Origin of the sequence: Flavobacterium sp. Root935, assembly GCF_001429295.1 — a bacterium.
Classification (GTDB): domain Bacteria; phylum Bacteroidota; class Bacteroidia; order Flavobacteriales; family Flavobacteriaceae; genus Flavobacterium.
In genome coordinates this window covers 542,335-657,677 of sequence record NZ_LMJL01000007.1, presented here as the reverse complement: position 1 = coordinate 657,677, position 115,343 = coordinate 542,335, and the positions used below count along the sequence as shown (strand labels likewise).

Sequence of the window (115,343 nt, the reverse complement as noted above, 5' to 3'; positions counted from 1 at the left end):
ACAGCTACAAATAGATGGGCAGCTGTTTTCGCAGTTAACGGTACAATTCAAACGTCAGATATTCGTTTGAAGAAAAATATTACACCTCTTAAATATGGCTTAGCTGATATTCTGAAAATTGATCCTATTTCATACAACTGGAAAGAAGACAATACCGGAAAAGTAAAAATTGGAGTATCTGCACAGCAAGTTCAAACTATTTTACCTGAAGTTGTAAATGTCGCTGATGACGCTAATAAAACACTTGGAGTTAACTATGCTGAAATGGTTCCAGTTTTAATTAATGCTATAAAAGAGCAACAAACTCAAATCGAAGAGTTAAAAGCTTTGGTAAAACAATTAGCTGATAAAAAATAACAAAGATTAGATTCTTAAATAAGAATAAAACTAAAAATCCGATTACGTAATGTAATCGGATTTTTTTATACTTTGTTTCCTTATATTTTTAAATGGTAATTAAACCGTACTATATCTTATTGACAGTCTTATTATGTTGCTTTTCTTGGTAACAAACTTTTCATATTAAATCTTAACGATTCAATATCTGATAAAAACGATCAGTTCTTACTAGCCCTGACAGAAGCGACATCCTTTTTCTGGCTTCTTTAGCCAGGAAAAGATATAGCGGATGGCAGGTTTGTTAGATCTTAAAATAAATAAAAGTTTCTGCTTCTAAGAAATAATTAGATTGCTAGTGGAATATAGGAACTAGATAATTGCTTTTAAAGCCTTCGACTCCGCTCAGCCTGACATCAATAAACAAACGCAAACAGACAAACTTAGCCCCTCAGAACCTAAGCCTCTCAGAACCTCAAAAAAAAAGCACCAACCTTTCGATTGATGCTTTTTGTATTGATTTGAAAAAAATTATTTTTTCTTTCCTTTTGCAGGAGCTTTTGCAGCTTTTGCAGCTTCTTGAGCAGCTTTCATAGCAGCACGAGAAATTCTTACTTGAGCAACAACTGTGTTGTCTGGGTGCATAATTTTGTATTCTGGAGCACCAACTTTAGTAACGTATAATTTGTTACCCATTTCAAGTGGAGTGATGTCAGCTTCAACAAAATCAGGAAGATTTTTAGGTAAAGCTTTAACTTTTAATTTACGAGTGTTTAAACGTAAAACACCACCCGCAAGAACACCTTTAGATGTACCAACGATTTTTACAGGAACTTCCATTGTGATTTCTTTATCATCAAATAATTGGAAGAAGTCAATGTGTAAAATTCTGTCAGATACTGGGTGAACTTGGATATCTTGCAAAATTGCATTGAATGATTTTCCTTTTCCAAGCTCAATCACAACTGTGTGTGCATTTGGAGTGTAAACCAAGTTTTTGAACGCTGCAGCGTCTGCTGAGAAGTGTACTGCTTGATTTCCTCCGTATAACACGCAAGGAACCGCTCCAGCATTACGTAAGGCTTTAGTTGACACTTTGCCCACGCTTTCTCTTTCTGATCCTTTAATTGTAATCGATTTCATTGTAAAAAAATATAGTTATTAAATAAATATTCTATTTTGCTGTAAGCTTTAAGCAATAAGCTTTAGGCTTTTTCAGAATGTATAACAATGCTTACAGCCTAAGGCTTAAAGCTTACTGCTTTTACATAATGAATTTTCCACTGATGGAATTATTGTGGTGAACCATTTGCATAACCTCAGCAAATAAAGGCGCGCAGCTTACCACTTTTATTTTGTTAGATTCTTTCTTTAACGGAATAGAATCTGTTACGATTAACTCGGTTAATTTCGAGTTTTCGATTTTCTCATACGCACCGCCAGATAAAATAGCGTGTGTACAAATTGCTCTTACGCTTAGTGCTCCTTTTTCGATCATTAGGTCGGCAGCTTTTGCTAAAGTACCACCTGTATCGATCATATCGTCTACCAAGATTACGTTACGTCCTTTTACTTCACCAATCAGCTCCATAGTGTCGATAACGTTGGCTGCTTTTCTTTGTTTGTAACAGATTACAACATCTGATTCTAAAAACTTAGAGTAAGCATATGCTCTTTTTGAACCTCCCATATCTGGAGATGCAATTGTTAGATTTTCTAATTTTAAACTTTCTACATATGGTAAAAAGATTGTAGATGCAAATAAATGATCTACTGGTTTTTCAAAAAATCCTTGAATTTGGTCTGCGTGCAGATCCATTGTCATGATTCTTGTTGCTCCTGCAGCTGTTAGTAAGTTTGCTACTAATTTAGCTCCAATTGGAACCCTTGGTTTGTCTTTTCTATCCTGTCTTGCCCAACCAAAATAAGGCATTACAGCTGTAATATGTCTTGCAGATGCACGTTTTGCGGCATCAATCATTAACAACAATTCCATCAGATTATCTGCACTTGGAAAAGTAGAACATACGATGAATACTCGTAAACCTCTAATTGACTCTTCGTAAGATGGCTGAAATTCTCCATCACTATACGTTGACATCGTTACTTTTCCTAACGGAATTCCGTACTCTTTTGCAATTTTTTCTGCAAGATAAACACTTTGTGAACAAGCAAAAATTTTAGCTTCTGGTTCTAGGTGCGACATTATAATTTGTTGTTTTTGCTCCGCTGCACTTGTATTATTTGGCCTTCCCATTTTTGGTAAAGCAAAATGCATATAAATGCCTCGGGTGTAGTTAGTTGTGTGTGCTTCGTTTTAACGAGCTGCAAATTTAGAAAATTTATTGGACACTGAAAGGAAAAATTTAAGTATTTTTAGTAGTTGATTTAATTTTATTTTTTACATTTGCACCGTGTTAAAGGAATGACGCCATTTATGACTTCATTCTATTGCGTTAAATAAGTCATTTATGATTTATTTTTCGTCTGCTACGCCCGGATGGCGGAATTGGTAGACGCGCTGGTCTCAAACACCTGTGGGAAACCGTGCCGGTTCGACTCCGGCTCCGGGTACAAAAACCTCTTCTTAACGGAAGAGGTTTTTTGGTTTTTATACGTTATCTTTTTCACCATATAAGTTATATAATTAACTTTAAGCAGGAAGTGAAAAAACTATTAAATGAACTTACATAACTTATATGGTGAAAAATTCACAACTAGCCTCATGCAAAACAGGAAAATTGCACGAATTTGCGATAAAACACAATTGATTTGCTTTTTGATGTAATTTTAAAGCCAATTCAATTTGATCTGAATTTGAGATTTTAACTTTTGGATGTAATATTGCCTCAACGAAACGCCCGCTTCCATCTGGATTTACTTCGAGCGTTGCTTCGGCGTTATCTGAATACTCGAGAACTTCTATTCCGTTTTGAGAGCAGACATATAAATACGACATCATGTGGCAAGAGACCAAACTACTCAACAATAAATCTTCAGGATTGTATAAGCATGGATCGCCTTTGAATGCTTTTGCTGCCGAGACATTTAAAATTGGCTTTCCTTCAATTTTTATTTGATGGCTTTTAGTAGATCTTGAAACTGGTTCTTTTTGATTTTTGTTTGAAGTCCAATTTAGCGCTGCTCTGAATAGATGTTTCATTTTACTTTTTTTTTCTCTTGCTAAGTTAAGATTTATAAGTTGTGATTATTTAATCTCGCAAGGTCGCAAAGTTTTTTATGGAAATTTCTCTTTCGTCGAAATTGTGAGATTCGTGCTAATCCATGTAATTCGTGGCGGAGCTTTCAATCATAAAAAAACCTCGAAAGCATAACTTTCGAGGTTTTCTAGAGAATTGAACTAATTAACAAATTCTAAAAATTATTTTTTTACTGAAAACTTAAAAGTTGTTTTCGTTTTATAATTTTCTCCCGGGTTTAAAACCGTTGTTGGGAAATTTTTCTGGTTTGGAGAATCTGGATAATGTTCTGTTTCTAGACATAATCCTGTTCTGTGCGCAAAAGTTCCTCCGTTTGGCATTGGCAGAGTTCCGTCAAGGAAATTTCCAGAGTAAAACTGAATTCCCGGTTCATCTGTTGTCATTTCCAAAACTCTTCCGCTTGGCGCGTGATATACTTTTGCAATGATTGTTTTTCCTTTTTCAGGATTGTTCAAAACCCAGCAGTGATCGTAACCTTTTCCTTTTTCTAACTGCTCGTTTTTAGCATTGATATCTTTTCCGATTAATTTTGGTTTTCTGAAATCGAAAGGTGTACCAGCCACATTTTCTAATTTTCCTGTCGGAATCAAATCTGCATCAACAGGAACTAATTTATCTGCATTTAATGTCAATTCGTGATCTAAGATTGTTTTGGTAAAATCTCCAGATAAATTGAAATAAGAATGCTGCGTTAAATTTATAACAGTTTTCTTATCAGTCGTTGCTTCGTAAAGAACATCTAACTGATTATCATTTGTCAACGTATACGTTACAAAAACTTTTAAATTCCCAGGATAACCTTCTTCCATATCTTTACTTAAGTATGATAATTTCAAAGAAGCTGTGTTTCCTGATTTCACCTCATCGGCTTTCCAAACAACATTAAAATATCCTTGCGGTCCACCATGCAAAGCATTTGGTGCATTATTGATTGCTAACGAATATTCTTTTCCGTCTAAAGTGAATTTTCCTTTAGCAATTCGGTTTCCATATCTTCCAATCAAAGCTCCAAAAAAAGGATTTTCTTTTTCATATTGTGCCAAAGAATTAAATCCAATCACAACATTTTCAGAAACGCCGTCTTTATTAGGCACTTTTAAATCTGTAATTCTACCGCCAAAAGTGATGATGTCTACTTCCATCCCATTTTGGTTTTTCAATTTATAACTATCTACTTTTTCTCCTTTAGCAGTTGTACCATAAGAAGATTTTTCAATCGTAACTGTAGCTTTTTCATCAGAAGAAACTGTTGTAGTATCCATTTTTTTATCGCTTTTACATTGAACTGAAACTGCAGCCAGACTTAACAGGCTTAAACCGAAAACGCAACGTTTTAATATATTCATATTTGATAATTTTGTGGTTATTTTGAAATGATTAGATGTTAAATATAATTGTCACGCGTAAAAAAATCTATATTTTGACGCGGATTAGACAGATTCGTTTCACGAAGACGCGGATTTACACAGATTTTTTAATATTAAAATCCTTTCATCTGCGCTTTTGCATTAGCAAATCCGTTTTATCTTCGTTTTATTCACAAAGTGATTTATTACCCAGCAAGCTAAAAGTAACAAAAACTTAGAACCATAGCAACTTAGCATCTTAGTATCTCAGACTACAATCCGTGTTGAAACAAATGATAGTATGCCTCGTTTGCATTAATTTTATCTTTAAAGTCTCTTACCGTTGTTTTTTCATCAATTACCAATAATTCGATTCCGGCGATATCGGCAAAATCTTCCATATATTCTGTTGTTAACGACTGGCTGTAAACTGTATGGTGCGCACCGCCAGCTAAAATCCAAGCTGTTGCAGCGATATCAAGGTTTGGTTTACAATCCCATAAAACTCTTGCAACTGGTAATTTTGGTAATTCTGCCATTGGTTTAATTGCTTCTACTTCGTTTACAATTAAACGGAAACGAGTTCCCATATCTACCAAAGAAACATTGATTGCATCTCCAGCAGGCGAATTAAACACCAAACGAGCCGGATCTTCCTTTCCGCCAATTCCTAACGGATGCACTTCGCAAGAAGGTTTTCCATCTGCAATTGAAGGACAGATTTCCAACATGTGAGAACCTAAAACATAAGATTTTTGAGGTGTGAAGTGGTACGTATAATCTTCCATGAAAGAAGTTCCGCCTTCTAAACCAATGTTCATTACTTTTAAAGCTCTTACCATTGCAGCTGTTTTCCAGTCACCTTCACCACCAAAACCATAACCATCGGCCATCAATCTTTGTGTAGCAATTCCTGGTAATTGTTTCCAAGCTCCAAGGTTTTCAAATGTATCTGTAAAAGCTCCGAAACCTCCTTCTTCAAGGAAAGCTCTTAATCCTAATTCGATTTTTGCTGCTTCAACTAATGAACTTCTTTGCGCACCGCCTTCTTTTAAAGAATCGGTTAAAGTGTATGATTGTTCGTAAACAGCCAATAAATCGTTTAATTCTTTTTCTGTTACTTTTTCAATATGCTTGGTAACATCTGAAGAATCGTATCCGTTTACCGAAACTCCAAAACGAATCTGAGCTTCTACTTTATCGCCTTCTGTAACGGCAACTTCGCGCATATTATCTCCAATACGAGCTACTTTTAGGTTTTGAAGTTCGTCCCAGCCTAAAACCACTCTTGACCAGATTCCTAATTTTTTCTGAACTCTTTCGTCTTCCCAATGTCCTACAACAACTTTACGTTTTTTGCGCATTCTTGACATGATGAAACCAAATTCACGATCTCCGTGAGCAGATTGGTTCAAGTTCATAAAATCCATGTCGATAGATCCCCACGGAATTTCAGCATTGTATTGTGTATGCAAATGACATAATGGTTTTTTCAAAATACTCAAACCACCAATCCACATTTTTGCCGGAGAGAAAGTATGCATCCAAGCAATAATTCCAATACAGTTTTTAGCCGAGTTTGCAGCCAAGCAAACGTCTAAAATTTGCGATGGAGATTTCACCACATCTTTATAAACCACTTTTACCGGAATTGAAGACGAAGCGTCTAATCCTTTTGCAATTATCTGAGAGTGTTCTGCTACTTTTCTTAATGTTTCTTCACCGTATAATTCTTGGCTTCCTACTACAAACCATACTTCTTTTTGAGAAATGTCTATCATTTTGTTATTTTGTTTCAAGTTTTCTTTGTTTCAGGTTTCAGGTTCTGAAATGCGGAAAATCTTATTGTTATGTTATTATTTTATTTTGCTTGTTTGGTGTTTCACGTTCCAATTTTCACGTTCCAACAACTTGAAACAAAAAAAACCTGAAACCTGAAACAAAATCATCATTGTCCGTAATACGAATCTTTTCCGTGTTTGCGGTTGTAATGTTTCTTTATTAATGAATCTTTTAATCTTGGTGCATTTGGATTTATTTGTAAAGTCAGGTACGCCATTTCGGCAACTACTTCCAGAACTTTACTGTTGTAAACGGCTTTTGCAGCATTTTTTCCCCAGGCAAACGGACCGTGATTTCCAATTAAAACCATTTCTACTTCTTCATAAGAAAGATTTTTTTCTTTGAAGCAATCCAAAATCTGAATTCCGGTATTATGCTCGTAGTTTCCTTCAATTAAGTGATCTGCCATTGGCGGTGCGCACGGAATATCGGCTGTTAAATGATCGGCATGAGTGGTTCCGAAAATCGGAATATCTTGCTGCGATTGTGCCCAGGCAACTGAATAAGTTGCGTGTGTATGTGCAACGCCTCCAATATTTGGCCAGTTTTTATATAAGTACGCGTGCGTTTTGGTGTCTGATGACGGACGCATTGTTCCTTCAATAATGTTATTATCAAAATCTACAATTACAATATCTTCAGGTTTTAAATCTTCGTAAGGAACGCCGCTTGGTTTAATGGCAAAAACACCATTTTCTCTGTCGACAGCGCTTACGTTTCCGAATGTGTAGACCACCAAATTCAATGCATTTAATTGCATATTGGCTTCATAACATTCCTGTTTTAAATCTTTATAAAGAGAACTCATTTTGAGAAATTTTAATGTTTGGATCTGCAAAAGCGCTTAATTGGTCATACGCTAAAAGCAGTTTATGATACGCTTCTACTTTATCTGTTTGAGGGAAATATTCTCCGTCAAAATCACTTCCTATTTTCTGACTTGCTTCGATTACATTTGGATAAATTCCTGCTGCTACCGCTGCGTAGATTGCCGCTCCTAAAGCTGGTGTCTGATCTGAAGCTGCAATTTTAATTGGCTTGTTTAAAACATTAGCCAAAGTCTGCATGATAAAAGGAGATTTACGGGCAACCCCTCCAATTCCGATAACGCTGTCGATTTTTACACCTTCTTCTTCAAAACGGTCTACAATTTTCTTTGCTCCGAAACAGATTGCGTTTACCAAAGCTTTAAAAATATGAGGTGCTTTTGTTCCTAAAGAAAGGTTCGAAATGGCGCTTTTTAATTCTTGGTTTGCATCTGGAGTTCTTCTTCCGTTAATCCAGTCTAAAGCAATTGGAAGACTTTCTGAAACTGGGATTTTCTCTGCTTCTTTCGTTAATTCAACAATTAATTTATCGCTGAATTCTTCTCTTAATTTTTCTTTTTGTTCTTCATTTAAAACAGATGAAGAACCTAATAAATGTTCTGTCGGCCACATCAATAATTCTTTGTACCAAGCCAATAAATCGCCAAAAGCAGATTGTCCTGCTTCTAAACCAATAAAACCTGGAATAACCGAACCATCAACTTGTCCGCAAATTCCGCGAACGGTTTTTGTTCCAACTTCATCATAAGAACCAACCAAAATATCGCAGGTTGAAGTTCCCATAACGCGAACTAAAGTATTTTCTCCAATTTTAGCTCCAACTGCTCCAGAATGTGCGTCGAAAGTTCCAACAGCCACAACTGTTTCTGTTGAAAGCCCTAAACGATCCGCCCATTCTTTGCTTAAATTTCCAGCAACTAAATCTGATGTATAAGTTTCATCGTATAAATTACCGCGAAGCTGTGCTAAATACGGATGTAATTTTTCTAAGAATTCAACTGGCGGTAATCCGTTCCAGTCTTCATGCCACATTGCTTTGTGTCCTGCGGCGCAACGGCTTCTTTTAAATGTTTTTAAATCTTTATCTTCAATCAATAAATACGTCATTAAATCGCAATGCTCCATCCAAGTGTGTGCTGCATTACGAACCGCTTCGTCTTGTCTTGCAATGTGAAGAATTTTTGCCCAAAACCATTCAGAAGAATAAATTCCTCCAACGTATTTGGTTACATCTTCTCCGCCCCAGCTTACTGCCAGTTCGTTAATTTCGTTTGCTTCATTTATAGAAGTATGATCTTTCCATAAAACCATCATCGCATTTGGGTTTTCTTCAAAACCTTTTGTTAATGCTAATGGAGTTCCATCTTTTGTAACTGGAACCGGAGAAGATCCCGTTGTATCGATACAAATTCCGCGAACCAACTTGGGATCTACCTTGCTTTCTTTTACAACATTCTGAATTGTAATTTCTAATCCTTCGATATGATCCAAAGGATGCTGGCGAAATTGATTGATGGAAGCATCACAATATTGCTTGTTTTTCCATCTTTTGTAATGAGAAACATTCGATGCCAGCTCCTGTCCATTCTCAGTGTCAATTAGCACCGCGCGAACAGAATCTGTTCCGTAGTCCAATCCTATTACATAATTTTTCATTCTCATTTTATTTTTAAAATATTGACAAATATAGAGATAAATACTTTATAAGTGTACAAAAAACACTTAATTGAAATTGCATAATTAATTTTTGCTATAAATGCATTAAAACAGCATTTTAGCCTTTAATCAAAAAATAAATGTTAACAATACATTTATAATACTGCGATTATTTCACTTCTAAAATAAAAACCTTCACTTTTAAGAAGATATTTTTACATTTATTACAGATTATTTTCCTTCTAAGACTAATACTGAGAAAGGCGGAATTGTGATTTCAAGCTTTTCTTTTTTATTCTCAAAACCTTTAAAAGCAACCGGAATAATTTTATTCGGATTTTCGAAAGAATTATAATCCTGTAGTTTTGAAGCTGTAATTATAGTCCCTGTAAAATTTTTAACGCCAAGATCTTTTACATCAATTTCGATTTTATTCTTATTTACAGCATCAATATTTACGAGTGAAATATGAACTAATCCTTTTTGATCTTTTGAAACAGATGCAGATACAGCCGGAATTGATTCTCCATTAAAATTATATGTCGGGGATTTAAAATTTATCGGAAGTAATTTCGCGTCTTGATGAACGCTATACATTTTCATTACATGATAGGTTGGCGTTGTAATCATCTTGGCTTTGTCGGTTAAGATTACAGCTTGAAGCACATTAACGCATTGTGCCAAGTTGGCCATGCGAACTCTATCTGCATGATTATTGAAAATATTTAAAGTTGCTCCCGCCAAAACAGCATCTCGCATTGTATTCTGCTGATATAAAAACCCTGGATTTGTCCCTTTTTGAACTTCATACCAGCCTCCCCATTCATCGACTATCATCGCAACTTTTTTCTCTGGATCGTATTTGTCCATTATGGCAGCATGTTTGGTCACTAATTCTTCCATTTTTAAGGCAGACTGCATGGTCTGGAAATATTCTTTCTCTGTAAAATCAACATCTGCCCCTTTTTTACCCCAGTCAATTACTGCGTAATGATGAACACCGACTCCGCCCAGCATATTCAGCGGAATGTTTTTCATCAAAACCTCTGTCCAATTGTAGTCAGAACTATTAGATCCCGAAGCAATTCTTGTAATGCCTCCAGTATTGTTCCAATCTGATATAAAAGTGGCAAACTTGCGATATTCATTAGCATAATAATCTGCAGTCATATTGCCGCCACAACCCCAGGCTTCATTTCCAATTCCCCAGTATTTTACTTTCCAAGGTTCTGCTCTTCCGTTTTTCTTTCGAAGATCACTCATTGGACTTTTTCCTCCAAAATTGGTATACTGAACCCAGTCTGCTAATTCCTGAACTGTGCCGCTTCCGACATTTCCAGATAAATACGGTTCTGCTCCCAATAATTCACACATATTTAAAAAATCATGTGTTCCAAAACTATTGTCTTCTGTTACGCCCCCCCACCATTGATTTACAATTGTCGGACGCTGTTCTTTTGGACCAATCCCATCTTTCCAATGGTAGGTATCTGCAAAACAGCCGCCGGGCCATCTTAAATTTGGAATTTTCAAATCTTTTAATGCCTTGATAATATCATTTCGAACTCCGTTTGTATTGGGAATTTTTGAAGTATCTCCCACAAAAAATCCGCCATAGATACAGCGTCCTAAATGCTCAGCAAAATGACCATAAATGTTTCTATTTATAATCGGTGCTGCTGCATCATTTTTAACTGAAATAATAACCGATTCTTTTTGAGCTGTAATTGTTTGAATAAAAAATATAGCAAACAAGATTAGTAGTGGTTTTTTCATATCTGTTGTTGGTTTTGGTTTTCAGAAAATTGCGTGGCTGCAGAATTTCTAAAGATGTTGGTTTTTTAGTTTTATAAGTGTTCGTTTAACATTTGTAAATTTAAATAAAAATAAGTCTCATAAAAAAATAAAATTATCAGAACAACTGGTTGCAAAAAACATATTTCATAATTTTGCCTTGGAAACAAGCATTCTTAAAGGGATTGAACCAAAATATCTTTAAACAAATAAAAAGTTAAGAATCTGAAAAATTGACAAAAAAAAGCAAAAACCATGTGTTTTATAACAACAATCTCAATTTTTGAATTGTGAATATGAAATAATAATCCTAGTGTATATCTCTTTTAAAAATGTTTCTACCTTTGACTCGTTATTTTGATTTGAAATTGAGAAGATTAATAAGTAAAAAACAGCTTTACCTTAGCAATTAATATCGAATACACATAAATATTCTTATTCGCTGCTATTTAACATAAGTGTGAAATCAACATTAATAAATTATGAAAGGTTTTAAGAAGTTTATATATTTACGGTCCAAATTAATTACATATGCTAAATAGTTATAGTTCTGCCGATAAAGTTTTACTGGCGGTTGACTGCATCATTTTCGGATTCGATCATGAGGGTCTGAAAATACTTTTAATCAAGAGAGATTTCGAACCCGAGAAAGGAAAATGGTCTTTGATTGGAGGGTTTTTAAAACGTGACGAAGTTTTAGATGCAGCAGCTATCCGAATACTAAATACCTATACTGGTCTTAACGATATTTATATGGAGCAGTTATATGCTTACAGCGAAATCGATCGTGACCCTGTAGAAAGAACTATTTCGGTTTCTTATTTTGCTTTGATTAATATTGAAAATCACAACGCAGAATTAATTAAAAATTATCACGCGGAATGGTTTCCAATTAATGATGCACCAAACTTAATTTTTGACCATAATGAAATGGTACAAAATGCCATTAAGAGACTTCGTTACAAAACTTCTGTAAAGCCAATTGGTTTTGAATTACTTCCTGAGAAATTTACCATGCGCCAACTTTTAGAATTGTATGAAGCGATTTTGAGCAAAGAACTGGACAAAAGAAACTTCATCAGTAAAATTAATTCTCTAGAAATCTTAAATAAATTAGACGAAAAAGATATGCAGTCTTCTCGAAAAGGTTCTTATTTATACACCTTTAATAAAGAGAAATACGAAGAAAAATTACTCAACGATTTTGTTCTAAATTTATAATTGACACGTCGCTATAAAGAATTCCTTACTATAAGAGCAGATTTATTTTCGATCTGCTCTTTTGTTCCTTTCAAAACCATATCGGCCAGAATTTTTCCCATCAATTCAAAATTGGTTGAAATGGTTGTAATTCCGTTGGCAGCAATTTTCTTTAAAGCGGTTTCATTATAAGATATAATTCCAAAATCTTCGCCTAATTTTAGGTTTCGATTTATGGCATTTTCTATAACCAAAAGCAGATCGCGGTCATGAGGAATAATGTATAAATCTCCTAAAGCAATAGATTGATTGCTGAAATCCGAAATAATTTCGTAATCATAATTGTATTCCTGACAGAAAGATTCAAAACCAAGTTTCATTCCCGGCGGCTCTCTAAAACCTGAAAAAATCAAAATCAGTTTTTTATATTTTTCCAATCTTTTTTTGGCTTTCAGTAATCCTTCAAAAATATCTTTTTGATGATTTTGATAAATAGCTGGAAACATTTTTAACTCTGGATTAGTCTGATCCAAAATAATTACATCGGTTACTGGTAGGGTTTTTATAGAATCGACGATATCGTTTAAGTTCGTCGGCATGATTATATATTTTGTGTAATTTCCGTTGCTGTCATTTAGCAGTTTTTTGAAAACTTGAACATTAAAATGATGAAAGAAAATATCAACCTGAACATTTTTACCAATATTTTTTAGGAACGAATTATAAATATCTTCTTTAAAAATATTAAGCTCGTCAAAAAGAAGAAAAACCTTCTGAGTAATAGTGATTTCAACACTTTTCACATAATAACCTTTTCCTGGAATAGCGTAAATAATTCCTCTTTTTTTCAATTCGTCATACGCCAGAAGCACTGTGTCGCGCGATAAAGAAAAGCCTAAACAGACTTTATTGACCGATGGAAGACGATCTCCTTTTTTTAAATTGCCCTCTTCAATCGCTTTTTCTATTGAAAGAATAATCTGCTTATATTTTGGAAGCCCAATATTATTTTGAATTGAAATGATGTTCACAATAAAGTCATTTTGACTATTAATACTAAAAACTGGTAGGTACTGGTATGCAAAGATAGAGAATGTTTCTATTTTTGGATTTCATTTTTGGTAAAAATAATATGGAAATAAAACATATATCGCATTTAAAGGAGACTCATAATTGCAAATTGTTTGGTTTAATGCCCAATAAAGAAGAAATTTATTCTTTTGAATTGTGTAACAAAAACGGAATGAAAGTTCAGGTCATCAATTATGGTGCAATAGTAACTTCCATCCAAATTCCTTTGAATGAAAAATCGATAGATGTTGTTTTAGGATTTGATAATCTAGAAGCTTACTTAGAATCTTATAATTTACCAAGCGCTCCTTATTTTGGAACTACTGTTGGCCGTTATGCTGGTCGTATTCATAATGGAGCTTTTAGCATAGATGATAAAAAATTTCAGCTTGACGGAAATAATAATGGCAATACGCTTCACGGAGGCAATATGGGATTTGGGAGAAAAGTCTGGAGCGTAATTAATGCTTCAACCGGCGAAAATCCTTCTATTACTTTTGGTCTTTTGAGTGAGCATTTAGATGAAAATTTTCCTGGTGAAATGACCGTTTATTTGACCTATACTTTAAATGAAGAAAACGAACTGCAATTAGAATATAAAGCTGTTTCTACAGAAGATACCGTTATCAATTTGACACATCATAGTTATTTTAACCTTGACGGACATGATGGAAATGTTTTAGAGCAACAAATGTTTATCAAATCGGATAAAATGCTGGAGACCAATCCAGATAATATCCCGACTGGAAATTATACCGATTTAACCAATCATGATTTTGATTTTAGAAATACTAAAAACTGCCCGTTTCCAATTGACAATTCTTTTGTGGTGAATTCTAAAACAGAAATCGTAGCACAGCTAATCAGCTTAAAAAACAAACTGAGAATGAATGTTTACACCGATCAGCCTAGTGTACATATATATGTAGGAGGAAATTGTTTTGGAAAATTAAAAGGAAAAGGAAATGTCGATTACAATGCCCAAAGCGGTATTTGTTTTGAAACGCAGAATTTTCCAGATGCACCCAATCACAGCCATTTTCCAAATGCTGTTTTGAGAAAAGGCGAAGAGTATACTCAAAAAACGCTTTACAAATTTGAAAATTTAAACTAACCAAATTCCAAAACCACCATTACACTCACTTTATAATGAATGATATTTTAATACAAAACACTGTTGCTTTTTTTGAGAAATCTTTTGGATCTTCTCCTCAAAAAACGGTACTTTCTCCAGGAAGAATTAATATTATTGGAGAACATATTGATTACAATGATGGTTATGTTTTACCAGCTGCAATTGACAAAGTAATTTGCTTTGCTTTTGAAAAAAACAACACTAAAACTTCTAAGGTAATTGCAGTCGATTTAAACGAAGAATTTGAAATTGACCTGACTGAAGAAGTAAAATTGAGCGATGTGGTTTGGACTAATTACATTCGAGGTGTAATTAAACAATTGCAGGATAACGGATTTTCTTTTGAAGGTTTCAATTGTGTTTTCAGCAGTAATATTCCGGTTGGCTCTGGACTATCTTCTTCTGCGGCTTTAGAATGCGGAATGATTTTCGGAATCAAATCGCTTTTCGATTTAAAAATTGAGAAAGTTGACATTTCATTATTAGGACAAAAAGCAGAACACTGGGTGGGTATTAACTGCGGTATTATGGATCAGTTTTCAAGTGTTCATGGTCTTGAAAATAAAGTGATAAAATTGGACTGCAACACTTTAGATTTCGAATATCACAATGCCGATTTTAAAGATTATTCATTGATTTTATTAGATTCTAATGTGAAACATTCGCTTTTTACATCAGAATACAATACCAGAAGAGTCGAATGCGAAGAAGGTTTATCAATCATAAAAAGTCATTTTCCAGAAGTAAAAAGTTTTAGAGATGCTTCAGAAGCACAGGTTTTGAGTCTTAAGGATAAAATGACTGAAAAAGTTTTCAGCCGAGTTCATTTTGTGGTTAAAGAAATTAATCGTGTCATAAAAGCCTGTGAAGCTTTAGACAAGGGAAACATCGAACATCTGGGAGAATTACTTTTTGAAACTCATTATGGTTTATCACAGGAATATGAGGTAAGCTGCGAAGAGTTAGATTTCCTTGTAGATACTGCAAAAAATGACGAATCTATCATAGGTTCTAGACTTATGGGAGGCGGTTTTGGAGGTTGTACAATTAATTTAGTTAAAAAAGGTCAAGAAAATGAGGTAAAACATAAGTTTTCAAATCTTTATTTAGATAAATTTGGAATTGAATTAAAATTCTATGATGTAAAAATCTCAAACGGAACAACACTACTTTAATACCACAACACACTACAATGAAAAATTTTGACATTAACGAAGATCCTCACAGACGCTTCAATCCTCTAATCAACGAATGGGTCTTAGTTTCACCACATCGTGCAAAACGCCCTTGGCAGGGACAAAATGAAACTATTTCTACGGAAGAACTTCCAAAATACGATCCCACTTGTTATTTATGTCCGGGAAATGTTCGTGCCAATGGAGAAACTAATCCAGTATACGAAAACAGTTTTGTTTTTGAAAATGATTTTGCTGCGATGAAGCAAGAGGAAATTATTTTTGAAGACGATATTAAACATACTTTCTTTAAAGTAAAACCAGAACAAGGAATTTCGAGAGTGGTTTGCTTTTCGCCAAGACACGATTTGACTCTCCCAGAAATGGAAATTGCAGATATTGAAAATATTATTAAAACCTGGCAGAAAGAATATACTGATTTAGGAAACATCAAGTACATTAACCACGTCCAGATTTTTGAAAATAAAGGAAGTGTAATGGGTTGCAGCAACCCGCATCCGCATGGGCAAATCTGGGCACAGTCTTCTTTACCAACTCAGGTTGAAAAAACGCATAACAGTTTAAAATCATATTACGATAAAAATAGAAGAACATTGTTGGAAGATTATGTTCAGGCCGAATTGAAAACTGGGGAGCGTATTGTAATTGAGAACGATCACTTTGTAGCGTTAGTGCCTTTTTGGGCTATTTGGCCATACGAAAATATGATTGTGAGCAAAAGAGCTGCCAACAAAATCACCGATTTTTCTGCTGAAGAAAGCAACGCTTTTGCTAAAATTTTAAAGCAATTAACAACGAAGTACGACAATTTATTTAATACTTCTTTCCCTTATTCTTCAGGAATTCATCAATCGCCAACAGATGGATTTGATCATCCGGAATGGCATTTTCACATGCATTTTTATCCGCCGTTGTTAAGATCGGCAACGGTAAAGAAATTTATGGTAGGATATGAAATGTTAGGCGAATCGCAGCGTGATATTACACCAGAAAAAAGTGCTGAAATTTTAAGAAAGCTTTCAGATGTGCATTATAAAAGTCTGGTAAAAGCCTAATGGTTTGCCAGTGCAATATAGCTAAATACTAAAAATTTAACACAATTTCGATTGAATAAATGTAAAAAACACATTTGCCAGTAGCTGATTTCTAAATTTTTATTTTACATTTGGCTTCCGCTTTTATTTTCGTAAAAAAATAACAGAAATAAAACACATCTTGCATTTTTAACAAGATTACACAACATAAAAAACAATTTAAAACCAAACAAACAAATTTAACCCTATAATAATTATTTAAAATACTACTAACAATGAACCAAAACCTCGCTTTCGCAGATTATGCGGTTTTTATTATCTATTTTATCGTAGTCTCGGTCTACGGTTATACCGTTTATCGCAAACGTAAACAAGACGAACAAGATGCTAAAGCTTACTTTTTGGCTGAAGGAAATTTAACTTGGTGGGCAATTGGAGCTTCTTTAATTGCTTCTAACATTTCTGCAGAACAATTCATCGGAATGAGCGGTGAAGGTTTCTTTTTAGGAATCGCTGTTGCTGCTTACGAATGGCTTGCTGCCGTTGCACTTATTATTGTAGCTGTGTGGTTTATTCCTGTATATCTTAAAAACAAGATTTACACAATGCCACAATTCTTAAAAACACGTTACAACGAATCTACTGCTTTGATTATGGCAGTTTTCTGGTTGTTTTTGTACGTTTTTGTAAACTTAACTTCTATTCTTTATTTGGGAGCTGTTGCTATTAACGGTCTTGCTGGTGGAGAATATCTTCATGCTATTATGATCGGTTTGGCTGTATTTGCTTTATTTATTTCTCTTGGAGGAATGAAAGTTGTGGCTTATACAGACGTTATTCAGGTTGCTGTATTAATTATTGGAGGTTTGGTAACTTCTTATATTGCATTAGTAACTGTTGGAGAAAAGCTAGGAATAAGCAGTAGTGCAATCGAAGGATTCAAAGTATTAATGACTGAGGCGCCTGAGCATTTCAAAATGATTATTCCAAAACCAACTGCAGCTTCTTCTCAATTAGAAATTGACAAATATTTGACTTTCCCAGGTTTGATGTCTTACCTTGCTGGTATCTGGATTATCAACTTAAACTATTGGGGTTGTAACCAATACATTACGCAAAGAGCACTTGGAGCAGATTTACAAACAGCTCGTACAGGAATCTTATTTGCTGGTATGTTAAAATTATTAATGCCGCTTATCGTAATGCTTCCTGGTATTGCTGCTTACGTTTTATACACAAACGGACATTTACCTCAATTAGTTGGAGGAAAAGACGGAGCTTATTCTGCTGTATTAACTTTCCTTCCAACAGGACTAAAAGGTCTTTCTGTTGCGGCTTTAACGGCTGCGATCGTAGCTTCTTTGGCTGGAAAAGTAAACAGTATTTCTACAATTTATACATTAGATATTCATAAAAAATATATTCAAAAAGAAGCTGGAGAAAAACAACAGGTAAACATTGGTAGAATTGCCGTTTTTGCTGCAATGCTTTTAGCCGTTCTATTTACTTGGAATGACGTTTTAGGAATCGGTGGTGTCGGCGGATTTACATACATCCAAAAGTACACTGGATTCATCAGCCCTGGAGTTTTTGCTATGTTCTTCCTTGGTATGTTCTGGAAAAGAACTACTGGTGCAGCAGCAATCGTGGGTGTAATTTTAGGATTCGCATTGTCAGTTTTATTCAACGAATACGCTCCTGCATTATTTGGAAACGATACACTTTTATACACAGCTTATCCTAACGGAAAAGGAGCTTTCGAAATTCCGTTCCACATTTGTATGGGATTATCATTCTTCTTTACTATGTTAGTGATGATCTTGATGAGTTTCGCTGGTCCAAAAGTAAACCCTAAAGCATTCGAAACAGAACCAGGAATGTTTAAAGTTAAACCGCAGACAACAGTCTTAATCGTAATTACATTATTGATTATTGTGGCGCTTTATGTTAAGTTCTGGTAATAAATTATCAGTTCTATTCTCTCTATTTTTACAGCTGTTGTTTGTCATGAACAACAGCTGTAAATTTTTAAAAAAAGTTCTAACACATAGAAATAAAAGCCACGAATTACAATAATTTCCACGAATTAATTTCTAAATAAAAAAATTCTAGTTAATTCGTGTAATTCGTGGCAAAAAAATCGCAATAAATTATAATACATAAAAATCATGCAGTTATCATTAACCCAAAAAATCATTATCGTTACTGGAGGCGCAAAAGGAATTGGTTTAGGAATCGTCAAAGTTCTAGCCGAAGAAAATGCAATTCCGTTTATCGTTGGACGTAACGAAAATGATAACATCAAAGCCGTAGAAGAATTAAAAGCCATTGGAAAAGAAGCGCATCAAGTTGCTGCCGATCTTACCAAACCTGAAGACTGTAAAAAAGCCGTTGAAGCCGTAATCGCAAAATTCGGCAGAATTGACGGACTTGTAAATAACGCCGGCGTTAATGACGGTGTTGGATTAGAGAATGGAAATTATGAAGATTTCGCTGCTTCGCTTCATAAAAATTTAGTGCATTATTATCTAATGGCACAGCATGCGCTTCCGTATTTGAAAGAATCAAAAGGAGCAATTGTAAACATTGGTTCTAAAACTGCCGAAACAGGACAAGGCGGAACCTCAGCTTACGCTGCTTCAAACGGAGGACGAAATGCTTTAACGAGAGAATGGGCAGTTGAATTATTAAAATACAGTATTCGTGTAAACGCTGTAATTGTAGCCGAATGTTACACACCGCTTTACGAAACGTGGATTAATACTTTTGAAAATAAAGAAGAAAAACTAGCCGCAATTACAAAAAATATTCCGCTAGAAAACAGAATGACAACAGCAGAAGAAATTGCTAATATGGTGGTTTTCTTATTGTCTGAAAAATCAAGTCATACTACTGGACAGATTATTTATGTTGATGGAGGTTATACCCATTTAGATCGATCTATTTAAAATATTTTTTTTGCCACGAATTACACGAATTAACTACAATTTTTTATTTAGAAAATTAATTCGTGGAAATTGGTGTAATTCGTGGCTATATTTTTTATTTCACGCAGATCTAGCAGATTGGGCAGATTGGGCAGATTTAAAAAATCCCTTTAATCTTTATAATCTGTGGCAAAACTCATCTTCGCATTATTTTTAAAATCAGATGGCGTTATTCCTTTAACTTTTTTGAAAAGTTTATTAAAATTTGAAGCTGTTTTATAACCGCATTCGTATGCAATCTCAGACATACTTTTATCGGTTTCCAACAGTAATTTGCAGGCATTCGAGATTCTGATTTCGTGTAGATAATCCACAAAATTTTTCTTCGTTTTAACTCTGAACATTCTACAAAAAGAAGTCCGAGTCATATTCGCTACAGCGGCAATTTCTTCCAAGGAAATATTCTTCTTGTAATTTTTATTCACATATTGAAAAACTTCTGAAAGACGATCTACTTTCGAATCCTTCTGCATCAAAGAATAAATTTCGTCGTTGATATAAATTGTATCTTGACTTTCTGAAAGAATAGACAAAATCTCAAAAAGTCCGACAATTACCTCAAAGTCTTTTTTTGAAACTAACTTCTCCAATTTTTTTGCAATATGCTTATTAGTTTTTCCGATAATCGAAATCCCTTTTCCAGCCTGAAAAAAGAGTTCGTTGATTTTTTGGGTTTCTTTTAATTCGTAAAAAGTAGGCCCAAAAATATCTTTATGAAAATATACGACAATCGAATTGGCTTTTAAATCTTCAATTCCCTGATAATATTTCTCGTCATTCAGCCAAACGTGCGGAATATCCGAACCTAAAAAAACCATATCACCGGGTTCAAATGGCATTACCGAATTTCCGATAATTCGCTTGCCATAACTTTCTTTTACATACACCAATTCTAATTCGGGATGCGAATGAAATGGCGCTTGAAAAAAAGGCTCAACACGATTTAATACCGAAACTTTTGTATTGAGATAAGACGCTATTTTGGTTTGTTCCAATTTCATTCTGCAAAGATAATTAAAGATTATACACGGATAATATTAGACTAATAATAAAAGACTAAAAAAACTAATTTTATTTTTCGTTTACTGCCCAAATTTTAGTGAAATCAAAGTGCTTAACTTCTTCCCTAACTACAGCAAACGACAACACAAAAAAGAAAAAAAACAACAAGACAATGCTTGATACAACTAAAAAATTAGTGGTAAAACTGCATCCAGACGATAATGTTCTGGTAGCTTTAACCGACTTGCCAAAAGGAGAATCTATTCTTTTTGAAAACGAAACTTACGTTTTACAAGACCTCATCAAAGCCAAACATAAATTCTACATGCAGGACATGAAGCAGGGAGAAGAAGTAAATATGTACGGTGTTTTAGTCGGAAAAGTACAATGCAATGTGGCAAAAGGAAGTTTAATGACGACCGAAAACTTAAAACATGCCGCAGATCCTTATGCATACAGAAATGCTTCTTACGAATGGAATGCGCCTGATGTTTCAAAATTTGAAAACAGGACTTTTAAAGGTTACAAAAGAAAAGACGGACGTGTTGGAACTGCTAATTACTGGCTTTTTGTTCCGACGGTTTTTTGCGAAAACAGAAATCTTGACGTTATCAAAGAGGCGTTGCACAAGCAATTAGGTTATGCTGTAACAGACAAATACAATCAATTTACGCACGAATTACTGGAAGGTTATTTGAACGGAAATGACATTAATGATATTAATATTGAATTAAATCCGACTCCGAAAAACAAACGTGTTTTTGAAAATGTGGACGGAATTAAATTCTTAAATCACCAAGGCGGCTGCGGTGGAACGCGTCAGGATGCTTCTACTTTGAGTGCTTTACTAGCTTCTTATGCCAATCATCCAAACGTTGGTGGAATCACGCTTTTGAGTTTAGGATGCCAGCATTTACAAGTTCAGGATTTTGTAAATGATGTAAAAAGACAAAACCCAGAATTTGACAAACCGTTATTTATTTTTGAACAGCAGCAGACAGAAAGCGAAGAAGTTTTGATTACCAATGCCATCAAAAAGACTTTTGAAGGTTTAATTGAAATCAACCAATATGAAAGAACTGATGCGCCTTTGAGCGATTTATGCATTGGTGTAAAATGCGGCGGAAGCGATGGTTTCAGCGGTGTTTCTGCAAATCCTGCTGTGGGTTATACTTCTGATTTAGTGGTAGCTTTAGGCGGAAAAATTCTTTTGGCTGAATTCCCAGAATTATGTGGAGCTGAACAGAATTTAATTGACAGATGTATTACGGAAGATAAAGCCAAAAAATTCATAGATTTAATGGAATCTTATGATGAACTGGCGCATAAAGTGGGTTCTGGTTTCCACATGAATCCGTCACCAGGAAACATCAAAGACGGATTAATTACAGATGCTATCAAAAGTGCTGGAGCGGCCAAAAAAGGCGGCACTTCTCCTGTTGTTGATGTTTTAGATTACACCGAATTGGTTACAAAACCAGGTTTAAGTTTGGTTTGTACACCAGGAAATGATGTAGAAGCAACAACTGGAAAAGCGGCTTCTGGAGCGACTTTAATTTTATTTACTACTGGATTGGGAACTCCGACAGGAAACCCAGTTTGTCCTGTAATTAAGGTGGCGACAAACTCTGTTCTAGCAACCAGAATGAAAGATATTATCGATATTGACTGCGGACCAATCATTAGTGGTGAAAAATCTATTGAAGAAATGGGCGAGGAAATTTTAGAATACTGCATTAAAGCGGCAAGCGGCGAAATTATTCCGAAAGCAGTTCAATTAAACCAAGACGATTTTATTCCGTGGAAACGCGGCGTATCTTTGTAAAAGACTATTAAAAACAACTCATAAAAATTTATATCAAATGTTTTCATTACAAAATAAAAAAGCAATTATCACGGGCGGGGGAAGCGGAATCGGAAGAGCGATTTCGGTTTTATTTGCTAAACAAGGAGCTGAAGTTCACATTTTAGAATTGACTGAAGAAAGTGCAAAAGAAACCGTTGAAGAAATAAAATCAAACGGCGGAAATGTTTTCGCGCATGCCTGCGACGTTTCGAACCACGAACAAGTTAAAACGACTTTCGAGAAAATCGGAAATATTCATATTCTGGTAAACAACGCTGGAATTGCTCACGTTGGAAAAGTAGACACGACTCCAGAATCTGATTTTGACCGTATTATGAATGTAAACGTAAAAGGAGTTTACAACTGTCTTCACGCATCGATTCCTGCACTTAGAAGCTCTGGCGGAGGTGTAATTTTGAATCTGGCTTCTATTGCCTGCTGGGTTGGAATCCCTGACCGTTTTGCTTATTCTACTGCAAAAGGAGCGGTTATGGCAATGACTTTATCGGTTGCAAAAGATTATTTAAATGATAAAATCAGATGTAATTCCATTTCTCCTGCAAGGGTTCATACGCCTTTCGTAGATGGATTTATTGCTAAAAATTATCCTGGAAAAGAAGAAGAAATCTTCGAAAAATTATCTCAGTCACAACCAATCGGACGTATGGGGAAACCAGAAGAAATCGCAACTTTAGCATTATTCTTATGCAGCGACGAATCTTCTTTCATCACAGGTTCAGATTACCCAATTGATGGAGGTTTTATTAAATTAAACAACTAAAATATTTAAAAAAATTCATAGCCACGAATTACACAAATTTCCACAAATTTTAATTCGAGAAAATTCGTGTAATTCGTGGCAAAAAACTAAAATTAAAATATGAAACTTATAAGATTTGGAGAAGAAGGAAAGGAAAAACCAGGTGTTTTACTTAATGATAAAAGATATGATGTTTCGTCTATCGTAACAACAGATTATAACGAAACTTTTTTTGAAAATGACGGATTAGCAAAATTAGAAGAAGCTTTAAAAAACAATCCATCTTTACCAGAAGTTAGCGATTCAGTACGTTTGGGTTCGCCGGTTGCACGTCCTTCAAAAATTATCTGCATCGGATTGAATTATGTAGATCACTGTGAAGAAACAGGTGCTGCAATTCCAGAAGAACCAATTATTTTCTTTAAATCTACAACTTCTTTATGCGGACCAAATGATAATTTGATTATCCCAAAAAACAGCGAAAAAACAGATTGGGAAGTAGAATTGGCATTTGTTGTAGGTAAAAAAGCCAGCTATGTTTCTGAAGAAGATGCTCCAAACTATATCGCAGGATACTGTCTTTTAAACGATTACAGCGAGAGAGCTTTCCAGATCGAGCGTGGCGGACAATGGGCAAAAGGAAAAGGTTCTGACACCTTTGCTCCTCTTGGACCAACAATGGTTACACCAGACGAAGCTGGAGATGTAAATAACCTAAAAATGTGGCTGACTGTAAACGGAAAAACATTTCAAAACAGTAATACTTCAAACTTGATTTTTAAAATTCCATTCTTGGTTCATTATCTAAGTCAGTTTATGACCTTGCTTCCTGGCGATGTTATCAGTACAGGAACGCCTCCAGGAGTTGGTTTAGGAATTAAACCAGATCCAATTTACATTAAAGCAGGCGACGTAATCGAATTAGGAATTGAAGGTTTAGGCACAAGTAAACAAACTGCTGTAGCTTATCAACAAAAATAAAATTATGGCAGCTCAAAAATTTTGTCTTGCACTAGACTTAAAAGACGACGCAAATTTAATTGCAGAATACAAACACTTACATGAAAATGTGTGGCCGGAAATCAAAAAAAGCATTCAAGATGCTGGAATTTTAGTTTTGGATATTTATTGCACAGGAAATAGATTGTTTATGATCATCGAAGGCGACGAAAATTTCTCTTTTGAGAAAAAAGACAAAGCCGACGCTGAAAATGAAAAAGTTCAGGAATGGGAAACTTTAATGTGGAAATTCCAGCAAGCTTTACCTTGGGCAAAACCAGGACAAAAATGGATTGTAATGGATAAGATATTTGAATTGTAATTGATTAAAAATATTCCGTTAGGAATATCTCATCGGTAGAAAAAAATATTGTCGTTTTGCATTAATGTCCTGTAGGGACATCTGATTTATAAAAATATATGTACCCGTCAATTAATCAAACGTTCCTACGGAACGTTCAACCGTAACTCAAATTTAATTTCTACCGACGAGACATTCCTACGGAATGAATCTAGAAACGTTTTTTTTTGATAAACAAAGCCCTGATTATTCAGGGCTTTGTTCTTTTTGAATATTTAGTAAATACTCTATGTTGGCTATCAAATGATCGTGTATTTTGACAAACGGATATTTTTCATTCCAGACATAAACTGCCGAACAAAACCAATTTTTCTTTTTAAATCTGCATTTCCCCAGCTGATAGAAAAACAAATTTTAAAAATAAAGCGGATTTCCAATTGGAATCCGTTTTTTGTTTTTGAAAAAAATAACAATAATATTTTAACATGAAATAAATTATTATTCATCCTTTTGATTACTTTTAGCAGCTAAAAATAAACCTCAATTAACCAAAAAATGAAAAAATTAATTATTGCATGCTTACTTATTTCTGGAGCCGCATTTGCTCAAGATATGAATGTAGTGAAGGGAAACTTTGACTTTTTAAAAGATCAAAAAGAAATCAACACAGAATTTGATTATAGTAATTTTACTATGATGAAAGAAAACAAACCGGAATCACAATATGTTGAAGAACATATAGCCGATTTAGACAAAAAAGGAAAAGGAAATGGTAATCTTTGGCACAAAAGATGGGTTGTTGCAAAAGATCAAATCTGGACTCCTAAATTTTTAGAAATCGGAAATATTGTAATGACAAAAGCTGGTAAAGAGGTGAATTTTCAGGAAGGACTAAACACACCTTACACTTTAATTGTGCAAACCGTTTGGATTTATCCAGGATGGGATGCAGGAATTATGAAACAGCCGGCAAAAGTTACTACCAATTTAAAGTTTGTTGAAACGGCAAATAAATCAAATGTTTTATTAGAAATTTCAAGTGTAGATGCACCTGGAGATCAATATGGCAGTAATTTTAATAACGAAACTAGAATTGGAGAAGGATACGCAAAAACAGCAAAATCATTATCTAAACTTTTATTAAAAAAGGCTTTTAAATAAAAACCTCAAATATTCCGCAGGAATATCTCATCGGTATAAAAAAATATTGTCGTTTTGCATAATGTCCTGTAGGGACATCTGATTTACGGAAATAATATACCTGAATTGATTAATCAAACGTTCCTACGGAACGTATTATCGCAATTCAAATTTCATATTCTACCGACGAGACATTCCTACGGAATAAATCTAGAAAATGAATTATCTTTCTATAAAAAAGCCCTGATTATTCAGGGCTTTGTTCTTTTTGCATATTTAGTAAATACGCCATATTGGCTATGACATGATCATGTTTTTTCACAAACGGATTTTCTTCATTCCATACATAACCCGCCAGAACAGAACAAATTTTTTCTTTTACATCTGGATTTTCTGGCTGATGGAAGAATAAAGTCTGAAGATTTCCAGTATACCATTCTTTCACGTAAGTGGTAAAAACTGCTATTCCGCGTTTCATATATTGCGTAAATTCAACTTCCCAATCAACAGGAATTCCCTGCGATTCTTTCAAATATAATTTTGCCGCCAGCATTCCAGATTCGGTTGCAAAGGCAACTCCAGAAGAAAAAACTGGATCTAAAAATTCAGAACTATTTCCAGTCAACGCAAAACCATCGCCGTACATTCTTTTTACCGCTCTTGAATAGTTTTCTAATTTAACAGGTTCGAACAAAAATTCAGTTCCTTTAAATCTTTTAATATAATAATCAGACTTCTGAATAGCATTTTTCAAAGCCTCAGCATTATCTTTATTTTCAGAAAGCGAATTAATAAAATCTGTCGGACCAACAACTCCCAAACTTGTATTTCCATTCGAAAACGGGATTACCCAAAGCCATACTTCTGTTTCCAAAATATCAAAAGAAATCTGAGTCCCTTCCTCTCCTTCTGGTCTGTTAATATCTTTTACATGCGTAAAAATAGAAGAATGCGGATCTAATTTCGAAGGCGTATCCAAATCTAAAAGCCTTGGAAGAACACGACCATATCCGCTAGAATCAATTATGAATTTAGCGTGAATCTCTTTTAAGTTCCCGGCTGCATCTTTTACAATGGTTTTTGAATTCTTTCCTTCAAAAGAAACTTCTAAAACCTCTGTTTCAAACTCCAAATCAATTCCTTTACGCACAATTTCCTGTGCCATTGTATTGTCAAAATCAGCACGAGGAACCTGCCAAGTCCAATCCCACCCTTCACCAAATTTTTTACTAAAATCAAAAACACAAATTTCTTCTCCTCTAATAAAACGAGCTCCTAATTTTTTCTCGAAGTTCATCGCATCCAGTGCCTCAAACAATTCTGCCTCAGCAAAATGGTCCATAACACGAGGAATAAGACTTTCGCCTACTACCAGTCTCGGAAACTTCGTTTTTTCTACAACTTTAACCTTAACATTGTTTTTAAAAAGATAGGATGCCGAAACACAACCAGATGGTCCTGCACCAATCACTAAAACATCAACAAACTCCTTTGTCATATTAGAATTATTATCATTAATTAACCTACATTTGCCTACATCAAAATAACTACATTTATTTTGATAAATAAAATTAAATTAGCACAACCAAAATCGATTTAATGAATACAATTAATGAATATTTAAGTTTAACGGAATTTGAAGCCATAATATTTGGAAATCAAAAAGTTAAAATTAGTGATGTCGTTCTAAACCGCGTAAACGAGAGTTTTAACTTCTTAAAAGAATTCTCAGGAAACAAAGTTATATACGGAGTAAATACTGGCTTTGGTCCAATGGCTCAATATAGAATTAAAGAGTCTGATCAAATTCAATTACAATATAATTTAATTAGAAGCCACTCTTCTGGAACAGGAAAACCATTAAGTCCTGAGTGTGCAAAAGCTGCAATTTTAGCAAGATTAAATACTTTGTCTTTAGGAAATTCAGGAGTTCATTCTTCTGTAATTCATTTAATGGCAGAATTAATCAATAGAGATATTACGCCCTTAATTTTTGAACACGGCGGCGTGGGTGCCAGCGGTGACTTGGTACAATTATCACATTTAGCTTTAGTGTTAATTGGCGAAGGCGAGGTTTTTTATAAAGGAGAAAGAAGACCAACACCAGAAGTTTTCGAAATTGAAGGTTTGAAACCAATTCAAGTAGAAATTAGAGAAGGTCTGGCATTAATCAACGGAACTTCTGTAATGACAGGAATTGGAGTTGTAAATGTTCATTATGCTCAAAAATTATTAGATTGGTCGTTAAAAGCTTCTTGTGCAATTAACGAATTGGTTCAAGCTTATGATGATCATTTCTCAGCAGAATTAAACCAAACCAAACGTCATAAAGGACAACAGGAAGTGGCAGAAAGAATGAGAAAAAATCTTTCTGACAGTACTTTAATCCGCAAAAGAGAAGACCATTTATATTCTGGAGAAAATACCGAAGAAATCTTCAAAGAAAAAGTTCAAGAATATTATTCACTAAGATGTGTGCCTCAAATTTTGGGACCAGTTTTAGAAACTATCAATAATGTTGCTTCTATTTTAGAAGACGAATTTAACTCTGCAAACGACAATCCAATTATAGACGTAAAAAACAAACACGTTTATCACGGAGGAAATTTCCACGGAGATTATATTTCGCTTGAAATGGATAAACTGAAAATCGTTATTACCAAATTAACGATGCTGGCAGAACGTCAATTGAATTATTTATTGAATTCAAAAATCAATGAAATCCTTCCTCCATTTGTAAACTTAGGAACATTAGGATTTAATTTCGGAATGCAGGGAGTACAATTCGTTGCAACTTCAACAACTGCCGAAAACCAAATGCTGTCAAACCCAATGTACGTTCATAGTATTCCAAACAACAATGACAATCAAGACATTGTAAGTATGGGAACAAATGCTGCAGTAATCACGTCAAAAGTTATTGAGAATTCTTTTGAGGTTTTAGCTATCGAATTAATTACAATCGTTCAGGCAATTGATTATTTAGCACAAAAAGATAAAATTTCGTCTGTTACTAAAAAATGGTACGACGATGTTCGCAATATAATTCCAGAGTTTAAAGAAGATCAGGTAATGTATCCTTTTGTGCAAAAAGTAAAAGATTATTTGATAAACAGTTAATTCTGTACTTCACATTATTAATATTGAATCTTAAAATCATGAAAAAAACATTTATTTTTTTGTTGCTGTGCTGCATTCAATTTGTTAATAGTCAAGAATTGGCATTAGTTAAAAAGAATTCAAAAATTGGATATATTACCAAAGACGGTTCTTTTAAAATCGAGCCTCAATACAAATCTGCCAGAAGTTTTTCTGAAGGATTAGCTGCTGTTGAAAATGGCGGGAAATGGGGTTTTATTGATACAAAAGGAAACTGGATAATTCCTGCCTCTTTTGATGATGCAAAAGATTTTAACAGCGGAATTGCCATTGTAAAAACAGGAAAAGAATGGGTTTATATTGATAAAAAAGGAGAAATTCAAAAAGCTCCTGCTTCTGAAAAATTATTTGATTTTAGTAATGGAGTTGCTTTCATCAGACAAAATAATAAAGTTGGTTTGATTAACAATAAAATGGCGGTTGTTTTAGAACCAAAATACGATCAGATTAAACCTTTTGAAAATGGTTTTGCAAGAGTTGAACTCAACAAAAACTGGGGAATCATAAATACCGATGGAAAGGAAGTAGTTGAACCTGCTTACGCTGAAATCGGAAATTATTTCAAGAACACAACTTGGGCGAGAAAAGATAAAACTTTCGGATTAGTAAGTTCTGGAAAATTTATTCCAGTTGATGGAGCTGAAAAAATCTGGGATTTTGAAACCCAAGATTTGACGTATGCCAAAAAGAACGGAAAAATTGGATATATCGATTTAAAAGGAAATTGGGCAATTCTTCCTATTTATGATAAAGGAAAAGCTTTCTCTAAAAATCTAGCGCCAGTTTTGGTTGGAAAAAAATGGGGATTCATTAATCCGAAAGGAGAATTTGTTATTGAACCCACTTACAGCGATGCAGAAGTTTTCAGCACAAACGGCTTGGCTCCAGTAAAAGAAAGCAATTGGGGATTTATCAACGAATCTGGAAAACTGGTAATTCCAACACAATACGGCATTACGACAAATGCCATTATCGCGATGTTTGTACAGCAGGATAAAGGATTTATTGATGGTGTTGCGAGAGTAAAAAACGAAGGAAAATGGGGATTCCTTAAACCAGACGGAACTGTATTAAGCAACCAATGGTTTGAAAATGCTGAATTATTTTCAAAATCAGCAGAAAGACCTCAGCCAGCATCTGCTCCAGCTGAAGCCCCAAAACAAGAAACAAAAACAACGAAAACTGCTGCCAAATCGACTACGAAACCAGCAGCTAAGAAAAAGAAATAAATTTCACTTATGAAGTGTGTATTAGTAACAGGCGGTTCGCGAGGAATCGGAAGTGCTATTTGTAAAAAACTAGCCGTAGAATCTGATTATCATATTCTGATTAACTATCATTCAAATCAAACAGCTGCCGAAGAAACATTACAAGAAATACAAAAATTAGGCGCAACAGGAGAAATTTTAGGTTTCGATGTTTCTAATTTTGAACAAGTACAAAACGTTTTAACGCAATGGCAGGAAGCAAATCCTGAAAAGTTGGTTGAAGCAATTGTAAACAATGCCGGAATTACAAAAGATGGGCTTTTTATGTGGATGACTCCAGAAGACTGGAACGGCGTTTTGAATACAAGTGTAAATGGTTTCTTTAATGTGACACAATTTTTTATTCAAAAAATGCTGCGCAATAAATATGGCCGAATTGTAAATATGGTTTCGGTTTCTGGAGTAAAAGGAACTGCGGGACAAACCAATTATTCGGCAGCAAAAGGCGCAATTGTAGCCGCAACAAAAGCTTTGGCTCAAGAAGTGGCAAAAAGAAATATTACAGTAAATGCTGTTGCCCCTGGTTTTATCAGGACTGATATGACAAGTGAGCTGGATGAAAAAGAATTATTAAAGCTGATTCCGGTAAATCGTTTTGGAGAAGCCGAAGAAGTTGCAGATTTGGTAAGCTTTTTGATTTCTAAAAAAGCAAGCTATATTACTGGAGAAATTATCAATATAAACGGCGGAATATATTCTTAAAGAATAGTATGTTTGCGAGATTATTTTAAGATTTTAAACATAGAAAATTACACTTTAAGGATAAAAAATTACTTTGAAAGACGATGAATAGAAGAGTTGTAATTACTGGAATGGGAATTTATTCTTGTATCGGAACTTCTTTAGACGAAGTAAAAGATTCACTATACCAAGGAAAATCTGGTATTCAGTTTGATTCTGAACGTAAAGAATTTGGTTTCCAATCAGCTTTAACAGGAATGGTTCCGAAAGCCGATTTAAAAAATTTACTGACTCGCAGACAGCGTATGAGCATTGGTGAAGAGACCGAGTATGCTTATATGGCAACTATAGAAGCATTGAAAAATGCAAATATTGATGATGCTTTTTTTGATGAGCATGAAGTGGGTATTATGTACGGAAACGACAGCGTTTCTAAAGCAATCATTGATGCAACAGATATTGTACGAGAAAAAAAAGACACAGCCTTAATTGGTTCTGGAGCAATTTTTAAATCGATGAATTCTACCGTAACAATGAATCTTTCGACGATTTTCAAACTTCGCGGTATCAATCTTACTGTAAGTGCAGCCTGCGCAAGCGGTTCGCATTCCATCGGATTAGCCTATTTTTTAATAAAAAGCGGATTTCAAGATATTATAATTACCGGCGGTGCACAGGAAATTAATAAATATGCCATGAGCAGTTTTGACGGACTTGGCGTTTTTTCTAACCGAGAAAGCGATCCTGAAAAAGCCTCAAGACCTTTTGATAAAGATCGTGACGGATTAATTCCGAGTGGCGGCGGCGCAACTTTGATTCTTGAAAGTTATGAGTCTGCAATCGCAAGAGGTGCCAATATTATTGCAGAAATCGGCGGTTACGGATTTTCTTCAAACGGCGGGCATATTTCAACTCCAAACGTTGAAGGGCCTGCAACAGCAATGAAACGTGCACTTGATGATGCAAAATTAAATGCTTCGGACATTGAATACATAAACGCTCATGCAACCTCAACACCTGTTGGAGATGCAAACGAAGCAAAAGCTATCTTTGAAGTTTTTGGAGAAAAAAATCCTCCTGTAAGTTCTACAAAATCAATGACAGGCCACGAATGCTGGATGGCAGGAGCCAGCGAAATAATCTATTCTACCTTAATGATGCAGCATGATTTTATTGCTCCAAACATCAATTTGGAAAATCCAGATGAAGATGCTTCAAAATTAAATTTAGTTAAAACTACGTTAAACAAAAAATTTGACATATTTTTGTCCAATTCTTTCGGTTTCGGAGGAACCAACTCTGCGTTGGTGGTTAAAAAGTTTAAATTGAACGATGAATAAAGAAGAGATTATAGCAAGAATTAATGGTTTTTTGGTTGATGAATTTGAAGTAGACAATGACGATATTGAACCAGATGCTAATTTAAAAGACACACTTGGATTAGACAGTTTAGATTATGTTGATCTAGTCGTTTCTATCGAATCTAATTTTGGTGTAAAACTGGTTGAAGCTGATTTTGTCGGAATTGCTACTTTTCAGAATTTCTATGACCTAATCGAAACTAAACTAAAAGCCAAAGCTGTTTAATGAGTCAATGGGATGGCAAATCAAAAGGGACAGTTTTAGGTTATAAAATATTCGTTTTTTTGATTCAAAAAGCGGGTGTCAAAGCCGCTTATGTCTTACTTTATTTTGTCGCTTCCTATTATTTTTTATTTCTAAGAAAAAGCAACAGAGCCATTTTTTATTATTTTAAAGAAAGGCTGCAATATTCCAGTTTCAAATCCAAGAAAATGGTTTTCAAAAGTTACTACACTTTTGGACAGACTATTATTGATAAAATTTCGATTTCTGCTGGTCTCAGAAATAAATTCACTTACGAATTTGACGGAATCGAAACGCTTAAAAAGCTCCTTGCCGAGAAAAAAGGCGGCGTTTTGATTAGCGCGCATGTCGGAAATTTCGAAATTGCAGAACATTTTTTTGGAGAAATAGATCTTGATTTCCAAATCAATCTAGTCACTACAGATTTAGAACATTCTGCGATTAAGAATTATTTAGAAACCGTTACCCAAAAACCAACCGTTAAATTTATCATCATTAAAGAAGATTTGTCTCATATTTTTGAGATCAATGCTGCTTTGGCCAATAACGAATTGGTTTGTTTTACTGGTGATCGTTATTTTGAAGGCACCAAATCTTTATCTGAAAACTTTCTTGGAAAAGAAGCAAATTTCCCAGCTGGTCCTTTTCTAATTGCTTCAAGACTTAAAGTTCCTGTAGTTTTTGTTTATGTAATGAAAGAGCCCAATCTGCATTATCATTTATATGCAAGAGAAGCACAAGTAAAACACCGCGACGAAAAAGCACTTTTAAAAGAATATGTAAAAAGCGTTGAAAGTATTCTAAAAAAATATCCCCTTCAATGGTTTAATTATTTCGATTTTTGGAATGCTTTTAAAGGTTCATAGCTGCAAAGGCTCAAAGTTGCAAAGGTTTTTTTGAAAAAATAATTTTTACAAATCTTTTAATCCGTGGTAAAAACTAAAAATCATTTTTTGGAAGTTAAACCCAATTAACTACAAATGGTAAAAAATTCAGGAATTAGCGACAAACAAAACTTTGCGCATCAAATAAGAAAATTCGTTTAAATAAATTTACCTATTTTTGCTAACCACCAAAGCGAAAAAACCCAAATGAAAAATGTTCTCATAATTTATTATTCTCAGTCGGGGCAACTGGAATCTATTGCAAGAAACATTGCAAAACCATTTCTAAACTCAGAGAATATAAATCTCACTTTTCACGAAATACAATTAGAAAAACCATTTCCTTTTCCGTGGAATAAAGATTCTTTTTTTGATGCTTTTCCAGAGTCGTTTTTACAGATTCCGACAGCATTAAAACCTGTACCAGAAGAAATTTTAAATACAAAATTTGATTTGGTACTTTTTCATTATCAGGTTTGGTATTTATCGCCATCAATTCCGATTAATTCATTTTTAAAAAGTGATGATGCGAAGAAAATTTTAAATAATACACCTGTTGTTACAATCAGCGGTTCTAGAAACATGTGGATTATGGCGCAGGAAAAAATTAAAGTTCTGCTGAAACAAGCAAATGCAGATTTAGTTGGAAACGTAGCTTTGGTAGACCGCGTTGGAAATTTAATCAGCGTGATAACAATTGTAGAATGGATGTTTTCTGGTGTTAAGAAAAAGTATCTCGGTATTTTTCCGCTGCCAGGAGTCTCAGAAAAAGACATAGAAGAATCCAGTCAGTTTGGAGAAATCATATTAGATTCCTTAAACAATAACAATTTTGCTAATTTACAACCAAAATTAGTCGAAGCTGGAGCTGTAAAAATAAGTTCGTATTTAGTGACTGTCGACAAAACAGCCAATAAAATTTTCAATAAATGGTCAAATATCATTTATAAAAATCAAAAAAACCGAAAACAGCTTCTTAAAGTATTTAATGTTTATTTATTCCTTGCGATATGGTTAATTTCACCAATAGTGTATATATTGCACCTTATTACCTATGCGCTTAAGTTAAAAACTATAAAAAAGGAAACTCAATATTATCAAGGAGTTTAGAAGACGAAATTTAGATTATGTTTGAAGTATATATTACAAAAGCTGCAAAGTATTTGCCAAATGACGCTGTTTCTAATGATGAAATGGAAGCCTATTTAGGACTTATCAACGATACTGCCTCAAAAGCAAGACGTATTATTTTGCGCAATAATAAAATTACAAGCCGATATTATGCTGTTGATAAAGATGGAAAAAGCACTCACAGCAATGCCGAATTAACAAAAAATGCAATTTTGCCGTTATTCGATGAAGATTTTACGCCTCAGGATTTAGAAGTACTTTCATGCGGAACCTCAACTCCGGATATTTTCCTGCCTTCGCACGCTGCGATGGTTCATGGTTTATTAAAAAACAAATCGGTAGAATTAAACTCTTCAACAGGAGTTTGTTGCGCTGGAATGAACTCTCTTAAATTTGGTTTTCTTTCGGTAAGATCTGGAAATTCAAAAAATGCAATCTGCACAGGATCAGAAAAAGTTTCAACCTGGCTTAATGCCCAAAAATACAATCACGAAGCAGACAATTTAAAAAGTCTGGAAGAACAGCCAATTATTGCTTTCAAAAAAGATTTTTTACGCTGGATGTTATCTGACGGAGCTGGTGCTTTTCTTTTAGAAAACAAACCAAGAGGCCCAATTTCGCTAAAAATAGAATGGATGGAAGCTTTTTCGTATGCTTACGAATTAGAAACCTGCATGTACGCCGGAGGTGATAAATTAGAAAACGGAGAAATCAAATCATGGAGCGATTATGCACCAGAACAATGGTTGAACGAATCTGTTTTTTCTATCAAACAAGACGTTAAATTATTAGACGAATTTATCTTGTCAAAAGGTGCCGAAAGCATGAAAGATGCGATGGACAAAAACAATATCAAGGCTGAAGACGTTACTTATTTTATTCCTCACGTTTCTTCTAACTTTTTTGTGGAAGGATTGAAAAAAGGATTAACAGAGAAAGGAATTGGAATGAGTGATGATAAATGGTTCATGAATCTGTCGAGAGTTGGTAATGTGGGTTCTGCCTCAATTTATCTGGCTTTAGAAGAATTAATGAATTCAGGGAATTTGAAAAAAGGAGATCACATTCTTTTATCAGTTCCAGAAAGCGGAAGATTTTCTTTCGCATATGCGTATTTAACAGTTTGCTAAATGGAAACAATGGCACTTTTAGAAAAAGAAACTGTAGAAAATTTATTGCCGCAAAAGTTCCCTTTTGTAATGGTAGATGCTATGCATTCTTATACTGAAACTTCTTTGGTTTCGGGTTTGAAAATTCAGCAGGATAATATTTTCGTAAACAACAATACTTTTCTAGAAGCTGGTTTAATAGAACATATGGCACAATCTGTTGCCCTGCATACTGGTTATCAGTTTTTTTTAAGAAATGAAACTGCACCAACGGGATACATCGGTTCTATTAAAGAAATTGAAATAAAAAGACTTCCAGAACTTAACGACACCATTCAATCTGAAGTAACCATTCTGCAGGAATTTGCAGGGATTACTTTGGTAAATATCGTGACAACTTTAAATAATGAAGAAATTGCAAACGGACAGATGAAAACTGTTTTAGCAAAATAATATTATGATCGTGAATACTGGAGTTGACATACAAAATTATTTACCGCACCGAGCACCAATGCTTATGGTAGATTTGATTTTGGACATTGATGCCAACTTCGTAGAAACCATTTTTTTGATAAAAGAAGACAATATTTTTGTTGAAAATAATGTTTTTATCGAAGCCGGTTTAATCGAAAATACGGCGCAGACCTGTTCGGCCATTGTTGGAAAAAAATACTTTTTTGACGAAGACGGAACAGAAAATGAGAACGTAAATGTAATTGGATTTATCAGTGCCTTAAAAAATGTAAAAATTCATGCGCTGCCAAAAGTCGGCAATACCATAATTACCAAAGCAGATTTAGTTTCAAAATTCGCTGGCGACAATTACACTTTATGCACGATGAACTGTAAAAGTTCTGTCGAAGACCAGATACTTTTAGAATGCGAAATTAACTTGTTTATTCAAAAAACAGTTTCGGTTGGATAATTCAAAAAAAATCATTTTGCATCTAGTAATTCGAATCGGAATTTTGATTCTTTTACTTGGTTTGGTTTTCTTATTTTGGCATTTTACTTACGACCCTCATAAACTTTGCGACGAAAACGGACATAAACATGTAGATGGCGGTTTAGGATTTTTTATCATGCTTTTTTTAATCACTCAAATGTTTTATTTGGGATTACTAATAGAAATGATTTATTTATTTGTGAAGAAACAGCGAATTTTAGCATTCGCAAATCTCGGATTTTTAATAATTAGTTTATGTATAGTTTCTATCTGTATGTTTCTAATAAATTAAATTAGCACTATGGAAAAAGATAAAGTACCTCAAGATAAAAGTAACTTAACAAAAAATAACGTCAAAGAGCTTTTGTACGCAACTGATGAAAATGGCAATTACACCACAACCTTAAGTACTGGCTGGGAGCCAAAAACAATTGCATTATCGAATTCTATCGATGAAATAAACGAGCGTATTTCTGAAGCTAAACAACAAGTTTTAAGTGGTGAAGCAAGTCCGATTGTTTATTTTATGGAAGTCAACAAAATGGATCTTACAATTTTAGCCAGTTATGTCGGAATGTGGAAATGGCGCGTAAAAAGACATTTTAAACCTGAGGTTTTTACCAAACTAAACGACAAAATCTTGAAAAAATATGCGGATACTTTTGAAGTATCAATCGAAGAATTAAAAAACAGCATCACCAAATAATGGAATTATCTTTCACACATCATCAGTCTGCTCATTGTGAAAATGGAGTAGCGTCGAATCTGCTAAAAAACAGCGGACTAAACATCAGCGAATCGATGGTTTTTGGTATAGGCTCCGGATTATTTTTTGTATATCTGCCTTTTATAAAAGTCAATTATGCGCCTGCGATAAGTTATAGAACTTTGCCTGGACAGATTTTCAATAAAGTTGCCAATCGTTTAAACCTTAAAATAAAAAGACAAAAATTTTCTTCTGTTGCAAATGCAAATAAAGCTTTAGACGAAAATTTAAAAAACAATATCCCAACCGGATTACAAGTCGGCGTTTATAATTTAAGTTATTTTCCTGACGAATATCGTTTTCATTTCAACGCACACAACTTAGTCGTATACGGAAAAACCGAAACCGATTATTTAGTGAGCGATCCTGTTATGGAAACCGTAACCACTTTAACGCACGAAGAATTAGATAAAGTTCGTTTTGCAAAAGGAGCCTTTGCACCTCGCGGTCAAATGTATTATCCAATTCAGGTTCCAAGCAACGTTGATTTGAAAAGTGCCATCATTAAAGGAATCAAAAATACCTGTCGCGATATGCTTGCGCCAATGCCAATTGTTGGTGTTCGAGGCATCAAATTTGTTTCAAAGCAAATTAGAAAATGGCCAATCAAACATGGAACCAAAAAAGCCAATCATTATCTAGCACAAATGGTTCGTATGCAGGAAGAAATTGGAACTGGAGGCGGTGGTTTCCGTTTTATTTACGCGGCATTTTTACAGGAAGCTTCGGTTATTTTAAATAATGAAGAATTGAAAACACTTTCTCAAGAAATGACAAAAATTGGAGATTCATGGCGAGATTTTGCTGTTGAAGCATCCAGAATTTACAAAAACAGAAGTGCCAAAGAAGACGCTTACAACACCATTGCCGATGAACTTTTGGACATTGCCAACAGAGAAGAAATCTTTTTCAAAAAACTAAAAAAAGCCATCAGCTAAGATATTTTGCAATCCATAATTAAAATAGAATCACTTTCGAAAAAGTACAAAGATGCCGACCAGTATTCTTTGAACAATGTTTCGCTAAATATAAATGAAGGAGAGATTTTTGGTCTTCTGGGTCCAAATGGCGCCGGAAAAACAACCTTAATTTCCATGCTCTGCGGATTGGTTAAACCAACTTCGGGACATTTTTCAATTGATGGTTTAGATTATCAGCATCATTCTTCAAAAATCAAAAAAATCATAGGCGTTGTTCCTCAGGAATATGCCTTATACCCTACTCTTACAGCAAGAGAAAACCTGCATTATTTTGGAAGTATGTACGGTTTAAAAGGTTCAGATTTAAAAGATAAAGTAATCGAAACTTTAGATCTTTTGGGTTTACTAAAATTTGCTGATAAAAGGGTAGAAACCTTTTCGGGCGGAATGAAACGCCGTGTCAATTTAATTGCTGGAATTCTGCACAAACCAAAAGTTTTATTTTTAGATGAACCAACCGTTGGTGTTGATGTTCAGTCTAAAAATGCTATTATAGATTATCTCAAAGTGTTGAACGAAAACGGAACCACTATTATTTATACTTCGCATCATTTGGCTGAAGCCGAAGATTTCTGCACCAATCTTGCCATTTTAGACCGAGGACAAATTTACGCCAAAGGAACACCTTCAATTTTAATCAATTCTGTTGAAGAAGCCCGAAATCTCGAAGACGTTTTTATTTCATTAACCGGTAAAGACCTGAGAGATGATATATAAAATTTGGATGTCTATTGTAAAAGAATTTTTACTGCTTAAACGCGATTTAGGCGGTTTGATTATTCTGTTTATCATGCCTTTGGTTCTGGTCATTACCGTTACATTGATTCAGGACAGCACTTTTAAAAAAGTCAGCGATTCTAAAATCCCGATTTTATTGGTTGACAACGACAAGGGTTCTGTTTCTAAAACTGTTTTTGATAATTTAGAAAAAAGCGATTTGTTTAGCGTTGTTACAAAACTCGACGATAAAACGATTACGGAAGATGTTGCCAGAGAAAATGTTTACAAAGGCAAATTTCAATTGGCAATTGTAATCCCAGAAAATTTAAGTTCTGATTTACAGGCAAAAGTGGATCAAAATGTCGAAAAAATTGTAAGCAGTTTAGGCATGACCGATAGTACTGCTGCCAGCGAACCTCAACGAATTATAAAAGAAAAAGAAGTAAAACTGTATTTTGATCCGGCGGTTCAAATGAGTTTTAAAAATGCGGTCATGAGTTCAATCGACAAAATGATTTCGCAAATTGAAACTAAATCTATTTACACGACTTTTCAAAATCAGCTTGGAGAAGGAAATGCGCAATTTGAACAAAAAAGTTTCATTTCATTTAAAGAGATCATTCCGAAAATAAACAACAAAGAAGTTCGTCCAAACTCAGTGCAGCATAATGTTCCGGCGTGGACACTTTTTGCGATATTTTTTATCGTGATTCCGTTATCCATTAATATTGTAAAAGAAAAATCGCAGGGAACATTTGTTCGACTAAGAACCAATCCGGTTTCGAATTTAGTCGTGATTATCGGAAAAACCATTACCTACTCTATCATTTGTATGATTCAGTTTTATATGATGGTTGTCGTTGCAGTGTTTTTATTTCCATCAATCGGACTTCCATCTTTAAATATTGAAGGACATTTAGCCTTGATGAGCGTTGTCGCTTTATTTTCAGGATTCGCCGCAATTGGATTCGGAATTTTATTAGGAACCGTTGCAAGTACGCAGGAACAATCGGCTCCGTTTGGCGCAACGAGTGTGATCATTTTAGCCGCAATTGGAGGCGTTTGGGTTCCGGTTTTTGCCATGCCGAAAATCATGCAGATTATTGCCAAATCATCTCCAATGAACTGGGGATTAGACGCTTTTTATGACGTTTTACTTCGTAACGTTTCTTTCCTCGAAATCATTCCAAAAATAAGTTTATTATTTTTGTTTTTCATTCTCACAACAGCCATCGCATTATTTTATGACAAAAAGAAAAGAACAGTATAACGAAGCCACAGACTTAACCGTTTCGCACGAAATCAGAATCCGTTTTAACGAAACTGATCCGTTGGGAATTGTTTGGCACGGCAATTATATTACCTATTTTGAAGATGGAAGAGAAGCGTTTGGACGTAAACACGGACTTACTTATCTGGATATTGGAAATACAGGCTATACAACGCCGATTGTAAAATCAAAATGTGAACATAAATTATCTTTACGCTACGGTGATGTCGTAACAATTGAAACAACAGTTGTTGATACGCCCGCTGCCAAAATGATTTATCGATTTAAAATTATTGACGAAAAAGGTGAAGTAGCGTGTACGGGAGAAACCGTTCAGGTTTTTTTAGATAAAGAAGGAAATTTAATGCTTACGAATCCACCTTTTTATGAGGAATGGAAAAGAAAAGTGGGATTATTGAAGTAGAACACGGATTTCACGAATTAGCACGAATTTATTTTCGTTTTCTGCAAGGTTTCCAAAACCTTGTAGGTATAAATTGAAAATCATAAAAATCTGCAAAATCTGCGTGTAAGCTTTTTTAGATGACGCTTTAAATAAAAATACCTACAAGGTTTTGAAAACCTTGCAGGAATAAAAAATAAAATAAAATCTGCTTAATCTGCAAAATCTGCGTGAAACTTTTTTCAGATAGAGCTTTAAAACATAATACCTACAAGGTTTTGGAAACCTTGCAGGAGAAATCGAAATCATAAAATGTTAAGAGAAATATACATCACAGAAACAAATTGTATCACGCCTTTAGGTTTTGATGTTGAGTCCAATATTGAAGCGATTCTTCGTGGTGATTCTGGCATTCAGCTTCACAATGATATTTCTTTGATGCCAAATTCGTTTTATGCTTCTATCATTTCTGATGAAAAAATAAACAGTGCTTTTTCAAAAATCAGTACTGAAACCCAATATTCCCGTTTAGAGAAAATGATGATTTTGGCTTTAGATCCAATTATCAAAAATGCTGGAGTTGAATTCAATTCAAAAACAGCTTTTATTCTTTCTACTACAAAAGGAAATGTTACAGCTTTAAAAGAGAATTCTGAAGCAAGTTTTAATAACGCACATTTAGATGTTTTAGCAAAAAATATTGCCGATTTCTTCCATTTTCAAACACAGCCAATTGTAGTTTCAAATGCCTGCGTTTCCGGAATTTTAGCCGTTTCAATTGCCAAAAGAATGATTCAGTCTGAACTTTATGACAATGTTTTTGTGGTTGCTGGCGACGAAGTTTCAGAATTTGTTTTGTCTGGATTTAATGCTTTTCAGGCGATGAGCGATCTGCCTTGTAAACCGTATTCTAAAAACAGAACCGGAGTAAGTTTAGGCGAAGCAACCGCTGCGATTTTAATTTCGGCGGAAGCCAAAAACGCCAAAATAAAAATTATCGGAGACAGTTCGATAAACGATGCGAATCATATTTCGGGACCTTCAAGAACGGGCGAAGGTTTGTTTAGAAGTATCCAGAATGCTTTGAAAGAAGCTCAAATCGAAGCCAATAAATTAGATTATATTTCAGCACACGGAACTGCAACTCCATTCAACGATGAAATGGAAGCCATTGCATTCAGCCGTTTGGGTTTACAAAATGTTCCAGTAAATAGTTTAAAAGGATTCTATGGGCATACATTAGGCGCTTCGGGATTGTTGGAAACAGTAATCGCGATTGAATCTGCGAATCAAAATAGGCTTTTTGAATCTAAAGGTTTTGATGAAATCGGCGTGAGTGAATCTATAAATGTAATAAAGAAAAATGGAGAAGCCACTATTAATTATTTTTTGAAAACGGCTTCTGGATTTGGAGGTTGTAATACGGCTGTAATTTTTGAAAAAGTGACATAGAAATGATAACAACTTATTTAAAAAGAGAATTTCACAATTCTAAGAATCTATTTTCAATTAAAGAAAAACTTGAAACTTGGAACTTAGAACCCGTTGAGGGAAAATCTGTTGTTGAATCGAATTCTGAACATTACGCTCATATCGAAATTAAAATTTACAAAAACCAAGATGATCTAAACTTTATTGATTGGAAAATAACAAATGACCAAATTCCTCATGAAATTGGTTATAAAGAAATTATCGAAAAAGTTTTAAAATTTTTTATAGAATATTTTGCTGCAATTCGCGGTGAATACCATGGCCTGACATTTGAAATAAACAATGGTAGTTTTAAGAAAAATTTTGACACTCAAGGCGTCGATTTTAATAGAGCAACCTTTTTAGCAATTATAAATTGTTTTGATAAAACCAACGAAGATTTTAGCAAAGAAATTTTCCCAAAGATATCTGGAAATAAATACACTAAAGAATTTCTATCAAAATCATTTAAAGAAAAAATAGAACAATCTTTAATCGATGAAAACGTAATTGCAGAGATCCAAAAAATTTTGATTGAAATTCAAAAAACATCAATCATTCATTTATTAAATATTGAAAGTCGAGATCAATTAGCAGAAATAATTACCTCAAAATTGAATCGACCAGAAATTTATAATCTATTTGAAAAAGGAATTTTGACAAAATACGGGGACTTAACTTTAGTTGGTTTTTCCCATATTTTAAATTATTACAATGAATTTGATTTTAAAAAAGTGATGTCTTAACATTTGAAGATAAATGACTCCAAATAAAACCAACATACAATCCTACATCACCATCCAAAACAACGAAATTGTTTTGAACGGAGCTTCTGTATTCAAAACTGAACCAACAGATTTTGCAGATTTTGCCAAACAAGCGTACCGTAATTTTGAAATGCAATATCCAAAGTTTTTCAAAATGGATGCTTTGAGCAAACTGGCTTTTTTAGGATCAGAATTGCTTTTGAGTCCGATCACTTCAAATGAAGAGGAAAATAATATTGCTTTGGTTTTGGCCAATAAATCTTCTAGTTTAGATACCGATGTAAAATATCAGGAATCGATTTCAGACAAAGAAAACTATTTTCCGAGTCCCGCGGTTTTTGTGTATACACTGCCAAATATTTGTCTGGGCGAAATAAGTATACGCCATCAGCTAAAAAGTGAAAATTCTTTCTTTATATTTGATGCTTTCAATTCTGAGTTTTTGTGGAACTATTCGGAGATTTTGTTAAACACAAATAAAGCTGATACAGTTCTTTGTGGCTGGGTTGAATTTTTTAATGATAATTATAAGGCTTTTCTTTGCACGATCAGCAAAGAAGAAAACGAAAAATATACAAACGAAACTATCAATACATTATACAATAAATAATCATGGAAGCATTAAAAGAAGAATTAAAAAATAAAATCATTACGACTCTTAACCTTGAAGATATCACAATCGAAGACATTGCTGATAACGATCCTTTGTTTGGAGACGGTTTAGGTTTAGACTCAATAGATGCGCTTGAATTGATCGTGATTTTAGATAAAGACTACGGAATTAAATTAGTAGATCCGAAAGAAGGAAAAACAATTTTCCAATCTATCGAAACTATGGCGGCTTATATTAGCGCGAACAGAACGAAGTAAGACTTACTTAGACTTGCTTAGATTTTAGACTTCTTAGACAAAAATAAAAAGCCAATAATCTAAGAAGTCTGATATCTAAAAATCTAAGCAAGTCTAAAAATAAAAATCTAACAATCTAAGCAAGTCTAAATGAAAGGTGTTGCAATAACGGGAATGGGAATTATTTCTTCGATCGGAAATTCGGTTGAAGAGAATTATCATTCGTTAATCGAAAATAAAATCGGGATTTCCCGTATCTCCAATATTTCGACAGTTCATGCAGATGTTATTAAAGTTGGTGAAATTAAAAAAACCAACGAAGATCTCATCGCCGAATTGAACTTAAACAGCGATAATAATTTTTCAAGAACCGCTATGATTGGTACTTTGGCAGCCAAACAAGCTGTTGAAAATGCCGGTATAACCTCAATTAACGAATTTAGAACGGGACTTATTTCGGCTACAAGTGTGGGCGGAATGGACATGACGGAGAAACATTATTACGATTATTTCGAAAAACCGGAACTCGTAAAATATATTACGTGTCACGACGGCGGTGATGTTGCAGATAAAATTGCCGAAGAATTGGGTTTAAAAGGAATGGTAACGACAATCAGCACGGCTTGTTCTTCTGCAGCAAATGCGATTATGCTGGGCGCGCGATTGATTAAAACCGGAAAATTAGACCGCGTTATTGTGGGCGGAGCCGATGGTTTGGCAAAATTCACCATGAACGGATTTAAGACTTTGATGATTTTATCTGACGATTACAACAAACCTTTCGACAATAACAGAAAAGGATTAAACCTTGGAGAAGCTGCTGCTTTTTTGGTTTTAGAATCGGATGAGATTGTGGAAAAACAAAATAAAAAGGTGCTGGCAAGAGTTTCTGGTTACGGAAATGCAAACGATGCTTTTCACCAAACTGCTTCTTCTGAAAATGGAGACGGCGCTTATCTGGCCATGAAAAAAGCGTTTGAAGTTTCGGGATTAAAACCTTCTGAAATTGATTACATTAACGTTCACGGGACAGCAACGCCAAATAACGATTTGTCTGAAGGAAGAGCTTTACGCCGAATTTACGAAGAGGAAAAAGTTCCAGATTTCAGTTCTACAAAACCATTTACGGGACATACTTTAGCGGCTGCGGCTGCGATCGAAGCGGTTTATAGTGTTTTGGCAATTCAAAATAATGTGGTTTACCCGAATTTGAATTTTGAAACTCAAATGGAAGAATTCGATTTGACACCGCAGACTTCCTTAAAAAATAAAAATATCGAACACGTTTTATCTAACTCTTTTGGATTTGGAGGAAATTGTTCAACCCTTATATTTTCAAAAAGCTAATGAAAAAAACATATATAAATGGAGTAGGCTGTATTTCGACTCAAAAAACATTTGATACTGTTTTTTTAGAAGAAGCCGTTGTCAATCATGATGAAAATGTACTGGCAATTGTTCCGCCGGCATACAAAGAATATATTTCGCCTGCTGCAAGCCGACGCATGGCAAAAGGCGTAAAAAACGGAATCGTAGCTTCGGCCTTAGCTATGAAAGATGCGAATGTTGAAAACGTTGACGCTATTATTACCGGCACAGGTTTAGGATGTATTGAAGATTCTGAAAAATTCCTGAAAAGCATTCTGGATAATAAGGAAGAGTTTTTAACGCCAACTTCTTTTATTCAATCAACTCATAATACTGTTGGCGCGCAAATCGCTCTTTTACAGCAATGTAAAGGATATAATTTTACGTATGTAAATGGAGCAGTTTCTTTTGAGTCGGCTCTTCTGGATGCCAAAATGCAGATTGAAGAAGATGAAGCCAATTCAATTTTAGTGGGCGGTGTTGATGAAAATGGTGAATATACAACTGCTCTTTTCAAATTAAACGGCCGTATTAAAGCAGACAATACAGCACCTTATGATGTTTTAACTTCTACAACCAGTGGCGCAGTTTATGGTGAAGGTGCTAGTTTTTTTGTTTTAGAAAACGAAAGAAAAGAAAGTACATACGCTGAACTTCTGGATATTGCGATTGTAAATACGCTGGCAGAAAATGAAATTGAAGCGGAAATTACATCTTTCTTAAAGTCAAATAATCTGGAAATTTCAGATGTTGATGCGTTGATTTTAGGTTTTGATGGAAATGCAACTTTCGAAAATTATTATAAAAACCTGGCTGAAAATGCTTTTGCCCAAACACCTGTTTTATATTACAAACATTTGTGTGGCGAATATGATACGGCATCTGCTTTTGCATTTTGGATGGCGGCTAAAATTTTGAAAACACAGGAAATTCCGGAAATTATAAAAGTAAATTCGGCTGCAAAACCGGCTTATAAAACCATTTTATTGTACAATCAATTAAACGGGAAAAATCATAGTTTTACGTTACTGTCAAAATGATAACGCATAAAAACATCTCGATATTTTTTATCTTTTTATTGCTTTTCATGTTTCTTGTAAACTTTTTAATAGCAATAAATATATGGTGTTATTTGGCAGTAATTTTTCTTTGGATTGGGATTAACGCTGTTGGTTCTTCGAGAATTTCTTCTAATTATCATGTTAAGGCTTTTTGTCATAATCCGTCCGAAACCCAAAAGAAAATTGCTTTAACTTTTGATGACGGTCCTAGTGAATTTACTTTAGAAGTTTTATCACTTCTGAAAAAATACAATGCCAAAGCCACTTTTTTCTGCATTGGAAAAAATATAGAAAAGCATCCTGAAATCTTAAAACAAATTATCGCCGAAGGCCATTTGGTTGCCAATCATTCTTACAGTCATTCTAAGTTTTTTGATTTTTATAATGCCCGACAAATAAAGGAAGAAATCGAAAAAACAGATGAACTTCTGGAAAGATTCACTTCAAAAAAAATAAACTTTTTTCGTCCGCCCTATGGAGTTACGACGCCATCGATTCGAAGGGCTTTAAACATAACCAGACACAAAGTTATTGGCTGGAATATTCGTTCGCTTGACGGAGGAACAAAAAATAAGGAATTGATTTTCAACCGAATTATACAACGGGTTTCTCCTGGCGGAATCGTACTTTTGCACGACACGGCTTCACACTCGGTTTTGGTATTGGAACAGTTTTTGCAATTTTTAGAGCAAAACAATTATGAAGTGATTTCGATTGAAGAACTTTTGAATCTTAAAGCTTATGGAAATTGAACACGGATGAAACAGATTGGCTATCGCGAAGACGCGGATAAAAAAGGATTTTTATTCAATAAAATTATCTGTGGAAATCTTCTTAATCTGTGGAAAAAAAATTAAAGCACATTTTTGAAAAATATGAAAACTAAAATAGCACTATTAATTCTATTTATTTCAGGCAATCTATTTGCTCAGGAACAAAAAATGACGGCTGCAGAAATAGCACAATTTAAAGAAGATGTAAATGTAGTTTCTAAAAAAATAAAGACCTTAACAACTGATTTTGTTCAATATAAACATTTGGATTTTTTATCTAAAGACATTGAAACTTCAGGAAAAATGGTTTTTAAAGAACCTGCACTTCTGCAATGGCAATATAAAAAACCATACAACTACAGCATTACTTTCAAAAACGGAAAAATCCTGATTAACGACGAGGGAAAGAAAAGTGCGGTTGATATTGGCAACAGTAAAATCTTTGCCCGAATCAATAAATTGATTGTAGGAAGTGTAAGCGGGAACATGTTTGATGATAAAGAATTTACAATTTCGTATTTTAAATTGAAAGGTCAGAATCTGGCGAAATTCATTCCGAAAGATGCGACTTTGAAAAAATACATTAAACAAATTGAACTGACTTTTGATAAAGAAGAAGCAACAGTGGTTCAGGTAAAATTATTAGAATCATCTGAAGATTATACCCGAATTGTACTTAAAAATAAAGTGATCAATGCAAAAATCGACGATTCAGTTTTTACTAATTAATTGCCTTTTGGCTTTGGTTTTAGTTTCTTGTGGCTCGGTCACTAAAAATTATACGCCAAAAAAATTAGACAAAATGTCTTATACGGTTCCTTATTTTTCAGATTCCAAAACTGATTATGTTTATAAAACCAACATATCTGTTTACGGAAATGAATTGTCGGGAATTTTTATTGCCAAGAAAATAAATGATACTACACACCGAATTGTTTTTACAACTGAATTCGGTAATAAGTTAATGGATTTTGAAATTTCTGAAACCGATTTTAAAGTCAACTCAATTGTATCAGAATTAGATCGAAAAATCTTGATTAATACATTAAAAGAAGATTTTAGACTGCTTTTAAAAAAGGAATATTTGATTCAGGAGCAATTTGAAAATGAATCGGCAGACATATATAAATCGGCAGATGGAAAACGGGACAACTATATTTTCATTTCCAAAAAAGATCAAAAACTAGAAAAGATCGTTCATTCTTCCAAAACAAAAGAAAAATTTACACTGCTTTTCAATTCAGAAAACAATATTTTTGCTGAGAAGATTCAAATTATTCATCAAAATATTAAGCTTAAAATTGAGCTGAATTACTTTAAATCAGAATAGAAAATTAAACTAACCATAAAACTAAACTAATCCAAAGATGAAAAAAATAGCCTTAATTGCATTCGTATTATTTATCGGAGTTCAATCATCTCAAGCACAGGTAAAAGTTAATCCAGGGCTTAGAGGCGGTTTAAATATATCGACATTAACTAATATTGATGATAATAATTCTAAAACAGATTTTTATGTTGGTGGATTGGTTAATATTAAATTCAACAAATATTTTTCGCTGCAGCCAGAGATAACTTATTCCAGACAAGGAGACGAAGGAAGGGAATATTTTGGAAATGGGAATGATTACCGTTATGTAAATTATGAATTAAATTATATAACGCTGGGAGCTGTTGCAAAATTTAACTTTAATGGTGGTGGTTTTCACGTGTTGGCAGGACCGTCTTTAGATCTAAAAATTGATGATAACTATATAAATTCGAATCCAGAAGGTTTTGATCTTGCTATTGTGGGAGGTGTTGGTTACACATTGCCAAACGGTTTGACTTTTGAAGCTAGAATCAAACAAGGATTAGTTGATATTTACGGTTATGATGGTATTGATTATGACGATGATTACTATTATAATGATGTGATTTTGAATCAAGTTTTTCAAATTGGAATCAGCTATACGTTTAAGACAAAATAAAAAACATGAATAAAAGAATATTTTTTGTTGCTGTTTTTTTTGCAGTTTTAAACATCCAAGCCCAGGTAAGTGTTAAGCCAGGTTTAAGAGCTGGATTTAATTTTTCAACAATTTCTGAAATGCATGCCAATTATAAAACTGATTTTTATGCTGGTGGTTTTACAGAGATTAACATAACGAAACATTATGCGCTTCAACCTGAGATCAATTACAGCAGACAAGGTTCTAATGATGTTGAACGAAAATATTTTGATGAAAATACGCAGACAAACAAAACTGAATATTTAGATCTGGAAATAAATTATTTGTCGCTTTCTGTAATAAATAAATTTACTTTAGCACAAGGAATACAATTTCAGGCGGGACCAACTCTAGATATTTTATTGAATGATAATCTTGCAGTTAGAAAAGCGCAAAATGATCTTGGTGTGGTCTTAGGTGTTGCTTATGCCCTGCCGTCTGGTTTGACTTTTGAAGCTCGATTTAAGAAGGGTCTTCTAGATGTTTTGAGCAGTGATTATTATCAAAATGACTCCAATAATTATTATTTATTTGGAGATTATAATACAAATATTAATTTTCAATTAGGAGTTTCCTATTCGTTTGGAAAATAGAAAATATGGTTTTAAAAGATTTTTATAAAGTACTATCAGAAGAAAAAGCTTCTGATTCAAAATATAATATTACGATTTTAATCAATGAAAAACACGAGGTTTTTAAAGGACATTTCCCTGGAAATCCTATTATGCCTGGTGTTTGCATGATTCAGATTATCAAGGAACTGACAGAATCTATTACAAAAAGTTCATTGATGATTCAGTCTTTGGCAAATGTAAAATTCATGGCGCTTATTAATCCTGAGGTAACTCCGGAATTACGTTTAGAGCTTGATGTTACCATTACTGAAGACAATTTGGTAAAAGTGAAAAACACGACTTACTTTAACGACACTACTGCTCTTAAATTGAGTACGGTGTACAAAAAAATATAATTATGAAACTATTATTGACATTACTTTTATGGGTAAATTTTGCTGGAACGCCAGACTTGGCTTCTATTCGCAAAATGTATACAGATGTAGCTAAATCTGAAAATAATGCTAAAGATTTTGTAGAAAAACTTTCTGGAGTTTCAAATAATGATGATAAAATTTTGGTAGCTTACAAAGCAGCTTCAATTTTATTAGATTCTAAGTTTGAAAATATTTTGGGAAATAAAATTTCTCGTTTTAAAGAAGGTGCAAAACTCCTTGAATCTGTTATTGCCAGTGATCCTAATAACATTGAAATCCGAATGATTCGTCTTAGTATTCAGGAAAATGTTCCAGGAATAACAGGTTATAAGAAAAACATTAAAGAGGATAAAAAATACATTGCTGCACACTATGCAGAACAAAATGCTTCTTTAAAAGAATACTTAAAAGATTTTGTTTTGCAATCTAAAAGTTTTTCTGCTAAAGAGAAACAATTCGTGAAGTAAGCTCAATAAAAACCTCATGAAATCAACGCACGAATTGCTGAATTCGACTAACTTTTGTGTTATTGTACCAACTTATAATAACCAAAAAACACTAAAAAAAGTACTGGATTCTATTTTAGATTTCACCTCAAATGTTATTATAGTCAATGACGGCTCAACCGATTCGACAAGCGAAATACTAAACCAATATTCGCAGCTGACGCAAATTCATCATCCTAAAAATTTAGGAAAAGGACGTGCGCTTCGAAATGGTTTTAGAAAAGCGCTCGAATTAAATTTTGAATATGCCATCACGATTGATTCTGACGGACAGCATTTTGCTGCAGACATTCCGATTTTTATTGAAGCCATTCAAAACGAACCAAATGCGCTTTTGATTGGAAGCCGTAACATGACGCAGGAGAATGTTCCAAAGAAAAGCAGTTTTGGAAACAAGTTTTCTAATTTCTGGTTTAAGTTTGAAACAGGAATCAAGCTCGAAGATACACAGTCTGGTTTTCGATTGTATCCTTTGCGATTACTCCCAAAACGTTTTTATACCAATAAATTTGAGTTTGAAATTGAAGTAATTGTGCGCGCTGCTTGGAAAGGAATTGTGGTAAAAAATATTCCGATTCAAGTTTTGTACGATCCAGCCGAAAGAGTTTCTCACTTTCGTCCGTTTCGAGATTTTACCCGAATTAGTATTTTGAATACTGTNAAAAAAAAAGGCTTTAAAAAGTTCTTTCTAGAAGATATTTTAGAAAGCAACGATTCTAATTTTAAAAAATCTGCTGCAATTGCTTTGGGGATTTTTATTGGACTTTCTCCTTTTTGGGGATTCCAGACTATTTTGCTTTTTACTTTTGCCGCGATTTTTCGGCTGAACAAAGTAATTGCCTATTTAACTTCTAATGTGAGTTTTCCTCCTTTTATCCCCTTTATTATTTACGGTTCTTTGAAAGTAGGAAGCTTTTTCGTTTCCAGCGATGCACCGCTAATTTTAGATAGTTCGATGACATTTGATGATATTCAAAAAAATGCTGCACAATATATCGTCGGAAGTCTTATTTTAGCAACCGTTTCGGCACTATCAGTTGGTCTTATTAGTTATTTACTTTTAACGGCTTTTAGTAAAAAACGCATCAAATAAAATTTATTTATTTTCGCCACGAATTTCACGAATTAGTACAAATTAATTCGTGGAAATTAGTGAAATTCGTTGCAAAAAAATTTTAAACCTAAACCATGCATCAATACTTCTATGCCATTCATTTATTTGTAAATCGAAGAAAGTCTCTTTCGGTTTTTTTGGCTGTTTTGATGCTTTTAGTTTTCGGATTTTTTGCTTCACGATTAAAGTTTGAAGAAGATATTACCAAACTTATTCCAACAAACGACAAAACAGATGTTACGGCAAAAGTGCTCAAACAATTAAACTTTGCCGACAAAACTACCGTAATTTTCAAACTCGAAAAAAACGGTTCGGCCGATGATTTAAAAGAAATGGCTATTGCTTTTTCAGACAGCGTTTCTAAATCCTGCAAACCATTTATAACTGGAATTCAAGGAAAAATCGACGAAGAAAATATTCAGGAAACCATTGATTTTGTTTACAACAATCTGCCTCTTTTTCTAGATGATAAAGATTATCAAAACATTCAGCAGAAGTTAGAAAAAGACAGCATTGCAGCAACTGTTCAGGGAAATTATAAATCTATTATTTCTCCTTCAGGATTTGTTACCAAAGACTTTATTTTGCAGGATCCGTTTGGGATTTCATTTATCGCTTTAAAAAAATTACAGCAACTAAATATTGGTGATGATTTTACACTCGAAAATGGTTTTGTAATGACGAAAGATAAAAAGAAATTGCTGCTTTTTATCACTTCTAATATTCCTTCGAGTGAAACCGAAAAAAACACCATTTTTGCCGAAAAGCTCAAATCTATTCAGGAAAACCTAAATCAGAAATTTAAAGGGAAAACATCTATCAGTTATTTTGGTTCTGCTTTAATTGCTGTTGCAAACGCCAATCAAATTAAGAGCGACATTATTTTAACGACATCCATTGCGATGTTTACGTTAATGCTGATTCTGATTTTATTTTATCGGAAAATCTTAATTCCGCTTATTATTTTTCTGCCGACCGTTTTTGGAGGTTTATTTGCAGTTGCTTTTTTATATTTCGTTAGAGAACAAATCTCAGCAATTTCATTAGGAATTGGTTCTATTTTGCTCGGAATTACAATCGATTATTCTATTCATATTCTCACACATTACAAACATAATAGCGATGTAAAAACTCTTTACAAAGACATTACAATGCCTGTTATCATGAGCAGTTCTACAACTGCTGTTGCATTTTTATGTCTGCTTTTTGTAAAATCTGATGCGCTAAATGACCTCGGAATTTTCGCTGCTGTTATTGTTATGGCAAGTGGAATTTTTTCACTTTTAATTGTTCCTCATTTATACAAACCAAAAGAAAATCCCGCAGAGCACAAGAAAAATGTGATCGATAAAATGGCTCATTTTTCTTTTCACAATAATAAAATCTTAATCGGATTGTGCGTGATTATAACTATTATCTGTTGTTTTACTTATAACGACGTTGGTTTTAATAACGATTTATCACAGCTGAATTTTATTCCGAAAGACATTAAAGCCGCCGAAAAAGAATTGGAACAAAGTACCAGTTTAACTTCCAAAACCATTTATGTCGCTTCGTACGGAAAAAGTATGGAAGAAGCTCTGCAGCATAATACTAAACTATTTGGAGATTTATCTAAAGAAAAACAGCAGGATAAAATTTTAAATTTCAGTTCAGTTGGCGGTATTGTACTTTCACAACAAGCGCAAATTGAAAAAATTAATAAATGGAATTCATTTTGGACTTCGCAGAAAAAGCAATTCATAAAATCAGAATTAATTGCTGAAGGCGCTAAACTTGGATTTAAACCTACAACTTATAATTTATTTTTTGATCATTTAGATTTTGATTTCAAACCTGTTGCTGCTGCTGAGTTTTTAAAAATCAAAGCACTTCAATTACAAGAATTTATAACCGAAAAAAAAGGTTTTTATACGATTTCGACTTTAGTAAAAGTATCTCCTCAACAGCGAGATTCATTTGTAAAATCAGCTTCAGCTAAAGAAAATGTAATTGCCATCGATCGCCAGCAGATGAACGAAACGTTTTTCAGTACTTTAAAAACAGATTTTAATTCACTTGTCAATTATTCTTTCGTTGCCGTAATTCTAATTCTATTTTTCTTTTTCAGAAGAATCGAATTGGTTATTATCAGCTGTATTCCAATTGCTTTAACTGGAATTGTAACCGCAGGAATTATGGGCATTTTCGGCATTCAAATGAATATTTTCAGTATGATTGTCTGTACTTTGATTTTCGGTCATGGAGTCGATTTCAGTATATTTATGACGAGCGCATTACAAAAAGAATATTCGACCGGCGTTAACGAAATCGCAGTTTACAGAACGTCAATTATTTTGGCGGTCATTACAACGATTTTAGGAATCGGTGCGATGATATTTGCCAAACATCCTGCATTGACTTCGATTTCAGCAGTTTCTTTAATTGGGGTTTTTGCAGCTCTGATTATTACTTTCATTTTTTATCCGATTTTATTCAAACTGTTTTTATCAAATCGCCCAAAAAAGGGAAATCCTCCTTTTCAATTGAGAACTTTTGTTCATGGCGTAATTTCGTTTGCTTATTATGGTTTAGGCGGAATCGTAATGTCGATTTTTAGCTTTACCATTATGCCAATTTTGCCTTTCAGCAAAAAATCAAAAATGAAAGCGTTCCGATACGTGATTTCAAAATTCATGAAATCGGTATTGTATTCCAATCCGTTTATACGCAAAAAAGTCATTAATAATTTTAATGAAACTTTTGAAAAACCAGCCGTAATTATTGCCAATCATTCGTCGTTTATAGACATTTTGACAATCGGAATGCTGAGTCCAAAAATTATTTTCTTGGTGAGCGACTGGGTTTACAACTCCCCTATTTTTGGCGGAGTTGTGAGAAAAGCAGGATTTTATCCCGTTTCTGAAGGTCTGGAAGGAGGCGTTGAACACTTACGAAAAAAAATAAACGAAGGATATTCGTTAATGGTTTTTCCAGAAGGAACACGATCCGAAAATAATGTGATTAAACGCTTTCATAAAGGTGCTTTTTTCCTTGCTGAAGAATTTAATTTAGATATAATTCCGATTGTCATTCACGGTGCTTCAGAACTGATTCCGAAAGGTGATTTTGTCATTCATCATGGAAACTTGACGGTTAATATCTTAAAGAGAATTAGTCCTGATGATTCCTCATTTGGAACAAATTATACCGAAAGAACCAAACAAATTAGTTCATTCTTTAAAGCAGAATATCGAAAAATTCGACAAGAACTTGAAGGTCCAGAATATTTCAAAAAAATGCTGATCGCCAGTTATGATTATAAAGAAATTGAAATTGGCAACAGCGTAAAAGAAGATTTAAAACAAAATCTGGAAACCTATTATAACTTAAATAAGCACATTCAGCCAAAAGCAAAAATCCTGCATTTAGGAAATGATTATGGACAGCTGGATGTTTTACTAGCTTTGCAGGAACCGCAGCGAAAAATATTTTCTTTTATTACTGAGGAAGAAAAATTGCTTGTCGCAAAAACGAATTATATCGTTACAAAAAGAAAAATATCATATTTGGATCAATTGGAAAATGCATTTGAAAATCAATATGATGTGCTTTTAATTTCTGACGAAAGTTACAAAAACGACCTTGAAAAAGGATTTCGAAACGTTTCTTTTATAATTTTAGTAAATTGTCCGAATTTAAAAAATCAGATTACAAATTCAAATTTTGAAATAGTTTCAGAAGAAAAGGGTTTACTTGTTTTAAAGAAAAAAGAATGAAAAAGCAGTACGATGTAGTAATCGTTGGCAGCGGTTTAGGCGGATTGGTTTCTGCTGTTATTCTGGCAAAAGAAGGCTACAGCGTTTGTGTGCTCGAAAAAAACAATCAGTACGGGGGAAATCTTCAGACTTTCGTAAGAGATAAAACCATTTTTGATACGGGAATTCATTATATCGGAGGTTTAGGCGAAGGCCAAAATCTTCATCAATATTTCAAATATATTGGAATAATGGATGATTTGAATCTGAAAAAACTAGATGAAAATGGTTTTGATATTATTTCTTTTGAAGATGATAAAACCGAATATCCGCATGCACAAGGTTTCGAAAATTTCATTCAACAATTAACAAATTACTTTCCCAAAGAAAAAGAAAACCTCTTGAACTACTGTCAAAAGATAAAGGAGGTATGCAAGGCATTTCCACTTTATAATCTAGAATCTGAAGGAAAATATAATGATGAAATTTTAGCGCTTAATGCGAAAGAAACCATCGATTCTTTTACTCAAAATGAAAAATTGAAAGCAGTTTTGGCTGGATCCAATTTTCTTTACGCTGGAATTGCAGAGAAATCTCCGTTTTATGTACATGCGCTTGTTGTCAATTCGTATATCGAAAGTTCATGGCGATGCGTAAATGGCGGAAGTCAGATCACGAAACAACTGCTCAAACAACTCAAAAAGTACGGCGGCGAATTTTTTAAACATAAAGAAGTAATTCAATTTGAAGTTGAAAACCAAAAAGTAAATTCGGTTAAAATGAAAGATGGAACCGAAGTTTCCGGAACATATTTCATTTCTAACATCGAACCAAAAACGACTTTGAAAATGGCGGGTCAGGAAAATTTCAGAAAACCGTTTTTCAATAGAATTCAAAATCTGGAAAATGTCTTTTCAGCTTTTAGTCTTTATATTGTTTTTAAACCCAAAACTTTCAAATACATCAATCATAATTATTATCATTTTAAAAGTCAAAATGACGTTTGGACCGCGCATGATTACGATGAAAATTCATGGCCAAAAACCTTTATGGCTTCTATGAATCCTTCGAAAAAAGACGAAGAATGGGCAGACGGAATGACCTTTTTAACTTATATGAAATATGAGGACGTTAAAACTTGGGAAAACACTTTTAATACCACTTTTGAAGAAAATGAACGAGGCGAAAATTACGAGGAATTCAAAGCTAAAAAAGCGGCAAAATTTTTAGAAGAAGTTGAAAAGAAATTTCCTGGAATTAAAGACTGTATTAAATCGGTTCATACTTCGACCCCGCTTTCGTACCGCGATTATATTGGCGGCGACGGCGGAAATATGTACGGCTACATTAAAGATTCTAATAATCCTATGAAAACTTTAATTCCCACAAAAACTAAATTAGAAAATCTGTATCTTACGGGCCAAAGTATCAACATGCACGGTGTCTTGGGCGTTACGGTTGGAGCTGTTTTAACCTGCTCTGAGATTGTAGGTAAAGATTATCTGCTGGAAAAAATTAAAAAAGCATCTGAATAATTGAATCATGAAAAGCCGAATTATATATTTCTTCTTTCTCGGTTTTTTAAGCTTGCTGATTTCTTGCGGTACTTCAAAATCAAAACATCATAAACCAGATATTACGGCTTATAACTCGACGAAACCTGTTGTTGAAAAAGTAACAGACAGTACATTTATCTCTGGAAAAAATTCATTTTTAAAAAATAAACAAGGTCTTTGGGAATTGTATGTAGAAGGCGATCCGCTGGAAATTGGTTTGACAACCGGCGCTTTAACAGACTCCCTTTTACAAAAACAGCAGCGTATTTTTTTTTCAAAAATCACCGATTTTATCCCGTCTAAATTTCAGCAGAAAATGCTTCGCCAGTTTTTAAAATGGTACAATCGTAAATTGTATTTGAATGTTCCAAATGAATATCAAACTGAAATTTACGGCGTTTCGCAATATACTTCGAATGAGTTTGATAATATCGCACCGCAATACCAGCGCAGTTTATATTTACACGCGGCGCACGATATTGGGCACGCGCTTCAAGATCTGGCTTTAGTAGGCTGTTCTTCTTTTGCGGCTTGGAACGAAAAATCGGAAGACGGCAATTTAATTCTGGCGCGTAATTTTGATTTTTATGTGAATGACGCTTTTGCGGAAAATAAAATCGCAGCCTTTATCAAACCGAAAGAAGGATTTCCGTTTATGATGGTTACCTGGCCGGGAATGATTGGAGCCGTTTCTGGAATGAATTACGAAGGATTAACAGTAACGATAAATGCTTCCAAATCTAAAATTCCGCTGAGTGCAAAAACTCCAATTTCGATTTTGACTCGTGAAATTTTACAGCATGCCAAAAATTTAGACGAAGCTATCGCCATTGCAAAAAAGAGAAAAGTCTTTGTTTCTGAATCGATTATGGTTGGAAGTGCCAATGATAATAAAGCGATTTTAATTGAAGTTTCGCCCAATAAAATGGATGTTTACGATGTTCCTAACAGTGATCAATTAATTTGTTCGAATCATTTTCAAGGCGATGCTTTTGTAGCTGATAAACGAAATCTGGAACAAATTGCCAACAGCCATTCTGAATATCGATTGGAAAGAATGCAGGAATTACTGTCTGCAAATCCGAAAGTAAATCCAAAAATTGCTTCAGAAATTCTTCGAAATAAAGACGGTTTACAAAACATTTCTTTAGGCTATGGAAATGAAAAAGCACTGAATCAGCTCTTGGCACATCACGGAATTATTTTTAAACCGAAAGAAAAATTAGTCTGGGTTTCGGCAAATCCTTATCAATTGGGGGAATTTGTCTGTTATGATTTGAATGCTGTCTTTGGTGAAAATAGAAATAAGACAGAATCTTTTCAAAGTGAAAATCTAAATATTGCCAAAGACCCTTTTTTGGAAACAACTGCTTATCAGAATTTTAAAAAATTTAAAGTTGAAGATCATAAAATAGATGTTCTTCTTGAAAAGAAAGAAATGATTTCTCCAGAGTTCATTCAAAATTATCAATCGTTAAACCCCCATTATTGGGTTGTATATTATAAGGTAGGATTGTACTTTTACCAAAAAAAGGAATATCTGCAGGCTAAGCTTAATTTTGAAAAAGCTTTAAGCCTCGAAATTACTACAGTTCCTGATAAAGAAAAGATTGAAAAATATTTAAAAAAAGTCAAAAGAAAATTACAATGATTCCAGCAATAGAAAAAGATTCTTTAGAAGAAATTAAAATTTTTCAAGAAAAAAAATTAGTTGAACTTTTAGAATACATCAGTCAAAATTCTCCTTTTTACAAAAGACTTTTTGCTGGACAAAATATTGATATTTCTAAAGTTAAAACACTGGAAGATTTACAGCATTTACCTGTTACAACCAAAGAAGATTTACAGCAATATAACGATGATTTTTTGTGTGTTCCGCAGCAAAAAATTATCGATTATGCCTCAACTTCAGGAACTTTAGGCGATCCTGTAACTTTCGGTTTAACGGATTCTGACTTAGATAGACTGGCGTATAACGAAGCCATTTCGTTCGCCTGCGCTGGAATTGCAGAAGGAGATGTCGTACAGTTAATGACGACAATTGACCGAAAATTTATGGCCGGTTTGGCTTATTTTTTAGGTCTGAGAAAGTTGAAAGTCGGCGTTATCCGCGTTGGTGCTGGAATTCCAGAAATGCAGTGGGATTCTATTTTAAAATACAATCCGAGTTATTTAATTACAGTTCCGTCTTTCCTTTTAAAATTAATTGAATACGCTGAAGCCCACGGAATTGATTATAATAATTCGAGTATAAAAGGCGCAGTTTGTATTGGAGAATCGTTAAGAGAACAAGATTTTTCGATGAATATTCTATCCAAAAAAATTACAGATAAATGGAATATTAAGTTGTTTTCGACTTATGCTTCTACCGAAATGAGCACTGCTTTTACAGAATGTGAACACGGAAAAGGCGGACATCATCATCCTGAATTGATTATTGTTGAAGTTTTGGATGAACATAATCAGCCTGTAAAAAATGGAGAAACTGGCGAACTTACTTTTACTACTTTAGGAATTGAAGCTATGCCGTTGCTGCGTTTTAAAACTGGCGATATAGTACAGCTTCATGACGAGCCTTGTGCCTGCGGTAGAAATACTTTGCGAGTTGGTCCAGTTGTCGGCCGTAAAAAACAGATGATAAAATACAAAGGAACAACGCTTTATCCACCAGCAATGAACGATGTTTTGAGCAGTTTTGATAACATCGAAAATCATCTTATCGAAATTTCAACCAACGATTTAGGCACAGACGAAATCCTGATTAAAATTGCTGCAAAAAATCAAACTCCTGAATTTCTTCAGGAAATAAAAGACCATTTTAGAGCCAAACTAAGAGTAACTCCAAAAATAGAATTTGCTTCAAAAGAAGTTTTAAACCCGCTAGTTTTCAATCCGATGAGTCGAAAACCTATTCGATTTTTTGATTATAGATAATTTTTTAGGGACAAAGTTGCAAAGGGACAAAGGGACAAAGGTTTCCTAAAAGACTGATAAGAACCTTTGTCCCTTTGCTACTCTGAACCTTTGAACCTCAATTTGGTACAAATTGAACTAAATGTTGTAATTTTGCAAAAAATTACGAAGATGGTCAAGATTGGCAACATAGAATTACCTGAATTTCCTTTATTACTCGCTCCGATGGAAGACGTCAGCGATCCGCCGTTTCGCAGATTATGCAAAGCGCACGGAGCAGACATGATGTATTCTGAATTTATTTCGTCGGAAGGATTAATTCGTGATGCTATAAAAAGCCGCATGAAGCTGGATATTTTTGATTACGAGCGTCCAGTTGGAATTCAGATTTTTGGAGGCGATGAAGAGGCAATGGAAATGTCGTCTAAAATTGTTTCTACAGTAAAACCAGATTTAGTAGATATCAATTTTGGATGTCCAGTAAAAAAAGTAGTTTGCAAAGGTGCTGGAGCGGGAGTTTTAAAAGATGTTGATTTGATGGTACGTTTGACACAAGCGGTTATTAAAGGAACTGATTTGCCTGTTACCGTAAAAACACGTTTAGGCTGGGATGAAAATTCAATTAACATTGATGAAGTTGCTGAAAGACTTCAGGATATTGGCGTTCAAGCTTTAACGATTCACGCCAGAACCCGGGCGCAAATGTATAAAGGTCATTCTGACTGGTCACATATTGCACGTGTAAAAAACAACCCAAGAATTACAATGCCTATTTTTGGAAATGGCGATATTGACAGCCCAGAAAAAGCATTACAATATAAAAACGAATACGGAATCGACGGAATTATGATTGGCCGTGCGGCGATTGGATATCCGTGGATTTTTAACGAAATCAAGCATTTCTTTAAAACTGGCGAGCACTTGCCTGCTCCAACGGTTATTGATCGTGTTGAAGCTGCGAGAAATCATTTAATGTGGTCAATGGAATGGAAAGGTGAACGTTTGGGAATTGTAGAAATGCGTCGTCACTATACGAACTATTTCAAAGGAATTCATTCCTTCAAAGAATTCAAACAAAAATTAGTTACAACTGATGCTCCTGAAGATTTATTTGCTGTTATGAAAGAAATTGAACAGGTTTATGCGGGATATGAATTTGTTTAAATATAATATAATCTTTGTCAAAGTTTGAAGCTTTGACAAAGACTAACGATAAAAAATGCCTTCAAATTTTGAAGGCATTTTTTTATTTAAACTTGGGTTCTCTTCCACTTCCCTCTCTTATAGAAAAAGATTCCCGCAAGAGTAATAGCCGTTTCAGCAACAGGAATTGCAATAAAAACTCCCGTCGGTCCCAGATTAAAATGTTTGGCTAATACGTAAGCCAGTGGAATTTGGAACAGCCAAAATCCAAAGAAATTAATTCCAGTTGGCGTCCAGGTATCTCCCGCTCCATTGAATGTATTTATTAAAACCATTCCTATTCCGTAGAAGATAAAACCGATGCTCATAATTTGTAAAGCTTCAACGGCGATAGTTTTTACCATTTCATCATTGGTGAAAAAGGATATGATATATTTCCCAAAAGCAAGCGTAATAACCATAATTGTCGCCATGAAAATCACATTATAACGCGCAGTTGTATAAACCGATTTTTCGGCACGTTCAATTTGTTTGGCGCCTAAATTCTGTCCAACCAAAGTCGCAGCAGCATTACTTAATCCCCAAGCTGGGAGAATAAAAAACATCATAATTCTCAGTGCCGTTTGATAACCCGCAGAACCATGATCGCCGCCAGTTGTTGCGACTAATTGTGCTAAGAAAATCCAGCTGCAAGAGGCAATTACAAATTGCAGAATTCCAGGAGCCGCGATTTTTACTAATGCCTGAATTTGTTTAAAATCTGGAGCAAAATATGGAATCTTAATTTTTAAAATTCCATTTCCAAAAAACAAATGATAAACCTGATATAAAACGCCGATGCTTCTTCCGAAAGTTGTTGCCAAAGCAGCGCCAACCAATCCGAAAGCAGGAATTGGCCCTAAACCGTTAATTAAAATTGGACATAAAATAATATTGCAGATATTGGCAATCCAAAGACTTTTCATGGCGATTGCCGCATTTCCTGCACCGCGAAAAATTCCGTTAATCAGGAACAAAAGCATAATGCATAAACTAGATCCAATCATAATCTGCGTGAAGTGGAAACCATGTTCGGCTGCTTCAGGAAATGCTCCCATTAATAGCAGAATATCTTTGGCATAAACAATTCCCAAGATGCTCATAACGCTGTTTACAGCAATTGCGACAATGATCGCCTGCATTCCAGCTTTTGCAGCCGCGACTGGATCTTTTTCTCCAATTCGTCGTGCTACAACTGCGGTTGCCGCCATACTCATCCCGATTGCAAGAGAATATATAACTGTTAGTACAGACTCGGTTAATCCAACGGTTTGAATAGCAAAACTGCTATGCTCTAAATGTCCGACAAAATATAAATCGACCAGAGCAAAAACCGATTCCATCATCATTTCTAAAACCATCGGAATGGCCAATAGAATAACGGCTTTTTTTATACTTCCAGAAGTATAGTCAAATGATTCGTCGCCATTTAAGGCTTGTTTTAATGTGGTAAAAATTTTAGAAAATAAACTTTTCTTTATAGATGTTTCTGTCATGATATTTTAGGATAAATGATAAAATTGGTCCAGATGCTCTATGATCTGAACTAAAAAAATAAAAACGTAAGTATCCTAATTATTGTAAAAAATAAAGTAGGATTAGGCAGAAACAATCATATGCTTTAGATTTTCAAGGCGGTAAATATAAGTAATATTTTTAAAGAAGAAATTAATCCAGCAATTTTTTGCTTACTCGGCTGCTTGCAATTAATGAGGCTACAAATCCAAGTATCACAATAGTTGTCATTACAATTAGAACATTTTCTAGTGAAAAAACAACGGGATAAGCTAATGTTGGCGTAATCATTATCAGTTCATATTGCTGCTGCAGTATCACTAGGATTATACCCAAAATAAGTCCGATTAAGCCACCAAAAAAGCTTAACAAAGTTCCTTGAAGCAGAAATATTTTTCTAAGATTATTGATTTCTGTTCCGAGATTAAAAAGTGTTTTAAGATTTCCTTTCTTCTCTAAAATCATCATAATCAATGCCCCTACTAAATTAAAAAGAGCCACGATTATCACCAAAGTAAAAATCAAATACACTACTATATTTTCGGTATTCAGCATTTTATATAAAGACTCGTTTAATTGCGCTCTGTTTTTTAAAGTAATTTTATTTTTAAAAATAGAATTGAGCTGAGTCTTTACTGCATTTTCATCTGCATTTTCTTTGAGTTTAAATTCAATTCCAGAGATTTGATTGGTTTTATACATTAATAATTCTTGTACTAAACCTAAATCTGCAAACACGTACTTTGAATCTAAATCTTCGCTTATAGAATAAATCCCAACAGGCAGGACATCGGTTTTATTGAAAGCTTCTTCTGGATTTTCGATTGCTCCTTTTCCAGGTTTTGGGGCAAAAATCTGCAACGGATTCTCAAAATCGAGAATTCCCATAGAAAAATTCTGAGCTAAACCGTATCCAATCACAACTTGATAGCTGTCTGGTTTGAGCCATTGACCGTTGTACAATTTTTTCTTAATATCATTGACAACTGCATAATTGCTATCAACTCCTTTTAGATAAGTAACTTGCTGTTTATCTTTAAACAAAAATAAAACACGCTCTTCTATAATTTTGGTGTAAGAAGCAACGCCGTTAATTTTCTTAATCTGACTTTCCTGATCTCGTGTGATTAAAAATGATTTTCCGTAAGTGCTCACCAGTTTTAAATCGGGATCAATTTCGTTTGTAAACGAAAGGCTAAAAACTTTTAATCCGCTGAAAACAGATAAAACCACAAACAAAGCCATCGTGCCAACAATGATTCCCATGCTGGCAATGCGGTTAATAATATTGATAGCATTGTTTTTGCTGCTGCTAAAAATATAACGTTTGGCTATGTAAAGGGGGAAATTCAATTTATGATTTTCTTCTTTTTTCTAAAAGATCACGATTCTCTATTGGGTTTTCTTTTCCAGCTAAAGCATTGTCGATTTTTTCGATATAATCTAAAGAGTCATCGATAAAGAATACCAAGTTTGGTACACGACGTAATTGCAGACGTACACGTTGTGATAAATCGTGTTTAATCAATGTTGTATTTGATTTGATCCCTTCTAAAGTTTCTTGTGCTTTTTCTTGAGGAAAGATGCTTAAATATACTGTTGCCACAGATAAGTCTGAAGTTACACTAACTTTGGATACCGAAATTACCAGATTAGTAATTCCGTTTTTTCGCACTTCACCTTGCAAAATGTCAACCAGATCTTTCTGAATAACACCGCCTATTTTTTTCTGTCTATTTGTTTCCATACTGCAAAAATACTATTTTTAAATTCAATCGTATAATTTCAGCTTAACGAAAGCAGTAATTTCTATTTAGGATAAGTTCAATTTCAGATTAATTTTTCTATTTCATAAAAAAAGGAGCAAAAAAGCTCCTTTTAAATTTTATCTGTTTTGTAACCATCCTTCTGGATTATTATTTGATGTATTTTGAAGAATTAAGAATTTAATAATTGTTTTTCCAGTGTCTCCACTTGTTCTTACTTTTCCAATACTTTGTTTCACTTTTACTTTATCACCTTGCTCAACAGACACAGAACTTAGGTTTTGGTATACCGTAAAATAATCTCCATGTTGAATAAAAACGGCTCTGTTTACAGGAGACAATGCAATAACTTTTGATACCACTCCCTCAAATACTGCTCGAGCTGTTGCTCCTTGTTCTGTAGTAATCTCTACTCCTGAATTATGAACAGTTAAAGAAGGATAAAGTGGATGCGGCTGATCTCCATATCCTAACGATATAAATCCTTTTTCCACTGGCCAAGGCAGTTTCCCTCGGTTTGCTTTAAAATCTGCTGCTAAAATTTTACCCTCTGGCGTTAATGTAATTTTATCTGATGAATAACTTTTAGGTGTTGATGCCTCTGCTTTTTCTGCTTCGGTAGCTTTTCCCTCGGCTATTTTTCTACGTCTTTCTTCTTCAGCTCTTTGATTCGCTAATCTAATTTGTTCACGAATAAGATCTTTGATTTTTGCATCAATTCTTCTAGATTCCTGCTGTTTGGCTTTTGTATCAGCAATAATTTTATTTTTGTCTTTTTTAATCGTGTTAACAAGCTTTTGCTGTTCTTTCTTTTCTTCTTCTAAGCTTTTCTTTTCTTTTTCATTCTCAGCAATAATTTTTTTCTTAACTTGTCTTTGTCCGTCAAGTTTTGAATTGTAATCTACTAATTCAGCGGTTTTAGACTGAATTTCTAAACCTTGATTTTTTCTGTAATTCGTATATTGTTTTAAGTATTGCGCTCTCTTGTAAGCCTGCAAAAAACTTTCTGAAGATAAAATAAACATTGCTCTACTCTGTTCAGAACGGCTTTTGTAGGATTTCAAAATCATTTTTGCATAATCCTCTTTTAATACTGCCAATTCTTTTTTGAGCTTATTTACCTTAACCTGATTAATATACATATCGTTACTCAGGATTTTTTCCTGTTTAGCGGTTGTATTAATTAATTTCTCTTTTAATTTGATTTTGTTTGCCTGAATTAAATATTCATTCACAGCAGATTTCTCTTTTTTTCGAACAGATTGAAGCATCTTTTCATTGTCTCGGATTTCCTGTTGAATTTGAGCTTTACGCTGCTCCAGTTTTTCTTGCTGTGAATCCTGTGCCCATATAAATGTAGTGGCACAAATTAAAACTAGGCTTAGGAGAAATTTTGGCATGTTTCTATTTTTATTTTTGCAAATTTATTTAATTGTAACTTTTTTATACCCACTTGGAACACTATATGGGAAAGAAAGTTCTTCGTTAAATGAAATATTATTGTAATTCAAATTTATACTTGTTTTTCCTTTTGGCTGTACCGCATTTATTTCGATACTTGTTGGAAGCGTTCCTTGATCAAAAGTTTTACTATCTGAATACGCTATCTGTAAATTTCTGTTTTCAGATGGTTGTGAAATCTCTTCTTTCTGAATTAAATATTTTTCGCCGTCTAAGAAGAATGTTTTTTTCAAATTAGCATCTTTTTCTTCATCCAGTCTAAAAAGGTTTTCTACAATTGTCTGCGTATATTTTCCTTTTCTTAAATCGTCAAAAGCTTCTCCAACCAATAAGTTTTGAACTTTACTGTAATCTAGATCTGTTCCAAGCCATTTACTTAAGCTTGTAAAATCTCCTTCATAATAAGTGCTGTTTATTTTTTCATAATAACTTACTGCAGAAGGTGTTATTAATGCTTTCGCCATTGTAATTCCTAAAAAGCGAACACTTATTAAAATCTGTTTGTCTTTTTCGATTCTAATTTCGGCAGTTACATTTTGACTTTGCTTTTCATCAACATATTTTGCGCTTGCCTTAATATATAAAGTAGAAAAATCTAGTTTATTATCGTAATGTTTTTCGATTATTTTCTTGTCTTCTTTTGGCGCAATTGTCTGGCTTGTATTACCTTGTACTGCAACGGCTTTCGATTTACACGAAATTACAGCAGTAGAAAGTATTAATAGCATTATATATCTTTTCATCTCAATTCTCTTTTACTTTTTTTTCTTTAATAATTCATTTGCCTTCAAAAAGTATTCCTCTTTTTTCTTTGCATCTCCCAATCCATTATATGCCTCTCCTAATTGAATATTAAAATTTGCTTCTAGTTTTACATCATCAACAACATAATCCAAACCCATTTCTAAAACGGTTTTTGCATTTTTAAATTGCTTTTGCTGATTGCTTCCTAAACCTGCATAGTAATAAAACTGTGCCTGACTCGGATACACTTCAATCAACATCATCGCTCTTTTTGTCATTGGATCAAACTGTTTGGTCTGCGAATAAGCTTCCAGCAATAACATATTGGTTTCAAGATCTGTATCTGAATGCGCGCTTAAATCTTTTTCATAATATTTAATCGCATTTTCAAATTGACCTTTGCTATGGTAAAACTTTCCTATTTCTTTTGCAACATCAACTTCTTTATCGTTGTCAAAATAAGCAATTGCTTTTTCTAAATCTGGAGCATACTGCGGATTTTTGTTTACATAAATCAAAAATTCGTTCAAAGTTCTATGTTTGATTTTTGAATCAATTTTTGAACTTGCTAAAATCACATTCATTGATTTTATGGCTTTATCCGCTTGATTGGCATCCAAATATGTTTTGAATAAACTCACTTGAGCCCATTCTGAATTCGGAATTTCTTTTGCTAATTGTTTAGCAACTTCCAGTGATTTATCATTTTCATTATTTTTTGAATATAAGAAAATAAGATTCACATAATTGGATTCTTCTTTTGGATCTTTTTTAATCTGCTGAACCAAATTGTCAATTTCAGCATTTTGATATTTTCCCTGCGATAAAATTTGAGCTTTGTAAATTTCACGATCGGCAGACTTTCCGAACTTACCATTCATTTCGTTAATCGCAGTCAAAGCTTTGTCGTACTGATTTGTTATCATATATAATGAAATCAAATCGTCTTTGTACTCTTCGTCAAAAGCAATTATTTTTTGAATGATTTCTATCGCTAACGGGTAGTTTTTGGTCTCATAACTTACATCATAAATTCCGAGCCAAAACCATTTATTTTTAGGATCCAGCTGTGTAGCTTTTTCAAAAGCATCTTGTGCATTTCGATATTCTTTGAGTGCCAGATAATTTTTTCCTAATTCAAAATAAGCCACTGCGTCATTGGGTTTTAGTTTGATACATTTCTCCAATGACACAATAGCTTTATCATAATTTTCAATTCCTTTTTGTTTTAATGATTCATAAAATGAGTCTTGATATTCATCTGTTGCCATAGCAATATCTTCGGGTTCTGTCTGTGCAAAAACCGAAAACGATGTGCTGAATAAAGCAAAAAACAAAACTGTAAAAACTCTTTTTTTGATCATTATAAAAATTACATTTTAAACAAAAACGAAATTTTATTCCTATTTATTCTAAAACTGAGTAATCTCCAATACTTACACTAGTAAATTTACCATCATAACTTACATGATTACCAATCATTGCGTTATCTAAGTTAGCATTTTTAATTTGAGAATACGTTTGAATTAAGCTATTTTTAATAGTACTGTCAATTATGTGGCAACCTTTTCCAACTGAAACATTTGGACCAATTGTTGAATTTTTCAAGACAACATTTTCTCCAATATAACACGGCGGAATAATTGTAGCGTTTTCTAGTTTCACGTCATAATCAACTAAATGTTCACCGTCGTTATGTAAAAAACCTAACATTCTAGTATTGGTTTCGACAGTAACATCTTTGTTTCCACAGTCCATCCATTCGTCAACACTTCCAGTTTTAAAAACTTTACCGTTTGCCATCATGGCTTTGATTCCATCATTAATCTGATATTCTCCTCCATTTTGAATATTATTATCCAAAACATTTTGAAGTTCATTTCTTAAAACTCCAACCTCTTTAAAATAATAAATCCCGATAACTGCTAAATCACTTACAAACTCTTTTGGCTTTTCAACCAATTCTATAATTTCATTATTTTGGTTTAGTTTCACCACACCAAAAGCTTCCGGCTGTTCTACTTGTTTTACCCAGATTACAGCATCTGCTTCAGGATCTAATTCAAAATCAGCTCTAATCAAAGTATCTGCATAAGCAATTACAGCTGGACCAGACAGAGAATCTTTTGCACACATAATTGCATGACCTGTTCCAAGGGGCTGATCTTGACGATAAATTGAAGCTTTTGCTCCTAAACCTTTGGCTAAATCTTCTAAACTTTTTACGACATCATCTCCAAAAAAAGCTTCGTCGCCTAAAATAAATGCAACTTCTTCAATAGGGTCTTTTAATATTTTAGCAATATCTTCAACTAAACGATGTACAATAGATTTTCCAGCAACAGGAATTAATGGTTTCGGAACTGTTAGTGTATGAGGCCTCAATCTCGATCCGCGGCCTGCCATTGGCACAATTATTTTCATTCTTTATTTGATTTTTATAGGAAGATTAAAAAATCTTCATTGGGTTTGGTCTTTCTTTTTTTAATTTTTCCGAATTACAGAAAACTATTTAACTCCAGTACTTCCAAAGCCTCCTTCACCTCTTGATGTTTCAGAAAGTGTTTCAACTTCAATCCATTCTGCTCTTTCGTGTTTTGCGATAATCAACTGCGCAATTCTTTCGCCATTTTCAATTACAAAATCATCATTAGATAAATTTACTAAAATTACTCCTATTTCTCCTCTGTAATCTGCATCAACAGTTCCTGGCGAATTTAAAACTGTTACTCCTTTTTTAGCAGCTAAACCGCTTCTTGGTCTAACCTGGGCTTCATAACCAATTGGTAATTCAATAAAAAGTCCTGTTTTTACAATCGCTCTTTCTAAAGGTTTTAACGTAATTGGTTCTAAAATATTGGCACGTAAATCCATTCCTGCAGAAGCAATGGTTTCGTAATTTGGTAAATCGTGCTGCGATTTATTGATAATTTGTATTTTCATTTTTAAATATAAAATTTTTAATCCCGGCTTACTTTCTCTTCAATATTCCTTTTATAGTATCTTTTTCAAAGTGGTAAACTAAATACATAAAAGCTAAAAGAAGTGGAATTCCAACATAATATTTTTCTCTAAATCCATAAAATGAAATTATCGAAAATAATATCGAAACGCCTAAATAAGCACCAATCTTGTTCATGTCGTAAGGAATAGGATAATACTTATTTCCTAATATATAAGAAATAAGCATCATGCTGCCATAAGCCGAAATAGTCGCAATTGCTGAACCATAATAGCTGTATTTTGGAATTAAAAAATAATTTAAAACCAAAGTAACAATAGCACCTACAATAGAAATGTAGGCACCAATTTTTGTTTTATCTGTAAGTTTGTACCAAACCGATAAGTTGTTATAGATACCCAAAAAGAAATTCGCCAAAATAATAAGCGGTACAACTTTCATTGCTTCCCAATAGGATTTATTATCTAGTAATAAGTATTTTAAAACATCTGCAAAAACTATAACTCCTAATAGAATCAGCGAACCCAATATCACAAAATATTTGGTAATTACGGCGTAAGTCTGTGGAGCATTTGCATTTTTTGCGTGGCTAAAAAAGAATGGTTCGATTCCTAATCTAAATGCTGTTGCAAAAAGAACCATAAATAAACCTAACTTGTAACAAGCAGAATAAGCTCCAACTTCAGATTTTGCCAAATTTTCTGGAAGCAAATACCCTAATAAGATTTTATCAAAATGTTCATTTACGGCAAAAGCCAATCCGGCAACCAAAATAGGAAGTCCGTATTTCATCATTCTTCTCCAAAGTTCTGGATCAAATTTTCGTCCAAGCGAAAGATAATTAGGAGAAAGAACTATAAAAGTTGCTAAACTCGCCAAAAGATTTGCAATAAAAATATAAGCGATCTGGAAATTTTCGACATATAAATTATCCCAAACTGAATTAGGGTTTGAGGCTGCTAATTTTGGCAGGTACATTAAAAAGAAAATATTCAGTAATAAATTGATTACCACATTTCCAATTTTAATTGCTGCATAAACCATTGGCCTTTGGTTCGCTCGTAATTTAGAAAATGGAATTAAAACCAATGCATCCAAAACCAAAATCCAAACCGTATAGGTAACATACTGAACATCTACTTCGGCTAAACTTGCTAAAGTGTTTCTAAAGATTAAAGCAACAAATAGAAAAATAATTGATGTCCAAAAAATCGAAATTGTAGAAGTCGCTATTACATTTTTCTTATCTTCTTCAGCACTATAAAATCTAAAAAAAGCGGTTTCCATTCCGTAAGAAAGAACTACGTTAAAGAAAACCATCCAAGACAATACTATCGACACCTCGCCATATTCGGCAGTAGGTAAAATTCCTGTATATAATCTCACTAATAAAAAACTCAGCATTCTCGGTAAAACTGTTGCCAGTCCGTAAATTGCTGTTTGCTTGAATAGATTTTTATATAATCCCAAAATATAATTGTAATAATGTTTGTAAGACAAAAATAACCATTTCTTTTGTTTAATGGTGCTTTTGTTTGATGCAATAAAGAAAAGTTCTAACTCTTTTACACCGTCATTTTCTTTTCATCCAAAATTTTCACGAAATGAAATCCTCTTGGGGCGTAACCTTGATTGTAATAAAATCTGTGTGCTCCAAAATTTCCAGTAAATGCATCTAATACAATGCTGCTGCAATTTAATTCTATTGCTTTTTTCTCGATATAATCAGTGAGTAGCTTTCCAATTCCTTGAGATCGATATTCTGGATTAACAACAAAATTATCAATTTCGAGATATTTGCCTGTCCACAATTTTGTTGCCGACCAGCATCCTGTAATTCCTAAACATTTATTATTTTCAAAAACGCCAATTTGAGTATAATTATGCGGAATCATCTCCAAAAGAAAAGATTTATATTTTTCTAAAGTGATATTGGGATATAGAAATCTGATGGTTTCAATTTGAGCCAGCATTTCTTCAATCGTAGTAATTTCAAGTATTTGTAAAGTCATTTTAATAGAATAGAATTCAAAATTAATTATTTTTTCTGAGTCATTTATATAATAACCAGAACACTAACATGTGAAATATATAAATTTAAGTTAAAAATTATGTAACTTTTTTTAAACAGTGTTTTCTTAAATTTGCTTCATAGGGATTGAGAAAGCTAAATACAACCCTTATAAAAAAGGAAGCACTGGGACTAATAAAGCTTGTTTGTTCCCATAAAAGACAAAGCACAAGGGATTGATTCTGCTGTATTGTAACCCTTTAAAAAACAGAGCACTGGGACTAATAAAGCTAGTTTGTTCCCATAAAAGACAAAGCACAGGGATTGATTCTGCTGAAATGTAACCCTTAAAAAAACAGAGCACTGGGACTAATAAAGCTAGTTTGTTCCCATAAAAGACAAAGCACAGCAGAGTTATCTGTCAATTTTTTATAAAATGGTAGTGATTCTCAAATTTTGAATAATCTGAGAATCACCATTTTATAAAATCATTATTAAAAAAGAAAAAAACTTCCATAAAAGAAAAAGCCAGCTTTCGCTGGCTTTTTCTTTATATAATATGAATGATTTATCCATTTAAAGCTTCTGCTCCACCAACAATTTCTAAAATCTCACTAGTAATAGCAGCTTGACGAGCTTTATTATAAGTTAATTTCAATTGGTTTCTTAACTCAGTTGCATTATCTGTTGCTTTGTGCATAGCAGTCATACGTGCTCCATGCTCAGAAGCAAACGAATCACGTATTCCTTTATACAATTGCGTTTTTAAAGACTTAGGAATTAAAGTCAATACGATTTCTTCTTTACCTGGTTCAAAAATATAATCTCCAGAAGAAGCTGCTGTACCAGTAGTATTAATAGGAGCTAACGGTAAAAACTGTTCTACTTGAACGATTTGAGTTGCTGCATTTTTAAACTGATTGTAAACTAATTCAATTCTATCGTATTCTCCAGATATAAATTTCTCAGTCAAATTATCTGCAATTCCTGCAACATTTTCAAAAGTTAAATGATCAAAAATTGCATTATGATGACCGTGAACTTTATGAGTTTTGTTTAAAGCATCATTTCCCTTTTTACCAATAGCAAAAACATCAACTTGCTTTCCAGCGTAAAACTCTGTACGGTTTTTAATCTCTTTAATAATATTTGAATTGAATGCACCACATAAACCTCTGTTAGAAGTTATCGCTACAAGCAATACTTTTTTTACTTCACGTTGTGTTGTGTAATCTCCTCCAACTTCACCTTCAAGTGTAGCAGAAAGATCTTGCAATAACTCCGTTAATTTCTCGGCATAAGGACGCATTGCAGTGATTGCATCTTGTGCTTTCTTAAGCTTTGCAGCAGAAACCATTTTCATAGCCGATGTAATCTGCATCGTCGATGAAACGGAAGTAATTCTATTACGGATTTCCTTTAAATTTGCCATCTATTAATTAGAAAATGTGACAATTTGAAAATTAGATAATTAGAACTAAGTCTAATTATCTAATTTACTTATTATCTTATTAGTTATATTTTGCTGAGATTTCTTTTGCTGCTTTTTCGATAACATCTGTAATGCTGTCATCTAATTTACCAGCTTTCAACGCGTTAAGCGTATCTTTATGTTTACTGTTTAAGTAAGCTAAGAAATCAGCTTCAAATTCTTTTACTTTTTCTACAGGAACGTTTCTTAACAAGTTTTTAGAACCAGCGTAGATAATAGCTACTTGGTTTTCAACTGTATAAGGATCATTTAAACCTTGTTTCAAGATCTCAACGTTTCTTTTTCCTTTTTCAATTACGTTTAAAGTAACAGAATCTAAGTCAGAACCAAATTTAGCGAAAGCTTCTAATTCACGGAATTGAGCTTGGTCTAATTTTAAAGTTCCAGAAACTTTCTTCATAGATTTAATTTGAGCATTACCTCCAACACGAGATACAGAGATACCTACGTTAATTGCAGGACGAACCCCAGAGTTGAACAAATCTCCATCAAGGAAAATCTGACCATCTGTAATCGAAATTACGTTTGTTGGGATATATGCAGAAACGTCACCAGCTTGAGTTTCGATAATTGGTAAAGCAGTTAATGAACCACCACCTTTTACGATAGATTTGATAGAATCTGGTAAATCGTTCATGTTTTTAGCGATACCATCATCAGCGATTACTTTACAAGCACGCTCTAATAAACGAGAGTGTAAGTAGAAAACGTCTCCAGGGTAAGCCTCACGTCCCGGTGGTCTTCTTAATAAAAGAGAAACCTCACGGTAAGCAACAGCTTGTTTAGATAAATCATCATACACAATAAGTGCAGGACGACCAGAATCTCTAAAGTACTCTCCAATTGCAGCACCAGCGAATGGAGCATAAACTTGCATTGGAGCTGGGTCAGAAGCATTTGCAGCAACGATAACTGTATAAGCCATTGCTCCTTTTTCTTCTAACATTTTAGCGATTCCTGCTACAGTTGAAGCTTTTTGTCCAATTGCAACATATATACAGAATACAGGTTTTCCTGCATCGTAAAATTCTTTTTGATTTAAGATTGTATCGATACAAACAGTTGATTTACCTGTTTGACGGTCACCAATAACAAGCTCACGTTGTCCACGACCAACTGGGATCATAGCATCAACAGCTTTTACACCTGTTTGTAATGGCTCAGTTACTGGCTGACGGAAGATAACACCAGGTGCTTTTCTTTCTAAAGGCATTTCGTATAAGTCTCCACCGATTGGTCCTTTTCCATCAATTGGAAAACCAAGAGTATTAACAACACGTCCTACCATTTGCTCACCTACTTTAAGAGAAGCAATACGTTGAGTTCTTTTTGCAGTAGATCCTTCTTTAAGTCCAGTTGATGGCCCTAATAATACAACCCCAACATTATCCTCTTCAAGATTCAATACGATACCTTCCATACCGTTATCAAATTCTACTAACTCTCCATATTGTACATTAGACAGCCCGTAAACACGAGCAATACCGTCTCCAACTTGAAGTACTGTTCCTACTTCCTCTAGCGTAGCACCAGATTCAAAACCTTCTACTTGCTTTCTTAATATTGCTGAAATTTCAGCAGGTTTGATTTCCGCCATCTTAATTTATAATTTAGACACTTTTTGTGTTATAAAAACTAATTACTTAACTCTCTTTTTAATACTTGTAATCTGTTTGCAACAGAAGCGTTGTATTGATTATCGCCTATTCTTAAAATAAATCCACCAATAATTGAAGGATCCACTATATTTTCAATTGTAATTTTTTTGTCTGATAAAGTTGCAACTTTTGCTAAAACCTTAGCTTCTAAAGCAGCATCCATTGGAATGGCAGTTGTAACTTTCGCTACTTCAACACCATTACTTTCATCAAACAATTTATTGTATTCTAATGCGATTGCATTAAGAATTTCAAATCTTTTGTTTTCAAATAATAAATGAAATAATCCTTTTGTTACTCCATTTACATCTGCGAAAACTTCTAAAAGAGCACTTTCTTTAACTTCAACTTTTGTTGTTGGGTTTTGGATAAAGGTACTCAATTCTGTATTAGTATCGATTGCTGATGCAATTGATTTCATATCGTTATTGACAGCTTCGGCAACACCTTTAGAGTTTGCTAAGTCTAGAATTGCTTTTGCATAACGAATTGCTGCTCTTGTACTTGCCATAATCTTAGTTTAACTTTACGTCACCTAACATTTTCTCAACTAATTTAGTTTGAGATTCTTTGTTAGATAATTCTTCTTTCAATAATTTCTCAGCAATACTTAATGATAGACTTGAAACTTGAGATTTCAATTCTGCCATTGCAGCATTTTTTTCGCTTTCGATAGCAGCTTTAGCTTGTTCGATCATTTTTTGACCAGCTTCTTGTGCTTCGTTTTTAGAATCAGCAATCATTTTCTCTTTCATTTCACGAGCTTCTTTTAGCATCGCGTCACGTTCTGCACGAGCTTCATTCAAAATTCTTTGATTGTCAGCTTGTAAATTTTCCATTTCTCTCTTTGCGTTTTCAGCAGAAAGCAATGCATTTTTAATACCTTCTTCTCTTGCAGTAATAGACTCCATAATTGGTTTCCATGCAAATTTCACCAAAAGTAAAATTAATACTAACAAGATTAAAGCTTGCCAAAAGAATAAACCGAATGAAAAATCGTTAATTAACTTATCCATTTTATACTATATTAAAATATTTAATTTCTTTTTTAAAAGGTAACAACACCTTTAACCAACCGTTAAAGATGTTGTTAATTTTTTCTTTATTAGTTTTTTCCTAAGATTAAAGCAGCGAATGCTAAACCTTCTAATAAAGCCGCGATAATAATCATCGCAGTTTGAATTTTACCAGCAGCTTCTGGCTGACGAGCAATAGCGTCCATAGCAGATCCACCGATTTTACCTAAACCTAAACCTGCACCGATTACTACTAAACCAGCACCTACTAAAGTTGGAATTGTTCCCATAACTATTTATATATATAAAATTAAACTTCTAAATTAAATAATTGCTGTTTCATCTTCGTGGTGGTGAGCATGATCATGATCTTGAACAGCCATACCAATAAATAGTGATGATAACATCGTGAAGATAAACGCTTGTAAAAATGCAACTAAAACTTCAATAACAGAGATAAACAATGTTAAACCTAATGAGATTGGCAAATCTGCTGCTAAATTTTTACCTACGAAAATCATAGCGATCAAACTCATAATTACTACGTGACCTGCAGTAATGTTTGCATACAAACGAATTAATAATGCAAATGGTTTTGTTAATGTTCCTAAAACTTCAATTGGTGCTAAAATAATTTTCATTGGAACTGGTACTCCTGGCATCCAGAAAATGTGTCCCCAATAATCTTTGTTTGCACTAAATTGTGTAATGATGAAAGTAAATGCTGCTAAACAAACTGTAATAGCGATGTTACCTGTAACGTTAATTCCTAGTGGAGTCATTCCTAATAAGTTTAGCAACCAAACAAAGAAAAATACAGTTAATAGGTAACCCATATATTTACGGTATTTTTTCTCACCAATATTAGGAACAGCGATTTCGTCTCTAATAAAAATAATAAGTGGCTCTAAAACTCTACCAAATCCAGTTGGGATTGGTCCTTTTTTATATGATCTTGCTAATCCAGTAAACATTAAAAATAATACTACTGCAACGAAAAGCATTGATACTACATTTTTTGTAATAGAAAAATCTAACGGCTTTTCATTTTCTGGATGTCCGTGCTCGTTAAAGTTAATTGTACCGGCAGCATCTGTTTTGTAAATTTTACCGTGAACTAATTTGTAAAAGTTTCCGTCAACTTCTGCAACTGCTTCACCGTGGTGTAATTTTGAAGAAGAGAAAATTTTCAATCCTCCGTCAATAAGTATAACTGGTAATGAAAAACCATAATGTTTGTTTTCTTTCTCATCTGAGAAGAAAACAAAATCGTGAGAATCTTGTAAGTGATGATCAATAAAAGCGTCCACTTTTGCTTTTGGATCAAGAGCAGCATGCTCTCCTTCCTCAGGGGCATTGTGTGAAACTACTTTCTCTTCATGAGCTGTTTCAGTTTGAACATGCGTTGAGTCATTCTCTGGATTTGCAAAACCCATAATTGGTAGAGAAGCTACAAAAGCGGCAAGAATAAAGCTGAGCGGTTTGTTTGAAATCACCATATCGTGGAAAATCTTATTTTTTTACGTTTCTAAAATTTGGTGCAAAGGTACATTTTTTATTAATATTCAAAAGGATATGAAAAATTATTTTTAAACCTTGTTTTAAAGAATTGTTATTTTAACGCTTTTCATTTAATAATCGGACAGTTAAAAGCGTCTGAAATAACAAAAACAGCACAAATGTTATAAAAAAACTAATCTTTTCAACATCGGTTTCTCCAGTTTTAATATTTAAAATTGGCTGCAGAATTAAATATCCCAATAACATTTGTGTAAAAGTTCCAAATAAGAACGTCATCCCGACGATTTCAAAATTCTTCTTTTTTACTATTAATAATATAAGGTATAATAAAGCCGAAATTCCGAAGAAGAATAAATACTGTAATTCTAAACTGTAATGAAAGTTTTGAATATTAATTTCACAAAAAAAGAAAATTGCTTTGTGTAGAATATAAGCTGTTAAAGCAAGACAAAATAAATAAAATACCGGTTTGTAATTTTTTAAAAGCATTTGAGATAATTTTTGCGCAAAGATGCAACTTTTATCTTAAGCTGTTTTTAATAAAAACTACTTTGTCTTATTAATATCGTTTACCTGGCGAATTACATTATATAATGCGACTCCAACTCCAAGCATAACAAAAATGGTATTGTAATATACTTTGGGACTTGGATGCTTTTCGTCAAGCCAAGTTCCAAAGTAAGAGAATACAAAAATAATAACTCCCATTTGAAAAGGAATATTAATAAATGCAAGCCATTTATTTCTTCTATTATTATTCGGTTCCTTTTCCATCTTTTAGGGTTACTTCTTTATTATGAGTAAGCATGGTACAGGTTGCTGTAAAATCGGCTCCTGGTTCTATAGAAAGTTTTCCTACTGCTACTTCTCCATGTATTTGAGCAGTCGATTTAATATTAAGGATTTCAAGAACTTTTATTTTTCCATGAAATTCTCCTTCAATATCCGCATTATTACAAATAATTTCTCCTTTGACAGCTCCTTTTGCGCCTATTACAATTTTTCCTTGTGAAGTAAAATTTCCAATCAATTCGCCGTCTAATCTAAAATCGGCTTTTGATACTATGTCTCCTACTATCGATGTTCCTTCTACAATACGATTTGTTTTTCCTAATTGCTCTGTTCCGCTTTTTTTTACTTTTTCAAACATTATTATGGGGTTTTTGGGGTCAAATAGGCTTCGAGGTTCTTTTTAATTTGAACCACTTTGTAATTATCTGTTGATATAATAACAGCAGGATGTGCAATTTTATATTTCTTGTCATCTCTCAAAACTCCCGCAACATCTTTAGCATAAGCCTCAGATTTTAAACCATGAATAATTACAAAACTTTCAGATTGATTGTATTTATCAAAAGAAGTTGTTAAGCGTTCAAAATTTTCAACTAATAAAAATACTCTAATCGCTTCTTCAATTTGTTTAAGCGTTTTAGTATCACTATTAGGCACTGCATATAAAATTTTCCAGCTTTTGTTGTCTACTGTTGTAAAATTTAATCTTTCTAAAGCCGGCACTTGTTTCTCTAGAATTTCTCTTGCATTTTTACCCTCTTCACTATTCGGATAATTATCGGCTACATTTTCAAGTCCTTTTTTATAAGCTTCTAAACCATTTACTTTTCCTAAAGTATTGGCTTTTAATAATTCATATTTCGAAACGATATCATCTCCAGAATATTGATTAATCAAATTGTCAATATTGGCTAAGACTTCATCAAATTTTTCTTCTTCAAAAAGTTTAAACCATTTTTGGTATTCTTTGTCTGGACTTGAGTTAGGATCTTCTGCCCTATTATTTAAAATTTGAGCATATCTTGAAGTTGGATATTTAGATGAAATTTCTGCTTTTATCTCTTCTGCTCTTTGTGGATTTGTAATTTGGTAAATTTTATACAAATTATACATCGTAGGCAATACCAGTTTTTCTTCTGGATTGTTGCGCAGTAATTGTTCTAGTTTATCACTAGCCAAATTATATTCTTTAAACTTCTCCTTATATATAAGTCCTAATTGGTAGTATGCAAAATTACGTTCTATACCAATACTGTCCATTGCCGGTTGTGACGTAGGAAGTTGTTTTACATAATAGGCTACAGTATATTTTTCTGCAACCACTGTATCTTGTAAAGTATTTGCAACATCTTTAGTATTGATGGTATCGTTCATTGCATCGTTGTTAGCAGATTTTATTCCTGCCAATCTCCAGTTGCCGCCCAATGTTCTATTACCCCACATTTTTTTAAATTGCAATTTTCCATAAGCAACCGTTGTTGGATTATAGAAATAAAATGTGCTTCCGTTTTCATTTGCTCCAGGAGGCATTCCTACTCCTTCTGGTTCTACTGGTTTTCCTAACGACTGCGGATTTACAGCTCCATTTCCTGAAATCTGTGCCTGCGAGTTTAAGTCGATATTTGCTAAACGCTCTTTTTCTTTTTCTTCTAAAAGTCGTTTGGCTTCATCTTTCTTTTTTAACTCTACAATATAATTTTCGAAATAAATCTTTTTCTCAGTTGCCGGCAGATTGTATACCTTAATAATACTATCATTGCGTTTTGCAATAGCTTCGTACTTAATTACATTATCAAGGTTTTTTCTGTTTTTTTCTATAAAAGCGTATTCTCTGGTTTTAGGATCTAATTTCACCAATGTACTGTCATAATATTTAGCAGCCATTGTATAATTTGTATTTTTAAAATACATGTTCCCAATGTTTCTGTATGCAGAAGCCACCAAATAAGGATCTTTTGATTTTCTTCCTAAAGACTTGTTATAAAACTTTAAGGCATTTTCTTGATCTTTCTTTTTATCATAAAAAACTCCCATTTCGTAAAACAACACATCATAATAAGGGCGATTCTCTCGGTCAGTAACAAGTTTATTAAACATTTTTAAAAAGATGGTATCATTATCTTTTTCATAATCATACAACTGTGCTTTTTTAGCGTACGCGTGCATCATATATTTACGATCTGCTTTTCGATTCAAATCGATTACACCATCATAAAAATAAATTGCACTGTCCCGTTTTCCTTGTTCCTGATACATTTGGCCAAGAATAAAACGGTATCTAGCTCGCTCTTCATTCTTTCTTGTAAATTCCTCAGCAATTCTTAGTTTAGCAACAGCACTATCTTTTTCTTCTAAATTTATAAAAGCTTCAGCCAGAAGAGCATTAGCATCAGCATAAGTCTGTTTGTCTAAATCTATATTTTTAAGTAGCAGCTTAATGTTTTTTAACGCAATGGCATCGTTACCTAAACGCATATTGGTTTTTTCGCGCCAGATTTTAGCAGTATAAATATTATTGCTGTTCGGATATTTGTATAAAATATAATTGAATGCTTCAACTGCAGGAATAAAACGCTGATCGTAATATCTTGCTTTTCCGAGCATTAAATACGCTTCGTCAATTTGTGAATTTCTTTCCCTGCCTCCAATATTCATGGAGTGTTTTTGAATGGCTTTGGTCGCTTTTGTTTCTGCGCGCTCAAAATCAGGATTTTTAGCTTTTTCTCCTTCAGAAAAATTTTCGTCAAACTGCATTTTTTCAATTGGCAGTAATTTCCAAAAATTATCTTGATCATTGGCCTGAATAGATTTTAAGCCTTTATCTAGACCAACTCCACCATTGTACAAAATATTATATTTCGTGCCAACAGAATGCGAAGTTCTAGACAAAAAGGTATTTTTTTTGGTAGAACAAGCTATCAAAAAGAATAAAAAAACGAAAGTAAAACTATATTTAAGAGTATTCTTTTTCAATAGAAAAGAGTTTAAAACAGATAACTACTAAAAATCGATTTTAGTATATAGACTTGTAAAAATACGCTTCTTTTTGTAATCTAAAAACTTATACCGCAAAAAACGATTCTAGTTCCTGCAAGGTCTCTTTTGAAGTTTTGATATCCTTTACAATTTCTCCTTTATTAAGTGCAACAATTCGGTCGCAAACCTCTACTGTGTGCTGCAAATCGTGGCTTGAAACTAAAACCGTAACATTTGGATTATCTGCCAGATCTTTGATGATTTTTTTTAACCTGCTGACAGTTGTTGGATCTAAATTGGCAAAAGGCTCATCTAAAATAATAACTTCTGGATTACCTATAAGTGTAGCAATTATACCTACTTTTTTCTGATTTCCTTTAGACAAGTCTCTTAGATACTTTTTATTTTTTAAAATTTCTCCATTAAAAAATTCTTCATGCTGAGCCAATAAAGCATCAACATCAGCCTTATTTTGATTGCGAAGATCTCCAATAAAATAGAAATATTCTTCTGGTGTTAAATAGCCAATTAAGAAACTTTCGTCAAGAAATGAGCCGGTAAAAGATTTCCAGTTTTCGCTTGTATTTACCTGAATATTATTGTTATGAATACTTCCTTTTGAGGGTTGAATTAAATCTAAAAGAAGACTAAAAAATGTTGTTTTTCCTGCGCCGTTGTTTCCTACTAATCCGAAACTTTGTCCTTTTGGGATTTCAAGATTTTCTATGTTTAAAACTGTTGTTCCGTTATAATTTTTTATAAGTTGATTTACTTGTATCATTTTAATTTTAGATTTTAGATTGTTGATTTTAGATTTCTAATTGATGATTATCAAATTGGCACATTTAACTTTTTTGTTTATAAGCATTTATTGTACTGTACTTTTCGATTTTGTATCTTTTTTCGATTAAAGAAAAAACCTTATCTCTAAAAATAAATCCTAAAACACCTGCACCAGCCACTAATCCTAATCCAAGATTTTTGTTGTTTAGATAAAGTCCGATTGAGTAAAGCGCTAAAGGCAGTAAAATTTTTGGCAGCGAAAGAAGCATAGCATTAACATTGAACGCTTTTTTATCTCCAAAGGCTCCGCCGGCGTTGCTTAAATCGATTGGCGTTTTGGTAAATGCACCGCCTAAAAGAACTAAATGCGAATTGACTCCTATATTATAAATTGCTCCAACGACAATAGTTAAATATACCTCCCAGCCGTAAAAAAGATAAAACGAAGCCAGAATTGTAGAAATGAAAGTTGCAATAACAATCAGCCACCACTTAGAGGTAATGTAACCACGATACGGAACATTTTGTGTCATCAATAATTGATAATAAGAACTATCCCAGCTTGGCACAAACTGACCAAATACAAACAAGAATCCGCCTGAAACAAATATGCCTGCAAAAATGTGCATTACTGCCGGCTGATGCGAGTTTGCAAAAAATATTAGTCCATAAAATAAAAAGAGAAAACTCATAAAAATAGTTGTTTTCGATCTCTTATTTCTTTTGATGAGTTTAATATCATTTTTAAGAAATGTCCCCAAGGTTCCAAATTGATTCAGCCAAGTAAGATTTTCTGTCGAAGCAATGTCTTGTTTTACAGATAATCCAGCATCTAGATATAAATTTTTCTTGAAGTATTTAAAAGTAAAAGCATGCAGCACTATTAATACTAAAATCGGAATTAAAAACACTCCTTCTATATCGTAAAAATTTTGAAAAAACGGAGTTGTAAAAGTCGTAATATCAAATAATTTATAATATTGTGCTCCTGCTAATGCCAGAATTATCACGACAAAAACAACGAATAATTTATCGATATTACTTAATATAATATTCAAAAAGTTATTAATGTAAATTATGGCCATAATTCCCAAATGCCAGAAAACAATTCCAACAACATCATATCTGTTCAAAATTAATACAACCGAAAACGGAATAAAAAATAAGGCATGTACCCAATTAAAAAAAGACAAAACTGTTTTGCCTAAAGAAAAATGCACAATCGTTGGTTTTTTAAAGGGTAAAACCAATAATGGTTTGATATTTAAAACTGGGATTGACTGCAGTAACAACCTAATTATCAAATCGAATAGAAAATAATAAATCAGAAATTTGTTAATGGTTACTAATGGTTCTAATTTCATGTCCTTTAAAACATAAAATGCTCCAACTCCCATTCCGATAAAAATTAAGGAAAAATAGATCATTAAAAATCCAATTATAATTTTCATTGTCAGGTTTTTACCAAAAGATGCCGATCTAATAAAGGCCTTCCATTCTAGGTAAATAAACTTCTTAATCATGGTTTATAGTTTTAGTTTCTGTGTAGTAAGAGATCAAATGTAGGAAAACGTTACAAAAAAAGTTAAAAAAAATAATTTCGTGCCAATCATTTAACACTGGTTTGCTACTTTTGCAGAAAAATTCTAACATGCCTTCATTCTTAAAACTTATAATTAAAGAGGTAAAACGCGAAACTGCAGATGCTGTTTCTATACTTTTTAATGTTCCCGAAGAACTAAAACCAGATTATAAATTTATAGCTGGTCAATATATAAACTTAAAATTAACTCTTGATAACCAAGAAATTAGACGTGCTTATTCCATTTGTTCTGCACCAGACAGCGGCGAATTAAGAATTGCTGTCAAAGCTGTAAAAAATGGTCTTTTTTCTCAGTTTGCCAATACAAAATTAAAATCAGGAGATGTTCTTGAAGTGGGTCAGCCAGAAGGAAAATTTACTTTTGAGCCTGATGCTGAAAGACAAAAAAATTACGCCGCATTTGTTGCAGGAAGTGGTATCACTCCAGTTCTTTCTATCATAAAAACGGTTTTAAAAAATGAGCCAAAAAGTTCGTTTGTATTGGTTTATGGAAATAGAACTCCAGAAAACACTATGTTTCATCAGGAACTTCATGATTTACAATTACAATATGTAGGCAGATTTTTTGTGCATTATGTATTTAGTCAGGCAAAAGCTGAAAATGCTTTGTTTGGAAGAATTGAAAAATCTGCTGTGAATTTTGTTTTAAATAACAAACATAAAGAACTTGAGTTTGATAAATTCTTCTTGTGCGGACCAGAAGAAATGATCAATACTGTTTCTAATGTTTTGAAAGAGAAAAACGTAAAAGAATCTGCTATTAAATTTGAGCTTTTTACTTCTTCTTCTGAAGAACACATAATTCAAGGTTCTCAAGAAGGGCATACAAAAATTACGGTTTTGGTAGACGATGAGGAAACTACTTTTGAGATGTCTAAAAAACAGACTATTCTAGATGCTGCTCTAAAACAAGGAGTTGATGCTCCGTATTCTTGCCAAGGCGGAATTTGCAGCAGCTGCTTAGGACGTGTTACAGCAGGATCTGCAGAAATGACTAAAAACTCTATTTTAACAGACAGCGAAATTGCCGAAGGATTAATTTTAACTTGTCAAGCGCATCCAACTTCTGAAACTATTTATGTTGATTACGACGATGTTTAGTATTTAGAAATTTCAATATTAAAAATCCAAATTCCAAATAAAACTGGAATTTGGATTTTTTTTTGACTTATTATAATTATTATAATTTTTACAAAATGAGAATGAAAGATTGGGGTAGTAATATCAATTTATTATAAAACCAATTTTTAATTGAAATATTGCTGAATTTTTATTATATTAGGGGTGAAATTATGGTAATCGCAATCAGAGTATATTGCTGTATTACTAAATAAAATTTGTCAACACATTTAAATATTAAATATTATGGCAACGCATCACTACCTTCGTTTATCTTTTATCGCGCTTTTTGTAATTACATCTCTTATTTGCGTTTACTTCATAATTAAAAAACAACGAAATAAAAAAGGACCCAAATTACTGTCTAAAGAGAAATATGACTCAACAATGAGTGGAAAAATGACAGAAGTAAAAGTTTCTGATCATAATTTTTTTAATATCTGGCCTTATGTAAGTAAGCTAAAAGCCGCTAACATACTATCCCGAAAAATTAAAGAATCTCAATTGGTACATAAAGTCTATAGAAATTCAACAGAAGATTTTGAACATATTTTGCTATCTACAGAAAAAGAAAATCATTTTGTTGTAATTGTTGCTAATAGAAACAAAAAGAAAACAATTGGATATTTTCTCTATGATTTTAATGGATTATATGCTTAACTGAATTTTCTCTATTATATCTTTTGGAGAAATACTTCTCATTGCATCTTCGTAACCATCAACAACTTTATTTCCGTAAACAGAAGTTGGCAGTTGAGGATATTTATTTCTGTCTGAAGTTAACGCATTTTCTAAACTTTGATTGAAGGGTAAAAATCCTGCATACGGATGCGTAGCTCCCCAGAGTGTAATAACTTTAACGCCGAGCATTGCCGCAATATGAGCATTTCCAGAATCCATAGAAAGCATAACATCAAGATTGCTTATCAATTGTAATTCCTGCTGAAATTTAATTTTTCCAGCCATATTAATTACATTTTCATACGGCCGCGAAAGTGAATCTAAAATCTCGATTTCTTTTTTTCCGCCGCCAAAAAGCAAAATTTTATAAGCTGAATTTTCAGCCAATTTTGCTACAACTTCTTTCATTAAATCTACTGGATAAACCTTAGAATCATATTGTGCAAAAGGTGCAATTCCGATTAATTTTTGATTTTTTCCGCCGATGATTTCTAAAATTTCGGCACTTAAAACTGCTTTTTCAGAAAAACTCGGATTGGATAAATCTAACGGAAAACCAAGTTCTTCAAACACTTTTGCATGTCTTTGGAACATCGTTGGCAATTGTTTAAAAATCTTATTCTCGGCTCTTGTTAATTCTTTTTTCCCTTCTCGGCCTTTATCTACAGTTGCTCTTTTTTTTCCGCTTAAAGCGAAAAGTAAGCTCACAACTTTAGATCTCAATACATTATGAAGATCTGCAAAAGCATCAATTTTTAGTTTTTTTACGTCGTTATATAAACGTACAAGTCCAAGAAATCCTTTGTGTCTTTCTTTTTCATCAAAAGCAAAAAATTCTAAATTCGGGATTCCGTCAAAAAAAGGTTTAAAAAAAGGACGGGAAATAACGGTCAATTTCACCGTTGGATATTGTTTTACGAAAGCGCGTAAAACAGGAACCGTCATGGCGACATCTCCCATTGCGGATAGTCTCATGACGGCTATATGCTTAATTTTGCTAGACAAGTCTGCCAAATTATTTTTTATTTTGATATAAAACTGGATTCAATTCATCATCATTGTACATTTTCATTTGTTTGTACACTTTCATGAATTTATCACCATTTTCAATATCTGTCAATAATTCTTCAATTGCTGTAGATAAATCTGTTCTTTGTTCTAAAAGAATATTTAATTTTTCCTGGCATTTATCTCTATGTTCTTGTGAAGCTTCTGCACGAGTTGCTTCTTCATTCATGTGATAAATTTTTAAAGCTAAAATAGACAATCTATCAAATGCCCAAGCAGGACTTTCAGAGTTGATTTTTGCTCCGTCTTTTACTTTTACATCACTGTATTTTTGTAAAAAATAGCTGTCGATATATTCCACCATATCAGTACGTTCCTGATTTGATGCATCAATTCTTCTTTTTAAAGTCAAGGCTGCAACAGGATCAATTTGCGGATCACGAATAATATCTTCAAAATGCCATTGAACAGTATCAATCCAATTTTTCAAATATAATAAATGTTCAAACTTATCTTTTGGATAAGGATTATTAATCGGCTGATCGACATTATCAAATTGATGATAATCTTTGATACTTTGCTCGAAAACAGAATATGCTAATTTTGAAAACATGTTTTTATTTTTTTATAAAACAAAGATACTTTTTATACTTTTATAGTTTGAAAAAAACTACTAATTTTTCAATTCTTCTTAAAAATCTATTGATCTACTAAAAAAATATTATGAAAATTCATTATATCTCTGAGAATAACAGTGTATTAAATCATTTTCTAGGACAAATTAGAAATGTAAATGTGCAGAACGACAGTATGCGTTTTCGTAGAAATATTGAACGCATTGGAGAAATCATGGCCTATGAATTGAGTAAAATTTTGCCATACAAAAATGTTGATATTCAAACGCCTCTCGGAATTAAAAAAACAACAGAAATTGAAACAGATTTAGTTTTATGTCCAATTCTAAGAGCTGGATTACCGCTTCATAACGGTTTTCTAAATTATTTTGACCACGCAGAAAACAGCTTTGTTTCGGCTTGCAGATATCACCCAAATAATGATGATAAGTTCGAAATTTTGGTTGAATATCAGGCTATTTCAAACTTAAACAATAAAACGGTTTTACTTCTTGATCCAATGCTTGCAACGGGTCAGTCTATTGTAGCAGTTCACAAAAAATTAGTCGAAAATGCCGCTCCAACAGAAATTCATATTGTAGTGGTTATTGCCGCACCAGAAGGTGTCGCATATCTAGAAAAAAATCTTCCGGATAATTGTCACTTATGGGTCGCTTCTTTAGACGAAAAACTAAATGAGAAAAACTACATTGTTCCTGGTCTTGGCGATGCGGGAGATCTTGCTTACGGAAGTAAATTATAATTGTGAAAAGAATGTAAATAAACTGCAGACAATCAACACATAATATACAATTTCGTTGTTCAATTTTTGCTGCATATATTCAACATGACTTGTCGCCATAATTGCTAATGGTGCGATACTGAACAATAATAAATCATTGCTCTTGTTTGGTGAAATGATATACACAAAAGCCGCAATAAAAAAGCAGGCTACAATTTTCTTATATGAAGAATGCACAATCTGCGGTCTGTTTGATAATGTCATTAACATCGAAGTAACAAAAAATAAGGCAACTGCGGTATATATTGAAAGTGCCCCGTTTTCGTAATTATTTTTAAAATAATCGATTCTAAAATCAATTACAGCTCTTTCTTGGAAAAATGAGATGGCATCGATATGGAAAATTAAAGATGTCATATAAAACAATACTGCTACTGCTAAAAATGCAATAAAAGGCAAAACCCAGTTTCTATAATCTCTCGAAACGTGAAAAACAATTGATATAAAAACCAATATTAAAAAAAGTACGCTCCAAAATTGAAATAAAGAAGCTACAAAAATCCAAAATGATGCATCAAATATTTTTTCTTTTGATGCTTTGAGAGATTGAAGTGAAATCAGCCTTCGAAGTGCCAATAAAATAAAAAAGTTCGCATAAATAACATTTGGATTGTTAAATATGGTTGGAAAAAACAAAAGAAATAATAAATAGAAAAGTATCGCGTAACCATTGTCTTTACTGAGTCCGTTCTTTTTTACAATAAAATTTATCATAAAAAAAGAAGCCAAAATAAAGCACAACAAACTCACTTTTTGGAAAGCCAAAAAATAAGAAGTAACCCAAGATGGGTCTTTAATTTGGAACATAAAAAAGAAAACCAGTATTAAAATTACGACCAATGAATAATTTAATGGCGTAGATTTTTTAAAAACACTTGTTATCATAAGGATATTTTATACTTTTGTGATTGTAAAGATAATACTTGTTTAAAATGAAAACCGAACAAGTTGAAATAAAGATTCTAATAACTGAATTTTATCTTCAAAGCATTACACAACAATAAATAACATATAATTTTAAAAAATTATGACAGCTTTTTTTGAAGGAATACAATACTTATTCGTTAACATTTTGTTTGCTCCTCTTGACTTTTTACGTCGTTTGGAATTAATTACATGGTTTGGTGCAAACACAATTAACTGGATTTTCATGATCATCTGTTCATGCGCAATCGTTTATTGGATTAAACAATTACGTATTTTTGATGACGCTGGAACAGAAAACCAAGATACAACGGCTCATTCATTTTTAAAATAAAAAAACCAAACCCTTTAATTAAAAAGGGCTTGTGAATTTATTTTTTAGATTAAATCAAAACCGATATCTTTTCTAAAATACATCTTATCAAAGCTTAGTTTATCTATGTTTTGGTAAGATTTTTTTATGGCCTCCTGGAAATTATCTCCGTAAGAGGTTACAGCAATTACACGTCCTCCATTAGTAACGACATTTTCACCATCTAATTTTGTTCCCGCGTGAAAAACTATAGAATCTGTTACATTTTCTAATCCAGAAATTACTTTTCCTTTTTCAAAATCTTCCGGATATCCGCCAGAAACTACCATAACTGTTGTCGCGCTTCTTGGATCAATTTCTAAATTAAAATCACCCAATTTCTGATCTGCAACAGACAAGAACAATTCTACTAAATCTGATTTTAATCTTGGAACCACAACTTCTGTTTCTGGATCTCCCATTCTCACATTGTACTCAATAACAATTGGTTCGTTTTTTACATTGATTAAACCAATAAACACAAAACCTTTGTATTCGATTCCGTCTTTTTGGAAACCTTCTATTGTTGGTTTTACAATGCGAGTTTCGATTTTTTCCATCAAAACAGCATCTACATAAGGAACTGGAGAAACCGCTCCCATTCCACCTGTGTTTAAACCTGTATCTCCTTCTCCAATTCGTTTGTAATCTTTTGCCGTTGGAAGAATTTTGTAATTTTTTCCGTCAGTCAAAACAAAACAGCTTAATTCGATTCCGTCCAAAAATTCTTCGATTACAACTTTAGAACTTGCAGTACCAAATTTTGCATGAACAAGCATGTTGCGTAATTCTGTTTTTGCTTCTTCAAGATCTTGAATAATCAAAACTCCTTTTCCTGCTGCTAATCCGTCTGCTTTTAAAACGTATGGAGGTTGTAAAGTTTCTAAAAATTCACATCCTTTTTCAACTGTTTCGGCAGTAAAACTATCATAAGCTGCAGTTGGAATATTATGTTTCATCAAGAATTCTTTTGCAAATTCTTTACTTCCTTCTAATTGTGCCCCTAATTTAGATGGCCCAATAACCGGAATATGTTTTAAACTTTCGTCGTTTTTGAAAAAATCGTAAATACCTTTTACCAATGGATCTTCAGGTCCTACGACTACTAAACTTATATTTTCTTTAAGTACTAAAGCTTTTACAGCTTCAAAATCTGTCGCAGATATTGCCACATTTTCAGCAATGGCAGCAGTTCCTGCATTTCCAGGTACTACAAAAAGTTTTTCGCAAAGCGGACTCTGAGTCATTTTCCATGCAAATGCATGCTCCCTTCCGCCCGATCCCAATATTAAAATTGTCATGGTGTTGTTGTATTTAGTTGTGGTGCAAAAATAATTGCTTTTGAACGTAAAAAATAATTAAATCTTAAAAAGTTCGTGATTCTTCTCTGTTAGTAATTGGTAAATATTATTTTTGATGAAAATTATCCTTAAAATGATTCGTCTTTTTGATTTTTCCCTTCGATTGAACGGCTTTCCGATAAAGAAAGCGAAAGTAGAATTGGATCGAATCGTGAATTTATCCGAAGAAGAATATGCTTTGTTCCTTGAAAATAAAAAAAAGGAAATTGTTGATTTTCACTTAAAAAATAATTCTTTTTACCAGAAATTAGTCGGAAATACAGATATTCAAAACTGGGAAGATCTGCCAATTTTAAATAAACAAAATCTACAAAAACCTCTAGATGAAAGACTTTCAAACGGTTATTCAAAGAAAAACATTTACCTCAACAAAACTTCTGGATCAAGCGGAACGCCTTTTGTTTTTGCAAAAGATAAATATTCGCACGCTTTAACCTGGTCTTCAATCATGATGCGTTTTGGATGGTTTGGAATTGATTTTAACCATTCTTATCAGGCACGCTTTTATGGCATTCCGATGGATTTTATTGGATATCAAAAAGAGCGTATTAAGGATTTCATGACACATCGTTTCCGATTTCCCGTTTTTGATTTATCTGATGAGATTCTCGAAAAATTTCTAGAAAAATTCAAATCGAAAAAATTCGATTATATTAATGGTTATACAAGTTCTATTGTTTTATTTGCGAAATATCTGGAAAAGAAAGATATCATTTTAAACAAAGTCTGCCCAACTTTAAAAGCTTGTTTTGTCACTTCGGAAATGCTTTTTGAAACGGATAAAAAACTACTGGAAAAACAATTCGGAATTCCGATTATTAGTGAATATGGAGCTTCAGAATTGGATTTAATTGCTTTTGAAAATTCTAAGGGAGAATGGCAGGTAAATTCTGAAACACTTTTTGTTGAAATTTTAGATGAAAATGATAAAGTTCTCCCTTACGGGGAAGAAGGTCGCATTGTCATTACTTCACTATTTAACAAAGCAAATCCTTTTATCAGATATGAAATTGGTGACATCGGAATTCTTGATGAAAAAAGTACTCCCAAAAAACCAATTTTAAAAAAATTAATTGGAAGAACCAATGACATTGCTATTTTACCAAGCGGTAAAAAATCTCCAGGCTTAACCTTTTATTACGTCACCAAAAGCATTATTGAAGATGATGGAAACGTAAAGGAATTTATTATCAAACAAACTCATTTAGATACTTTTGAAATTGAATATGTTGCTGAAAAAGAATTGGATTCGGCACAAATTCAAAAAATAAAAGACGCGATTGATTTATATTTAGAACCCAATTTAAACTTCACTTTTACCCGAAAAACGGTTTTAGAAAGAACCAATCGCGGGAAGCTAAAACAATTTAAATCACATTTATAATATAAATAAAATCTTACATTTGTTTTTTTATTTAAAAACTCGTGAACGATCAATCTTTACTTTCTGAAGAAACAATTTCAAACAAAATATATTTTATACGCGGTCAAAAAGTGATGCTTGATAGCGATTTAGCTTCACTTTATGAAGTTGAAACTAAAAGATTAAATGAACAAGTTAAAAGAAATTTATCTAGATTTCCATCAGACTTTATGTTTCAACTAACTGAAATTGAGTATAATTCTTCAAGGTCGCAAATTGCGACCTTGAAGAATGGCAGAGGATCGAACTTAAAATATTTACCTTTTGCATTTACAGAGCATGGAATTTTGATGTTATCAAGCGTTTTAAAAAGCGATAAAGCAATTCAAACCAATATTCAAATCATGCGTATTTTCACGAAAGTGAGACAAATGCTTCTCGATACAACAGAAATTAAAGTTGATATTCTTCAGATTCAGAAGAAATTAGAGAATCATGATAAAAATATTGAATTGGTTTTTTCTTATTTAGATGAACTAACTGAGAAAAAAGAAGACCAAAGTGAAAGAGTGAAAATTGGTTATAAAAAATAACTCTAAATCTTTAAGGTCGCAATTTGCGACCTTGAAAACTTAACTTTCAACTTACTGAAAATGAACAGCATTCTTTAAGATCACAAACTGTGATTTTAAAGAGTCCAAAAATTAAATAATTGGAGGTCAAAAATTGTGACCTCCAATTGAATAGATTAATTTACGAGATTCGCCAAAAAATCACATCTACACTAGAAGAAAATCTTTCAAACTATCTAGAATCCAATTTAAACTTTACTTTTGCCAAAGAAAGTTTTTAGAAAGAATCTATGAAAATTACCATTATTGCAGGTGCACGGCCAAACTTCATAAAAATAGCCCCGATTATTAATGCTGTGAAAAGTAAGCAGAATGAGGGTTTTGATGTTTCATTTCGTTTGGTTCACACTGGTCAGCATTATGATAAAAACTTAAGTGATACTTTTTTTGAGGAATTAAATATTCCTCAGCCAGATGTTAATTTAGAAGTAAAAAGCGGTTCTCAGGCCGAACAGACTGCAGCAATTATGATTGCTTTCGAAAAAGAATTACTTCAAAATCCTTGTGATTTGGTTTTAGTTGTGGGCGATGTAAACTCAACAATGGCCTGCTCTATCGTGGCAAAAAAATGTAATACAAAAGTTGCACATGTCGAAGCCGGAATTCGTTCTGGAGATTTAACAATGCCCGAAGAAATCAATAGAATGCTGACGGACAGTATTACTGATTACTTTTTTACAACCTCAACATCAGCTTCAGAAAATTTATTAAAGTTAGGTTCTGATCCAGAAAATGTGCATTTTGTGGGGAATGTGATGATCGACACTTTGTATCAAAATATCAACAGAATTACAGCGCCAGATTTTTGGAAGGAACATCAGTTAGAAGAGAAAAACTATATCATTTTAACGTTGCATCGTCCTGCAAATGTTGACGAAGTTTCATCACTTATTAATTTACTTTACGGAATTGATTTGTTAGTGAATGATAAAAAAATAATTTTTCCGATTCACCCAAGAACGCAAGCAATTTTGAGTGAAAGCAAAATCCAGTTTAAAAACATCATTTTTGTTTCGCCTCAAGGTTATTTAAATTTCATGTATTTAATCAAAAACAGTTTTGCCGTTATTACAGACAGCGGTGGAATTTCTGAAGAAACAACTGTTCTTGGAATTCCATGTTTTACTATGCGTGATAATACTGAAAGACCTGAAACAGAAACTATTGGTTCTAATACCATTGTGGGAACATCTTTAAAAAATCTGCAAAAGGTTTTTGGTTCATTTTTACAAAACGGTGCCAGAAAAAGCGGTATTCCAGAATTATGGGATGGAAAAGCTTCTGAGAGAATTGTTTCAATTTTATTGGAAAAGAAATAATGAACGACATTTTAATTATATCCAATTATTATCCTCCTGAAAAAGGTGCAGCTGCTAATCGAATTGAACAATTGGCTTTGAAATTAAACCAAAACGGATATGAAGTTTCGGTGATTTCTCCACTCCCAAATTATCCAAAAGGCGAACTTTTTCCAGAATATAAAGGAAGATTTTCGGTTACAGAAAAAATTCAGAATATTACTTTAAAACGTCTTTGGATTTACCCAAGTAACAGTTCTAACATTTTTAAAAGAATTGTTTCGACATTTTCGTTTTCTAGTGTTTTGTTTTTTTATTTATTATTTGCTAAAACACCTAAAAAAGTAATTGTACAATCGCCGCCGTTGCTGTTGTCTTTTGTTTCTGTTTTTGCTCTTTGGATCAAAAGGAAAAAAATAATTTTGAATGTTTCAGATCTTTGGCCAACTGCTGCCATTGAACTTCAGGTTTTGAAGAAAAACAGTATTTCACATAAAATGCTTCTTTTTATAGAACGTTTTATTTACAAAAAAGCAACGCATATTTTTGGTCAGTCTAATGAAATTATTGATCATATTCATTCTATTTTTCCGGAAAAGAAATGCTTTTTATATCGCAATTATCCAGATCATTTTATAGAAAATGTTATTCCTGAAAACGATAATTCTAACGAACCAATAAAATTGTTTTATGCCGGATTGTTAGGCGTTGCTCAGGGCGTTTTTGAGCTTATTCAACAATTGAATTTAGAAAATCTGAATATCGAATTGCATATTTTTGGAGATGGTGCTGAGAAAGCCCAAATCGTAAATTATATGAATCAGAATCCGATGCAGAAAATTATCTTTCACGGAATGTTAGACCGAAATGTCCTGCACGAAAAACTGATGCGTTTAGACATTGCTCTTGTTCCTCTAAAAACAAGAATTTATGGTTCTGTTCCTTCAAAAATATTTGAATACAGCGCTTTAGGATTTCCTATTCTTTATTTTGGTGGTGGCGAAGGAGAATCAATTGTCGAGGAAAATAATTTAGGCTGGGTTGTTCCTGTGGGGGATTTTGAAGGTTTAAACGTCGCTTTGCAAAAGATTTCAGCAACTGGAAAAGATAAAATTCAAAGCATGAAAAAGACAATTTTTCTGCATGCAAAAAGCAATTTTAATCTTGATCAGCAGATGAAAAATCTCATTGAAAATGATGCTTTTTAAGAAAACTATTATAAATGAAAAGGGGAAATATTATTAGAATATTTCCCCTTTTTTTATTTTATATAACTAGAAAAATCTTTGTGTTCTTCTTTTGAAAGTTCTTCTTTCGAAAGTGACCTAAAATAATCGTAAGTGATTTTCATTCCTTCAGAACGGCTTACTTTTGCTTCCCAGCCTAACAATTCTTTTGCTTTTGTCGTGTCTGGCTGACGTTGTAATGGATCATTTATTGGTAATGGATGATATACTACTTTCTGGTTTGTTCCGGTCAGTTTTATAATTTCTTCTGCAAAATCTTTAATCGTAATTTCATCTGGATTTCCAATATTTACTGGATATACATAATCTGAATGTAATAATCTAAAAATACCTTCAACTTGATCGTCTACATAACAGAAAGAACGCGTTTGTGAACCATCGCCAAAAATCGTTAAATCTTCACCACGTAAAGCCTGACCGATGAATGCCGGAATTACACGACCATCGTTTAATCGCATTCTTGGTCCGTAAGTATTAAAAATACGAACGATTCTGGTTTCTACTCCATGAAAAGTATGGTACGCCATTGTAATCGATTCCTGAAAACGTTTGGCTTCGTCATAAACGCCACGCGGACCAATTGTGTTCACATTTCCGTAGTATTCTTCAGTCTGCGGATGAACTAAAGGATCTCCGTAAACTTCAGATGTTGACGCAATTAAAATTCGTGCTTTTTTAACTCTCGCCAATCCTAACAAATTATGCGTTCCAAGAGATCCAACTTTAAGGGTCTGAATAGGAATTTTCAAATAATCAATCGGACTTGCCGGCGAAGCAAAATGTAAAATATAATCTAAATCACCTGGAACATGAACAAATTTTGTAATATCATGATGATAAAACTCAAAGTTTTCTAGTTTAAACAAATGTTCGATATTTTTAAGATCTCCAGTAATTAAATTATCCATTCCAATAACAAAATATCCTTCTTTGATAAATCTGTCACATAAATGCGATCCTAGAAATCCTGCAGCTCCGGTGATAAGTATTCTTTTCATGATAATTCTTTATTCTGCGCAAATGTAACTGATTTGAAAATTATTTTTCAGTTATATTTCCGATTTATCTTGTTTTAAAGACTCTTGATGTGCTTTATATTTTGCTTCTACAAATTCTTTTATTTCTTTTTCAAATCGTTTTTTTGAAAATAAAACGGCATGCTCTCGTATTATTTTTGGATCGAATTTTTTGGATCCGAAATTAATTACTGCTTCCTTGATTTTTTCAGACGACTGTTCGTCAAAGAAAATTCCGGTTTCATTATCAACAACGGTTTCAAGAGTTCCCCCTTTTGACAAAGCAATGACTGGAGTTCCACAAGCTTGTGCTTCAACGGGAATTATTCCAAAATCTTCTTCTGCAGCAAAAACAAATGCTTTTGCTTTTTGCATTAAACTTCTAAGCTTTTTGTTTTCGACATAGCCAACAAATTCTATATTGCTTTTGGCTATTTTTTGAAGTTTTTCTAATTCTGGTCCTTCTCCTGCAACGATCAGTTTTAAATGAGGCAATTCATTGAAAGCTTCTACGATAAGCTGCGTTTTTTTATACGCTACCATTCGTGAAGCTGTTAAATAGTACTCTTCTTTTGTTTCTTCTAAACTAAAAAAATCAACATCAACAGGCGGATAAATTACAACAGAATCTTTATTGTAGGTGTTTTTTATTCTTTGCGCAATATGCTTAGAATTAGCTATAAAATAATCTACATTTTCTGAATTTGAAAGATCCCATTTTTGGATTTTATCTAAGACTGATTTCGCATAAAACCCTTTTAAGCCTTTGGTTAAGCCAGCGTCTTTTAAATATTGCTCTCTTAAATCCCAGGCGTAGCGCATTGGCGAGTGGCAATAACAAATATGCAGCTGGTTTTTATTGACTTTAATTCCTTTTGCCACTGCCGATGAAGAACTGATTATTAGATCGTAATCGCTTAAATCAAATTGCTCTATGGCTATTGGAAAAAGCTGTAAAAATTTGCGATGGTTTTTTTTTACAGTCGGAAGTTTTTGAATAAAGCTGGTTTTAGCTTTTTTTCCATTTAAAATAAACTTACGGTCTTCTTCATTCAAAAAATCAATTAGCGCAAAATGATCAAAATCATTCCAAATTGAATTGATAGAATGAATCACTTTTTCAGCTCCTCCATTTACATAGTACCAATCGCTAATTAGGGCTTTTTTCATGTTTATTTATTGGGCAAATTTCCGCACAAGGTAATAAAAATAATAAGCATATTTCCCAAAAATCGTGTTTAAGATATACAAGGATTTTGGTACCCAATGATCAAATAAATTAAGTTTCTGGAGCTCCTTTTTTAGTTCCCTTAAAGTATCTTTGGACGCTCCTACATTCATTTCAAAAACATGAAAAGACTGCCTGATCATTAACTCTTTTCTTAATTCCTCAGCAATTTCTATTTTATATAAATCTTGAACATCTTTTGCAATATCCAAAACTCCTTTCCACATTTTAGCTCTTCCTTTTGTTGAATACATTCCCGAAACATGTATTTGTCCATCTTTCTGAGAATCTCCAAATAATGGCGGATTACCACCTCGGCCGCCCACAGATGGTTTTGATAAGTAGCCAATTCCTTTTGTACAAAAGGCGTTGGCAGACAAATAAATTTGATAAAAGAGTGTTCCGTCATATTTATCTGTTTTGAAGGGTTCTGCCCACTCTTTATTGACAACTAAGCCTCCTACAAAACCACACATTCTAAAAATCAATTTCGGAGAATCCCCTTTTTGTATAATTGCTTCACCTGGTAAAATTCTGGAAATTCCGATTGGTTTATCAATGTCTTTTTCAAACCTAATAAAGGGCCGGGAAATCATTGCAACGTCTGGATTTTTTTTGCAGAAAAGGTCTATTTCTTTCAGTCCATCTTTTAAAAACAAATCATCATTTCCTATTAGAATGACCCATTTGCATAATGCGAGATCAATAAGTTTTCTAATATTGGCATCATAACCAAGATTGTTTTCGTTTTCGATGTAAGTCAATATGACATTTTTTCCTTCAAACTTATTACGATGGTTTTCTGTAATTTTTCTAATCTCATTTCTTTGTTTCGAAAAATCTTCGCAAATAATAATTTCATTTGGCAAAAGACTCATGTCAAATATAGACGTCAGCAATTCATCATACTCATTTGGTCTGCCATATGCAGGAATCGCAATACTATATCCCTCAATAATTTTATTCATGAAAAAACTGCAATTTTCTGATTTTTCCAAAAATATGATTTTAATTTGTAAAACTTTAAAATAAAAAATCAACTTTGTTTTAATATTACAAACTTATAGAAACACAATCCATTCAATATAGTGCTTAAAAATATCTCTTTGAGTTTTGGAATAAATTTCGTTAATCTTTTATTTCCTTTATTATTAATACCATTTTACATTAAAACTTTTGGTATCAATACTTACGGATTGATTGCGGTTTCTTTGTCTTTGGTAAATATAATTTCTGTTATTTATGACTATTCTTGGTATGCTTTTGCGCCTATAGAAATTAACAAAATAAAAAATGATGCCCTGTTGGTAAACCACTATATTTCTAAAGTCATCAATACAAAGATTCTTCTTTTCATTCCTTCAATTCTCTTTCTGGTTCTTTTTGTATTTCTTTTTAATAATCTTAAAAATGAGATAGTTTTTTCATTCTCTTTATTGATATTTTTATTTTCAAGGTCACAAAACAATCTTTGTTTTTTTATAGGCTTAGATGATGTTTCGCCATACTTTGTAATTAATACTATTGTTAAATTAGGTTGTATCATTCTTATCATTTTAACTTTAACCGAAAAAACTGATTATCAATTTGTTTTTTATTATTTGGGAATAACTGATATTGTAATATTTATAATTTCAACCTTATTTTTAATAAAAAAATATGGCTATAATTATTCTTTTTCTTCTTTAAAAGAAATCTTTGAAGAGCTTAAAAAAGGTTTCAAGTTATTTTTAACAAATTTGACTATTTGCGCAATGCTCAATTCTAATACTTTGATTTTGGGTATGTTTGCAGATATTAAAACAGTCGGGGTTTATAATGTTGCAGAAAAAATAGTTATGCTTTGCAAACAATCTCTAAGTGTTTTATTTCAAGGTGTTTATCAAAAAGCATGTTCGATAGGAATTTTAAAAACTGCTGAGCTTAATGCCTTTTTCAAATCGGTTTTTATTTATTATATTCTTATGTATGGCTTGGGAACTGTTATCTTGCTGCTTTTTCCCAATCTAATTATTTATGTTCTAAGTAATGAAGCAACGAGTGAATCCAGCCATATTTTGCTTTTACTTTCGCCAATACCTCTAATTGCATCAGTAAGTCAATCTTCGTATATGTCACTTATTTTACATAATAAGAAAAGTGCCTATTTTTATGCACATCTTTTTGGATTGATCCTTAATCTGTCTTTAGGTATTATTCTTTGTTATTACTTAAATGTTTACGGAATTATAATGGCTTTAATTTTTACTGAAACTTTTATAACACTATATCTTAATTTCTCTATACTCGCTGACAAGAAACTTAACTTTTTCAAATCTAAATTGACTAATGAAATTTAAAGCTCTTTTAAAATTGGCCGTTATTCCGGTGCTTTATCTGCTCGCAATTTCTCCTATTATTTATTATTTAGAAGCAATTCAGTCTTTATTGATGATCTTGAGCGGTCTATTTTTACTTTTCTTGGTTAGGTTTCGTGATTTTAAAGTTAGTTCCAAAAATGCTCCGTTTATTGCTTCATTTTTCATTCTTGCCTTTTACTACTTATTTTACTTCAGTAATCATACCTTCAAACTCATTGGAGAAAGCTTTTTACTTTTTATAGCTCCCTTATTTAGTTACTATCTTTACAGAATAGATTCGTTTACAAAAAACATAAAAAAAATTCAATTTGCATATAGCGCTGCAGTTAGTGCATTGTGTTTGTATTTTATTGTTTTTTATATAAATGATATCCCAAATCATCATTTCGATTGGTACTTAGCCCGTTATAATCTGGAATTTTACTGTAAGATTCACGGAACATATATTTGCTTGTGGATTGGGGTTGCAATTTTATTCTTATTCGACTATGTTTCAGATTTTAAAAAAAGCTCCAAAACGCTTAAAGGCTGCAGTTTTTTAATGCTTATTTGTCTCTTTGCTGGTTTAATTATCTATAATTCCAGAAATATACTTTTAGGTCTTTTTATTGTTGTTTTATTGCGTTTGGCAATTTTAAAAAGAGAAAAAATTACAATAAGCATTAAACAAAAGATAAGTATAGCAGTGATCATTTTACTAATCATCTTATTATCTCAGAGATATCTTGATGCAATTGATTTTTTGACTAATGATTCTTTTAAAAATTCTACGCGATATGCAAGCTGGACATGCAGTTTAAAACTTATTTATGATTCGCATTTTTTTGGAATGGATTATAATTTAATTCAGCAAAAATTAAATGAATGTTACGTTCCTTTCAATAATTTTGAATTGAAAAAATTTCGGATAAACTCTCACAACCAATATCTGGATTTTTTATTAAAGGGTGGATTATTACTGTTTTGCGCTTTTATTTGGTCGTTATTTGTTAAACTAAAAGAAACTTTACAACAGAAACAATATCTATATTTTTCTGTAACTGTTTTATTTGCAGTAGCATTTATCACAGAAAACATTTTAGTACGCCAATATGGTATTTATATTTATTTTCTTTGTGATATTTTGCTTTTAGGCGCTCTTTTTAGAAATAAAGATCATGGTATTAATGAAGTAAAAGAATGCTAAAGTAGGAATGTAAAGCATACAGCCATCACTTAAGCACACAAACAGATAAGTTAGACTTCCTAAAAGATAGGGATAATTATTATTTCTGGTACTTAGCGCAACGTAAATTTGTGAAAAAAAAGAAATTAGAAACAATATTAAACCGACAATTCCTAGTTGTTTAAAAATTGATAAATAAACAATTTCTTCAATAAAATCGAAGGTCTGGCTGCCAAAAAAACTTAAGCCTGTAAATTGTTTTATCTGGCTTATTCTTCCTCCTAAATTAGAATCTAAAATAAATCCTGATAATGAACCATATTGAAAATATCGATTCATTAAAAAGGTGGCAAAAACAAATAAAATAAGTCCTAAAAAAGCATATACCTTGACAAGTTTAAAAACTCTATCTCTATAAATAAGGACAAAATAAAAAAGCAATCCCAGCCAAACGGTTCTTGAAAGTGTAAGAAGTAAAGCTAAAATTACAATTCCAAGTTTAATTTTTGATACATTTTGCTTATGAAATATTGGAAAGAGCATTAACATACAAACCCCAAAGATATTACCGTTGTTGTAAGTAGAAATTAGTTTATACAAGGACCCTCTCATGTTATACTTTCCCTCGAGCGTGCCTAAATCGTCAGCATTTACAGTTAAATAGGGAATTTCGATATAACTTCCCGTTATTTGTTTGAAAGCAAATAAAATTATTCCATAAAGCGAAATCCAAAAAACGGCATTGGTCAGCAAATTTTCAACAAATTCCTGATTTATTTTCTTTAAAAAGGAACTTAAAAAGATATAAAATAATAAAGGGAGAAATCCAAAACTTACATAAAAAGCAATTAGATTTCCGAAAGAGCCATCATAGCCCCTAAACAATAAATTAATAGAAAAATATATAACAAACGGTAAAGTGGCAGCCCAGCACAAAAAGTGTTTTGATGAAACCAAAAATCTCCTTTTGTCTAATATTATTAAAATTGAAAGCAAAAAAAGAAATCCTAAATATAAATAGCCCCAAGTAATTGGAATTCCTGCAATTTTAAATCCTCCCTTTGGTAATAATATTAAAAATAGAACGCCTATAAAAAAAAGATACTCTCTAATTTTTTCATTATTTAAGATAATTTTAAAATTAAAACGCATCTTCAAATTTTTAAACTATTGCTGTAGAATTACTCTATTTCTTTAATTGGGTTTTTTATCTGATCAAGCTTATCTATTAGTACATCATTACCCATAAAATAAGGATCATATCCGTTATTAATTTTACTAAGCTTATAACCAAAATATACTGGATCCCATGTTATAAATTCATTTGGATAAAAATATATTTTAAAGTTATCATTATCACCGCTTATAGTATCATTTTTATATAATACAGAAATATTTTTTAGTGTAATATTTGATTGATATTCATTTTCGCTGACATCAACTCTTATATTTTTGGGTACTATTTTTTCAGGAAAATCTATTTGAATTTTCTGCATTTCTGATGAAGCATAAACGGGAGTAATTACTGAGTTTTCATCATTCCAGTCTTTATCTTTCGTTAAATAAAAAATCTGAATCCTGTCATTTTTTGCAAAGATTCCCTCCAGAATTACAGAAAAATTATCTTGTGAAGCAGCTTGGTTTTCACTTTTCTGGTTACAGGAAATTAAGGTGAAAAACAACATTAAATAAAAATAAAATGATTTTTGGCTCATTATTTTAGCGTTAGAATTTATTTGTTCAGGATAGAATATCTTTTATAAAAACTAAGAAATCGTATAGCAAAAATATACAAGAACAGAAACAAAATTGGCAATACAAATTTCATTTTTCCTTTTATAGATTTTGTTTCCTCAATATTAGTCGTGACAGAACATTCTTTTATAATTTTATCCGATTTACTAATCTGAAGTTTTAATTCTCCATTTTCTTTTATGAGTCCATCTTTGGTTTTGATAATATCGTTTAATTGTACATTTTCACTGTAATAAACGAGTTTATCATTTCTTAAGGAACTTGGTGATTCATTATTAGAAAACTTACTTAAAATACCATCTATCTGTAAAAGTATTTCTTCATTAGCTTTTACTTTTTGTTTCATATTGTTTAATGAAATCTTTTGAATTTCAACATAATATGAATCGGTGTTAAGATAATTCAATAAAGCTTTTACCGTATTGCTGTTTTTTAAAATTCCTGTTGTCGAAAAACTTATAATATAAAAAGGATAGTTTTTGCTTGTAGTTTTTTCTGTAATTATCGATTTCAAATCTCCATTTGGAGTCATTAATTTTAAAACCTCTAAATTCTGTTCATTATTATTAACAAACTTAAATACATCAACAATTGGTTCTATTTCAATTTTAGTTATTTTTGGAATTTCAGATATTCCGATTTTTTTTAAAAATACCTCATCTTTTGAGACAATCTTAGACTGAAGCAAATCAATTTTAGCATATAAATAATCGACACTGCCAAAATTTGGTGTTACAATTATTTGATTATCAAAAGTTTTCTGCGTTTTATCTAAAACCATTCCCAGACCAAACCCAGCCACAATTAAAATTAAAACTATAATCCAATTTCGAACAAAAAACTGAATTCCATTAAAAATAGAAATTTTAAGAGATTCAAAAAAATTGCCTATTTTTTTTGAAATCTTGGCCAAATCAATCTCTTGATCTTCTGAATTGTGGGGTACTTTTGTACTCATTTACACTGGTTCTTTTATATTGAAAATCTGTTCAAGAATTTTTATTGTAATCAAATAAGTTGGTTTTACTCCTGTTGTTCCTAATCCTCCAGAAGCTAACGTACTTCCTGTTTCTAATGGATTGTCTGAAGCATAATAAGCATAACGAACTTTAATATCATGCGGCACGCTTTTTCTAATTTTAGATGCCGACTGAATCGCTTTTTGGTAATAAGATCCTTCCATTTCAAGACCAATTACACCCCATGTTGATTCGTGGAAAAATTTCAGTAAATCTCTATTTTGTAACGATGTTCCAAGAACGGTAACCATCGCGCCTTCATAAATATCAATGTCATTTCCTTCAAACATTGCACCTGTAAGTTCATTTTCGAAGAAATAATTATCTGCAGTTCCCTCGTTAATATGTGCCGTAGGGATCATGATATCTCCTTTTCCACCTTCTAGAATTCCAGCTTTACCCATAATAGAAACCGATTTTACATTTAGTAAAGTCTCTTTCTTAAATGGTTTCAAAAGTTCATCGATAGTTTCATAAGCTTGTTCTCCAAAAGCATAATCCATTACAATGATAACTGGTTTTTCTTCGTTGATATTAGCATAAGAAAATGCGGTTTTCGACCAGTCAATTTTCGCCGTATCAAAAATCTGAACGTCGATATTCGTTCCAGAAGTATCTGGAAGCGAAATCATTCCGTTTTTAAGAGCCAGTTCTTCAACTTGCCCTCTAATTTCTTTTGATCCTGAACTGCTTAATTCTTCGTAAATAAAGAAATCTGTTTTTCCTTTAAATTTTGTTTTTAATAACGGCGTTGCAAAAATCGAATTCATGACACTGTGCATATTCGCACTAATTACGTGAATTGGTCTTTTCAGCAAATCGTTTGCTTTAAGAACTTCTTTGATATTTGTTGCCCAGATTTCTCCGTGAATATGGTGCCCTAAACGCTCGCGTAAAACCGGACTAAAAGTAATTGTACGTTTATTATTCTCAACAATTTCTTCGATTGCTAATTTTCCTAACCAATAAATAACGTGCAAGAAACGATCTGGTGCATTTTCAGAACCAAAAGCATCGTAAATATCTAAAACTTCTTCGAAAGTTCTTGCTAAAATATTAGCCACGTGCGAAATAGCTTTTTCTTTTTCAACTTGAGAAAGCTTTTTGGTCTGCATAACTGCTTGTTCCAATTTCTGCCAATCGCGAGAAACTTCTCCTCCGTCATCAATTAAAACTCTGTTTTTAATTTTATGAGATTCAATAAAAATGAAAGTTAAATGCGTTAGAATGTCATAAATATCAGAACGTCCTCGCGTAATTTCTACGTTCATTTGTTCTTCGTCGATTCTGTAGCAGTTTCTTCTTCTTTTTGGAGGAACAATTGCCTGGAAATGCGATTTAGAATATCCTTCGTCAGAAGTTAAATTAATAAAACGGCATTGTTCGATTCCGATTGGTAAACGCTCAATAACGTATAAAAGTCCGTTAAGTTCTACTTTTTCTTCGGCTATATTTCCGTAGATTTCAGGACGTAATGCTAATAATGATTCGCGTAAGCTGTCGCCAGAAACTCCCATTGGTTTGTAAAAACCACGGTTGAATAAATGGCGCATTGTAATGTACATTTTTTCTATAGCCGCAGATGATTCCTGCGCTCTAGATCTTGATATATGTTTGGTTTCTTTCATACTTTTTGATTTTATAAATCTTCTATATAGAAGATATAATATGTACTTTGATTAACGAAAATACTAATTAAATAATAATTTACTCTGAAATCATTATTTCCAAATCAATATCATTAATCTTTAATCTATAATTTTTTCAATTTTTAATAACTTCAGAAATATATCACACTCTTCCTTATTTTTCCCATAAATGTGAATATAAAAAGAATGTTCATGGAGCCATAGTCCTTTATTAATTACTAAACTTCCGTTAGATATCCATTTATTAAATTTATCATTTGAAGAATCATAGATAGTAAAACTTTTAACTAATTCATCAAATCGAGTAAAATCTAATAAATTATAGTATCCAGGATGTTCATATTTTTTATTTTGTTTAACTAAATCAATGAACGCATAATTTTCAATAAACTTTTCAAATGAAGTATATAAAATATTTACAGTTTCGTTATTGTTATTATAGGTGCAAATTTCACCTTTATCACTGATTACAAACCAAAACTGAGCCGTTTGATGATCTCCACAAAAAAAATAATAAGTATTTTCGATTATCAAATATTCGATTTCATTATTATTCTTAATATCAGTTTTAGAAACTAAAAAAGCATTGAAATTTGAAGATTCATCATTTTCAATTTTTAACTCTATTCCCGAGAATTTCAATTGGAATTCTATTATTTTTTCAAACTTGGGAATATTATGTACCTCAAAATATTTTATTAAGTCATCCGCATTTATTACAAATTCTTCATTTCTCTTTAATTTAGAGAAATATCTATCAGCATTATTTGACAACTTCATTTTATAATAATTTCTACTTCAAATTATCCGCAATATCTCTATTATTCGACAATCTCGGAATTTTATTCTGTCCGCCCAATTTTCCCTGTGATTTCATATAATCCTGAAATCCGTTTTTAGAAACTTTAGTAACCACGACTTTTCTTAAAACATTTCCAGTAATCAAATCATCGTAATAAATGTTTTGATTGCGCATTGAATTGTCAATAGTTTCTGCAAAGACCTCTAGATTTTCAGGCTCATTTTCAAATTCTATCAGCCATTCATGGTATGGAAGTCCGGTTGAAGGATTAATCTGCGGAGCTACCGTAAATTCGTTAATTACAATATTCGTTGAGGCAACGGCTTCTTTCATTGCATTTTCTACTTCATTGGCAATCACGTGTTCTCCAAAAGCAGAAATATAATGCTTGATACGTCCAGAAACTATAACACGGTATGGAGATAAAGATGTAAACTGAACAGTATCACCAATATTATAACGCCAAAGCCCAGCATTTGTAGAAATAATCAAAACATAATTTACCCCTATTTCTACTTCTCCAATTGTCAGCACTTTTGGATTTTCTTCAAAAAATTCGTCTGCTTTTATGAACTCGTAGAAAATTCCTGAATTCAACAATAAAAGCATTCCTTTTTCTTTCTGAGAATCCTGATAGGCAAAAAATCCTTCAGAGGCCGGAAATAATTCTATACTATCTACCTTTCTGCCAATCATGTTTTCGAACTTGGCACGATATGGTTCGTAATTAACGCCCCCATAAATAAACAGATTAAAATTTTTAAAAATATCGCCTATTTTCTTCCCGCCGCTTTTTTGCTGCAAACGTTCAAAATACATCTGAACCCAAGACGGAATTCCAGAAATCACCGACATATCTTCTTTAATTGTTTCGTCTACAATTGCATCTACTTTGGTTTCCCAATCTTCAATGCAATTGGTTTCCCAAGATGGCATTCTATTTTTCTGGAGATATTTAGGAACAAAATGCGCTACAATTCCAGAAAGCCTCCCAAATTTGATTCCATATTTTTCAGTCAGAATAGGGCTTCCCTGCAAAAAGATCATTTTTCCGTCAACAAAATCGACATTTCCGGTTTCATGAACATAATGTAAGATGGCATTTCGAGCAGCTTCAATATGATAGGGCATGGATTCTTTCGTCAGCGGAATAAATTTTGCGCCCGAAGTTGTTCCCGAAGTTTTAGCAAAATATATGGGCTTTCCTTTCCATAAAATATCTTCTTCTCCTTTTACAACTTTTTCTATATAAGGTTTTAAATCTTCATAATCTCGTACCGGAACATTTTTCTGAAAATCTTCAATTGTATTTATTTCATCAAAACGATGGTCTTTACCAAAACTTGTTCCTTTTGCCTCTTTTATTAATTTCTTAAAGATTCTCTGTTGGGTTTCGACTGGTTTTTGTGCCCAAGTTTGTGTTTGATGGTATATTTTACTGGCAAATAATTTTGCCGCGATTCCTTTAATTGACATTTGATGTGGTATTATTTTTTGTCACTTTTCTTTTTGTCCTTCGATTTGGTGTTTTGTTCCTTTTCAGTTGCTGCGACTTCTTCTCTTAATTTAATTTCAGCATCAGAAGCTTTCATGTTTAAATCTGATGGATCTACAACTGTTTCTGCTAAAATAGAATCTTTGTTAAATTTTGAATATTCTAATTCTCCTTTTAATACTTTTTGAACTCCTTTAATATAAGCTTCATTTTGTTTTAGAGCTGTTTCTAACGAATCGGATTTGATTGCCAATTTTGTAGCATTTCTTTTTAATTCGGTAGAAGAATATCCTGGAATAAACTCGCGAAGCGGTGTAAAGGCTATTATGAAAGTTGTAATTAGAATTAAAAAAATACCTCCTAAAGTAAATGTCACAAATACATTCATTAAAGTAAGTCTAAAGGAAAATATTTCTTCAAAAGTATCTTCATTCAAAACTACCAGCCGATTTTTGATGAATAATTTTTTCCTCAGATTTTTCTTTTTTTTCTTAGCCATTATACTTCTTTATTCAAGCAAATATAGTAATTAATCATATTGATAATGCCCCGTTAATTTCTCCAAATTTGCTTAATATAGCATTTTATAAAATATTTAACGTGGTATAAGACAAATATTTTAAACCAAAAATACTTTTAGTTCGTATATTTCTATATACCTTTGCGGTGAAAACTTAATAATCAATTTGCTTCGGCATTAAATATACAGTCATGGGAAGATTAGGTCTTACAGAAATCCTTGTTATAGTAGGTATTGTGATATTACTTTTTGGAGGTAAAAAAATTCCAGAATTAATGAAAGGTTTAGGAAGTGGAATTAAGGAATTTAAAAACGCTGCTAAAGACGATCAACCTGCTGCTAAAAAACAAGAGGAAGAAACAAAATAGTAACCTTCAACTTATTAATTAATCCCAGACTATAATTATAGTCTGGGATTTTTTTGTGCTAAAAATCCCAGTAAATACAAAATTTTAGCTTATAAGTGTTTTCTTTAAAAAATAAAAAAAGCAACGTAGTTATACGGTTTTTATTGTTCTTTTAACATAATTTTATCATTTGCATTTTTCTTTTACTTATTTTTATCAAGAATTTGTAACTGATAAGCAGATAATTATGATTAATTCAACACGTAGGAGTTTTATAAAAAACGTTGGCATTGCAGGAGCTGCAACATTATTCAGCAGTTCTCTTATTGCCCAAAATACCTTTACAGACTTTTGGGATTTAAAGCATTCAAATGAGGAAAATATTCTATCAAAGTTTTTAAAATTATCCGCTTCAAGTACTTTTCAACTTGACCATTCTTTGCAGGAATGCTATACTAAAGGTATTATAACTTGGCAAAAAAATGGATATGAAGCAGCTTCAGATGTTTGTTACAGTTCTCAGGATGGTTTTTTAAAAATGTTTCCAATACATCTTTATACCGAAACAACTGGAAAAATAGATGATGTTTTATTGTGTTTTGGAAAAAATGAAAACGGCGAATGGAAACCTGTAAAATCTTTATCAGGTTTTGATTTGGAAGCGATTTCTCATGCAATGGCAGAATTAAAGAAAAATAATCCTAATGTTGATTTATCAAAATATTTATTTCCTGCTCCAACGCAGCAATTAAATCCGTATTCTTTTGATACACAAAAAGGAAGCGTTTCTTTGCAAACTATTTTAGCTTCAGATCAAACTTCAACAAAAATTATCATAAAAGAAGGTAATTCTATTGTTTACCAGAAAGAAGTAATTTCTAAGCATAAGCTTACTGTTAATTCTTTTTTGATTTAAAAAAAATCTTCTTTAACCTATAAATAGTCAAAATTATGGCACAACCTTTTTTAGGAGAAATACGCATCATGTCATTTAACTTTGCTCCAAAAAACTGGGCGATGTGTAATGGACAGCTTTTACCGATAAATCAAAACCAAGCTTTGTTTTCATTATTGGGAACGATGTATGGTGGAGATGGAAGAGTTAATTTTGCTTTACCTAATTTACGCGGCAGGATCCCTATTCATTTTGGAAATGGACATATTATTGGTGAACAAGCTGGCGAATATGCACATACCTTAAATATTTCTGAGCTGCCACAGCATACTCATGCCTTGAAGGTGAAAACAGATGCAGTAAATACAAATATTCCTGCTTCTGCAAATTATTTAGGAAATACAGCTCCAAATTTAGTTTATAGTGGCCAAAGTCAAAATTTTACTGCTATGAACTCTGGATCAATTACAAATGTAGGTGGAAGTCAGGCACATTTAAATATGCAGCCTTTCTTAACGTTGAATTTTTGTATTTCGTTAGTAGGTATTTTTCCAAGTCAAAATTAAAATAATTAGATATGTCACAACCTTACATTGGTGAAATCAGAATGTTTGCGGGAAATTTTGCTCCTAACGGATGGCAATTTTGTGAAGGACAAATTCTCCCTATTTCGGAAAATGAAACGCTATTTCAATTAATTGGTACTACGTATGGAGGTGACGGCCAAAGTACATTTGCACTACCCGATTTAAGAGGCAGAGTTCCTATACATACGGGTAATGCTAATTATGGTACAAACTTTACATTAGCAGAAACAGGTGGTGCTGAAGAAGTGACTCTTACTGTTAATCAAATTCCTGCGCATAGTCATTCATTATTGGCGGCAACAGATTTAGCAGATACTGCAAGCGCTGCAAGCGCTCAATTAAGTACAACTCCGCCGGGAAGTAAAATGTATTCAAGTGCTACTCCTACAACAGCTCTAAATTCAGCTGTAATTACTCCGGTTGGAGGTAGTCAGCCACATACTAATTTTCAGCCGTATTTGTGCATCAATTTTATTATCTCGTTGTTTGGAATATTTCCTAGTCAAACTTAAAAATTTAAAGTTTAATTTTTTTTAATAAACAAAAACGATATATCTATGGATCAATTTGTTGCCGAGATACGCCTGTTCCCATTTAACTTTGCGCCCACAGGTTGGGCTATGTGTAATGGCCAATTATTACCCATATCTCAAAATACAGCACTTTTCTCTTTACTGGGGACAACTTATGGAGGTGATGGAAAAAGTAATTTTGCATTACCCGATTTACAAGGGAGTGTACCAATGCACCCCGGACAAGGTCCGGGTTTATCATTACATAATTTGGGAGAAATTGGTGGATCTGAAACGGTTACTTTACTAGAGTCTGAAATTCCATTGCATACTCATTCATTAATGGCGGCTACTTTAAATTCTCAATCAACTTCTCCCGCTAATAATAGTTTAGGTCGAGGTAATCCTATAAGAGTTTATACTAATGCTGGTACAGATGCTCTTATGGGAGAAAAGACCATTGCTACCAGTGGATCGAGCATCCCTCACAATAATATGATGCCTTATTTGACAATGAATTTTTGTATCGCTCTTCAAGGAATTTTTCCTCAAAGACCCTAATTTTATTAATGATTTGGAATTAGAAATAAAAGATATTGGTTTTCGCAGCATTGAGGAAATGGACATGCCACTTCTTCGTGAAATATATGGCAGTACACGTCAAGAAGAATTAGATAAAGGAACGAATTGGAATGATGAACAAAAAAAGCTTTTTATTGACCAGCAGTTTTATGCTCAACATCAATATTATCAGAAAACTTTTTTAAAAACTAAATACTATATAATTGAAAAAGAGAATATACCAATCGGAAGATTATATATTGATTTTTCTTTTGAAAACGAAGGGATTAAAATTATAGACATTACAATATTACCAGAGTGGCGAAATAAAAGTATTGGCAGCTCTATTTTAAAAGAAATTTTGAAAAAAGCGGCTGATCATAACCGAAGTGTAGAGATACATGTAGAAGTTTTTAACCCTGCGATGGAATTATACAAAAGATTAGGATTTAAAAAAATAAGCGAAACAAATGGAGTTTATCATTTAATGGAATGGACCTCTAAATAATTGAAATATAACGACTAACTATACTCTATGGATATAACTTTACTCTCTGTAAATAACTTTAATTCATTACTTAATACAATTTTTGTCATTAAAATTTCGGAAGAAGTTCAGCTTGACGCGGAATTAATTTCGGCAACAGAATTCAACAGTTATTCTCCCTTAGAAAGAACTCCATTTTCTTTAGTTTTTCGTACTCAACAAAAAGATGAATATTACGAGCAGGGTATTTTTACTGTAATCCACCCTCAAGAAGGCAATTTAGAATTATTTCTGACTCCACTTGGTTTTGATGAAGTGGGAATGAAATATGAAGCAGTATTTTCTTAATCAGGCAATTTAAAGCAAAAAAAATGAAAAATAACAAACTCTTAGTTGTAATCATATTATTAGGATTTCTAAGCTTCGGTATGAAATACAATAGTATTATCAAGAAAAATGTTGTTGCCCCTATAGTTGAAAGTTTAGCAAAAGCTGAAATAACTTTTATTAATCAAAAAGAAGAAAAAAATAAAGGTAAAAAGCCTGAGATTAAGAAAATCCAGAAAACTACCTCTGCAGTTGCTGCAACTGTTACTGTAACAAATGCTGTAGCTGTAAATGGTGGTGGAAATGCACAACCTGGTTCTCAGCTTGATTATACTATTACAATTGCAAACACGGGCGCAGATGATGCATTAGGAACCGCTTTTCAGGATATATTAGATTCAAATTTAACCTTAGTGCCTAATTCTTTTAAAGCCACTCCAATTGGTAATAATGATTCTTATTCTTGTATAGGAAATGTTGGTATTACTGTAAATGCTGCACAAGGAGTTTTAGTAAATGATATAAGTCCAGACGGAACAACTTTAACCGCTGGTGTTTTAACTAATCCGACAAACGGAACTGTTAATCTGGCATCAAATGGCTCTTTTACTTATAATTCTAATGCAGGATATTCTGGAGCGGATAGTTTTACTTACACTGTAACAACTGGAAGCGGAAAAACCTCAACAGCCACAGTAAACATTACTGTTACTACACCTATCATATTTGTTAACGGAGCCGCTGCAACAGCAGGAAACGGTACTTTGGCTACACCTTATAAAGCTTTAAGCAGTATTTCAGGTACAAGCGCAAATCCTATTTTTATATATAGTGGAACAGCTCTTGGAACTTTGAATTTAAATAATGATCAAAAAGTAATTGGCCAAGGTGCGGCGCTAAGTTTAGTTTCTATATTAAGCCTTACAGTGCCAAGTTATAGTAACACACTCCCTTCAACAGCAGGAACAAATCCTATTATTGCAGGGATCAATTTAAAAGCAAATAATGATATTCAGGCTGTAGCAATGACTGGAACCTTGTCTGGGTCTGCTGTTGGTAATTTAAAAATCAAAAATGCTACGATTAGTGTAACAAATGGTCAAGCTGTAAGTATTGGTAATGCAAGTACAGCAAGTACAATAGATTGCGTTTTTCAAAGTATTTCTTGTAATAATGCTGTAAAAGGAATCTCGGTTACAAATGCTGCAGGAAATTTTCAAATAACAGGAACTGGAACTACAGCAGGATCTGGAGGTACTATTTTAAATATTCAAGATAGAGGTGTTGAATTTATTTCATGTGCCAATATCTCACTTAAAAACATGAATTTTACGAATGCAAATAGTTCAACTTCAATCGCAAGTAATCCAGAAGATGATAACAGCAGTTCTTTTGGAGCGATGTTTTTTAAATCTATTTCTGGTGGTGTTACTTTAGATAACATTGCTATTACAGGAACAACTAATTCTATGGGTATTAACCTTAATAATGTTACTAATTTTGCTTTAAGTAATAGTACATTAACTGGTTGCGGAAGTTATAATGGCGGAAATGTAAATGTCGGCGGAATATTTGCTCTTAACTTAAAAGGAACTTGCTCCATAACCAACACAAATGTAAATGACTCTTGGGGACGAGGCTTTTTTGGATTTAATGGACTTCTTTCTCAGAATCCAAATCTTTCATTGGCCGTTACAGGATGTCAATTTAAAAATTCTTTCAATAAATCAAACGGAGATAGTAACTTCATTTTTCAGGCTAAAGGGAGCACCATTAACAATTTAGTTTTTAAGAAAAATGATTTTTCGAATTCTAAAAGTACTGGTTTAGCACTAAACTTTTATGGAACATCTTCAAATACTGTACAAATAGGTGGTAATAATGCTGCTACAGATGCAAATACTATAAATGCAGCAACCTCTAGTCCAGGAAGCAGTGGTTTATCATTACAAGTAAATGAATCTGCAACTGTAAATTATAATATTATAAACAATACTATAAAATCAAGTTATAATGCCCTTTATACATGCAATGTTGGAAATCAAGGATCTGGAACTGTTAAAGGACGAATAAATAATAATATCATTGATGCAGGTGGTGTATCATCTTCTACTACTGCAATTACTGTTTCTGCATACGGAAGTGCCAAACATATTACTGAAATAATTGGTAACACCATTACCAATGCTGGTACTTATGGTATTTCTTCTGAGGCAAATGATAATAATACAGTAAGTACTGCTAGAATCGATGCTACAATTAAAAATAATAACATATCGCTTATTAACGGTGGCTATGCTCATATAGCAATAGTATCTTATGCTGATAATAATTCAAGTAACATGATAAGTGCTGCCAATATAACAGGAAACATAACAAACGCTCCTACTGGATTAATAGCAGGAACATTTGATGTTGTCTCTCAAGGTACAAATTCTCAAGTAATATTGCAGGGTACAGCTGCCTTTGTTCCTGGAACAAATTTTACCAATAATTCTGTGCAGCTAAAAACATTCTGGGACGCAAATAATAGCACTGGGACAGCATTACATGAGCCTCCATATACTGGAAAAATAGTTTCAGGTACAGTTACTGCTCCTGATAATGCTTCAGCTTCAAAAATGGCTCCTACTCAAACCGTTCCTACAGAAGAAACAGCTCCAACAGTAGAAACTGTTGCTGCAAATCTCCAAAACAATAATTCAGTTACTGCAAAAAGTGCATCTGCTGCTGCAACTGCAACAACACTTTCTGCTGGACCATTTACTTTACCAGCAGGAAAATCTACAGTAATTACATTTAGTGCAACAATTAATGCTGCTGCGACATTACCACAAAACACTTGTTCTGTTACAAATCAAGCGACGGTAAGTGGTTCAAATTTTGCAACGGTAAATTCAAATATCACTACCACATCGATCAAACCAGCAAATGCTACAGTTACTACTGATACACAAAATATTACTTGTTTAGGAAGTACTGCAGTTACTTTGAATGCTGTTTGCCCGCTTAATACAACTGCTACTTGGTATACTGCAATGACTGGAGGAACAAGTTTTGCAACTGGAGCTTCCGTTTCAGCAACTCCAACGGCAAATAATACAACTTACTGCGTAGCGTGTGAAACTGCATATTGTGCAAGTGACAGAGTTTTGGTAAAAACGGTTACTGGTACACCTTCCACTGCTTCTCCACCAGAAAATGTAGTCGCGTGCGATACTTACAAATGGAGTGTAAATGGAACAACATATACTAGTTCAGGTACATATACATCGACTGTAGGCTGCGATACTAAAACGTTGAATTTAACCATAACACCTTCTACAACTTCTGCACCAGAAAATGTAGTTGCATGTGATACTTATAAATGGAGTGTTAATGGAGTAACTTATAATAGTTCTGGTACATATACAGCTACTGTTGGCTGTGATACTAAAACATTGAATTTAACCATAACACCTTCTACATCATCTCCTGTGGAAACAATTTCTAGATGTGATTCATATACTTGGCCTGTAAATGGACAAACATACACAGCTTCTGGAACTTATACAGATAAGATAGGTTGTGATACAAAAACTTTAGCATTAACAATAACTAATACAACGAATTCTACACAGACAGAATCTGTTTGTGACAGTTACACTTGGCCAGTAAATGGAGAAACATACACAACTTCTGGAACATACACAAAAACTGTAGGATGCGATACTAAAACTTTAGTATTAACAATAACTAATACTACAAGCTCTACCCAGACAGAATCTGTTTGTGACAGTTACACCTGGCCTGTAAATGGGGTAACATACACAACTTCTGGAACATACACAAAAACTATTGGTTGTGATACTAAAACTTTAGTATTAACAGTAACTTATGCAACAAATTCTACGCAGACAGAATCCGTTTGTGACAGCTACACTTGGCCTGTGAATGGAGAAACTTATACAACTTCTGGAACATACACAAAAACTGTAGGATGCGATACTAAGACTTTAGTATTAACAGTAACTAATACTACAAG

General features: G+C 33.0%; 112 protein-coding genes, 1 tRNA gene and 1 pseudogene (1 of these 114 running past the window's edge). 67 read left to right on the top strand and 47 right to left on the bottom strand.

Annotated features, from left to right (window positions below; genetic code table 11):
• Positions 1-357 carry part of the coding region annotated (locus ASE40_RS21670; RefSeq protein WP_131726575.1) for a tail fiber domain-containing protein on the top strand (this coding region is incomplete at its 5' end). 1,254 nt of the annotated region lie to the left of the window's left edge, so 357 of the 1,611 annotated nt are shown.
• Positions 358-867: 510 nt separating this feature from the next.
• Here ASE40_RS21670 and ASE40_RS04375 read toward each other — a convergent pair.
• Complete coding sequence (locus ASE40_RS04375; protein ID WP_057115570.1) at positions 868-1,479, bottom strand: 50S ribosomal protein L25/general stress protein Ctc; 612 nt, start codon at positions 1,477-1,479, stop codon at positions 868-870.
• 121 nt (positions 1,480-1,600) lie between these two features.
• The gene (locus tag ASE40_RS04370; protein ID WP_057115983.1) at positions 1,601-2,542 is read right to left on the bottom strand and encodes a ribose-phosphate pyrophosphokinase; all 942 of its coding nucleotides are present in this window, start codon (positions 2,540-2,542) and stop codon (positions 1,601-1,603) included.
• A 288-nt stretch (positions 2,543-2,830) separates the two neighbouring features.
• Between ASE40_RS04370 and ASE40_RS04365 the strand changes: the two genes are divergently transcribed.
• Positions 2,831-2,910, top strand: a tRNA-Leu gene (locus tag ASE40_RS04365).
• Between the two features lie 121 nt (positions 2,911-3,031).
• Here ASE40_RS04365 and ASE40_RS04360 read toward each other — a convergent pair.
• The 6 genes from ASE40_RS04360 to ASE40_RS04335 form a co-directional block, all read right to left on the bottom strand.
• The gene (locus tag ASE40_RS04360) at positions 3,032-3,499 is read right to left on the bottom strand and encodes an OsmC family protein (protein WP_057115569.1); all 468 of its coding nucleotides are present in this window, start codon (positions 3,497-3,499) and stop codon (positions 3,032-3,034) included.
• Positions 3,500-3,718: 219 nt separating this feature from the next.
• Positions 3,719-4,903 (bottom strand): aldose epimerase family protein, encoded by a 1,185-nt coding sequence (locus tag ASE40_RS04355; protein WP_057115568.1) that lies wholly within the window; start codon positions 4,901-4,903, stop codon positions 3,719-3,721.
• 272 nt (positions 4,904-5,175) lie between these two features.
• Positions 5,176-6,684, bottom strand: coding sequence for an L-arabinose isomerase (araA, locus tag ASE40_RS04350; protein WP_057115567.1), 1,509 nt, complete (start codon positions 6,682-6,684; stop codon positions 5,176-5,178).
• Between the two features lie 167 nt (positions 6,685-6,851).
• Positions 6,852-7,553, bottom strand: a complete 702-nt coding sequence (locus ASE40_RS04345; protein WP_057115566.1) for an L-ribulose-5-phosphate 4-epimerase — start codon at positions 7,551-7,553, stop codon at positions 6,852-6,854.
• Positions 7,537-9,228, bottom strand: coding sequence for a ribulokinase (locus ASE40_RS04340; RefSeq protein WP_057115565.1), 1,692 nt, complete (start codon positions 9,226-9,228; stop codon positions 7,537-7,539). The genes ASE40_RS04345 and ASE40_RS04340 overlap by 17 nt, the downstream gene beginning before the upstream one ends.
• Positions 9,229-9,459: 231 nt before the next feature.
• Positions 9,460-11,004 (bottom strand): alpha-N-arabinofuranosidase, encoded by a 1,545-nt coding sequence (locus tag ASE40_RS04335; protein ID WP_057115564.1) that lies wholly within the window; start codon positions 11,002-11,004, stop codon positions 9,460-9,462.
• 549 nt (positions 11,005-11,553) lie between these two features.
• On the opposite strand from ASE40_RS04335, the gene ASE40_RS04330 reads away from it, so the two are divergent.
• The gene (locus ASE40_RS04330; RefSeq protein WP_057115563.1) at positions 11,554-12,243 is read left to right on the top strand and encodes an NUDIX hydrolase; all 690 of its coding nucleotides are present in this window, start codon (positions 11,554-11,556) and stop codon (positions 12,241-12,243) included.
• An 11-nt stretch (positions 12,244-12,254) separates the two neighbouring features.
• Here the strand turns inward: ASE40_RS04330 and ASE40_RS04325 are convergent, their stop codons facing one another.
• Positions 12,255-13,253 (bottom strand): GntR family transcriptional regulator, encoded by a 999-nt coding sequence (locus ASE40_RS04325; protein WP_057115562.1) that lies wholly within the window; start codon positions 13,251-13,253, stop codon positions 12,255-12,257.
• A 101-nt stretch (positions 13,254-13,354) separates the two neighbouring features.
• Here ASE40_RS04325 and ASE40_RS04320 point away from each other — a divergent pair, with 101 nt between their 5' ends.
• The 5 genes from ASE40_RS04320 to ASE40_RS04300 all read left to right on the top strand — a co-directional run bounded on the left by ASE40_RS04320 (position 13,355) and on the right by ASE40_RS04300 (position 19,606).
• Positions 13,355-14,407: an aldose epimerase family protein gene (locus ASE40_RS04320; RefSeq protein WP_057115561.1), complete on the top strand. Its 1,053-nt coding sequence runs from the start codon at positions 13,355-13,357 to the stop codon at positions 14,405-14,407.
• Between the two features lie 35 nt (positions 14,408-14,442).
• On the top strand, positions 14,443-15,603 hold the full coding sequence (gene galK, locus ASE40_RS04315; protein ID WP_057115560.1) for a galactokinase: 1,161 nt from the start codon (positions 14,443-14,445) through the stop codon (positions 15,601-15,603).
• Between the two features lie 17 nt (positions 15,604-15,620).
• Positions 15,621-16,679: a UDP-glucose--hexose-1-phosphate uridylyltransferase gene (locus tag ASE40_RS04310; protein WP_057115559.1), complete on the top strand. Its 1,059-nt coding sequence runs from the start codon at positions 15,621-15,623 to the stop codon at positions 16,677-16,679.
• A gap of 254 nt (positions 16,680-16,933) precedes the next feature.
• Positions 16,934-18,619, top strand: coding sequence for a sodium/sugar symporter (locus ASE40_RS04305; RefSeq protein ID WP_057115558.1), 1,686 nt, complete (start codon positions 16,934-16,936; stop codon positions 18,617-18,619).
• Between the two features lie 207 nt (positions 18,620-18,826).
• Positions 18,827-19,606 carry an SDR family oxidoreductase gene (locus ASE40_RS04300; protein WP_057115557.1) on the top strand — a complete coding sequence of 260 codons (780 nt, stop codon included), beginning with the start codon at positions 18,827-18,829 and terminating at the stop codon, positions 19,604-19,606.
• A gap of 149 nt (positions 19,607-19,755) precedes the next feature.
• Here ASE40_RS04300 and ASE40_RS04295 read toward each other — a convergent pair whose 3' ends face one another.
• The gene (locus ASE40_RS04295) at positions 19,756-20,646 is read right to left on the bottom strand and encodes an AraC family transcriptional regulator (RefSeq protein WP_057115556.1); all 891 of its coding nucleotides are present in this window, start codon (positions 20,644-20,646) and stop codon (positions 19,756-19,758) included.
• 173 nt (positions 20,647-20,819) lie between these two features.
• On the opposite strand from ASE40_RS04295, the gene ASE40_RS04290 reads away from it, so the two are divergent.
• The 5 genes from ASE40_RS04290 to ASE40_RS04265 all read left to right on the top strand — a co-directional run bounded on the left by ASE40_RS04290 (position 20,820) and on the right by ASE40_RS04265 (position 25,714).
• Positions 20,820-22,472 (top strand): UxaA family hydrolase, encoded by a 1,653-nt coding sequence (locus tag ASE40_RS04290; RefSeq protein WP_057115982.1) that lies wholly within the window; start codon positions 20,820-20,822, stop codon positions 22,470-22,472.
• A 37-nt stretch (positions 22,473-22,509) separates the two neighbouring features.
• Positions 22,510-23,274, top strand: coding sequence for an SDR family NAD(P)-dependent oxidoreductase (locus ASE40_RS04285; protein ID WP_057115555.1), 765 nt, complete (start codon positions 22,510-22,512; stop codon positions 23,272-23,274).
• A 99-nt stretch (positions 23,275-23,373) separates the two neighbouring features.
• Positions 23,374-24,234: a fumarylacetoacetate hydrolase family protein gene (locus tag ASE40_RS04280; RefSeq protein WP_057115554.1), complete on the top strand. Its 861-nt coding sequence runs from the start codon at positions 23,374-23,376 to the stop codon at positions 24,232-24,234.
• Positions 24,235-24,238: 4 nt separating this feature from the next.
• Positions 24,239-24,574 carry an L-rhamnose mutarotase gene (locus tag ASE40_RS04275; protein WP_057115553.1) on the top strand — a complete coding sequence of 112 codons (336 nt, stop codon included), beginning with the start codon at positions 24,239-24,241 and terminating at the stop codon, positions 24,572-24,574.
• Positions 24,575-25,108: 534 nt separating this feature from the next.
• Positions 25,109-25,714 carry a hypothetical protein gene (locus ASE40_RS04265; protein WP_057115551.1) on the top strand — a complete coding sequence of 202 codons (606 nt, stop codon included), beginning with the start codon at positions 25,109-25,111 and terminating at the stop codon, positions 25,712-25,714.
• Positions 25,715-25,940: 226 nt separating this feature from the next.
• On the opposite strand, the gene ASE40_RS04260 is transcribed toward ASE40_RS04265, so the two are convergent.
• A complete protein-coding gene (locus ASE40_RS04260; RefSeq protein WP_057115550.1) occupies positions 25,941-27,191 on the bottom strand; it encodes an NAD(P)/FAD-dependent oxidoreductase in 1,251 nt (416 codons plus the stop codon).
• 101 nt (positions 27,192-27,292) lie between these two features.
• Between ASE40_RS04260 and hutH the strand changes: the two genes are divergently transcribed.
• The 36 genes and pseudogenes from hutH (at position 27,293) to dusB (ending at position 60,875) form a co-directional block, all read left to right on the top strand.
• Positions 27,293-28,813: a histidine ammonia-lyase gene (hutH, locus tag ASE40_RS04255; RefSeq protein ID WP_057115549.1), complete on the top strand. Its 1,521-nt coding sequence runs from the start codon at positions 27,293-27,295 to the stop codon at positions 28,811-28,813.
• Between the two features lie 38 nt (positions 28,814-28,851).
• Positions 28,852-30,081, top strand: coding sequence for a WG repeat-containing protein (locus ASE40_RS04250; RefSeq protein WP_057115548.1), 1,230 nt, complete (start codon positions 28,852-28,854; stop codon positions 30,079-30,081).
• 9 nt (positions 30,082-30,090) lie between these two features.
• On the top strand, positions 30,091-30,822 hold the full coding sequence (fabG, locus tag ASE40_RS04245; protein ID WP_057115547.1) for a 3-oxoacyl-ACP reductase FabG: 732 nt from the start codon (positions 30,091-30,093) through the stop codon (positions 30,820-30,822).
• Positions 30,823-30,905: 83 nt separating this feature from the next.
• Positions 30,906-32,141, top strand: a complete 1,236-nt coding sequence (locus tag ASE40_RS04240; RefSeq protein WP_057115546.1) for a beta-ketoacyl-[acyl-carrier-protein] synthase family protein — start codon at positions 30,906-30,908, stop codon at positions 32,139-32,141.
• Positions 32,134-32,388 carry an acyl carrier protein gene (locus ASE40_RS04235; protein ID WP_057115545.1) on the top strand — a complete coding sequence of 85 codons (255 nt, stop codon included), beginning with the start codon at positions 32,134-32,136 and terminating at the stop codon, positions 32,386-32,388. Before ASE40_RS04240 ends, ASE40_RS04235 begins: the two co-directional genes overlap by 8 nt.
• Positions 32,388-33,272, top strand: a complete 885-nt coding sequence (locus ASE40_RS04230; RefSeq protein ID WP_057115544.1) for a lipid A biosynthesis acyltransferase — start codon at positions 32,388-32,390, stop codon at positions 33,270-33,272. Before ASE40_RS04235 ends, ASE40_RS04230 begins: the two co-directional genes overlap by 1 nt.
• Before the next feature lie 225 nt (positions 33,273-33,497).
• Positions 33,498-34,400: a hypothetical protein gene (locus ASE40_RS04225; RefSeq protein ID WP_057115543.1), complete on the top strand. Its 903-nt coding sequence runs from the start codon at positions 33,498-33,500 to the stop codon at positions 34,398-34,400.
• Positions 34,401-34,417: 17 nt separating this feature from the next.
• Complete coding sequence (locus ASE40_RS04220; protein WP_057115542.1) at positions 34,418-35,551, top strand: beta-ketoacyl-ACP synthase III; 1,134 nt, start codon at positions 34,418-34,420, stop codon at positions 35,549-35,551.
• A complete protein-coding gene (locus tag ASE40_RS04215; protein ID WP_057115541.1) occupies positions 35,552-35,983 on the top strand; it encodes a hypothetical protein in 432 nt (143 codons plus the stop codon).
• Between the two features lie 4 nt (positions 35,984-35,987).
• A complete protein-coding gene (locus ASE40_RS04210; RefSeq protein ID WP_057115540.1) occupies positions 35,988-36,455 on the top strand; it encodes a hypothetical protein in 468 nt (155 codons plus the stop codon).
• A gap of 16 nt (positions 36,456-36,471) precedes the next feature.
• Positions 36,472-36,768: a hypothetical protein gene (locus tag ASE40_RS04205; RefSeq protein WP_241774319.1), complete on the top strand. Its 297-nt coding sequence runs from the start codon at positions 36,472-36,474 to the stop codon at positions 36,766-36,768.
• Between the two features lie 9 nt (positions 36,769-36,777).
• A complete protein-coding gene (locus tag ASE40_RS04200; protein ID WP_057115538.1) occupies positions 36,778-37,182 on the top strand; it encodes a hypothetical protein in 405 nt (134 codons plus the stop codon).
• Positions 37,182-38,180 carry a BtrH N-terminal domain-containing protein gene (locus ASE40_RS04195; protein WP_057115537.1) on the top strand — a complete coding sequence of 333 codons (999 nt, stop codon included), beginning with the start codon at positions 37,182-37,184 and terminating at the stop codon, positions 38,178-38,180. Before ASE40_RS04200 ends, ASE40_RS04195 begins: the two co-directional genes overlap by 1 nt.
• Positions 38,181-38,186: 6 nt before the next feature.
• Positions 38,187-38,939: an ABC transporter ATP-binding protein gene (locus tag ASE40_RS04190; RefSeq protein ID WP_057115536.1), complete on the top strand. Its 753-nt coding sequence runs from the start codon at positions 38,187-38,189 to the stop codon at positions 38,937-38,939.
• A complete protein-coding gene (locus tag ASE40_RS04185; RefSeq protein ID WP_057115535.1) occupies positions 38,929-40,212 on the top strand; it encodes an ABC transporter permease in 1,284 nt (427 codons plus the stop codon). Before ASE40_RS04190 ends, ASE40_RS04185 begins: the two co-directional genes overlap by 11 nt.
• Entirely contained in the window at positions 40,187-40,636 is a 450-nt protein-coding gene (locus tag ASE40_RS04180) for an acyl-CoA thioesterase (protein ID WP_057115534.1), read from the top strand. Before ASE40_RS04185 ends, ASE40_RS04180 begins: the two co-directional genes overlap by 26 nt.
• A 291-nt stretch (positions 40,637-40,927) precedes the next feature.
• Positions 40,928-42,067: a beta-ketoacyl synthase N-terminal-like domain-containing protein gene (locus ASE40_RS04175; protein ID WP_057115533.1), complete on the top strand. Its 1,140-nt coding sequence runs from the start codon at positions 40,928-40,930 to the stop codon at positions 42,065-42,067.
• 2 nt (positions 42,068-42,069) lie between these two features.
• A complete protein-coding gene (locus ASE40_RS04170) occupies positions 42,070-42,831 on the top strand; it encodes a hypothetical protein (protein WP_057115532.1) in 762 nt (253 codons plus the stop codon).
• A gap of 13 nt (positions 42,832-42,844) precedes the next feature.
• On the top strand, positions 42,845-43,462 hold the full coding sequence (locus ASE40_RS04165; RefSeq protein WP_057115531.1) for a hypothetical protein: 618 nt from the start codon (positions 42,845-42,847) through the stop codon (positions 43,460-43,462).
• A 2-nt stretch (positions 43,463-43,464) separates the two neighbouring features.
• A complete protein-coding gene (locus ASE40_RS04160) occupies positions 43,465-43,722 on the top strand; it encodes a phosphopantetheine-binding protein (protein WP_012023174.1) in 258 nt (85 codons plus the stop codon).
• Positions 43,723-43,851: 129 nt separating this feature from the next.
• Complete coding sequence (locus ASE40_RS04155; protein ID WP_057115530.1) at positions 43,852-45,048, top strand: beta-ketoacyl-[acyl-carrier-protein] synthase family protein; 1,197 nt, start codon at positions 43,852-43,854, stop codon at positions 45,046-45,048.
• Complete coding sequence (locus tag ASE40_RS04150) at positions 45,048-46,109, top strand: beta-ketoacyl synthase N-terminal-like domain-containing protein (protein ID WP_057115529.1); 1,062 nt, start codon at positions 45,048-45,050, stop codon at positions 46,107-46,109. Before ASE40_RS04155 ends, ASE40_RS04150 begins: the two co-directional genes overlap by 1 nt.
• 92 nt (positions 46,110-46,201) lie before the next feature.
• Complete coding sequence (locus ASE40_RS04145; protein WP_241774318.1) at positions 46,202-46,882, top strand: polysaccharide deacetylase family protein; 681 nt, start codon at positions 46,202-46,204, stop codon at positions 46,880-46,882.
• A 123-nt stretch (positions 46,883-47,005) separates the two neighbouring features.
• Positions 47,006-47,632 carry an outer membrane lipoprotein carrier protein LolA gene (locus tag ASE40_RS04140; RefSeq protein ID WP_057115527.1) on the top strand — a complete coding sequence of 209 codons (627 nt, stop codon included), beginning with the start codon at positions 47,006-47,008 and terminating at the stop codon, positions 47,630-47,632.
• Entirely contained in the window at positions 47,598-48,233 is a 636-nt protein-coding gene (locus ASE40_RS04135) for a hypothetical protein (protein ID WP_057115526.1), read from the top strand. The genes ASE40_RS04140 and ASE40_RS04135 overlap by 35 nt, the downstream gene beginning before the upstream one ends.
• Before the next feature lie 37 nt (positions 48,234-48,270).
• Entirely contained in the window at positions 48,271-48,873 is a 603-nt protein-coding gene (locus ASE40_RS04130; protein WP_057115525.1) for a porin family protein, read from the top strand.
• A 5-nt stretch (positions 48,874-48,878) separates the two neighbouring features.
• A complete protein-coding gene (locus ASE40_RS04125) occupies positions 48,879-49,487 on the top strand; it encodes a porin family protein (RefSeq protein WP_057115524.1) in 609 nt (202 codons plus the stop codon).
• A gap of 5 nt (positions 49,488-49,492) precedes the next feature.
• Positions 49,493-49,864 carry a 3-hydroxyacyl-ACP dehydratase gene (locus ASE40_RS04120; protein ID WP_057115523.1) on the top strand — a complete coding sequence of 124 codons (372 nt, stop codon included), beginning with the start codon at positions 49,493-49,495 and terminating at the stop codon, positions 49,862-49,864.
• A gap of 2 nt (positions 49,865-49,866) precedes the next feature.
• Positions 49,867-50,352 (top strand): hypothetical protein, encoded by a 486-nt coding sequence (locus tag ASE40_RS04115; protein WP_057115522.1) that lies wholly within the window; start codon positions 49,867-49,869, stop codon positions 50,350-50,352.
• A gap of 16 nt (positions 50,353-50,368) precedes the next feature.
• A pseudogene (locus tag ASE40_RS22265) lies at positions 50,369-51,051 on the top strand (glycosyltransferase family 2 protein); the annotation flags it as partial.
• Position 51,052: 1 nt separating this feature from the next.
• Positions 51,053-51,484 (top strand): DUF2062 domain-containing protein (locus ASE40_RS22260; RefSeq protein WP_241774317.1); only part of this gene is annotated, 432 nt, incomplete at its 5' end.
• 95 nt (positions 51,485-51,579) lie between these two features.
• Positions 51,580-55,263 (top strand): 1-acyl-sn-glycerol-3-phosphate acyltransferase, encoded by a 3,684-nt coding sequence (locus ASE40_RS04105; protein WP_057115520.1) that lies wholly within the window; start codon positions 51,580-51,582, stop codon positions 55,261-55,263.
• Complete coding sequence (locus ASE40_RS04100; RefSeq protein WP_057115519.1) at positions 55,260-56,777, top strand: phytoene desaturase family protein; 1,518 nt, start codon at positions 55,260-55,262, stop codon at positions 56,775-56,777. The genes ASE40_RS04105 and ASE40_RS04100 overlap by 4 nt, the downstream gene beginning before the upstream one ends.
• 7 nt (positions 56,778-56,784) lie before the next feature.
• Positions 56,785-58,449 carry a C45 family autoproteolytic acyltransferase/hydolase gene (locus tag ASE40_RS04095; RefSeq protein ID WP_057115518.1) on the top strand — a complete coding sequence of 555 codons (1,665 nt, stop codon included), beginning with the start codon at positions 56,785-56,787 and terminating at the stop codon, positions 58,447-58,449.
• Complete coding sequence (locus ASE40_RS04090; RefSeq protein WP_057115517.1) at positions 58,446-59,732, top strand: phenylacetate--CoA ligase family protein; 1,287 nt, start codon at positions 58,446-58,448, stop codon at positions 59,730-59,732. The genes ASE40_RS04095 and ASE40_RS04090 overlap by 4 nt, the downstream gene beginning before the upstream one ends.
• Before the next feature lie 150 nt (positions 59,733-59,882).
• A complete protein-coding gene (gene dusB / locus ASE40_RS04085; RefSeq protein WP_057115981.1) occupies positions 59,883-60,875 on the top strand; it encodes a tRNA dihydrouridine synthase DusB in 993 nt (330 codons plus the stop codon).
• A gap of 86 nt (positions 60,876-60,961) precedes the next feature.
• Here dusB and ASE40_RS04080 read toward each other — a convergent pair whose 3' ends face one another.
• From ASE40_RS04080 to ASE40_RS03975, 22 genes are all read right to left on the bottom strand, one after another.
• Positions 60,962-62,389: an MATE family efflux transporter gene (locus ASE40_RS04080; RefSeq protein ID WP_057115516.1), complete on the bottom strand. Its 1,428-nt coding sequence runs from the start codon at positions 62,387-62,389 to the stop codon at positions 60,962-60,964.
• 172 nt (positions 62,390-62,561) lie between these two features.
• Entirely contained in the window at positions 62,562-63,761 is a 1,200-nt protein-coding gene (locus ASE40_RS04075; protein WP_057115515.1) for an ABC transporter permease, read from the bottom strand.
• A 1-nt stretch (position 63,762) separates the two neighbouring features.
• Positions 63,763-64,155 carry a 30S ribosome-binding factor RbfA gene (gene rbfA, locus ASE40_RS04070; protein WP_057115514.1) on the bottom strand — a complete coding sequence of 131 codons (393 nt, stop codon included), beginning with the start codon at positions 64,153-64,155 and terminating at the stop codon, positions 63,763-63,765.
• Positions 64,156-64,293: 138 nt separating this feature from the next.
• A complete protein-coding gene (locus ASE40_RS04065; protein ID WP_057115513.1) occupies positions 64,294-65,574 on the bottom strand; it encodes a murein hydrolase activator EnvC family protein in 1,281 nt (426 codons plus the stop codon).
• 24 nt (positions 65,575-65,598) lie between these two features.
• Entirely contained in the window at positions 65,599-66,378 is a 780-nt protein-coding gene (locus ASE40_RS04060; protein WP_057115512.1) for a DUF4292 domain-containing protein, read from the bottom strand.
• A gap of 12 nt (positions 66,379-66,390) precedes the next feature.
• A complete protein-coding gene (locus ASE40_RS04055; RefSeq protein ID WP_057115511.1) occupies positions 66,391-67,743 on the bottom strand; it encodes a tetratricopeptide repeat protein in 1,353 nt (450 codons plus the stop codon).
• Positions 67,744-67,786: 43 nt separating this feature from the next.
• Positions 67,787-68,803, bottom strand: coding sequence for a sugar phosphate nucleotidyltransferase (locus ASE40_RS04050; protein ID WP_057115510.1), 1,017 nt, complete (start codon positions 68,801-68,803; stop codon positions 67,787-67,789).
• A gap of 84 nt (positions 68,804-68,887) precedes the next feature.
• On the bottom strand, positions 68,888-69,322 hold the full coding sequence (dut, locus tag ASE40_RS04045) for a dUTP diphosphatase (RefSeq protein ID WP_057115509.1): 435 nt from the start codon (positions 69,320-69,322) through the stop codon (positions 68,888-68,890).
• Between the two features lie 28 nt (positions 69,323-69,350).
• Positions 69,351-70,811, bottom strand: coding sequence for a lipopolysaccharide biosynthesis protein (locus tag ASE40_RS04040; RefSeq protein WP_057115508.1), 1,461 nt, complete (start codon positions 70,809-70,811; stop codon positions 69,351-69,353).
• Between the two features lie 95 nt (positions 70,812-70,906).
• Positions 70,907-71,353: a GNAT family N-acetyltransferase gene (locus ASE40_RS04035; protein ID WP_057115507.1), complete on the bottom strand. Its 447-nt coding sequence runs from the start codon at positions 71,351-71,353 to the stop codon at positions 70,907-70,909.
• A 567-nt stretch (positions 71,354-71,920) separates the two neighbouring features.
• A complete protein-coding gene (gene atpG / locus ASE40_RS04030; protein WP_057115506.1) occupies positions 71,921-72,784 on the bottom strand; it encodes an ATP synthase F1 subunit gamma in 864 nt (287 codons plus the stop codon).
• Between the two features lie 79 nt (positions 72,785-72,863).
• On the bottom strand, positions 72,864-74,441 hold the full coding sequence (gene atpA, locus ASE40_RS04025) for a F0F1 ATP synthase subunit alpha (RefSeq protein WP_057115505.1): 1,578 nt from the start codon (positions 74,439-74,441) through the stop codon (positions 72,864-72,866).
• Positions 74,442-74,479: 38 nt separating this feature from the next.
• Positions 74,480-75,013 carry an ATP synthase F1 subunit delta gene (gene atpH, locus ASE40_RS04020; protein ID WP_057115504.1) on the bottom strand — a complete coding sequence of 178 codons (534 nt, stop codon included), beginning with the start codon at positions 75,011-75,013 and terminating at the stop codon, positions 74,480-74,482.
• A 4-nt stretch (positions 75,014-75,017) separates the two neighbouring features.
• Entirely contained in the window at positions 75,018-75,518 is a 501-nt protein-coding gene (locus ASE40_RS04015; RefSeq protein WP_057115503.1) for a F0F1 ATP synthase subunit B, read from the bottom strand.
• A gap of 89 nt (positions 75,519-75,607) precedes the next feature.
• Positions 75,608-75,808 carry an ATP synthase F0 subunit C gene (gene atpE / locus ASE40_RS04010; RefSeq protein WP_026727281.1) on the bottom strand — a complete coding sequence of 67 codons (201 nt, stop codon included), beginning with the start codon at positions 75,806-75,808 and terminating at the stop codon, positions 75,608-75,610.
• Between the two features lie 33 nt (positions 75,809-75,841).
• Positions 75,842-77,017: a F0F1 ATP synthase subunit A gene (gene atpB / locus ASE40_RS04005; RefSeq protein WP_057115502.1), complete on the bottom strand. Its 1,176-nt coding sequence runs from the start codon at positions 77,015-77,017 to the stop codon at positions 75,842-75,844.
• Between the two features lie 118 nt (positions 77,018-77,135).
• Entirely contained in the window at positions 77,136-77,528 is a 393-nt protein-coding gene (locus tag ASE40_RS04000) for a hypothetical protein (RefSeq protein ID WP_057115501.1), read from the bottom strand.
• Between the two features lie 57 nt (positions 77,529-77,585).
• Positions 77,586-77,813, bottom strand: a complete 228-nt coding sequence (locus tag ASE40_RS03995) for an AtpZ/AtpI family protein (protein WP_057115500.1) — start codon at positions 77,811-77,813, stop codon at positions 77,586-77,588.
• Entirely contained in the window at positions 77,794-78,189 is a 396-nt protein-coding gene (locus tag ASE40_RS03990; RefSeq protein WP_057115499.1) for a polymer-forming cytoskeletal protein, read from the bottom strand. The genes ASE40_RS03995 and ASE40_RS03990 overlap by 20 nt, the downstream gene beginning before the upstream one ends.
• A gap of 2 nt (positions 78,190-78,191) precedes the next feature.
• Complete coding sequence (locus ASE40_RS03985) at positions 78,192-80,804, bottom strand: tetratricopeptide repeat protein (RefSeq protein ID WP_057115498.1); 2,613 nt, start codon at positions 80,802-80,804, stop codon at positions 78,192-78,194.
• Between the two features lie 88 nt (positions 80,805-80,892).
• Positions 80,893-81,588: an ABC transporter ATP-binding protein gene (locus ASE40_RS03980; RefSeq protein WP_057115497.1), complete on the bottom strand. Its 696-nt coding sequence runs from the start codon at positions 81,586-81,588 to the stop codon at positions 80,893-80,895.
• Between the two features lie 64 nt (positions 81,589-81,652).
• Positions 81,653-83,113, bottom strand: coding sequence for a DUF5687 family protein (locus ASE40_RS03975; protein WP_057115496.1), 1,461 nt, complete (start codon positions 83,111-83,113; stop codon positions 81,653-81,655).
• Between the two features lie 128 nt (positions 83,114-83,241).
• On the opposite strand from ASE40_RS03975, the gene ASE40_RS03970 reads away from it, so the two are divergent.
• The gene (locus ASE40_RS03970; protein WP_057115495.1) at positions 83,242-84,294 is read left to right on the top strand and encodes a 2Fe-2S iron-sulfur cluster-binding protein; all 1,053 of its coding nucleotides are present in this window, start codon (positions 83,242-83,244) and stop codon (positions 84,292-84,294) included.
• A 264-nt stretch (positions 84,295-84,558) separates the two neighbouring features.
• Positions 84,559-84,972, top strand: coding sequence for a hypothetical protein (locus tag ASE40_RS03965; RefSeq protein WP_057115494.1), 414 nt, complete (start codon positions 84,559-84,561; stop codon positions 84,970-84,972).
• Here the strand turns inward: ASE40_RS03965 and ASE40_RS03960 are convergent.
• Both ASE40_RS03960 and ASE40_RS03955 read right to left on the bottom strand, forming a co-directional pair.
• Entirely contained in the window at positions 84,961-85,968 is a 1,008-nt protein-coding gene (locus ASE40_RS03960; protein WP_057115493.1) for a glycosyltransferase family 9 protein, read from the bottom strand. The two genes, ASE40_RS03965 and ASE40_RS03960, sit on opposite strands and share 12 nt — an antisense overlap.
• Positions 85,969-86,008: 40 nt before the next feature.
• Complete coding sequence (locus ASE40_RS03955) at positions 86,009-86,614, bottom strand: DUF4254 domain-containing protein (protein ID WP_057115492.1); 606 nt, start codon at positions 86,612-86,614, stop codon at positions 86,009-86,011.
• A gap of 110 nt (positions 86,615-86,724) precedes the next feature.
• On the opposite strand from ASE40_RS03955, the gene upp reads away from it, so the two are divergent.
• A complete protein-coding gene (upp, locus tag ASE40_RS03950) occupies positions 86,725-87,378 on the top strand; it encodes a uracil phosphoribosyltransferase (RefSeq protein WP_057115491.1) in 654 nt (217 codons plus the stop codon).
• On the opposite strand, the gene ASE40_RS03945 is transcribed toward upp, so the two are convergent.
• Positions 87,373-88,302, bottom strand: a complete 930-nt coding sequence (locus tag ASE40_RS03945; RefSeq protein WP_057115490.1) for a DUF6427 family protein — start codon at positions 88,300-88,302, stop codon at positions 87,373-87,375. The genes upp and ASE40_RS03945 overlap by 6 nt on opposite strands.
• 142 nt (positions 88,303-88,444) lie before the next feature.
• Here ASE40_RS03945 and ASE40_RS03940 point away from each other — a divergent pair, with 142 nt between their 5' ends.
• Complete coding sequence (locus tag ASE40_RS03940) at positions 88,445-88,675, top strand: DUF6341 family protein (protein WP_031453858.1); 231 nt, start codon at positions 88,445-88,447, stop codon at positions 88,673-88,675.
• A 44-nt stretch (positions 88,676-88,719) separates the two neighbouring features.
• Here the strand turns inward: ASE40_RS03940 and purD are convergent, their stop codons facing one another.
• Positions 88,720-89,994: a phosphoribosylamine--glycine ligase gene (gene purD, locus ASE40_RS03935; protein ID WP_057115489.1), complete on the bottom strand. Its 1,275-nt coding sequence runs from the start codon at positions 89,992-89,994 to the stop codon at positions 88,720-88,722.
• Between the two features lie 133 nt (positions 89,995-90,127).
• Between purD and ASE40_RS03930 the strand changes: the two genes are divergently transcribed.
• The 4 genes from ASE40_RS03930 (at position 90,128) to ASE40_RS03915 (ending at position 94,555) form a co-directional block, all read left to right on the top strand.
• The gene (locus ASE40_RS03930) at positions 90,128-91,438 is read left to right on the top strand and encodes a phenylacetate--CoA ligase family protein (RefSeq protein ID WP_057115980.1); all 1,311 of its coding nucleotides are present in this window, start codon (positions 90,128-90,130) and stop codon (positions 91,436-91,438) included.
• 41 nt (positions 91,439-91,479) lie between these two features.
• The gene (locus ASE40_RS03925) at positions 91,480-92,010 is read left to right on the top strand and encodes an ORF6N domain-containing protein (protein ID WP_057115488.1); all 531 of its coding nucleotides are present in this window, start codon (positions 91,480-91,482) and stop codon (positions 92,008-92,010) included.
• Positions 92,011-92,279: 269 nt separating this feature from the next.
• On the top strand, positions 92,280-93,368 hold the full coding sequence (gene wecB / locus ASE40_RS03920) for a non-hydrolyzing UDP-N-acetylglucosamine 2-epimerase (protein WP_057115487.1): 1,089 nt from the start codon (positions 92,280-92,282) through the stop codon (positions 93,366-93,368).
• Entirely contained in the window at positions 93,368-94,555 is a 1,188-nt protein-coding gene (locus tag ASE40_RS03915; protein WP_057115486.1) for a glycosyltransferase family 4 protein, read from the top strand. Before wecB ends, ASE40_RS03915 begins: the two co-directional genes overlap by 1 nt.
• A 53-nt stretch (positions 94,556-94,608) precedes the next feature.
• Here ASE40_RS03915 and ASE40_RS03910 read toward each other — a convergent pair whose 3' ends face one another.
• The 3 genes from ASE40_RS03910 to ASE40_RS03900 are packed head-to-tail and all read right to left on the bottom strand — an operon-like array spanning position 94,609 to position 97,836.
• Entirely contained in the window at positions 94,609-95,592 is a 984-nt protein-coding gene (locus ASE40_RS03910; RefSeq protein ID WP_057115485.1) for a UDP-glucuronic acid decarboxylase family protein, read from the bottom strand.
• Between the two features lie 51 nt (positions 95,593-95,643).
• The gene (locus ASE40_RS03905) at positions 95,644-96,780 is read right to left on the bottom strand and encodes a glycosyltransferase (RefSeq protein WP_057115484.1); all 1,137 of its coding nucleotides are present in this window, start codon (positions 96,778-96,780) and stop codon (positions 95,644-95,646) included.
• A gap of 6 nt (positions 96,781-96,786) precedes the next feature.
• A complete protein-coding gene (locus tag ASE40_RS03900) occupies positions 96,787-97,836 on the bottom strand; it encodes a glycosyltransferase family 2 protein (protein WP_128414928.1) in 1,050 nt (349 codons plus the stop codon).
• 90 nt (positions 97,837-97,926) lie between these two features.
• Here ASE40_RS03900 and ASE40_RS03895 point away from each other — a divergent pair, with 90 nt between their 5' ends.
• Both ASE40_RS03895 and ASE40_RS03890 read left to right on the top strand, forming a co-directional pair.
• Complete coding sequence (locus ASE40_RS03895; protein WP_057115482.1) at positions 97,927-99,177, top strand: oligosaccharide flippase family protein; 1,251 nt, start codon at positions 97,927-97,929, stop codon at positions 99,175-99,177.
• Positions 99,167-100,384 carry an O-antigen ligase family protein gene (locus ASE40_RS03890; RefSeq protein ID WP_057115481.1) on the top strand — a complete coding sequence of 406 codons (1,218 nt, stop codon included), beginning with the start codon at positions 99,167-99,169 and terminating at the stop codon, positions 100,382-100,384. The genes ASE40_RS03895 and ASE40_RS03890 overlap by 11 nt, the downstream gene beginning before the upstream one ends.
• On the opposite strand, the gene ASE40_RS03885 is transcribed toward ASE40_RS03890, so the two are convergent.
• From ASE40_RS03885 to ASE40_RS03855, 7 genes are all read right to left on the bottom strand, one after another.
• A complete protein-coding gene (locus tag ASE40_RS03885; protein ID WP_057115480.1) occupies positions 100,328-101,515 on the bottom strand; it encodes a hypothetical protein in 1,188 nt (395 codons plus the stop codon). The genes ASE40_RS03890 and ASE40_RS03885 overlap by 57 nt on opposite strands.
• 29 nt (positions 101,516-101,544) lie before the next feature.
• The gene (locus ASE40_RS03880) at positions 101,545-102,078 is read right to left on the bottom strand and encodes a hypothetical protein (RefSeq protein ID WP_057115479.1); all 534 of its coding nucleotides are present in this window, start codon (positions 102,076-102,078) and stop codon (positions 101,545-101,547) included.
• Positions 102,079-102,095: 17 nt separating this feature from the next.
• Positions 102,096-103,076, bottom strand: a complete 981-nt coding sequence (locus tag ASE40_RS03875) for a hypothetical protein (protein ID WP_057115478.1) — start codon at positions 103,074-103,076, stop codon at positions 102,096-102,098.
• A complete protein-coding gene (locus tag ASE40_RS03870) occupies positions 103,077-104,765 on the bottom strand; it encodes a DUF6909 family protein (protein WP_057115477.1) in 1,689 nt (562 codons plus the stop codon).
• Positions 104,766-104,885: 120 nt separating this feature from the next.
• Positions 104,886-105,566 carry a hypothetical protein gene (locus tag ASE40_RS03865; protein ID WP_057115476.1) on the bottom strand — a complete coding sequence of 227 codons (681 nt, stop codon included), beginning with the start codon at positions 105,564-105,566 and terminating at the stop codon, positions 104,886-104,888.
• Positions 105,567-105,579: 13 nt separating this feature from the next.
• Positions 105,580-107,064, bottom strand: a complete 1,485-nt coding sequence (locus tag ASE40_RS03860) for a GH3 auxin-responsive promoter family protein (RefSeq protein ID WP_057115475.1) — start codon at positions 107,062-107,064, stop codon at positions 105,580-105,582.
• A gap of 11 nt (positions 107,065-107,075) precedes the next feature.
• Complete coding sequence (locus ASE40_RS03855) at positions 107,076-107,582, bottom strand: hypothetical protein (RefSeq protein WP_057115474.1); 507 nt, start codon at positions 107,580-107,582, stop codon at positions 107,076-107,078.
• Positions 107,583-107,794: 212 nt separating this feature from the next.
• Here ASE40_RS03855 and ASE40_RS03850 point away from each other — a divergent pair, with 212 nt between their 5' ends.
• From ASE40_RS03850 to ASE40_RS03815, 8 genes are all read left to right on the top strand, one after another.
• Entirely contained in the window at positions 107,795-107,971 is a 177-nt protein-coding gene (locus ASE40_RS03850; RefSeq protein ID WP_057115473.1) for a twin-arginine translocase TatA/TatE family subunit, read from the top strand.
• A 226-nt stretch (positions 107,972-108,197) separates the two neighbouring features.
• A complete protein-coding gene (locus ASE40_RS03845) occupies positions 108,198-108,866 on the top strand; it encodes a twin-arginine translocation signal domain-containing protein (protein WP_057115472.1) in 669 nt (222 codons plus the stop codon).
• 35 nt (positions 108,867-108,901) lie between these two features.
• A complete protein-coding gene (locus ASE40_RS03840) occupies positions 108,902-109,411 on the top strand; it encodes a phage tail protein (protein ID WP_057115471.1) in 510 nt (169 codons plus the stop codon).
• Positions 109,412-109,422: 11 nt separating this feature from the next.
• Positions 109,423-109,944, top strand: coding sequence for a phage tail protein (locus ASE40_RS03835; protein WP_057115470.1), 522 nt, complete (start codon positions 109,423-109,425; stop codon positions 109,942-109,944).
• 45 nt (positions 109,945-109,989) lie between these two features.
• Positions 109,990-110,505 (top strand): phage tail protein, encoded by a 516-nt coding sequence (locus tag ASE40_RS03830; RefSeq protein WP_057115469.1) that lies wholly within the window; start codon positions 109,990-109,992, stop codon positions 110,503-110,505.
• A 13-nt stretch (positions 110,506-110,518) separates the two neighbouring features.
• Entirely contained in the window at positions 110,519-111,013 is a 495-nt protein-coding gene (locus ASE40_RS03825; RefSeq protein WP_198530105.1) for a GNAT family N-acetyltransferase, read from the top strand.
• 27 nt (positions 111,014-111,040) lie between these two features.
• The gene (locus tag ASE40_RS03820; protein ID WP_057115468.1) at positions 111,041-111,340 is read left to right on the top strand and encodes a DUF6916 family protein; all 300 of its coding nucleotides are present in this window, start codon (positions 111,041-111,043) and stop codon (positions 111,338-111,340) included.
• Positions 111,341-111,363: 23 nt separating this feature from the next.
• Positions 111,364-115,343, top strand: a 3,980-nt coding sequence (locus ASE40_RS03815; RefSeq protein ID WP_241774316.1) for an Ig-like domain-containing protein, incomplete at its 3' end; no start/stop codon positions are given.

Bases quoted from the DNA above. Each gene is read 5' to 3' on its own strand.
- atpH (WP_057115504.1), bottom strand. From the start codon at position 75,013: ATGGCAAGTACAAGAGCAGCAATTCGTTATGCAAAAGCAATTCTAGAC.
- fabG (WP_057115547.1), top strand. From the start codon at position 30,091: ATGAAGTGTGTATTAGTAACAGGCGGTTCGCGAGGAATCGGAAGTGCT.
- ASE40_RS04260 (WP_057115550.1), bottom strand. From the start codon at position 27,191: ATGACAAAGGAGTTTGTTGATGTTTTAGTGATTGGTGCAGGACCATCT.
- ASE40_RS03975 (WP_057115496.1), bottom strand. From the start codon at position 83,113: ATGATTAAGAAGTTTATTTACCTAGAATGGAAGGCCTTTATTAGATCG.
- atpG (WP_057115506.1), bottom strand. From the start codon at position 72,784: ATGGCAAATTTAAAGGAAATCCGTAATAGAATTACTTCCGTTTCATCG.
- ASE40_RS04220 (WP_057115542.1), top strand. From the start codon at position 34,418: ATGTTTGAAGTATATATTACAAAAGCTGCAAAGTATTTGCCAAATGAC.
- ASE40_RS04185 (WP_057115535.1), top strand. From the start codon at position 38,929: ATGATATATAAAATTTGGATGTCTATTGTAAAAGAATTTTTACTGCTT.
- ASE40_RS03890 (WP_057115481.1), top strand. From the start codon at position 99,167: ATGAAATTTAAAGCTCTTTTAAAATTGGCCGTTATTCCGGTGCTTTAT.
- ASE40_RS04195 (WP_057115537.1), top strand. From the start codon at position 37,182: ATGGAATTATCTTTCACACATCATCAGTCTGCTCATTGTGAAAATGGA.
- ASE40_RS04345 (WP_057115566.1), bottom strand. From the start codon at position 7,553: ATGAGTTCTCTTTATAAAGATTTAAAACAGGAATGTTATGAAGCCAAT.
- ASE40_RS04125 (WP_057115524.1), top strand. From the start codon at position 48,879: ATGAATAAAAGAATATTTTTTGTTGCTGTTTTTTTTGCAGTTTTAAAC.
- ASE40_RS04135 (WP_057115526.1), top strand. From the start codon at position 47,598: ATGCAAAAATCGACGATTCAGTTTTTACTAATTAATTGCCTTTTGGCT.
- ASE40_RS04130 (WP_057115525.1), top strand. From the start codon at position 48,271: ATGAAAAAAATAGCCTTAATTGCATTCGTATTATTTATCGGAGTTCAA.
- dut (WP_057115509.1), bottom strand. From the start codon at position 69,322: ATGAAAATACAAATTATCAATAAATCGCAGCACGATTTACCAAATTAC.
- ASE40_RS04140 (WP_057115527.1), top strand. From the start codon at position 47,006: ATGAAAACTAAAATAGCACTATTAATTCTATTTATTTCAGGCAATCTA.
- ASE40_RS04055 (WP_057115511.1), bottom strand. From the start codon at position 67,743: ATGATCAAAAAAAGAGTTTTTACAGTTTTGTTTTTTGCTTTATTCAGC.
- atpB (WP_057115502.1), bottom strand. From the start codon at position 77,017: ATGGTGATTTCAAACAAACCGCTCAGCTTTATTCTTGCCGCTTTTGTA.
- ASE40_RS04120 (WP_057115523.1), top strand. From the start codon at position 49,493: ATGGTTTTAAAAGATTTTTATAAAGTACTATCAGAAGAAAAAGCTTCT.
- ASE40_RS04035 (WP_057115507.1), bottom strand. From the start codon at position 71,353: ATGACTTTACAAATACTTGAAATTACTACGATTGAAGAAATGCTGGCT.
- ASE40_RS03990 (WP_057115499.1), bottom strand. From the start codon at position 78,189: ATGTTTGAAAAAGTAAAAAAAAGCGGAACAGAGCAATTAGGAAAAACA.
- ASE40_RS03915 (WP_057115486.1), top strand. From the start codon at position 93,368: ATGAACGACATTTTAATTATATCCAATTATTATCCTCCTGAAAAAGGT.
- ASE40_RS03970 (WP_057115495.1), top strand. From the start codon at position 83,242: ATGCCTTCATTCTTAAAACTTATAATTAAAGAGGTAAAACGCGAAACT.
- ASE40_RS04355 (WP_057115568.1), bottom strand. From the start codon at position 4,903: ATGAATATATTAAAACGTTGCGTTTTCGGTTTAAGCCTGTTAAGTCTG.
- rbfA (WP_057115514.1), bottom strand. From the start codon at position 64,155: ATGGAAACAAATAGACAGAAAAAAATAGGCGGTGTTATTCAGAAAGAT.
- ASE40_RS04150 (WP_057115529.1), top strand. From the start codon at position 45,048: ATGAAAAAAACATATATAAATGGAGTAGGCTGTATTTCGACTCAAAAA.
- ASE40_RS03980 (WP_057115497.1), bottom strand. From the start codon at position 81,588: ATGATACAAGTAAATCAACTTATAAAAAATTATAACGGAACAACAGTT.
- ASE40_RS04180 (WP_057115534.1), top strand. From the start codon at position 40,187: ATGACAAAAAGAAAAGAACAGTATAACGAAGCCACAGACTTAACCGTT.
- ASE40_RS04155 (WP_057115530.1), top strand. From the start codon at position 43,852: ATGAAAGGTGTTGCAATAACGGGAATGGGAATTATTTCTTCGATCGGA.
- ASE40_RS04310 (WP_057115559.1), top strand. From the start codon at position 15,621: ATGAAAAATTTTGACATTAACGAAGATCCTCACAGACGCTTCAATCCT.
- ASE40_RS04300 (WP_057115557.1), top strand. From the start codon at position 18,827: ATGCAGTTATCATTAACCCAAAAAATCATTATCGTTACTGGAGGCGCA.
- ASE40_RS04370 (WP_057115983.1), bottom strand. From the start codon at position 2,542: ATGTCGCACCTAGAACCAGAAGCTAAAATTTTTGCTTGTTCACAAAGT.
- ASE40_RS04295 (WP_057115556.1), bottom strand. From the start codon at position 20,646: ATGAAATTGGAACAAACCAAAATAGCGTCTTATCTCAATACAAAAGTT.
- ASE40_RS04215 (WP_057115541.1), top strand. From the start codon at position 35,552: ATGGAAACAATGGCACTTTTAGAAAAAGAAACTGTAGAAAATTTATTG.
- ASE40_RS04105 (WP_057115520.1), top strand. From the start codon at position 51,580: ATGCATCAATACTTCTATGCCATTCATTTATTTGTAAATCGAAGAAAG.
- ASE40_RS03820 (WP_057115468.1), top strand. From the start codon at position 111,041: ATGGATATAACTTTACTCTCTGTAAATAACTTTAATTCATTACTTAAT.
- ASE40_RS03840 (WP_057115471.1), top strand. From the start codon at position 108,902: ATGGCACAACCTTTTTTAGGAGAAATACGCATCATGTCATTTAACTTT.
- ASE40_RS03995 (WP_057115500.1), bottom strand. From the start codon at position 77,813: ATGGAAAAGGAACCGAATAATAATAGAAGAAATAAATGGCTTGCATTT.
- ASE40_RS03865 (WP_057115476.1), bottom strand. From the start codon at position 105,566: ATGAAGTTGTCAAATAATGCTGATAGATATTTCTCTAAATTAAAGAGA.
- ASE40_RS03855 (WP_057115474.1), bottom strand. From the start codon at position 107,582: ATGGCTAAGAAAAAAAAGAAAAATCTGAGGAAAAAATTATTCATCAAA.
- ASE40_RS03835 (WP_057115470.1), top strand. From the start codon at position 109,423: ATGTCACAACCTTACATTGGTGAAATCAGAATGTTTGCGGGAAATTTT.
- ASE40_RS04015 (WP_057115503.1), bottom strand. From the start codon at position 75,518: ATGGATAAGTTAATTAACGATTTTTCATTCGGTTTATTCTTTTGGCAA.
- ASE40_RS03955 (WP_057115492.1), bottom strand. From the start codon at position 86,614: ATGTTTTCAAAATTAGCATATTCTGTTTTCGAGCAAAGTATCAAAGAT.
- ASE40_RS04290 (WP_057115982.1), top strand. From the start codon at position 20,820: ATGCTTGATACAACTAAAAAATTAGTGGTAAAACTGCATCCAGACGAT.
- atpE (WP_026727281.1), bottom strand. From the start codon at position 75,808: ATGGGAACAATTCCAACTTTAGTAGGTGCTGGTTTAGTAGTAATCGGT.
- ASE40_RS04335 (WP_057115564.1), bottom strand. From the start codon at position 11,004: ATGAAAAAACCACTACTAATCTTGTTTGCTATATTTTTTATTCAAACA.
- ASE40_RS04210 (WP_057115540.1), top strand. From the start codon at position 35,988: ATGATCGTGAATACTGGAGTTGACATACAAAATTATTTACCGCACCGA.
- ASE40_RS04090 (WP_057115517.1), top strand. From the start codon at position 58,446: ATGATTCCAGCAATAGAAAAAGATTCTTTAGAAGAAATTAAAATTTTT.
- ASE40_RS04200 (WP_057115538.1), top strand. From the start codon at position 36,778: ATGGAAAAAGATAAAGTACCTCAAGATAAAAGTAACTTAACAAAAAAT.
- ASE40_RS04280 (WP_057115554.1), top strand. From the start codon at position 23,374: ATGAAACTTATAAGATTTGGAGAAGAAGGAAAGGAAAAACCAGGTGTT.
- ASE40_RS04235 (WP_057115545.1), top strand. From the start codon at position 32,134: ATGAATAAAGAAGAGATTATAGCAAGAATTAATGGTTTTTTGGTTGAT.
- ASE40_RS04065 (WP_057115513.1), bottom strand. From the start codon at position 65,574: ATGCCAAAATTTCTCCTAAGCCTAGTTTTAATTTGTGCCACTACATTT.
- atpA (WP_057115505.1), bottom strand. From the start codon at position 74,441: ATGGCGGAAATCAAACCTGCTGAAATTTCAGCAATATTAAGAAAGCAA.
- ASE40_RS03910 (WP_057115485.1), bottom strand. From the start codon at position 95,592: ATGAAAAGAATACTTATCACCGGAGCTGCAGGATTTCTAGGATCGCAT.
- ASE40_RS04175 (WP_057115533.1), top strand. From the start codon at position 40,928: ATGTTAAGAGAAATATACATCACAGAAACAAATTGTATCACGCCTTTA.
- ASE40_RS04250 (WP_057115548.1), top strand. From the start codon at position 28,852: ATGAAAAAAACATTTATTTTTTTGTTGCTGTGCTGCATTCAATTTGTT.
- ASE40_RS03870 (WP_057115477.1), bottom strand. From the start codon at position 104,765: ATGAAAGAAACCAAACATATATCAAGATCTAGAGCGCAGGAATCATCT.
- ASE40_RS04000 (WP_057115501.1), bottom strand. From the start codon at position 77,528: ATGCTTTTAAAAAATTACAAACCGGTATTTTATTTATTTTGTCTTGCT.
- ASE40_RS03875 (WP_057115478.1), bottom strand. From the start codon at position 103,076: ATGAGTACAAAAGTACCCCACAATTCAGAAGATCAAGAGATTGATTTG.
- wecB (WP_057115487.1), top strand. From the start codon at position 92,280: ATGAAAATTACCATTATTGCAGGTGCACGGCCAAACTTCATAAAAATA.
- ASE40_RS04330 (WP_057115563.1), top strand. From the start codon at position 11,554: ATGCTAAATAGTTATAGTTCTGCCGATAAAGTTTTACTGGCGGTTGAC.
- ASE40_RS04320 (WP_057115561.1), top strand. From the start codon at position 13,355: ATGGAAATAAAACATATATCGCATTTAAAGGAGACTCATAATTGCAAA.
- purD (WP_057115489.1), bottom strand. From the start codon at position 89,994: ATGACAATTTTAATATTGGGATCGGGCGGAAGGGAGCATGCATTTGCA.
- ASE40_RS03930 (WP_057115980.1), top strand. From the start codon at position 90,128: ATGATTCGTCTTTTTGATTTTTCCCTTCGATTGAACGGCTTTCCGATA.
- ASE40_RS03945 (WP_057115490.1), bottom strand. From the start codon at position 88,302: ATGATAACAAGTGTTTTTAAAAAATCTACGCCATTAAATTATTCATTG.
- ASE40_RS04240 (WP_057115546.1), top strand. From the start codon at position 30,906: ATGAATAGAAGAGTTGTAATTACTGGAATGGGAATTTATTCTTGTATC.
- ASE40_RS03860 (WP_057115475.1), bottom strand. From the start codon at position 107,064: ATGTCAATTAAAGGAATCGCGGCAAAATTATTTGCCAGTAAAATATAC.
- araA (WP_057115567.1), bottom strand. From the start codon at position 6,684: ATGATAGACATTTCTCAAAAAGAAGTATGGTTTGTAGTAGGAAGCCAA.
- ASE40_RS04225 (WP_057115543.1), top strand. From the start codon at position 33,498: ATGAAAAATGTTCTCATAATTTATTATTCTCAGTCGGGGCAACTGGAA.
- ASE40_RS03880 (WP_057115479.1), bottom strand. From the start codon at position 102,078: ATGAGCCAAAAATCATTTTATTTTTATTTAATGTTGTTTTTCACCTTA.
- ASE40_RS04165 (WP_057115531.1), top strand. From the start codon at position 42,845: ATGACTCCAAATAAAACCAACATACAATCCTACATCACCATCCAAAAC.
- ASE40_RS04050 (WP_057115510.1), bottom strand. From the start codon at position 68,803: ATGAAAATAATTGTGCCAATGGCAGGCCGCGGATCGAGATTGAGGCCT.
- ASE40_RS03885 (WP_057115480.1), bottom strand. From the start codon at position 101,515: ATGCGTTTTAATTTTAAAATTATCTTAAATAATGAAAAAATTAGAGAG.
- ASE40_RS04095 (WP_057115518.1), top strand. From the start codon at position 56,785: ATGAAAAGCCGAATTATATATTTCTTCTTTCTCGGTTTTTTAAGCTTG.
- ASE40_RS04340 (WP_057115565.1), bottom strand. From the start codon at position 9,228: ATGAAAAATTATGTAATAGGATTGGACTACGGAACAGATTCTGTTCGC.
- ASE40_RS04360 (WP_057115569.1), bottom strand. From the start codon at position 3,499: ATGAAACATCTATTCAGAGCAGCGCTAAATTGGACTTCAAACAAAAAT.
- ASE40_RS03960 (WP_057115493.1), bottom strand. From the start codon at position 85,968: ATGAGACTATCCGCAATGGGAGATGTCGCCATGACGGTTCCTGTTTTA.
- ASE40_RS04375 (WP_057115570.1), bottom strand. From the start codon at position 1,479: ATGAAATCGATTACAATTAAAGGATCAGAAAGAGAAAGCGTGGGCAAA.
- ASE40_RS04060 (WP_057115512.1), bottom strand. From the start codon at position 66,378: ATGAAAAGATATATAATGCTATTAATACTTTCTACTGCTGTAATTTCG.
- ASE40_RS04160 (WP_012023174.1), top strand. From the start codon at position 43,465: ATGGAAGCATTAAAAGAAGAATTAAAAAATAAAATCATTACGACTCTT.
- ASE40_RS03850 (WP_057115473.1), top strand. From the start codon at position 107,795: ATGGGAAGATTAGGTCTTACAGAAATCCTTGTTATAGTAGGTATTGTG.
- hutH (WP_057115549.1), top strand. From the start codon at position 27,293: ATGAATACAATTAATGAATATTTAAGTTTAACGGAATTTGAAGCCATA.
- upp (WP_057115491.1), top strand. From the start codon at position 86,725: ATGAAAATTCATTATATCTCTGAGAATAACAGTGTATTAAATCATTTT.
- ASE40_RS03940 (WP_031453858.1), top strand. From the start codon at position 88,445: ATGACAGCTTTTTTTGAAGGAATACAATACTTATTCGTTAACATTTTG.
- ASE40_RS04285 (WP_057115555.1), top strand. From the start codon at position 22,510: ATGTTTTCATTACAAAATAAAAAAGCAATTATCACGGGCGGGGGAAGC.
- ASE40_RS04275 (WP_057115553.1), top strand. From the start codon at position 24,239: ATGGCAGCTCAAAAATTTTGTCTTGCACTAGACTTAAAAGACGACGCA.
- ASE40_RS03845 (WP_057115472.1), top strand. From the start codon at position 108,198: ATGATTAATTCAACACGTAGGAGTTTTATAAAAAACGTTGGCATTGCA.
- dusB (WP_057115981.1), top strand. From the start codon at position 59,883: ATGGTCAAGATTGGCAACATAGAATTACCTGAATTTCCTTTATTACTC.
- ASE40_RS03905 (WP_057115484.1), bottom strand. From the start codon at position 96,780: ATGAAAAAAGCCCTAATTAGCGATTGGTACTATGTAAATGGAGGAGCT.
- galK (WP_057115560.1), top strand. From the start codon at position 14,443: ATGAATGATATTTTAATACAAAACACTGTTGCTTTTTTTGAGAAATCT.
- ASE40_RS04230 (WP_057115544.1), top strand. From the start codon at position 32,388: ATGAGTCAATGGGATGGCAAATCAAAAGGGACAGTTTTAGGTTATAAA.
- ASE40_RS03830 (WP_057115469.1), top strand. From the start codon at position 109,990: ATGGATCAATTTGTTGCCGAGATACGCCTGTTCCCATTTAACTTTGCG.
- ASE40_RS04170 (WP_057115532.1), top strand. From the start codon at position 42,070: ATGATAACAACTTATTTAAAAAGAGAATTTCACAATTCTAAGAATCTA.
- ASE40_RS03965 (WP_057115494.1), top strand. From the start codon at position 84,559: ATGGCAACGCATCACTACCTTCGTTTATCTTTTATCGCGCTTTTTGTA.
- ASE40_RS04305 (WP_057115558.1), top strand. From the start codon at position 16,934: ATGAACCAAAACCTCGCTTTCGCAGATTATGCGGTTTTTATTATCTAT.
- ASE40_RS04115 (WP_057115522.1), top strand. From the start codon at position 49,867: ATGAAACTATTATTGACATTACTTTTATGGGTAAATTTTGCTGGAACG.
- ASE40_RS04265 (WP_057115551.1), top strand. From the start codon at position 25,109: ATGAAAAAATTAATTATTGCATGCTTACTTATTTCTGGAGCCGCATTT.
- ASE40_RS04080 (WP_057115516.1), bottom strand. From the start codon at position 62,389: ATGACAGAAACATCTATAAAGAAAAGTTTATTTTCTAAAATTTTTACC.
- ASE40_RS04100 (WP_057115519.1), top strand. From the start codon at position 55,260: ATGAAAAAGCAGTACGATGTAGTAATCGTTGGCAGCGGTTTAGGCGGA.